The organism is Glutamicibacter sp. NPDC087661 (assembly GCF_044743275.1).
In the GTDB taxonomy this organism is placed as follows: Bacteria; Actinomycetota; Actinomycetes; order Actinomycetales; family Micrococcaceae; genus Glutamicibacter.
In genome coordinates this window covers 848,800-960,739 of record NZ_JBIUWE010000001.1, presented here as the reverse complement: position 1 = coordinate 960,739, position 111,940 = coordinate 848,800, and the positions used below count along the sequence as shown (strand labels likewise).

The window sequence follows — 111,940 nt, the reverse complement described above, 5'->3', positions numbered from 1 at the left end:
GTCCGGCAGAACCACGCAGATCCCTGCGCTTGGCCTTGGCCCCGCGCGCAGATGTGTTGCGATCGACACACCCGCGAAGTGGCGTGGGCCCGGGATTCCTCGTGCATGATCGGCCCGCACGCCCGGGCAAGGCATTCGCGCAGCAGATCTGCAGGCCCGCTATGCCGCGCGTACTGCTCGTGCAGGATTTGCGCCGCTCCGTCGAACTCGGATCCCGGCGGACCCGAGTTCCAGCCCGCCGGATCAGCCCGGGAGATCCAGGTACGCCAGACCCGCTCCCTTCACCCGGATGGTGCGGCAGGACAAGCAGTCCGAGCGTGGATGGCAGGACCGAGCGCCTGGACAGCAGCAAAGCATCCAGCCCCCGGCATTCGAGCCCGTGGCCAGCAGGTCGCCGTGCAGGTAGCCCGCTCCGCCTGCTTCGCCGTGATCCTGCCCGGGGCCGAGCCGCGACAGGCAACGGCTTAACGCAAAAAAGCCCGGGCCGGAACCCCATGAAAGGGGTTCCGGCCCGGGCTCGGAATGATGAGGATCGAATTAGTCGACCAGGGTGTCCTTGACGCTCTGGATGCGACCCAAAACGCCATTGACGAACTCCGGCGATTCATCGGTGGACAATTCCCGGACGTTCACCACGGCTTCAGCCACGGCTACTGCATCGGGAACGTCATCGTTGTAAAGCAGCTCCCACACGCCGATGCGCAGTGCGCTGCGGTCAACCGCTGGCATGCGCTCGATGGTCCAGTCCTTGACGTAGCTCTCGAGAACTTCGTCAATGCGGTCCAGGTGTGCGGTAACGCCTTCGATGATCGTCAGCGAGTACTCGTTGAGTACGATATCCGAGTTTTCCCGTCGTGCGATGGCTACGGCCAGCGGATTGACATCGCGGGCTTCGGCTTCGAACAGGAACTCAAGAGCTCGGCGACGGGCTTTGGCGCGGGCTCTCACTAGTTGACACGACCCAGGTAGTCGCCGGTGCGGGTGTCGACCTTGACCTTGGTGTTCTGCTCAACGAACAGCGGAACCTGGATTTCCTTGCCGGTTTCCAGGGTTGCCGGCTTGGTGCCAGCCGACGAGCGGTCGCCCTGCAGGCCTGGCTCGGTGTAGGTGATTTCCAGGATGACCGAAGCTGGCAGTTCCAGGTACAGCGGGCTGCCATCGTACATGGCGATGGTCAGTTCCTGGTTCTCCAGCAGGAAGCCTGCTGCATCGCCAACGGTGGTGCCGGACACGGTGATCTGGTCGTAATCTTCCAGGTTCATGAAGACGTAGTCTTCACCATCCTGGTAGAGGTACTGGTAGTCGCGGCGGTCAACGGTGGCCAGCTCGATCTTGGTGCCAGCGTTGTAGGTCTTGTCCAAGACCTTCCCGGACATGACGTTGCGCATCTTGGTGCGAACGAATGCGCCGCCCTTGCCTGGCTTGACGTGCTGGAAGTCAATGATGGTCCAAAGCTGGCCATCGATCTTGATGACCTGTCCATTCTTGATGTCAGTTGTATCCGCCACGGTTCCTCAATCCTCTATTTTCGCCAGCTAGCGCCGGCATTATCAAAAATCCATCTCCAAGTTTACCCTACGCACCATGCGGTACAAAGGGTTTCACACGGTGGCGCGCATTACTGCGCGGCGCGCTCCTCGGCAATTTGCATGCAGGTGCTTGCGGCGTTGACCAGGTACGCGTCGTCGTCCAGCGCGATGCGCAGATCCAGGGCCTTGCGGAAACGGGTTGCCGCCGCCTTGAAATCGCCCTTCGCGAAGAAGGACAGGCCAGCGTGGTGGTGGATCAGCGGCTCGTATGCGGTGCCGGCGAATTCCTCGGCCAGCTTGCGCAGTCGGTTGATCGCGCGATCGAAGTCGCCCTGCATGCGGGTCAGCTCGGTGTCCAGCACGCGCAGGTGGGCGTTGGTTGGATCCACGAAACGCGATTCAGCGATCAGCTCGCCGGCTTTCACCAGCTCGCCACGCGCCAGCAGCACCATGACCTGGTCGGTAGGGGAACCGACCAGCAGCTGCTGCTCGGCCGCGGCCTCGTCGGCGATGTAGGGCTTCAGCGTTTGGGGGTCGATCAGCACGCCCTCTACGGCGGTGCCGACACCTTCGCGGTTTACCGATGCGACGTCAATGGCGTATGCGGTGTAGTCGACCATGTAGTTACTCCCCGATTTCCTGGTAGGCGGCGAAGAGCAGCGAGTTATCGGGGACTTCGTAGATGCGCGGCTTGCCGATTTCTTCCAGCACGACGAAGCGCAGCTGGCTGCCGCGGGCCTTCTTGTCGCGCTTCATGCCATCGAGCAGTGCAGCCCAGCGGTCATTGCGGTAGGTGGTCGGCAGGCCAAGGGACTTGAGGATCGCGACGTGGCGATCGGCCACCGCGTCGGAGGTGTACCCTACCGAGCGGCCCAATTCGGCGGCGAAGGCCAGCCCGATGGACACGGCGGCACCATGGCGCATCTGGTAGCGTTCGGACAGCTCGATGGCGTGGGCCAGGGTGTGGCCGTAGTTCAGGAATTCGCGGTCGCCGGCTTCCTTCAGGTCGCGGGAAACCACGTCGACCTTCACCGCGATGGTGCGCTCGACCAGTTCGCGCAAGCGGTCGCTGGCCGGGTCGATGGCATCGGCCGGATCTTCTTCGATCAGTTCCAGGATGCGCTCGTCGGCGATGAATCCGCACTTGACGATCTCGGCCATGCCGGTCACCAGCTCGTTCTTCGGCAAGGTGGCCAGCGCGTCCAGATCGGCGAGCACGCCTGCTGGCGGGTGGAAGGCGCCAACCAGGTTCTTGCCTTCGGCGGTGTTGATCCCGGTCTTGCCGCCTACGGCAGCGTCGACCATGGCCAGCAGGGAGGTAGGGATATGGATGACCTTCACGCCGCGCAGCCAGGTGGCTGCGACAAAACCAGCGACGTCGGTGACGGCGCCGCCGCCCACGGAGATCACGGCATCGGAACGGGTGAAATCGTTCTTGCCCAGCACTTCCCAGCAGAAGGAGGCGACTTGGATGTGCTTGCCCTCTTCGGCGTCCGGAATCTCTGCGGTCAATGCTTCCAGGCCGGACTTCGCCAGCTCGTCGCGCACGACGTCGCCGGTGGCGCGCAGGGCCCGCGGGTGGATGACCAGGACCTTCTTGACCGCGGGGCCAAGCAGTTCGGGCAAGTGGCCCAGCAGGCCGTTGCCGACCATGACAGGGTATGACTCCCCTGGGGTGCTTCCGGTGACCTTCAGAGTGGTCGGTGCGATAGGCATCAGTCTAGTTCCTCCTGATGGTGGTGATTTTTCCAGCGTACGCGTGCGTTCGGCCAGAAGTTGCATCTCGTGAGGCTAATCACAGCGCTTCCAGCTGCGGCAAAAGCTCGTCGATAATTTGCGGAACGGACTTTCCATCCACCAGAACGTGCACGTCAGCGAGCATTTCGTAGATGGGGCGGCGTTTTTCGTAAACGGAGATCCAGCTGTTGAGGGCTTGGTCACCAGCCAGCAGCGGGCGGTGCCCGTCGCCCTTGATGCGCTCGGCGGCGGCCTGTTCACCCAGCTCCAGGTAGATCACCGTCCCGCGCGAAAGCAGCTGCTGGTTCTCTTCGCGCAGCACTGCGCCTCCCCCGGTGGCGACCACGCCGGTACGCAGCCGGCACAGCGCCTGGACTTCCAGGTCGCGGAAATGCGCTTCGCCGTGCTCGGCGAAGATCTGCGCGATGGTTCCATGGTGGGCGACGATGGCCGCGTCCGAATCCGCAAAGCTCGTAGAAAGGGCCGTGGCCAGTGACTTGCCCACGGTGGACTTGCCACTGGCCATCGGACCAATGAGGTAGATCATTGAAGCGCGCTTCCTAGACGCCGGTCGAACCCAGGTTGCCCGGGATGTTCGCCAAGTAGGACTCGATATTGCGCTTGGTTTCGGCCACCGAGTCGCCGCCGAACTTCTCCAGCAGGGACTGGGCGAGCACCAGGGCGACCATTGCTTCTGCCACGACGCCGGCTGCCGGCACCGCACAGACATCCGAACGCTGGTGGTGCGCGGTGGTGTCCTCGCCGGTGGCGGTGTCCACGGTGCGCAGGGCGCGGGGCACGGTGGCGATCGGCTTCATGCCGGCGCGCACGCGCAGCACCTCGCCGATGCTCATGCCGCCCTCGATGCCGCCGGCGCGGTTCGAGTCGCGCTTGATGCTGCCGTCTTCGGCGTGCACGATCTCGTCGTGGGCGGCCGAGCCGCGGCGGGCGGCCGTGGCGAAGCCGTCGCCGACCTCCACGCCCTTGATTGCCTGGATGCCCATCAGGGCCGCGGCCAGGCGCGCGTCCAGGCGACGGTCCCAGTGCACGTAGGAGCCGATGCCCGGAGGCAGGTTGTAGGCCAGGACCTCGACGACGCCGCCCAGGGTCTCCCCTGCCTTGTGCGCGTCATCGACTTCGGCGACCATCGCCTCGCTGGTTTCCTGGTGGAAGCAGCGCAGCGGGTCGTTATCCAGCGCCGCAACGTCGGTGGCCGTGGGAAGCGGCGCATCGGCTGGGGCAGCCACGGAGCCGACGGCGGTGGTGTGCGAAACGAGCTGGATGCCCAAGTCGTTCAGGAAACGGGAAGCCACGGTGCCCAAGGCGACACGGGCCGCGGTCTCGCGGGCGCTGGCGCGCTCCAGGATCGGGCGGGCGTCCTCGAAGCCGTACTTCTGCATGCCGGTGAAATCGGCGTGCCCCGGACGCGGCCGGGTCAGTGGCGCATTGCGCGCCATCGAGGCCAGTTCATCCAGGTCCACCGGATCCGCGTTCATCACGCGTTCCCACTTGGGCCATTCGGTGTTGCCGATTTCAATGGCTACCGGGCCGCCCTGGGTCTTGCCATGGCGGACACCGCCAAGGAAGGTGACCTGGTCCTTTTCAAACTTCATGCGCGCGCCGCGGCCATAGCCGAGGCGTCGGCGCGCCAGTGCCTCTCGCACTGCTTCGCTATCCACCGATACTCCGGCGGGTAGTCCTTCGAGAATTCCAACAAGTGCCGGGCCATGCGATTCGCCCGCGGTCAACCAACGCAACATGTCATCTATTTTGCCATGGCACGAACTGATTACTGGTGTCGGGCCAGACCCAAAGAGTCATACATCGCATTTGTGACGTCCATGCGACGCGATTCCTCCCATGCACCGGCGCTGAAGAGCCGCACTTGTTCCACCGCCTGGTGCACCAGCATATGCAGCCCGCTGATCACGGTTCCCTGCCAGGCCTGGGCCAAGGCCGAAGGCCACGGATCGTAGGCGACATCCAGCAGGATTCCGGTGCCTGCGCCGATCGCCGGCACCCAGTCATCGGCCGCGTGCGGCGGCAGGGTGGAGAAGACCAGCGGAATCTCGTTGAGCGTGGCGGCCAGCTCCTGGCCGATGCCCGAAATCTCGTGGACGGACGTTTCCATCCCGAGCTCGCGGGCCAATTCGACAGCGCGGGTGGCACGGGAGGCTGCGCGCACCACCAGCGTCAGCTGCCGGGCGCCGACTTCTGCGGCGGCCTCGATGGCGGCCAGCGCGGTGTTGCCCGAACCCAGGACCATCGCTTGCGCGCTGCGGGCGAGCCCGAAATCCGCCAGGGCCTGGACCAGGCCGTCGATGTCGGTGTTTTCCCCGTAGAGGGTGCCGTCTTCGCGGACCACCACGGTGTTCAGCGCACCAAGGCGTTGCACGCGGGCGGACAGATCATCCATCTGCGGCACGAACGCATCCTTCAGCGGCATGGTGACCGAGCAGCCCGCCCAGTTTCCTGCGCGCAGCTCGGCCGCGTGCCCGGCAGCATCCCCCGGTTCCAGATCGATCGCGCTGTAGCTGATCGGCACGCCGAGCAGCTGGTAGGCGGCGCGGTGCAGCACCGGCGACTTGGAGTGGCTGATGGGGTGGCCGAGAACGGCTGCCTGCTTCATGGCTTCATGGACTTTCTGCTTGTGGCTGCCCGCACAGCGGCAACAGCGCGACTGGCAAGCACGGGAATCCGCGCTAGCAGACTCCTGGATTCTGGTTGCACCAGGCGCGGAATTCCGCCTGGTTCTGCCGGTGCTCAGCGTAGGTCGAGGCGAACTTGGTTTCACCGGTTTCGATGTTGACCGTCACCCAGTAGTAGTAGCCGTTGCTTTCCGGATGGGCAGCAGCCTCAATCGCAGAATTCGCCGGCGAGCCCAAGGGGGTTGGCGGCAGGCCAGTGTGCACATAAGTGTTGTACTTGTTCGACGCGTCCTGCTTCTCCTGGGCGCTGAACTGCAGCGAGTAGCGGTCCAGCCCGTAGATCACCGAGGAGTCGACCTGCAGCAGCCCGTGGGTTTCGCGGTTGCCCGGGTCCAGGCGGTTCTCGATCGCGCCGGCGACCGTGGCGTAGTCCGGGGTGCGTGCCTCGGCCTGCAGGATCGAGGCGACCTTCAGGGTGCGGTAGCCCTCTTCGAGGTCGGTGATGCCGGCCTGCTCCAGGGAAGCCTTGGTGGCCTTGACCAGTTCGCCCAGGACTTCTTCGGCGTCGGCGTTCAGCGGGAAGCGGTACTCCCCCGGGTGCAGCCAGCCTTCGAGGCTCGGCACCGAGGCAGGCAGGCCGAATTGCTGCGGCTTCTTGGCCAGCTCCTGCAGATCCTTTTCCGCCAGGCCCGAGCCCTTGGCAATCTCCTTGATCGCCGCGTCCAGGCGCATATTGGCCTTCAGCCCGATGTAGAAGACCTTGTCCGGACGCTGGTTCACGAGGATATCTGCCGCGTCGGCCGCTGGCATCTGCTTCTTGAGCAGGTAGGTGCCGGGGTGGATCAGCTTGCTCTGCGCTTCGGAGTCCGCGACGGCGTCGGTGAACAGGCCGTCGCTGGAGACGACATCGAGCTCCTCGAGCTTGCGCGAAATGATCTTCAAGCCCCAGCCATCTTCCACGGTGAATTCCACCGCGGCGCCGCCTGGGCCTGGATAGTCGTCCGGGTTGAACTGCTTGAGCACGGACTTGACGAAGTAGACCGAGCCGGTGACCACCAGTGCGAAGATCAGCACGGTGGCCAGCATGACCAGGTTGCGCTTGCGCTTGGTGCGCTTGCGCCGCTGGGCCTTGCCGGCGGCGGCCTGGGCAACTTGGTCATCGTGGGGATCGCCGCTGAGCACCGCGGCCTGCTGCGCGGCTTCGGGCTCGTGCGAGTAGTGCTGGGCGGCATCTTCGTGCCCGGCAAATGCTGGCGCATCGGAGGCGGCGGCTGCCTGGGCGGGGAGGAACCTGGTGTCGGTTCCTTCCCCGTCCGGGGCTTCGTGGTCTGCGGGCTCCTGCCAGCTGTCCTCGGCCGCCGCCAGCGATGGGCGGTAATGCCCGGTGCCGGTCAGTTCCGGTTCTGAGGGTTGTTCGATCGGCAAGCCAGTGCCGGCGGCAAAGCGTTCGTATAGCGCGCGATGCGTTTCGCGTTGCCGTTCATGGCGGGCTTCTTCTCGCATCAACTCTCATCTCTCGGGTCTTTGTGGTGCCCTAGCGGTTGTGGGCTAGCGCAGCACAATCCGGCTGGCTTGTACGCGCACATTGTTGCGTCGCATTTCCAGCACTTGCTGCAAGATCTCAGTGGCCGCGACCTGGTCGACCACCTTGCGGTGATCTTCCATCTTCTTGCCCGAGGCGTGCAACGAGCGATGCGCGTTCACGGTGCTCAGGCGTTCGTCGACCATGAAAACCTCAAGCTCGATATTAGCGCTTGCAGCTTCCTGGGCCAAGGCAATCGCGTAGTCACGTGCCATTTTAGTGGATTCGGTCGCGTTGCCAGCCAGTGATTTCGGCTCCCCGATGAATACCTCGGTGACGCCGCGATCGGCAATGATGCGCAGAAGCATCCGCAGATCCGAGTTCTTCTTCGCATCCCGGCGCAGGGTCATCACCGGAGTGGCGAGGATTCCGGAGGGATCAGATGCGGCGACGCCGACGCGGGCCAGGCCCACGTCGACCCCGAGAGCGGCATTAGCCATTGGCCAGTGCCGCCTGGATTGCAGCCAGTGCGTCATCGATCTTCGATGCGTCCTGGCCACCGCCCTGTGCCATATCGTCCTTGCCGCCGCCTCCGCCGCCGAGCACACCGGTAGCGGTGCGCACCAGCGCGCCGGCCTTGAAGCCGTTGGCGCGGGCCTCGTCGTTGGTCACAGCCAGCACCAGCGGGCGGCCGTTGGCCACGCCGATCAGCACGATGACTGCGGCTTCGGAACCCAGCTTGGCGCGCAGGTCCAGTGCCATGGTGCGCAGGGCGTCAGCCGAGTCGATCTGCCCGGCGTTGTGGGCCAGCAGTCGGGTGTTGCCGATGGTGGCGACCTTCTGCAGCAGCGCTGCGGACTGGGCCAGCATTGCCTGGCTCTTGAGCTCGGCGATCTGCTTCTCGGCGGCCTTCAGCTTGGCAACGGTGTCGTTGACGCGCTCGGACACCTGGCTGGATGGAACGCGGAACAGGCCCGAGAGCTCGGATACCAGGGCGCGCTCGGCAGCTCCGTGGCGGAAGGCTTCCATGCCGACCAGGGCCTCGACGCGGCGATTGCCCGAACCGACCGAAGCCTCCGAGAGCAAGGTCAGCTGGCCGATGCGCGCGGTGGTGTCCACGTGGGTACCGCCGCACAGCTCGCGCGACCAGTCGCCGTTCATCTCGACCACGCGCACGTCGTTGGAGTACTTCTCCCCGAACAGGCTCATGGCGCCCAGCTTCTTCGCCTCGGACAGCGCCATCTCATTGGTGACGACCTGGTAGTTCGAGGCGATGGCCAGGTTCACTACCTCCTCGACTTCGCTGCGTGCCGCGGCGGAGAGCGCCTCGGCCCAGGAGAAGTCGAAGCGCAGGTAGCCGGCCTTGTTGAAGGAACCGGCCTGGGTGGCCGTTGGGCCAAGCAGCTCGCGCAGCGCGGCGTGCACCAGGTGGGTGGCGGAGTGCGCCTGCTCGCCGGAGCGGCGGCGCACCGCGTCGACCTGGGTGCGAACCAGTGCTTCGGCTGGCAATTCGCCTTCGCGCACGATGACCTTGTGCACGTTCAGGCCCTTGACCGGGGCCTGCACGTCGGTGACTTCCAGCACGAAGCCGTCGCCGGTGATCAGGCCGCTGTCGCCTGCCTGGCCGCCGGACTCGGCATAGAACGGGGTTTCGTTGAGCACCAGGTCGATTTCCTGGCCCTGCTCGGCGAATGGCACAACCTGGCCATCGCGGATGATGCCGCGGATGGAGGATTCGCCTTCGAGGGTGTCATAGCCGGTGAAGTGCACGTTGCCGGCCTCGGCCAGCTGGGTGTACACCGACAGGTCGGCGTGGCCGGCCTTCTTGGCCTTGGCGTCCTTCTGGGCGCGGGTGCGCTGCTCGTTCATCAGTTCGCGGAAACGCGACTCGTCTACGGACAGGCCTGCTTCGGCGGCGATCTCCAAGGTGAGGTCGATCGGGAAGCCGAAGGTGTCGTGCAGGGTGAAGGCGTCATCGCCGGAGAGGTTCTTGCCTTCCTCCTTGGCGTGACCCAGTGCCTCGTCCAGGCGGGTGGTGCCCGAAGCGATGGTGCGGCGGAAAGCGCGCTCTTCGGCGTAGGCGATGCGGGCAATGCGCTCGAAATCGGCCTCCACCTCGGGGTAGACGCCCTTCATGGCGTCGCGCGATACCGGGAGCAGCTCAGGGAGCACCTCGGTGTCCACGCCCATCAGGCGCATTGCGCGCACGGCGCGGCGGATCAGCCGGCGCAGCACATAGCCGCGACCTTCATTGCCCGGGGTGACCTGGTCGGAGATCAGCATCAGCGAGGAGCGGATGTGGTCCGCGATCATGCGCAGGCGCACGTCGGTGGCGTGGTTCGGGTCGGCTGGATCCTCTGTGGAGGTGTAGGTGACGCCGGCAAGCTCGGCGGCCTTGTCGAGCACCGGACGGACCTGGTCGGTCTCGTACATGTTCTCGACGCCCTGCAGGATCATGGCTAGTCGTTCCAGGCCCAGGCCGGTATCGATGTTGCGCTTGGGCAGTTCGCCGGCCACATCGAAGTCGGTCTTGGAACGTACCGCGGAGAGTCGGTACTGCATGAACACGAGGTTCCAGATTTCCACGTAGCGGGTCTCGTCGACCGCTGGGCCGCCCTCGACACCGTAGGCGGGGCCGCGGTCGTAGTAGATCTCGGAGCATGGACCGCCGGGGCCGGGCTGGCCGGTATTCCAGTAGTTGTCTTCCTTGCCGGTGCCTACAACGCGCTCGGTAGGCATGCCGATCTCTTCTTCCCAGATGCGGCGGGCTTCAAGGTCCTTCTCGTCTCCGTCTTCGTAGACGGTGACCCACAGGCGTTCCTTGTCCAGGCCGTAGCCGCCGTCTTCGACGGAGCTGGTCAGCAGCTCCCAGGCGAAGTGGATGGCTTCGTTCTTGAAGTAGTCGCCGAAGGAGAAGTTGCCGCACATCTGGAAGAAGGTGCCGTGACGCGCGGTCTTGCCCACTTCTTCGATATCGCCGGTGCGGATGCACTTCTGCACGGAGGTCGCACGGGAGTACGGGGGCTCTTCGCGCGCGGTGAGGTAAGGGATGAACGGGACCATGCCGGCCACCGTGAACAACAGCGAAGGGTCGGCCGAGACCAGCGAGGCACTAGGTACCGCCGTATGGCCCTTCGAGACGAAAAAGTCGACCCAACGACGGGCAATTTCCTGCGTTTTCATCGTGTTACGGATGATCCCTTCACTTAGCGGCGTCCACGCCCAAGGCGGAACGTAATTCTTCTTCGCGGGAGCTCATTCCTTGGCGGAAGGCTTCCCAATATTCCGAGACGCGGTCGGTGTACTTGCCGACCTGGCGGTTTAGCGCCGCCCCGGATGAAACTTCAGCGTATTTCTTGGACGCGAGCACGCCAACGCCCACTCCAATCGAAACCCACAAGAGCTTTTTCATTCTAGTCTCCTTGGCGGCCACCAGTTGGCCGTATCCTATTCAGCGCGCCGATACGTGTTCGATCAAACAGCGTTGCTTGCTTAGCGGCTGCGGCGAGCCTTGCCGCTTGGCTTGGTGTTCATCGCGACCTTCACGCCTTCGGTGAACGCGGCAACCTTGATCAGCGGTTTGCCAACGGTGGCTGCTACCAGCGAGGACAGCGCGGACACATTGGCGGTGGTGTCAGAAACGTTGCTGGTGATGGCATCGACCTTCTTGAGCTGGTCGTTGGTGGTCGCCACGGTGTTGGCGACTTCGCCGATCAGCGGAGTGGTGCCGTCGGCCAGGTCCTTGATCGATTTGCGCAGCTCGTCGAACACCTTGCCCAACTTCATGATCGGCACTGCCAGCAGCACAACTAGTACAACAAACGCGCCGGCGGCGATGAGCCCTGCAATATCCGAACCCGACATGTGCTTCCTCTTCTGCTTTGGGTTTTTGGTGCCAGTCCACCTTATCTAAGTCAGAGCCCAGATAGGTAGTTAAGCGACAAGCCCGCAACCGTTTCCGGTTGCGGGCTTGGAACTAGCGCACGGATTTAGCGTGCGTAGTACTCGACCACGAGGTTCTCTTCGCAGGTCACTGGGATTTCGGTGCGCTCTGGGGTGCGCACGAAGGTAGCCTGGAGGGCTTCCAGCTTTACGTCCAGGTAAGCAGGAGCGGCTGGCAGCACCTTCGAGTGCTCACCTGCTGCAGCCATCTGGAATGGAACCATCTTCTCGCTCTTCTCGTGTACGTGGATCAGCTGACCCGGCTGTACCTTGAAGGACGGACGGTCTACACGCTGGCCGTTGACCAGGATGTGGCGGTGAACAACCATCTGGCGGGCCTGCTGGATGGTGCGGGCGAAGCCTGCACGCAGAACCAGGGCATCCAGACGGGACTCGAGCAGAGCCAGCAGGTTACCGCCGGTTTCGCCGCCGAGGCGCTTAGCTTCCTTGAAGGCGCTCAGCATCTGAGCTTCGCGGATGCCGTACTGGGCACGCAAACGCTGCTTTTCGCGCAGACGTACTGCGTAGTCGCTGTCCTGCTTCTTACGGGCGCGGCCGTGCTGGCCTGGACCGTATGGACGGCGCTCCATGTACTTTTCAGCTTTTGGAGTCAATGCAAGGCCGAGCGCACGCGAAAGGCGTACGGTGCGGCGGGCACGGGCGTTAGCCATAATGTGTCCCTTTCGATTAGCGACGGTATCTACTGGCCTCCAGGTGGGAGAGTGTGTGGGCGTCGCGTCCCTGCTTCACTTCAACCCTGCCTCCACGCTCGATGACTCGAATGCGGGACAAGGCTTGCCAGCCAAAGATCAAGTTTACACGAAACGGCAGCAGCTTTCTCTGAGGCCTAGCGCACAATCAGCGCTTGCCCTTGGAGCGCTGCGGATCCTTGCCCCGGATGATTTCACGCAAACGGGACAGGCGGGACCCTATGGTTTTTTCCGCACCGTTATTGGTCGGTGTGTAGTAGTCGGTGCCCACCAGATCATCGGGCAGGTACTGCTGGGTTGCGATGGAGTGCGGAGCATCATGGGCGTAGATGTAGCCCACGCCATGGCCCAGCTGCTTGGCGCCGGGATAGTGCGCGTCACGCAGGTGGTCGGGAACCAGCGATCCCTTGCCTTCGGATACGTCGGCCAGGGCGGCGTTGATCGCATTGTACGAGGCGTTGGACTTCGGGGCCGTAGCCAGATGAACCGTTGCCTGCCCGAGCATGATCCGTGCTTCCGGCATGCCGGTGAGCTGCACCGATTGAGCGGCAGCTACGGCAACGGGAAGTGCGGTGGGATCGGCCATGCCGATATCCTCCGAGGCCGAGATCATCAGGCGGCGGGCGATGAACCGGGGGTCCTCCCCCGCAGAGAGCATGCGCGCCAGGTAATGCAGGGCCGCGTCCACGTCAGAGCCACGAACGGACTTGATGAACGCGGAGATGATGTCGTAGTGCTGGTCGCCATCCTTGTCGTAGCGCTGGACCGCCTGGTCCATGGCCAGCTGCACATGGTCGTCCGTAATCAGCACCGGTGGATCGATGCCGGCGCCCGCGGCGTTCCAAGCCACCGCGCCGGCTGCTTCCAGCACGGTCAGGGAGCGGCGGGCATCGCCCTGGGCCAGGCGGACAATGGCGTCGCGCTGCTCCTCCTTGAGGACCACCTGGCCGTCGAAACCCCGCTCGTCGGCCACAGCGCGCTCAAGCAAAGTGGACAGGTCGCCGTCGGTCAGCGGACGCAAGGTCAGCAGCAACGAGCGCGAAAGCAGCGGCGAGATCACCGAGAAGGAGGGATTTTCCGTCGTCGCAGCTACCAGGACGACGACACGGTTTTCCACGCCGGGCAGCAGTGCGTCCTGCTGGGCTTTGTTGAAGCGGTGGATCTCGTCGAGGAAGAGCACGGTGGTAATCCCGCGCAGATCGCGGTCATCCTTGGCCTGTTCGATGACTCGCCGGACATCTTTGACACCGGCGGTGATGGCCGAAAGTTCCACGAATTTGCGGTCGGTGGCGCGGGCGATCACGTGGGCGATGGTGGTTTTGCCAATTCCCGGAGGGCCATAGAGGATCACACTGGCAGGTCCAGCCAACCCGGTTTCAGGGTTTTCGGCCAGCTGCCGCAAGGGTGAACCCGGGCCTAGCAGGTGTTGTTGGCCGACGAGCTCATCCAAGGTCTTCGGGCGCATGCGCACCGCCAGTGGCGGACGGGGCCGGTTGACTTGGGGCTCACGCGCATCGCGTGGCTCATCGGACAGGGAATCGAACAAATCGCTCACCCCCTAAGCCTACCGATATTCTGGAAGCCCCACCGTCTTTTGAAAGGTCCGCCATATGCGCGCTGTCGTCCAGGTCGCTTCCACCGCCCATGTTGAGGTTGAAGGGCAGATTACCGGCCAGCTCGACTCCCCCGGTTTGGTGATCCTACTTGGGGTGACCCATGAGGATGATCAGGCGATCGCACGCAAGGTGGCCGAAAAGATCTGGCAGCTGCGGATCATGGAGGATGAAACCTCCGCAGCCGGGGTGAATGCACCACTGCTAGTGATCAGCCAGTTCACCCTGTACGGTTCGGTGCGCAAGGGCCGTCGCCCATCCTGGTCCAATGCGGCGCCCGGTCCTATCAGCGAACCGCTGTACGACTACTTCGTGGAGCACCTGCGCGAATTGGGTGCGAGCGTTCAGACCGGTGTATTTGGCGCGATGATGAATGTCTCGCTGACCAATACCGGACCGTTCACGATGATCGTAGACTCGGCAGACCTCCCCTAGCGGCCGGTGCTTTGTACCAGTTGGGTCAGTTGTTCGAAGCTGGCTCGTTGCTCGGCTAGTGCTACCCGTCCGGTGGCGGAGAGTTCGTAGACCTTCCGGCCCGGGCCACCTTGGCCTTCTTCCCAGCGGGTTTCAACAAAACCCGAGGCCTCGAGTTTGGCCAATGCGGGGTAGAGCGTGGCTCCCTTGATCGGCCCGAAACCGCGTTCCTGCAGGGATTTCGCCAGTGCATAACCGTGGGCCTGGCCAGCCGAGAGTTCGGCGAGTAAGAGCATCGGCAACATGGCGCGTTGCCAGCTACCCGGAAAGCCTTCGGGCTTAGTCATCGTCGCGCTCCTGCAGTGCCCGGGCATTGGCTGCTCGTTCCTTGAGCTTCTCTTGGACGTAGGCCTTGCGGTCAGCCGGACGCAGCTCGTAAACGCTCACCGCGGCAAACACCAGCACTGCGACCCCAAAGAAAATATCCCCGCCATTTCGCGCTGGATCCATCAGGCCAGCGACCGCGCCGACCGCGAATAAAGCGACTACGGTCAAGGTGGCCATGCGGCGTAGAAGCCAACGACGCTTGAGCGCCTTTTCGGTGTTCACTGCCAGCCCAATCACGAATTCATTGGGCGTTCCGAATTCAAGGTTTGGGTCAGCTTTTTCGCCTCGGGTCGCCGCATCATCGAGATGTTCTCGCGCAGTACTCAGCGACTCGTTGGCTTCCTTGTGACTCATGCCGTAGCGTCCGCGCAGCAGTCTGGTGGTTTCCGCGAACCACTCGTCGGTGCCGAGAAGGATTTGTTGCCCGCCAGCGGCTTTCTGCGCTTTATAGGCAGGCATCAGATAGAAGCAAGCAACCACCAGCCCTGCGCCAAGAATTGGAGCTAACCAATTTGGCAGGGGCAGCAGATTATTGCTTCCTCCTATCTGCACGATTAGAGCGGCAGCTCCAACCGACACGAGGATACCTACCGGTCCCAGTATCCAGGACAGGCCGAATTTCCCCTTCAATCGGTTAAACCACCACAGGTATCCCGATAGTGCGATCCCTGCCCCGGCAGTTAGAGCAGAAAGCTGCCAGTAGTGCCACGAACTCGAGGTCCACCCATCGCGGAACCCGATCCAGATTCCAAATCCAGTGCACAGCAGGCCAATAAGCATCCCAACAACCGCCAATAGCGCAGTACTTGATTCGACGGGAAGTTCCGCGTCCGCGCGCTGCTCTGGCGTCAATAGACATTGAGCCCGCGTCTCACCATATTCGCCCGAATGGCCAAAGAGTTCCTCGGCCCGCTGCCCGCTATCGCGAACCATGCTCAGGGTGCGATCCAGTTCGAGCGCCACCTGCGCATTGGTGAGGTCGTTCCACACCATTGAAGCGAAAAAGGTTTTAGCCCATTCCTGGTCCGCTTCTGGGTAACGTTCGATGATATCGTGTGGTTCTTCTGCTGGCACGTATCGCTCCAAAGTGGTCGTGAGAACTGGTTCTGCAAACTAAGTCAAAAACAAACCTAGTATTAAAAATACTCATAGTCCACCAAAAGAGCTAATTCCAGGTTAAAAAGAAGCCGGATGGAACGCATTCAAGCGTTCCATCCGGCGTTACGAAGCTGCGTGAACCTACTTGGCTTCGGTCTCTTCGGCCTTCTTCTTCTCAGGCTTGAAGTCGATGCCGGCTTCCTTGCGCTGCTGCGGGGTGATTGGCGCAGGAGCCGCGGTCAGCGGATCGAAACCGCCACCGGTCTTCGGGAAGGCGATGACGTCGCGGATGGACTCCGAGTTGGTCAGCAGCTGCAGCACGCGGTCCCAACCCAGGGCGATGCCGCCATGCGGTGGCGCGCCGTACTTGAAGCCCTCGAGCAGGAAGCCGAACTGGGTGTCAGCCTGCTCCTGGGTTACGCCCATGAGCTTGAAGACGCGTTCCTGGACGTCGCGCTGGTGGATACGGATCGAACCGCCTCCGATTTCGTTGCCGTTGCAGACAATGTCGTAGGCGTAGGACAGGGCCGATGCAGGATCGGTGTCGAAGGTGTCCATGAACTCCGGCTTGGGGCTGGTGAACGCGTGGTGCACAGCAGTCCAAGCGCCAGCGCCCACGGCTACGTCGCCCGAGGCGACAGCGTCGGAGGCAGCTTCGAACATCGGTGCGTCGACGATCCAGACGAAGGCCCAGTCGCCTTCCTTGATCAGTCCGGTGCGGTGGCCGATCTCGACACGGACCGAACCGAGCAGTGCGCGGGATTCGTTCTTCTTGCCGGCGGAGAAGAAGATGCAGTCTCCGGCGGCTGCGCCGGTAGCTGCGGCCAGTCCGGCCTTCTCTTCGTCGGACAGGTTCTTGGCCACTGGGCCAGCCAGCTCGCCATCTTCCTTGATCAGCACGTAGGCAAGGCCCTTGGCACCGCGCTGCTTGGCGAATTCCTGCCAGGCATCCAGGGTGCGGCGCGGCTGCGATGCGCCGCCAGGCATGACCACGGCGCCGACGTACTCGGACTGGAAGACCTTGAAGGAGGTGTTCGCGAAGTACTCGGTCATTTCGGTCAGTTCCAGGCCGAAGCGCAGGTCCGGCTTGTCCGAACCGTACTTGGCCATGGCCTCCGAGTACGCCATGCGGCGGATCGGGGTCGGGACCTGCACGTCGATCAGGTTCCACAGTTCGGTGACCAGCTTTTCGCCGAGCTCGATGATGTCATCTTCCTCGACGAACGATGCTTCGATGTCCAGCTGGGTGAACTCCGGCTGGCGGTCCGCGCGGAAGTCCTCATCGCGGTAGCAGCGGGCGATCTGGTAGTACTTCTCGAAGCCGCCGACCTGCAGCAGCTGCTTGAACAGCTGCGGGGACTGGGGCAAGGCGTACCAGCTGCCCGGGGTCAGTCGGGCCGGCACGACGAAGTCGCGGGCGCCTTCCGGGGTGGAGCGGGTCAGCGTCGGGGTTTCGATCTCGATGTAGCCCTGGTCGTGCAGCAGGTTGCGTGCCACGCGGTTGGCCTCGGAGCGCAGGCGGATGTTGCGGGCCGGGGTCGGGCGGCGCAGGTCCAGGTAGCGGTGGCGCAGGCGCGCTTCCTCGCCGACCTCGACGTGCTCGTCGACCTGGAATGGCAGCGGGGCCGCGGTGTTCAGCACGGTCACGGTCTCAGCGATGACCTCGATCTGCCCGGTAGGCAGATTCGGGTTCTCGTTGCCCTCCGGGCGGCGCTCGACGGTGCCGAGAATCTGCAGCACGAACTCATTGCGCAGCGGATGGAAGTCCTCTTCATCGCGCACGACGACCTGGGCCACGCCCGAAGCATCACGCAAATCCAGGAAGGCGACACCACCGTGGTCGCGGCGACGCGCGACCCAACCGGTGAGTGTGACCTGCTGTCCAATGTGCTCGGCGTTCAAGACGCCCAGCTGATGAGTGCGTAGCACTACGATCCTTTCGGTCGGTTGGGAAAGTTTCTTCCCATGAAGTTTAGTGCACCGTGATTGGTGCGCGGGCGGGCGATGGAGCCCGAGAACTAGCTGATGGCGATCTTCAGGTCCGCTTCGGCCGGCATCCAGGTGGACGGATCCGCGGCGACCTGCTCGCCGGAACGGATGTCCTTGACCTCGTGGGCGCCATCGGCATGGGTGAACCAGACGAACGGAATCCCGCGTCGATCAGCGAATTTGATCTGCTTGCCGAACTTCTCCGCGCTGGCTGCTACCTCGCAGGCGATGCCGCGCTCGCGCAGCTGCGAGGCTACATCCTGCGCTTCGTGCCAGGACTCGTCGTTGGCCAAGGTGACATATACCACCGAAGGCACCGAACGGCTTGCGGTCACGGACTCTTCTGCAAGGATGCGCGAGACCAGGCGGGTGACGCCGATGGACAAGCCCACACCCGGGTAGTTCTTCTTGCCCTTGGAAGCCAGCGATTCGTAGCGCCCGCCCGAGCAGATCGAACCCAGGGATTCGTGGCCCACCAGCACGGTTTCGTACACGGTGCCGGTGTAGTAGTCCAGCCCGCGGGCGATGGACAAATCGGCCATGACCTTGCCCGGTGCGCGCTTGGATGCGGCATCGATGACCTGCGAGAGCTCATCCAAGCCGGTATCCAGCAGTTCGTGGCTGACGCCCAGTGCGCGGACCTGCTCCACGAAGGACGTGTCCATGGTGCGGATCTTGGCCAGGGCCAGGGCGGCGGCGGCCTGCTGCGCGGTGGCGCCGACTTCTTCGACCAGGATCTTGGCGACGGCATCATCGCCGATCTTTTCCAGCTTGTCGATGGCGCGCAGGACTGCATCCGGATCTTCCAGGCCCAGGCCGCGGTAGAAGCCCTCGGCCAGCTTGCGGTTATTCACCCGCAGGCGGAAATCACCGATCGGCAGGGCGGAGAGCGCGTCGGCAATGGTCAGCGCCAGCTCCACGTCGTAGCTGAAGGGCAAGGTGCCATCGCCCACGACATCGATGTCGGCCTGGGTGAATTCGCGGAAGCGGCCATCCTGCGGGCGTTCGCCACGCCAGACCTTCTGCATCTGGTAGCGGCGGAAGGGGAAGGCCAGGTGGCCTGCATTCTCCACCACGTAGCGTGCGAAAGGCACGGTGAGGTCGAAGTGCAGGGCCAACGCGTTGGGATCGTTCTTCTCATCCTCCGCGGCCAGCCGTGACAGTCCGTAGACTTCCTTGTCGATTTCGCCCTTGCGCAGAAGTTGCGCTCGGGTTTCCACCGCACGGGTCTCGATGTTGGCGAATCCATGCAGTTCGAAGACGTGGCGCAAGGTATCGAGCACATGCTGTTCAACTGCCCGTTCGGCGGGAAGCCATTCCGGGAAACCTGATAGTGAGGCCTTGCGTGCCATGAAACTCCTTAGTGCAAATTGGGCTACCTACCCATCTTATAGCCCGAAACCCGAGAAACCTGTGCACGTCGGCTTACTAAGAAGCGGAGGTCACAGGTAGAGTTGGCTAAAGCAAGTGCTCGTAAAGTGAAAGAGTTTCAGCGGTGACCACCAGTCAGCAATCCGACGACAGCCAGAAGACCCCATTGCCACAGGCCCAGAAGCCTGCCGCAAAGCCGGTTGTAGCGCCAAGCGTCGCACATACCACTCCCCTCGACGAAGCGGCAAAGTTCGCCCGTGTGACCGAGGACGGCCACGTCTTCGTGATCATTGACGGCGCCGAATTCCCAGTGGGCCAATACCCCGACGCAACCCAGGACGAAGCCCTGGGCTACTTCGTGCGCAAATACGACGACGCGCTCTCGCAGCTGATGCTCCTGGAGCAGCGCGTCGTTGCCAAGGCCCCGGCCGGCGAGCTCAGCAAGGCTGTGCAGGCGCTCTCGGACACCGTTGCCGAACGCCATATGGTCGGCGACATCCCGGCGCTGGAAACGCGCCTCGAGAATGCCCGCGTAGCCGTCGAGGCATTGACCAGCGAACAGCGCAAGGCCAACGACGAAGCTCGCGCGGAACAGCTCGCTGCCCGCGAAGCCATCGTCGAACAGGCTGAAGAGCTGGCCGGCAAGCGCCCGGAGCAGATCCAGTGGAAGACCGCTTCGGCGGCGATGAACGAGCTGTTCGACGCCTGGAAGGGTTCGCAGCGTTCCTCGGTGCGCCTGCCACGGTCCACCGAAGATGCGCTGTGGAAGCGATTCCGCTCCGCCCGCACCACCTTCGACCGCCATCGCCGGGCCTACTTCTCGCAGCTGGATTCGACCAACGCGGCCGCCAAGGAAGTGAAGGAAGAGCTGATCGCTCGCGCCGAGGTGCTGCAGGGGTCCACCGACTGGACCGCTACCGCCGCCGAGTACCGCAAGCTCATGGACGAGTGGAAGAAGTCGCGCCGTGCCTCGCGCAAGGACGACGACCAGCTCTGGAGCCGCTTCCGCGCCGCCCAGGATGTCTTCTTCCAGGCCCGCGCCGCGGCCAACGCCAAGATCGATGAAGAGTACTCCCAGAACCTCGTGGTGAAGGAAGCCCTGCTGGAAGAAGCGCGCGCGCTGCTTCCCATCAAGGATCTGGCTGTTGCCAAGAACAAGCTGGATTCGATCCGCACCCGTTGGGAAGCTGCCGGCAAGGTGCCGCGCAACGACCTGCAGCGCATTGAATCGGCCCTGCGCCAGGTCGAGGACGCGGTCAAGGGTGCCGAGGACGAGCAGTGGCGCCGTTCCAACCCGGAGACCAAGGCCCGCTCCAACTCGATGCTCTCGCAGCTGCAGGACACCATCTCCGCCTTGGAAGATGATCTGGCAGCAGCACAGGCCAAGGGCAACGCCAAGCAGATCGCGACAGCCCAGGAAGCCCTGGATGCACGCCGCATGTGGCTGAGCACCTTGGAGAAGTCGGCTGCCGACTTCCAGTAAGTAATCCACAGATCGCTTGCACACCGCCAACGCGGCGGCGCGAACTGGTTCAGTAGCTCTATGGAAACGAGAAATTCCCCAGCTACCGGACCTCGCGCCGCCGCGTTGCGCATTCCCGGGGACCTGTGGATCGCTGGTGAGATGTTCACCCGCAACGAGCTGCACGCCATGGCCCACAACGGCCTGCTGATCGAGGTCCTCGGTGATTATTTTTTGCCCAGCAGCATCCGAGTCAACGCGTCGGTGCGGGCACGGATTGCAGGTTTCGCCTGTGGCCGCGAGCTGGCCCGCGATGCGGTGCTAGCTCGCCAAACTGCAGCCTGGATCCATGGGCTCTTGCCGTCAGTGTCCACATTGTGCATCTACACCAAGAGCTACCATCGGCCGTTCTACCCCGGGCACGGGCTGAGGGCGGAATTCGCCCAAATGCAGGTGCCGGATACGGACATGGTGTTCCGCAGCCGCATCAGGGTGGCCACCGCATTGCGCAGCGCCTGCGACTGCGCGAAATACGATCCATTGCCCATTGCCAGCCGCGTTCTGGGCACAGTCGCGGCGCTGGCAGATCCCTACCTGACTTTGGACGCCATCAAACAAGCCCTGGCATCTGAGGTTCCCTCACCCGAGCGCTCCCGAGCCCTGCGCCTGGTCCAGTCCTTCTCCGATACGGCGCAAGCGGCCTAGGTTGCCGCCGCGGGGTGCACCGCGCTATTAGCGGCGGGACCCTGCGGTGGTGCGGTAGACATCGTAGACGCCATCGATGCGGCGTACTTGGTTCAGCACGTGGCTCAGGAACTTGGGATCGCCCATTTCGAAGGAGAAACGGGAGATTGCCACACGGTCCTTGCTTGTCTGCACACTGGCCGAAAGGATGTTCAAGTGGCTTTCGGAGAGTATCCGGGTGACGTCGGAGAGCAGCGACTTGCGGTCCAATGCTTCGACCTGGATCTCCACCAGGAACACGCCATGGTGCTTGGTGGCCCACGTGACATTGACCAGTCGATCCGGCTGCTCGGCGAGCTGCGTCAGATTCAGGCAGTCGGTGCGGTGCACCGAGACTCCGGCGCCACGGGTTACGAAACCCTGGATTTCATCTGGCGGCACCGGGGTGCAGCAACGCGCCAGCTTCACCAGCACATCCCCCAGGCCCTCGACGATCACGCCGGCGTCGTTGCCCGTAGCCGGGCTGGGAGCCATTGGGCGGACTACCGCTTCCTCATCGACCTGTTCGGCTTCTGGAGGGCCAATCAGGGCCGTTAAATGCTCAATGACGTTCTGTGCACTGGTATGGCCGTCGCCCACGGACTGGTACAGGGCCGAAATGTCCGTGTGGTGCAGTTCGTTGGCTACCGCCGTGAGCAGGTCGTGAGTCATCAATTTCTGCAATGGCAGCTGGTTGCGACGCAGTTCCTTGGTCAGCAGCTCCTTGCCCTTTTCGATGGCCTCCTCGCGGCGTTCCTTGGAGAAGTAACCGCGGATCTTTGCCTTGGCACGAGGCGAGCGGACAAAGTTCTGCCAATCCTGGGATGGGCCAGCGCCTTCGGCCTTCGAGGTGAAGACCTCCACCACATCGCCCTGCTTGAGCTCGGTATGCAGTGGGACGAGCTTGCCATTGACGCGGGAGCCGATGGTGCGGTGGCCGACGTCGGTGTGGATCGAGTAGGCGAAATCCACCGGTGTGGCACCAACCGGCAAGGACATGATGTCGCCCTTGGGGGTGAACACATAGACTTCAGCGGAGCTGATCGTGTAGCGAAGGCCGTCCAGGAACTCCTCGGAGTCGGCGGTATCCGCCTGCCACTCCATCAAGGAACGCAGCCAATCCATATTCTGTTCCGGCGAAAGCATGGAGTTATCGGTCTGCCCATGCTTGTACTGGAAGTGCGCTGCTACACCGTATTCGGCGCGTACGTGCATATCGTGGGTGCGGATCTGGATCTCTACCGGCTTGCCTTCAGGACCCATCACCGTGGTGTGCAGCGACTGGTAGAGGTTCAGCTTCGGGATCGCAATATAGTCCTTGAAGCGGTTAGGCAGTGGATTCCACTCCGCATGCACGACGCCCAGGGCGCCGTAGCAGTCCTTGACGGTATCCACCAGGATGCGCACGCCCATGAGGTCATGGATATCGTCGAAGTCCTTGCCGCGCACGATCATCTTCTGGTAGATCGAGTAGTAGTGCTTGGGCCGGCCGGACACCGAGGCATGGATGGCGACATCGCCGAGATCGCCCGAAAGGGTCTGGCGGATCGAGGAGAGGTACTTTTCACGTTCCGGAGTGCGATCGCCCACCATGCGGACGATCTCCTGGTAGACCTTCGGGTGCAAGGCAGCGAAGGACAGGTCCTCCAGCTCCCACTTGACGGTGTTCATGCCCAGACGGTGTGCCAGCGGTGCGAAGATCTCCAGGGTTTCCTTCGCCTTGCGCGAGGAAGATTCCGGGGATACGTAGCGCCAGGTACGGGCATTGTGCAGGCGGTCGGCCAGCTTGATCAGCAGCACGCGGATGTCGCGGGACATGGCCACGACCATTTTGCGCACGGTCTCTGCCGGGGCCGCATCGCCATAGGTGACCTTGTCCAGCTTGGTCACGCCATCGACCAGCATGGCGATTTCCTCGGAGAATTCCTTCTTAACCGACTCCAGGGAGTAATCGGTGTCTTCAACGGTGTCGTGCAGCAAGGCGGCGGCAAGAATCGAGCCGGTCATCCCCATCTCCGCCAGGATCGTGGCGACGGCGACCGGGTGCGTTATGTACGGGTCGCCGCTCTTGCGCTTCTGGCCTTCATGGTACTTTTCGGCGACCTCGTAGGCGTGGACCAGCAGGTCCAGATCCGCCTTCGGATGCTTGGACTTGACCGTGCGCAATAGCGGTTCAAGGGTCGGCGATGTGCTCGGGGTGCTCCCCCGGCCAGCAAAGCGCACCAAACGAGAGATAGAGCGTCGTTTCGAATTGTTCAGGTTAGGCGTATTCGCCATGCCCCGCTCCTTCCCGTTGCCGTTGGATTCTTTCCCGAGCCTGCGTGAAGCCCGACGGAATCCAACGGTAGTTCCGGGCCACCAGATCACTGGTAGCCGTGCACTGAAAAAACACCTTCTTTAGTTCAAACGTTATAGCACGTTCGGGCGGTGACAACTAATTACGCATCTTCCCGCTTAAGCGAATTGGTGCCCCCAGCAAATGCTGGGAGCACCAAATTCAGATCTTCGGATCGGTTTAGGCAGCAGCCATCTTCTTATCGTGCGCTACCACGTCGTCGTCCTTGTGGCGGAGCCAATGGAACATTGGCGCCTGCACGAACAAGGTCGACAGGGCCGAGACGATGATACCGACGAACAGCGCCAAGGACAGGTCCTTGAGCGTACCGGCACCCAGCAGGTAGGAACCGATGAATAGGATCGCGGCCACTGGAAGCACGGCAACGACCGAGGTGTTGATCGAGCGAACCAGGGTCTGGTTCACAGCGAGGTTCACCAGCTGCTCGAAGGTGCGCTTGGACTGCTGGGTGTAGTCCTTGGTGTTTTCGCGGACCTTGTCGAAAACCACCACGGTGTCATACAGCGAGTAGCTCAGAATGGTCAGGAAGCCGATGATCGCGCTGGGCGTGATTTCGAAACCGGACAGCGAGTAGATGCCCGCAGTCACGATCACCACGGTAATCAGTCCGACGATCGCTGCCAGCGACATCTTCCAGGTTCGGAAGTAGGCAGCCATCAGCAAGCCCACCAGGACCACGAAGACTACCAAGCCAACCAGTGCCTGGCGCGAAACGTCTTCACCCCAGGTTGGGCCGATGAAGTTACTGGTAACTTCATCGCTGGAGACGCCGTAGTTCTCCGCGAGCTGGCCGGCGATGGCCAAGGTCTGGTCATCGCTCAAACGCTCAGTCTGCACGCGCATGGTGCCCGGAGCAATGTTGGTGACCGTTGCCTCGGAACCCGAAGCCACCGAGCTAACAGTTTTTTCACCAATCGAGATATCAGTGTTCTGCACATCCGAAACGGTGAATTCAGAACCACCGCGGAAGTCGATGCCCAGGTTGAAGCCGCCCTTGACCACTGGAAGCAGGATCGACAGCATCACCAGAATACCGGCGATCAGGAACCACAACCGGTACTTGGAGGTGAACGGGTAGGAACGCTTGCCGGTGTAGAGCTCGTTGCCCCAAGTGACTAGCTTATTCATTGTTCTCCTCCTGGGCCTTGGCCTGCGTGCTGGCTGGCTGTTCGGCCTGTGCACGGCGACGCTCGGCAATCGTCATGCGCTTGGCGGCCTCAGCCGAGGCCTTCGCATTCTTCTTGCCGCGGTTTGCCACAACGTTTTCATCGAAGCGGCGAACCTTGCCTGCACCTTGGTACAGCGGCTTGACGCCAAGCAACGATGGATCCATGCCCGAGAGCGGGTGGCCGTTGGCGAAGAACTTGGTGCGTGCCAGCAGGACCAAGGTTGGATGGGTCAGTCCGTACACGACCACGAGGTCAACGATTGCGGTCAGGCCCAAGGTGAAGGCAAAGCCTCGCACGTTGCCCACGGCAACGATGTAGAGCACTACTGCAGCCAACACGTTCACGGCCTTGGAGGCCAGAATGGTGCGCTTGGCACGCTTCCAGCCGATGTCCACGGCGCTTGCCAATGGCCGGCCTTCGCGCAGCTCATCTCGAACACGCTCGAAGTACACGATGAACGAGTCCGCGATCAGGCCGATCGCTACGATCAAGCCAGCCACGCCCGCCAGCGACAGGCGGTAGTTCATGCCCCAGCCAAGCAGGACCAGGCAGAGGTAGGTCAGCACACCGGCGACGAGCAGCGAAGCGATGGTCACCAAGCCCAGGGCGCGGTACTGGAACAGCGAGTAGATGAATACCAGGACCAGGCCGATAACACCGGCAATGAGGCCCGCGGTCAGCTGGTCAGCACCCAGCGTTGCAGAAACCTGGCGCTCTGACTGGATGTCGAAGCTGATTGGCAGTGCGCCGTACTTCAGCTGCTCGGCCAGCGCCTGCGAGGTGTCCTGGGTGAAGCCACCGGAAATCTGCGGACGGCCATCGGAGATCACCGCATTGGTGGTTGGCGCCGAGATGGTTTCGCCATCAAGCACGATCGCGAACTGGTTCTGCGAACCCTGCAGGGCAATCAGACGCTGCGTGGTGTCGGCGAAGATCTTGGTGCCTTCGGCATTGAACTCGATCACGACAACCCATTCGCCGGTGACCGAACCGTTGACGCCGCGAGCGAGCTGCGCGTATGCGTCCTTGATCTTGTCGCCGGAGATTTCCTGTGGGCCAAGGATGTACTTGACGCCCATGTCCGTATCGCAGGAGATCATTGGCTTGGCCGGGTCCGCAGCGTCGCCTCCGCGGTCCTTGAGCTCGGTTTCGCAGTCGTAGCTTTCAAACTCCTGGAAGAGCTCTGCGGTGATCCAGTTGGTGTCCGATGGGTTCTCTGGCTTGCCCTCAGGCTTTGGCAGGTCTTCCTTGGGAGTGCGATCTTCCTCAGGGGTGGCTGCGTAGCTGCCGGTGATCAGCACCGGGCGGAACTCCATGTTGGCCGAGGCCTGGATCAAATCGCGAGTGGTCTGGTCCGGGGTGCCGGGCATCGAGACCACAACGTTGCGACCGGACTGGGTGGTGATTTCCGATTCGGTAACACCGGAACCGTCCACACGCTGGCGGATGATCTCAACCGCTTGGTCCAGTTGTTCTTGGTTGATTGCTTCGTCGCCCTGGACCCGAGGGGCCAGGATCATCTCGGTACCGCCTTCGAGGTCGAGGGCGAGCTTCGGTCCCCATCCGGTTTTACCGTTCGCTGCACCGGCTACCAACACGCCGGTTGCGATGATGAAGACGATCAGCAACCATAGCAACGCCTTGCGCGCCTGCTTAACAGGTCTGATTGATGACATCTATTGTGCTTTCTGGTTTGGGTGGCTTAGCCTTCAGGCCACCGCTATGCTGCCCGGGACTTAGGCGTTGCGCTCGTCCTTGCCCTCATCGTTCAGGCGACGCAGGGACTCTTCCGGGGTTTCGGTGGTGCTGGCGGATTCTGCAGCGCCGTCGGCCACGGCCGGGGTTGCTGCATCCTTGTCCAGGAAGGTGGCAATGGCCTGGCGGTGCAGGTTCAGCACTACGCCCGGTGCGACCTCGACCTGGACGCGATCCTCTGCGTCAACGCCGACGACGGTGCCGAAGATACCCGAGTTGGTCATCACCTTGGCGCCTGGCACGGTGTTGTTCTTCAGCTTCTCCTGCTGGGCGGACTGCTTCTTGCGGCCACGGAACATCATGAAGATCAGCACTGCGAACAGCGCGACCATCAGGATCAGCGAAGGGTTGAAGCCGCCACCAGCGGCCTGAGCGATTACGAGGGGATTCACGTATTTACCTGCTAACGAATTGTTGCGATTTGATCTGAAGTTCTGGGATGCTGTTGCGGCTATTTCTGGCGTAATACAGCAAAGACGCCCTACCTCGCCCCGAAACGGGCATAGGTCGGGCGTCTTTAGTCTAATGCGTCACGGTGAACCGGCAGACCATTTACGCGGGCAGTGAAGTAATGCTTGCCTAATCCTCATCGTTTTCATAGCTTTGCGCACTGGCGAAGATCGCATCCTTTGGCATCGCCAAGCCCAGATGCGCCCAGGCCCCGGGCATGGCAATACGACCGCGCGGGGTCCGGCCCATCAGCCCTTCACGCACCAGGTATGGCTCTGCGACGGTCTCGACGGTTTCGGTTTCTTCACCCACGGCGATGGCCAGGGTCGATAGCCCCACCGGTCCCCCGCCGAATTTGGTGCACAAGGCTTCGAGCACACCCCGGTCCAGGCGATCAAGGCCACGTGCATCGACCTCGTACATGTCCAAGGCGGCCTCGGCCGCCTTGGCATCGATCTCTTCGAGCTTATGCACCAGCGCCCAGTCACGCACGCGGCGCAGCAGGCGGTTGGCGATACGGGGCGTACCGCGGGAGCGTCCGGCGATCTCGGTGAACGCGGCCGAAGTGACGCTCAGATCAAGCATCATGGCCGAACGGCGCAAAACCAGTTCAAGCTCCTTGACCGCGTAGAACTCCAGATGGCCAGTGAAGCCGAAGCGGTCACGCAACGGGCCGGGCAATAGTCCGGCGCGCGTGGTTGCGCCAACGAGGGTGAAGGGCGGAAGCTCCAGCGGAATGGCCGTGGCGCCGGCGCCCTTTCCGACGATGATATCTACGCGGAAGTCTTCCATGGCCATGTAGAGCATTTCCTCGGCCGGCCGGGACATGCGGTGGATTTCATCGAGGAACAGCACCTCGCCTTCGGTCAACGACGAGAGGATCGCGGCCAAGTCACCGGCATGCTGGATCGCTGGGCCGGAGGAAATGCGCAATGGCGCGTTCATCTCGGCGGCGATAATCATCGACAAGGTGGTCTTGCCCAGGCCCGGCGGGCCAGAGAGCAGAACGTGGTCCGCGGTGCGTTCGCGGATTTTCGCTGCTTCAAGCACCAGCGAGAGCTGCTGGCGCACTCGGGACTGGCCCACGAAGTCGTCGAGGTTCCGCGGGCGCAGGGCCGCTTCGATTACCCGTTCCTCGGGTTCGCTGCCGGCATTCGTGAGCCCGGTGGAGTCATTCATGATCAGTTGATCCTCTCGCAGACCGCTTAGGCGCGGGTTCCGCTGGACATGCTGCGCAGTGCAGCACGCAAGATTTCTGCGACGTTGCCGGTGGCAACGACATCTGGATCAGCCTTGGACAGCGATTTCAGGGTGCTGGTTGCATCCTTTTCGCTCCAGCCCAGGCCGGTCAGCGCCTCGATCACCTGCGGTTCCCAGACGCTCGCGTTGCCGCCGCCGGAAACCGGGGCCACTGGCGCGCCAGTCGGGATCAGCTTGCCGTTCAGTTCCAGCACGATGCGGCTCGCGCCCTTGGGGCCAATGCCCGATACCTTGGTGAAAGCGGCGGTGTCCTTGGTGTTCGCCGCGATGCGGACTTCCTCCGGAGAGTGCACCGCCAAGATGGCCAAGCCTGTGCGCGGCCCGATGCCCGATACGGAAACCAGGACCTCGAAGACATCGCGTTCCTCAGCGGTGGCGAAGCCGAAGAGGGTCATCGAATCCTCGCGGACCACCATGGAGGTGAATACCGTAGCCTCGCGTCCTGCCTGCAGGGTGGACAGCGTCCCGGGGGTGGCATTGACCAGCATCCCGAAGCCGTTAACGTCAATTACCGCGGTGTTCAGGGCTACCGCCTGCACGGTGCCGGTCAATGAGCTGATCATGCCACTCCTTGGGATATATGTTCGATCGAACCCAGTTTATCGAAGATACCTACGAATATCGATCCGCCGCGTTCCCCGGTGGGTCGAGGCCGCTGCCGTGCTGACCGGCTAGCGGCGCACTGCGCGGCGCTTGGCCGACGCCTCAGCGGCAATCCACGCCTGCTGCGCACCGGTCAGCTGCGACGAACCACTGGCATTAGCCGCGGAGGCCGAGGCATTCGAGCCGGTGGCCGCACCGCGCCAACCGTGGGTAATCGCCAAGGCCACCGCATCAGCGGCGTCGGCAGGCTTAGGCGGTTCATCGAGCCGGCAGATCTTGGCAACCATATTGCCGATCGCCGCCTTGGTGGCCTGTCCCGAACCGGTAACCGCCGCCTTGACCTCGGTCGGCGTGTGCAGGGCCACGGGTATTCCGCGTCGCGCTGCCGCGGTGATGACAACACCGGTGACCTGCGCGGTGCCGATGACCGTGGAGACGTTCGCCGAAGCGAACACGCGTTCCAAGGCGAGCACATCGGGCTGATGCAGATCCAGCCATTCGTCGATGGCGTTGGCGATCTTCAAGAGCCGGGCATCGAGCGGAGTGCCCGGAGGGGTGCCGGCGACGGTGACGTCCACCAGCGAAACTTGCCTGTTTGCAGCGACGTCGACCACGGCAAGACCGCAACGGGTCAGGCCGGGATCGACGCCAACAACACGTAAGGCCAAGCCTTACTGCTCTTCGTCCAGCGCGGCGCGAACCTCGTCGGACAGATCAGCGTTGGTGTAGATGCCCTGGACATCATCCAGTTCTTCCAGCGCGTCGTAGAGCTTGAGGAACTTGCGAGCTCCTTCAACGTCCAGGTCGACCTTCATCGATGGAATGAATTCCATTTCGTCGGACTCGTAGGCGATGTCCGCTTCATCCAGCGCAGCGGCCACAGCGCGCAGGTCCGAAGGGTCGCAGACGATGGCGAAGTTCTCGTCCTCGTCCATGATCTCGTCGGCACCGGCGTCCAGCACGACCATCAGCAGGTCGTCTTCGGTCAGCTCGCCCTTGGGCAGGCGGACAACGCCCTGGCGGTTGAACAGGTAGGCGACCGAACCCGGGTCGGCGATGGTGCCGCCGTTGCGGGTGATGCCCACGCGCACCTCGGAGGCTGCACGGTTCTTGTTGTCGGTCAGGCACTCGATCAGCAGGGCCGAGCCCTGCGGGCCGCGTGCTTCATAGATGATCTCGGTGTAGTCGACGACCTCGCCGGTCAGGCCAGCGCCGCGCTTGACGGCGCGGTCGATGTTGTTGATCGGCACGGAGTTCTTCTTGGCCTTGCTGACAGCAAGTTCCAGCGCCGGGTTGCCGGCCATGTCGGCGCCGCCGGCACGGGCGGCAACTTCAATGCCCTTGATGAATTTTGCGAAGGCCTTGGCGCGCTTGGCGTCGATCGCGGCCTTCTTGTGCTTGGTAGTTGCCCATTTGGAGTGGCCTGACATGCTTTAAGCGTCTCCTCGCGTGAGATTGATGAAAAATTGGTGGATAGCGGTGCTGCCGGTGACTTCCGGGTGAAAGCTGGTTGCCAACAATTTTCCCTGGCGTACTGCAACAATTCTACCCTGTTCGTGATCCGTCCCCGCTTGAACGGTGCTGATCACTTGCACGTCCGGGCCAATTTGCACGGCTTCCGGTGCGCGGATGAACACCGCTTCGAGATTTTGCCCGTTGAAGTCCAGCTGGTGCTCGAATGAGTCGATCTGGCGCCCGAACGCGTTGCGCTTGACCGTCATGTCGATGCCGCCGAAGCTTTGCTGTACCGCGCCATCTCGCGAGATTGCAGGGTTCTCGATGCGATCGGCCAGCATGATCATTCCGGCGCAGGAGCCGTAGGCTGGCATGCCTGCTGCGATGCGCTCCTTGATGGGACCAGCTAGCCCGTAGTTGCGGGACAGCCGGTCAATCACCGAGGACTCGCCGCCGGGAATCACCAGCGCGTCAACCTGCTCCAAATCGACGACGGTGCGCACCATGTGCGTGCGCTGCCCGAGCCGTTCCAAAGAGGCCAGATGTTCGCGGAAATCCCCTTGCAGAGCGAGGACGCCTATTTTCGGCATGGTTCTAACCTTCATGGTGTTCATTGGTTGGCAGCACGAAAAATGCGCCGAAATAACGTTAAACCCAGAGACGCCGTGGTCCTGTTTTGTTTCCCGGTGTGTCGCGGATTCTTCGACGCCGCCTCCCGGCAAGTGGTGGAACTTGGTAGGTTCAAGGACATGATTGCTGATATTTCTTCCCTCGAACTTGCCGGTGGCGTGAGCATGCCCTCGATCGGTTTGGGCACGTGGCCCATGCGTGGACAAGAGGCGGCCGCAGCGGTGCTGTCCGCCCTCGACGTGGGCTACCGCCGCATTGATACAGCGGAGAACTACGAGAATGAGGACGCCGTGGGCAAGGCCCTGGCACAGAGCCGGCTTCATCGCGATGAAATTTTCGTAACCACCAAATTCAACAAGCAATGGCATTCGACCCAAGGCGTGCGCCAGGCGTTGGAGAACTCCCTGGACCGCTTGGGTCTTGAGTATGTGGATCTGTTCTTGATCCACTGGCCCAACCCCCAGCAGAACACCTATGTCGAAGCCTTCACTGAGCTGGGCAAACTAGTAGACGAGGGCAAGATCCGGGCTGCGGGAGTCTCGAACTTCAAGCCCTACCAGCTGCAGAACGTCCTGGATTCGGGGCTCGTGCCGGCGCTGAACCAGATCCAGGTTGATCCTGAACGGCAAAGCGTCGATTGGCAAGGTTTCAACACCGAGCATGGCGTTCGGACCGAAGCCTATTCCCCGCTCGGACGCAAGAAATCTGGACTCCTTTCACATCCTGCCCTGGTCCGGATCGCCCAAGCGCATGGGAAGAGCAGCGCGCAGGTGACCTTGCGCTGGCATGTCCAGTCCGGGCGGGCAGCGGCACCGAAATCGGCAGACCAGCGGCGGCAGAGCGAGAACCTGGACATTTTCGACTTCCAGCTCACCCAGGCGGAAATGGCCGCCATCAATGCCATGGATACTGGTGCTGGCCCCTTCACCGATTCGGATGAGTTCGGGCACTGAATTCCCGCAATACCTGCATGCGGCAGAAACGGAGAACCCGAACATGCTTCACGGCTACCAGCGCCCAGATATCTAAGTGGCGGATTACTTCGACGAGCACGGTGCGCTGATCCCCTATGGCCAGCGCTGGGATGAGCAGCCTCCAGCGGAGAGCTATTCGCTGACCTCCCATGTGCAACGCTTTGCCCCGGTGCCGCAGGTAGCCCAGGCGTTGCTGGATTGCCTGCGCGAGCAGTTCGAGGTGCGTTGCTTCGAAGATCCCGGGCTGGCCAGGCAAATGCGGATTCAACCGGGCCATGTGGTGCGCTCTGTTCGCGTATTTCCGATGGATTCGCGCTGCGCGCCACTGGGCATGGTCTTCACCACGTTTCCCGCGGTGCACCTGGAGCTCGGCGCGTTGTACCGCGCGACATTTCCGCCGTGCGGCTGCGATGGATGCGACGAAGTTGTCCCAGAAATCCTTGAGGAACTCGAGATCCAGGTGAGTGCCGCCGCGTCCGGAGGATTCGGCGAGTTCCTGGATCGAGGCATGGACCGCCTCGTGCACTGTTTCGACGTTGACCGGACAGGATTCGGCGAGCAGTCCCGCGGCCTTGAAGACATATCGCCGGCACGGCTAGCCAGAGCACGCGCAATTCTTCCCTCAAGCCGCGTGTGGGCACCTTGGCCATTGCGCTAGGTCAGTCCAGCGTCCACTCTCGAAGTCCGTCGTCGAATGCGCCGTAGGCATTCACTGTGGCCTCGCTGCGCTTCAAGGAGGCTTTTGCTTCATCTTCCCGTATGCATCCAGCAGCATCGAAGACTTGGCACCAGGCCACAGGTTCATTTGAGAGCTGGTGCGGTACCCACCGCAATTCGCTGACACCCCATTCGCCGGGCGCTCCCTGGGTAAACGTTGCCTTTACGCTGATGCCTTCGCGGTTGAGAATGGTTGGTGTGGCGTGTTTTGCCACGGAATTGCCCAAACCGTAGACGATCCAGGTTCCGTCGTGCTTCTCAATGGGCAATACCGAGTGGGTGTGGTGCATGTAGATGAAATCGAAGACACCGGACTCTGCCAAGGCTCGACCGAGCCTTTTCTGGGACGCTGTCGGTTCGGTGCTGTATTCAGCCCCATCGTGCACGGCAGCCACGACGATGTCCGCTCCCGCCTTGCGCGTTGCCTTGCCCCTGGCGATCAGTTGCTGCGCATCCACCCCGGTATCGACTTGCCAGTCAGCTTCTTCCGGCAAGCCATTGAGCGAATAGGTGCTGGTTACTACACCGAGCTTCACGCCTTCCATGTCCAGGATCGATGGCTTCTCGGATTCTTTTTCACTGCGGTAGGAGCCGGTCGCGAAAAGCCCATTCGCTTCCAGAGCGTCCAGCGTTCGCTCTACTCCGGCCGTCCCGGCATCTACCGTGTGATTGGTGGCAGTGGTGCATCCGTCGTAGCCAATAGCGCCGAGGTCGGCCAGGATTCGATCTGGGACCGTGAACCGCGGATACCCCGAATACGGAGGGACACCAATCGGTGTTTCCAGATTGCATAGCGCCACATCTGCGTCCTGGACATAGGGTGCCAGGCCCGCAAGCAAGGGGCTGAAATCGTAGTCGCCGCCGTTGCCCGTTTCCGCTCCAGCCGCTTGCTTCGCTTCATCCAATAGCTGCGGATGCAGCAGTACATCGCCGGTAACCATCAGCGATAGCTCTTCGGGTGCCGAAGGTGCGGCCGAGGCATCCGCTATGGCTGAACTCGGAGCCGGTTCCGGCGAGGCAGGAACGCTGGCCTGGACGGAAGGCTGCGGGGTTGCTGGTTCTGCGTGATCGCTTGGGACTGCAGAGCAACCGCCAATCAGCAATGCGGCCAGCAGCGTTGAGCTCAGCGGAAGAAATGCAGGCAGTGCACGTTGGGGCATGCATCGAGCCTAGCTCAGCTGGGCATCTGGGGTGTAAATGCAAGCTAAATCACGTTTTCCATGAAAACCTAGGCCTATGCAAAACCCGCTTCTGACTCCCAGTACCAGGCCCTACCAATGGCCAGCCTTCGACCAGCTCACCGCTGAGCATTACCTGGAGGCAGTCCGGCTCGGCGCAGCCGAACAGCGTGAGGAGCTGCAGCGCATCATCGACGATGCCCAGGCTCCCACTTTTGAGAACACTTTCTTGGCGCTGGAAGCCAGCGGGCAGACCCTGCGCCGTGCGCTCATGACGTATTTCTCGGTGATTTCCGCCCACGGCACCGAAGATCTGCGGGCGATTCAGTCGGAGATTTCTTCGATCTGGACTAGGCAAGAAGATGAGATTTACCTAAACCAAACCTTGTACTTGCGTCTACAAGCTTTGAATTATGAGGGTCTCCAGGGTGAAGATGCCCGTCTAGCCGAGCAAACGCTGAAGAATTTCCAGTTGGCCGGCGCAGGCTTGGGCGACGCCGAAAAGGACCAGTTGAAGGCACTGAACGCCAAACTCGCTGAGCTTTCCACGCAGTTCGCTGACCTCGTCCTGGAAAATCAGAATGCCCACGCTGTGCACTTCGACGATGCTGAGGAACTCGCAGGTCTTTCCAGCCAAGCGATCGAGTCCGCTGCGCAAGCCGCCAAGCAAGCAGGCCACGCATCGGGATACTTGCTGACGCTGGTTTCGCCTACCCAGCAACCGGTCCTGGAGTCGCTCGCGTCAAGCCAGTCCCGCCGCAAGGTGTTCAATGCCTCGATCAGCCGTGGCACCGAGGAAAACGCGACCATCCATGTGGCCGCCGAAATGGCACAGCTTCGCGCTGAACGCGCCGCTCTGCTCGGATTCGCCAACCATGCAGAAACCGTGCTCGACCAGGCCACTGCACCTTCCACCGCTGCGGTGGAAGAACGGCTGGCCGAGCTAACCAAGGCCGCCACCGCAAATGCCCGCCAGGAAGCCCAGGTGCTGGGCAAGATCGCCGGTGCCGAAATCAACGCGTGGGATTGGAAATACTTCTCCAACCAGGTCTTGCGTGAGGAGTACTCGGTGGATTCCGAGGCACTGCGCAACTACTTCGAATTAGACCGGGTCCTGGTCGATGGGGTCTTCGCGACCGCTACCAAGCTGTTTGGCATTACCTTCAGCGAGCGGTTCGACCTTCCCACCTACCACCAGGATGTTCGCGTCTTCGAAGTTTTCGACGCCGATGGCAAGCCGCTGGCGCTCTACACCGGCGACTACCTGACCAGGAATACCAAGAAGGGCGGTGCATGGATGACCAGCCTGCGCGATGCCGCTTCGTTCCTGGACGAGCGGCCAATCGTCACCAACACCTTGAACATCACCCCGCCTGCGCCGGGTGATCCGGTTCTGCTGTCCATGGATGAGGCAAATACGCTGTTTCACGAGTTCGGCCATGCGCTGCACGGGATGTTCTCCAGCGGAAAGTACGCTTCGCTTTCTGGCACCTCGGTCCCCCGCGATTTCGTGGAGTTCCCATCGCAGGTCAACGAGATGTGGATGCTCCACGAGGATGTCGTATCCGGTTATGCTATCCACCACCAGAGCGGCGAAGTATTGGACGATGCGCTGATCGAGAAGATCCGCGCGGCTTCGCTATGGGGCCAGGGTTTTGCAACCACTGAGTACCTTGCCGCCAGTGTCCTTGATTGGGCCTGGCACACCATCAGCGCCGGGACTGTTATCGAGGATCCGCTGCAGTTCGAACAGGACGTGCTTCAGGGCGCCGGCTTCGACTCCGCAATGATTCCGCCTCGCTACCGCACCGGTTATTTCCAGCACATTTTCGCCAATGGATACTCCGCTGGCTACTACTCCTACATCTGGAGTGAGGTGCTCGATGCCGACACTGTGCAGTGGTTCGAGGAAAATGGGGGCTTAATGCGCGAAAATGGTAATCGGTTCCGTGAGGAACTGCTTTCGCGCGGAAATACGCGCGATCCCCTTGAGTCCTACGAATTATTCCGCGGCCGCACCGCATTGGTTGAACCGTTGTTGCGCCGTCGAGGATTGGTGAACGCAGAATAATGACCACTATTGCCTCCGCACAGGAAGCACTAAGCCACTGGCATCAGGCACTTGCAGTCGCCACCGGCGGCAAGATCTTTACCACCCACGGATGCTCATGGGCATGGCAGCCAGTACGCAAGCGGCTGATCCTGCTGTTCCCCGAACAGCCAGAACAGGCGGGCCTGCGTCCGGCGCTAGCCGAAGGCCATCGGCTCGGCGCCCGGCGCGTGGAAGCTTGGGTTAACTCAGGCGCCCACGCAGATGAGCTGAGGGCGACCGGTTTCTCCGATAATGCCCAGGTTTCCTGGCATGCTGGCCCATTGGCCATTCCAATGGATCGTTGGACCGGCAAGATCCGTTTGGGCAATAACGTGCCTGAGGCCACGGGAGCTGATGCGGCCGAGCTGAACGTGACGAACCTTTGGCGCGAGACCAGCACCCAGCTCTCCAGCGGGCATCCGGCATTGCGCCGCGTCGAGCATGCCTTGGCTCGTACCGACGAGGGAGAGATCGTGGGCCGGGGCTTTGCCCAGCAGGGCCTGAACGGCCAGCTCATGGTGCATTCCTTGGCCGTAGGCAAGGAACATCGCCGCCATGGCGTTGGCACTGCCTTGCTTCATGGCCTGTCGCGATCAATGATCAATCCGCTGTCGCCGCCAGACGATGAGGTACCTCAGGAGCTATTGGCAGCGGCGACTCCGTCTAGTGCCGATTTCTTCAGTGCGAACGGCCTGAAGCTGCTGGGACGAGGACGCCATATGGTTCTGCGCTCCTGGAACCAGTAGCCAGCCACTGATAACGAGAAAGCTCAGCCGGTCACGGGGCGTTCCGTGACCGGCTGGGCTTTCTCGAATGGCCTTACCGCGATTTGTTGACTCGATAGACAAGCCGGGCGAAAGGTCCGGCTTGCCGCGCTTCAACCAGTTCGAGGCTCTCGCTGGAAATAGTTCGTGGCAATACGGGCGCACCCGACGATAGCGCGGCCGGGGCGATAGTCAATGCCAAGACATCGAGGGCATCGGCATCCAGGAATTGCCCCAGCAGTTCACCGCCGCCAAGTACCCAAACATTCTTCTCCCCTGCGCTGTCACGAATTGCCGGCAAGAACTGCGCAACTGGCCCGTTCAGCAGCTGCACATCAGCCCCTTCTGGAATGGGCAACTCCCTCGAAGTGAAGACATAGGTCTTGACCCCCGGATAGTATTCATGCCACTTTTGCGGATTTTCCATGAGCTGTTCATTCTCGATCATCCACATATAGGTGTTCGCGCCTTCGACATGCACACCAACGTTTTCAGGCAATAGTTCCGGATCAGGCTCTTGGGACCCCGGAACATCAAAGAGCCATTGCAGGCTATGGTTCTCGTCGGCCAAGTATCCATTGAGACTGACCGCGGCATCGAAGATAATCTCGCTCATGGCACATAGTCTGCCACAGGAAAATTGCTCACGGCTCCGGGTGCACTTCGCTACCGGCATGCCTGCTCCAGGGCTGCACCACCAGCAGGTCGCCATCGATGTCCCACCGGCTCTGGTCGAGCAGTAAGTGATCGGGGTGCGCCGAGATACTCGCGATTCCAGGCAGCGGACCTGGTTGGGCGGGGCCGGAGACGGATTGCTGCTCGTAAACGCACCACCTGGAATCAGTTGATTCATGCTGGCTGGAAAGAACACTTGGAGGCAAAGGCTAGATCGCAGTCTCGTTCCGTATCGGGCCCCTGCATCACTACCGGCAGCACAGAAGCAGCGAGGCCGAAGAAATGGACTGATCTGTCCACTTCTTCGGCCTCGTCATCAGCTACTCAGCGCAGTTCCTACCAGCCGCGCTCCGAAAGGCGGTGAGGCACTGGCACGTCGGCGACGTTGATGCCGACCATTGCTTCGCCCAGACCGCGGGAGATCTTAGCCAGCTCGTCCGGGTTGTCGAAGAAGGTGGTTGCCTTCACGATGGCCTCGGCGCGCTGCACTGGGTTGCCGGACTTGAAGATACCCGAGCCGACGAACACGCCGTCGGCGCCCAGCTGCATCATCATCGCAGCGTCGGCCGGGGTGGCGATGCCGCCAGCGGTGAACAGCACTACCGGCAGCTTGCCGGTCTGCGCGATTTCCTTGACCAGCTCATACGGTGCCTGCAGCTCCTTAGCGGCCACGTACAGCTCATCTTCCGGCAATGCGGCCAGCTTGGCGATCTCTGCACGGATCTTGCGCATGTGCCCGGTGGCGTTCGAAACATCGCCGGTGCCGGCTTCGCCCTTCGAGCGGATCATTGCGGCACCTTCGTTGATTCGGCGCAATGCCTCACCGAGGTTGGTGGCACCGCAAACGAATGGAACGGTAAAAGGCCACTTATCGATGTGGTTCTCGTAGTCTGCTGGCGAAAGGACCTCGGACTCGTCGATGTAGTCGACGCCGAGGGACTGCAGGATCTGCGCCTCGACAAAGTGGCCGATGCGCGCCTTGGCCATTACCGGGATGGAGACCTCGGCGATGATGCCGTCGATCATGTCCGGGTCGCTCATGCGCGAGACGCCGCCCTGGGCACGGATGTCCGCAGGAACGCGCTCCAGAGCCATGACGGCCACGGCACCTGCATCTTCAGCGATGCGTGCCTGCTCTGGGGTGACTACGTCCATGATGACGCCGCCCTTGAGCATTTCGGCCATGCCGCGCTTGACGCGGTCCGAACCGACGACGGAGTTCTGGTTGTTCGTAGACATGGTGAGGAGGGGTTCCTTTCGACACTGCGGTGACTCGTTTTTGCCCCAGAATTTCGGGGATATAAGCGAGGTGGTACGCCAGTAATCGTAGGATCGCTTTGCTTTATTACCTCGCGTGTTGCGTCATAATTGGCAGATAGTAGATTTATCCACCAGTTACGAGTTAGTGCGTAACATTGGCAATCTCTACTAAACAACTAGTCGGAGTGCTTTTTGCCGGTGAATATTTGGCGTGACGCTATTGCATCCGACACTTGATATTTTGCTGGCTGACCGTAGCCTTCAGGATTAGCTGCTTCAATGCGCGCCACTTCCTCAGACATAAATTGCACCAGCGGAACGTCGTCGTTGATATCTTCGGCTACGGAGCGCAATTGCTGCGCATATGCCAGCAATCGCGGAGTGAAGTGTTTGGTGTAGGAGGGGTCCGGGTCGCTGGCACGCTGATGGACGGATTCAAAATTTTTGGCAAGGTCCTCGATTGCCGGTTTAACTGACTCCATCACCTGCACCAATGCCCGGTCCGCCGCTTGCGAGATCGCAACTAGGCTCAATTGGTAGTGGTGCTCGGTGGCCACAGCCGCCGCGAGCCGTTCCAGCGGATCCAGGGTATCGAGCCAACCGCGCAGGAACCTGTCGCAGTTTGCATCATGCTCGTAGCTCAGGTCTTCAAGCAGCTGATCAATCATGCCGATTGAGTAGCGGGCTGCACCTTGGATGGCGAAACGCATTTCATGCTCGGATCCACTAATAATCCAGTCGCGGATTTCTTCGATGGTGCCGATTGGTTCAGGGGACCTGGGAATATTCAACGATGCTCATTTCAGGAAGAAGTTGCTCCAACATGCCGCAACAGTCTATTTGGTCTTGCATTGCAGCAGGCCAACATCGTGGCTTTTGCATTAAATGACGTTGGGCCCGACAGAACATTTCCATGTTCTGCCGGGCCCAAGTACCAGCTATTGCCTAGTTCGGGGTTTCGCTGTCCCACGCTTCGGCAATGGCACTGCGAACCTCGGACAAGGTCTGCGGGATCGCCTTGGTCTGCGCGATGATAGGGAAGAAGTTCCCATCCCCGTTCCAGCGCGGCACGATGTGCTGATGCAGGTGCGCGGCGATGCCTGCTCCCCCGGCTTCGCCCTGGTTCATGCCCAGGTTGAAACCGGCGGGGTTGGAGACCTTGCGCAGCACGCGCATTGACTGCTGCGCCAACGCTGCCATTTCGGCCGTTTCCTCCACCGTGATATCGGTGTAGTTGGGCACATGGCGGTACGGGCACACGAGCAGGTGGCCCGGGTTGTACGGGAACAGATTCAGGATCACGTAGCAGGTTTTGCCACGGTGCACGATCAGCGCTTCTTCGTCGGTACGCCCAGGACCGGCGCAGAATGGGCAACTGGCCTCATCCTTGACCTGGTCCTGTCCGCCCTTGATATAAGCCATCCGGTAGGGAGTCCACAGGCGCTGGAACGAATCCGGCACTCCGGCGAGTTCAAAGTCGTCGGTGACGGACCGGTCTGCTTGTTCCTGCATGCTTGGTGGACTCCCTATCCGAACTAGTTGTTGTTGTCGCGGCTCTTGATGGCTTCAACGATGCGGGCTACCGCATCGTCGACTGGAACCTGGTTCTCCTGGCTGCCATCGCGGAAGCGGAAGGACACGGCGTTTGCATCGGCATCTTCGCCACCGGCGATGAGCACGAATGGAACCTTGTCCTTGGACGCGTTGCGGATCTTCTTCGGGAAGCGATCCGTCGAGTCATCCAGTTCCACGCGGACACCCTGCGCCTTGAGCTTGGCAACAACTTCACCGAGGTACTCGTTGAAAGCCTCGGCCACTGGGATCGCGCGAACCTGTACCGGCGAGAGCCATGCAGGGAAGGCACCTGCGTAGTGCTCGGTGAGCACGCCCAGGAAGCGCTCGATGGAACCGAACTTCGCAGCGTGGATCATCACTGGTTCCTGGCGGGAACCGTCGGCAGCCTGGTACTCCAAACCGAAGCGCGCTGGCTGGTTGAAGTCGTACTGCACGGTGCCCATCTGCCAGGTACGGCCGATGGCATCCTTGGCCTGGACCGAGATCTTCGGACCGTAGAATGCGGCTCCGCCTGGGTCGGCAACCAGTTCGACGCCGGATTCGGTGGCGACGCGCTCCAGCACGGCGGTAGCTTCATCCCACTGCTCATCCGAGCCGATGAACTTGTCCGACTCCGGATCACGGGTAGACAGCTCCAGGTAGAAGTCGTCCATGCCGAAGTCGCGCAACAGCGAGAGCATGAAGTTCAGCAGGTGCTCAACCTCGGCCGGTGCCTGCTCCTTGGTGACGTAGGAGTGGCTGTCGTCCTGGGAGAAACCGCGCACGCGGGTCAGGCCGTGGACCACGCCGGACTTCTCGTAGCGGTAGACGTGGCCGAATTCGAATAGGCGCAGCGGCAATTCACGGTATGAACGTCCGCGGCCGCGGAAGATCAGGTTGTGCATCGGGCAGTTCATGGCCTTCAGGCGGTATTCCTGGCCCTGCTTGGTGATGTTGCCATCTTCATCGCGCTCTTCATCGATGTGCAGCGCCGGGAACATGGTGTCCGCGTAGTACGGCAGGTGGCCCGAGGTGTGGAACAGCCCATCCTTGGAGATGTGCGGGGTGCCCACGTACTGGAAGCCTTCTTCGACGTGGCGGTCGCGCACGTAGTCTTCCATCTCGCGCTTGATGATGCCGCCCTTGGGGTGGAATACCGGCAGGCCCGAGCCCAGCTCATCGGGGAACGAGAACAGGTCCAGTTCGGCACCGAGCTTGCGGTGGTCGCGGCGCTCGGCTTCGGCCAGGCGCTCCTGGTAGGCCTTCAGGTCGTCCTTTGTTGGCCATGCGGTGCCGTAGATGCGCTGCAGCTGCTTGTTCTTCTCGCTGCCCAGCCAGTAGGCGGCAGCCGAGCGGGTCAGCGCGTAGGCGTTCTTGATCAGCTTGGTGTTCGGCAGGTGCGGTCCGCGGCACAGGTCCTTCCAGACAGTGTCGCCGGACTTGCGGTCCACGTTGTCGTAGATGGTGGTTTCGCCAGCGGCCACCTCAACGGTGACGCCTTCGCCGGAAGTGTCGGCGGAGTCGGCCTTGGCCAACAGCTCGCACTTGTATGGCTCGTTGGCCATTTCAGCCTTGGCTTCCTCCGGGGAAACTTCGCGGCGGACAAAGAGCTGGTTCTGGTTGATGATCTTCTGCATCATCTTTTCCAGCTGCTTCAAGTCTTCTGGGGTGAATGGGTCCTCGACATCGAAGTCGAAGTAAAAACCGTCGGTGATGTAGGGGCCGATTCCCAGCTTGGAGTCCGGGCGCAGCTGCTGCACAGCCTGGGCCATCACGTGGGCGGTCGAGTGGCGCAGCACCTCCAATCCTTCTGGATCATTGATGGTTACGCGGGTGACAGTGGTTCCGGCTTCCAGTTCGCGGGCCAGGTCGCGCAATACGCCATCGACGTGCATGACAACCACGTCTTTATCGTTGGCAAAATGCTGCAGACCGGTCGTTCCCGCGTCCACCTGTACCTGCTCGCCGTCAATGGTGAGAGTCAGCTGCTCGCTCATGAGATCGGGTTCTACCTTTCAATCTGTGATGGCTTCATAGCTTGTGGCATACCTTGGCCACAGCCAGCCAGAATCCAGTTTAGTTCAGGACCCCACCTCAGCGTGCGTTTACCTCCGGTTTTACGAAGATTGATCGCCCTCTTGTGACTCGTTCAACAGCGAATCTGCGTTGAACAGGCTCATGACATGCCAGATTTCACGATCGCCCGCGGGCTGCGAACTGGTGACTTTACCGTTTTTCAGATCCTCGCGGAAAGCCGGAATCACTTCTTCCATGCGACGCATGAGTTCGTCGCATTCATCTTGGGTAAGCATCAGGTTGCTCGTTTGCATCTGCGCTTTAATCTCCCCGGACTCTTCGCCGCGATAGTGCCTTTCTGCATGCCGAAGCGTCGCTTGCAGGCGGCGTTGCTCGTCATGGACCACTTGGCTGAGGTAGGCATCCATAGTCGTCCCGGTCTGGTCCTCCGGGCGCTCTCCCACTTTGCCGGTCGTATAGCCGCGAGCCGCAGGTTTCCATACGCGGTCACGCCTATCGCGCGCCAGTTCCGGAACTTCAACGATCATGTCGGCTTTGGCCAGCTCACGCAGATGGAAACTGACCTTGTTCGCGGGTACGCCAAGAGCCTGCGCGAGGTCTGCCGCGCGTGCGGTTTCCATTGCCGAAAGCGCGTCAAGGATTTGCCGACGCAAGGGGTTTGCGATGGCCTTGAGCATGGGGGTGGTGAATGTGACCGGTGGCTCATGGTTGCTCATAAGCACAGCATAGCAATCCCACAAATAAAGTTGCGCAAATTCTATTGCGCAACTTTATTTGCGAATCTATAGTTGGTGCCATGACCAGCATCCAGGCCAACGATCCATCAGGCACCACAGCGATTATCACGGAGCCTTTGCCGCCTTTGCGCGTGCAGCGCAACTACCGGATGTGGCTGCTGGCGGACTCAACGGCCTTGCTGTCGGGCAGTATTTACGGGTTCATCTTTCCTTTGATCTTGCTGTCCGCTACGGGGTCCCCGGTTTTGGCCGGAACCCTGGCCGCAGTGGGAATGGCAGCACGGGCGAGCGTAATTTTGGCCGGCGGAGCCATGGCGGATCGTACCGACAAGGCTCGGATGATTCTCATAGGAAGTTTCGCCGGTGCTGCAATCACGGCAGTCATGGCCCTGGGCAGCAGCGTCGGTTCACTGCCGGTTGCATTCTTATGCCTTGCCCACATCCTTATGGAACTGCGCGGCGGGTACTTTGGGTCGACAACCAATGCCGCCCTAAAGGATCTCGTACACCCCAAACAGCTCGGCCGCGCGATGGCGGCGAATCAAGGCCGCGACTCGGTGCTGATGCTCGGCTCCGCTCCCCTGGGCGGCGCGCTTCTGGGATTAGGCGGTGGCATTGCCCTGCTCATCGTCAGTGTCCTGTATCTGATCGCTGCGGCCAGTGGATTTGCACTGCGTCGTCCATTGCGGGCAGCCAAGCGATCTGGGCAAGATTCCAATGGCACCAGCAATGATTCCGAAGAGGAAGTGGCCCACGGAATTCTGGCAGGCATGCACTGGTGCTTTTCCCGGCCACAGCTGCGCGCTCTGCTGATTTTGATTACGGTCGTCAACATCGGCGTCAACGGGCTGATGACAACGCTGATCTACGGACTTCAACAGCGTTCCGAAGAACCCTGGGTTATCGGGTTAACTTCTACCTTCATGGGCGTTGGAATGCTGTTCGGATCGTTGGTCGCAACGAAGCTCATCGATAAATTCCGCAGTGGTTTACTGACCTGCACCTGTCTCACCATTTTGGGTGTAGCCATGCTGCTCATCGGGTTTAATACGAACCTGCTCTGGATGGGGACCATGCTGATGATCAGCTTCCTCAGCGTTCCAGCTCTCAACGCTGCGGTGGGTGGATACTTCATGGCCTCCATTCCGAAGCAAATGTCTGGGCGCGCTAATTCCCTAATCACCTTTATGGCACTGGCCGCTTTGCCCTTATCTCCGCTGCTTACCGGATTTGGTCTGGAATCGGTCGGCATGGGACCAACGCTGATATTTTTCGGGGCATTCGTTTCCTTAGCAGCAGTCTTGGCCTGGCTCTCACCGCAGGTACGGCGCATACCCCTTCCTGAGCATTGGATGGCGGCATCGCCCGAACTCACCAGCGCATCCGCCCCTCAACAATCCCCCGCCCCAGCGGCCTCTACCGAATAGGAGTATCCAAAGTGAATTCCGATCCCACGTCGCCCAGCGATTCCCGGTTCAAGCGATCAGCCCGGAAGCGAATCTTCAGCAGCGAAAAAAGATACCGCCATGCTTCTGCGTTGACGCACCAAGCCGACGATGCAGTTGCCCAGGCGAGGTATCAAGCGCTGCGCAACGAGCAATGGATCTATTTATAAGGAGGCAGGAAAAGTCTTGGAAGATCCGCAAACCCATGGCTTTCATTTTCAACCCCTCCTACCCTAGGAATATGAACAAACCGGCCCCACCTGTCATCAGTGCCATTACCCTCGGAGTGCGCGATGTCGGTGCTTCCACGAAGTTCTACACCGAGGGCCTGGGGTTTGAGCTGGTTCAGCCAGCCCACCCGGAAATCGCTTTTGTCCGTGCCGGCTATGGCTTGATGCTCGCCCTCTGGGATGTGAAGCAGATGCCCAGCGAGTACGGCGACGTCGGGCATAGCCAGCTGGCGCCACCGATCTCACTGGGACACAACGTGCACTCTGACGCAGAAGTGGACCGACACTACCGGCGAGCGCTGGATGCGGGAGCGACTTCTGTCACCGAACCGACGGTGCAGCCGTGGGGTGGCAAGAGTGCTTGTGTGGCTGATCCGGATGGCTTCCGCTGGGATTTTGTGCACAACCCATCATTTGTCGTCGACGCCGATGGGCATGTTTCCTCGGTTTGAGAATTATCAGTTTTCAGTGATCTTCCTTGATGCCTCCCGTTCAGGCCAGGGTTCATAGGTGCTAATTTGCCCAGGCTCATCACTAGTGCCTGCAAAGCAGCAGGCCTTCGCTGCGAAATGGTCGATGGCGTCCGTGACGCTGAGGAATGGAATAGCCGGCGCCCCAAAGGGCTCTTCGTACCAAAGTTGGACGCATGCTCCGTTGCGTACTTCGATTTCTGCGTCCATGCCCTTGAAGAGTACTTTGGCTCCACGAATGAGCGCATCTTCGGCCTCCCAGGACGTATCTTCATCGAAGTAGATGAAGTCGTAGTCACGAATTCCTCTTTGCGGATCTTTGCCTTCGAGCACGTTCCAAACTGTTTGGGATAGTGCACCTGCAGTGAGCCACCAATCATCTGCGCTTACGCCCGTTCTCCCCTCACATCAGGTATCTCTCCTATTGGACCCGATGTATCTGTTAGGTAAACCCTGTCAGCGAACTAGCTCATCAGGCCCCTCTCTGGTCTAGGCCTTCAGCTTCCATCCGTTTGGCGAGTTCCCCGACACTTTCGATCTTGCGTGCTCCCTCGCCGAGGTTTGGCCGATAGTTTGGTTGCGGCCGGGTGAGCTCCGCGAGGTAGCTTGCAGCAGGCAGGGTCTCCGGCTGATGCAGGTCCCAGGCGTTCAGCGCTTGGAGGGAGATGCCGCGCGGTCCGGTACGGCGTGTGACCCCGTGGATGAGCAGCATGCGTGTGGAGAAGAGCAAGGGCGCTGTGCGCTGCTGCGTGTCATCGAAGAAGGTGGCGTCGATGCAGCCAGTCCCATCATCCACGGAAATGAAGACCACACGCTTGCCTCCGCGCATGGGAGGAGTCTGAGTGGCCACCCGTACTCCGGCGACCAGAACTTCGGTTCCGTTGCGCAGGTGCAGCAGCTCGGCTGCCTGCGTAATGGGCAGGTGCGCCAGCCGTTGGCGGTACGAGGTGATCAGATGCTCGCTGGCGTCCAGATGCATGAGGTCCAATTCGGTACGTACTACTTCCGCGGGATCCAGTGCTTTGCCGGTCTGGTCGATATATTCGATCTGCCCCAGATCCAGGGCAAGTTGCCCGGGTCCCGGCCGGTATTTGGCCGGAAGGGAGCTGTGCGCCATGGATTGCGTGTGGGCGATCGTGTCGGCACGGGAGGTCCCGGCCAATAGGGAATCGAACACTCCGAGTGCTGCAAGGTTCTGGTAGGTGCGTCGCGAGAGTCCTGCGCGGGCGCGGACATCGGCGAGGTGCTCATAGGGCTGGCCTGCGACCAGGCGTTGTACTTCGCGTTCGCTCATCTGGTGGATATCGCGGAAGGCCAGACGGATTCCATAGCGTCCAGGGCGCAGCGAGCTGGGTGCGCGGGGCACCACAGGAACCTTCACTGGAGCGGATTCGAATATTCGTTCGACTCGGTAGTGCCCGGTGGATCGGTTGATATCCAGCGGAAGGATGGGAACGCCCATTCTGCGTGCTTCGGAAACCAGCAGCCGCTTGGGGTACATGCCCGGGTCGTGCTCCCAGATCCCCGCAAGGAAAGCTTCGGGGTGGTGCGCCTTGAGCCAGGCTGAGTGGTAGGTGGGTACGGCAAAGGCAGCCCCGTGGGCCTTGCAGAATCCGAAGGAGCCGAAGCCGGAGAGCACCTCCCAGACTTGGTCAATGGTTTCCTGGCTATAACCGCGCTTGGCCGCTTCGGCGCGCACATAACGTTCTACGGCTGGTTCCTTCTCCGGGTTGCCCAGCAGGCGCCGGTAGACATCGGCCATGCCCAATCCGCATCCGGTGAGCACATCAAGCATGCGCAGCACCTGTTCATGGAAGACGGTCACCCCGTGGGTTTCGGCGAGCGCCGGAATCAGATCCTCGTGCAGGTATTGGGCAGGGGCGAATCCGTGGCGGTGCTCCAGGTAGGGCTTGACCATATTCGACTGCATGGGACCCGGGCGGAACAGGGAAATATCGATGATCAGGTCGTTGAATTCGCGGGGCGCGAGCTTGCCGATCAGTTCGCGCTGCCCCGGGGATTCGATCTGGAAGCAGCCCAGCGTATGGGTGGAGCGGATCAATTCGAAAGTTGGTTCGTCATCCAGTGGCACCCTGGACAGGTCTATCGCTCCGGTAGCGGAGATATAGCTGTCGTCGGCGTGCCCTCCGGCGCGGGCGGCCGCTTGCTTATCCGGGTGCATGCGGGCGATCTCCTCGAGCGTGTAGGCGATGGCCGATTGCATGCGCACACCGAGCACGTCGAGCTTGATCAAGCCCATCAGGTCCATGTCATGCTTGTCGAACTGGCTCATCTGCAGTCCGATGCCCGAGGGCTGGACCGGGGTGCGGTCCAGCAGGCTCGCGTCGGAGAGGATCACCCCGCAGGGGTGCATGGAGATATGCCGGGGCAGCCGGTCCAGGCGCTCGGTAGCGTCGATGAGGATATCGAGCTGGGTGTCATCGGTAATGCGTTCTGCCAATGCGGCCAGCTCCGGCTTCTCGGTGAGCGCTTCGCGGAAAGAGGATGCGGAGAAGCGCCAGAGCTGCTTCGCGATCTCATCCACCTGCTCCTGCTCTACCCCGAGGGCGGCCCCTGCATCACGGACCGCGCCGCGCGCACGGTAGGCGTTCTGCATGCTCATCAGGCTGACGCGCTCTTCCCCGAAGCTGGAGAAGATCTCGCGGTAGATCTCGTGGCGGCGTGCGGATTCCACGTCGATGTCGATATCCGGCAGGGTGGTGCGGGTATCGGAGAGGAAGCGTTCGAACACCAGGTCGTGGGCCAGCGGGTTCACCTGGCTGATGCCCAGCAGGTAGTTCACCAGCGAGGAAGCACCGGAGCCGCGGGCGGCCACGCGGATTCCCATGCCGGTGATCAGCTTGACGGTTTCGGCGACGGTCAGGAAATACCCGGCGAAGTCCAGCCGGTCGATCACCCCAAGTTCCAGAGCCAGCTGTCTTTCAATGAGGCTGGGATTGGCGTGCGGCAAGAGCCCAGGCACCGCTGCATGGACTCGCTCGGTGAGTTCTTGCATGGCCGGACGGTGCAGGCCGATGATCTTCGCTTCGGGGATCACCGGCTGCTTCCATCCAAGATCGGCTACCGGGTCTGCCGCTGCCCATTCGGCGAGCGCTTCAGTTTCCCGCAAAAGCTGCTGCGTCCAGCTCCTTTCTGTGGCTTGGCCGATCTCCTTGGCCAGCTGGCGCATCTGGGGCGGGGTTTTCAGCCACCCTTGGCCATTGGGTTGGCAGGAGTCCAGGTTCTTCAGGCTATGCAGGGCGCGCGCCGAGTCCAGGATGTCTGCGGTAACCGCTCCATCGGGGTCCACGTAGCGCACGGCGTTGGTGAGCACGGCCCTGATCCCCCGCTCCTGGGCGTAGCGCAGCAAGCGGGCTGCTTCACCGAGGCTGTAGCGCGATCCAGGGCTGGAGAGGTGCGTGGTGATTTCCACTCGCAGCATCTTTCCCAACCGCTTCTTCCAGCTGGCAAGCAGTGCCCGGGCTTGGGCGTAGCTTCCCTTGAGGATTGCGCGGGCCACGTCTGATTCGCCGCCGAGCAGGATCATCAGGTTCCCGGCAGCACCCAGGTGTGCCAGCTGCTCGGTTTTCAGCCCCGGAACCCCGTGCGCAGTGCTGTGCGCGAGGGTGATGGTTCGGCACAGCGCCGCATACCCTGCGCCATTGCAGCGCCCACGGGCCAGCAGGACAATCCGCCCTTGAGTTTCTCCGTGGTTATCGAGCACGGCAAGGTTCACCCCGAGAATCGGGTGCAGCCCTTCTGCCATGCAGGCCGCCACATGCTTGACCGTTCCATAGAGCCCATCCCGGTCAGTCAGCGCGAGCATCTGGGCACCCTGCGCTTTGGCCGCTTGGGCCAGCCGCTTTGGGTGCGAGACTCCGTAGTGGGCGCTATAGGAAGAACTGACGTTCAGGTGGGTGAAGCTCATGGAGGTCCTTCGAATATATGTTCCCCAGCAGGGGAATTAGGCGCTGCGGGCCAGCGACTCATGCACACGCACCAGACGCCACCGTTCGGTTTGCGCATCAAAACTCACATCAACGCTGTGCACTTGCCGGGATCCGCGCACCGCGACCAGTTGCAGGCGCCACATCTCATAGTCGGCAATCCCCGCACCGGCGCCGCGAGGAATCCGCAGGTTTTCATCCCACCATTTGCGGCGTTCGAACCAGCGCTGAGGCTCGGCCACCAAGCGATAGCCCTGCCCTTGCCAGCTCACGCGCAACGGCATTCCATCAGCTGCACGAGTAACCTCGATCGACTCGGTGAACATCCCCACGTGTGCACTCCTTACTTAGTAGAACCATTCTATTCGAACACGTGTTCGAATGACAGTTACACTAGTCAGCGCGACCGACAGTTTGGGTTAGCCAAGTGCAGCGGATCTCAGCGCCGACGGACTGGTTGAATAAGCCCTGCGAAAGGCAGCGCTGAGCGCAAAGGGTGAAGAATATCCGACATCCCGGGCAATCTGCGACAGCGGTGCATCGCTGGCGAGCAGCGCATCATGAGCCAATGCCAGACGCAATTTGGTGAGGTACCCCATGGGTGCGGCGCCCATGGCCTGGCGGAAGGCTGGCGAAAAAGCCGAACGGGACATCGCAGCTGTTCTGGCCAGCCCCTCCACGCTCCACGCTTGCGCTGGTTGCGCCCACATCGCCCCCACCGCCACCCCAATGCCTGGCGCCGCCGAGCGAAGCACCCTGGTTCCCGGCAAGTGCTGCAAGGCGCAGATCGCCAGAATATCCAGCAGCCGGTCCAATACCACCTGCTGGGCGAGACCCGCACTTTCGGCTTCGGTCGCCAGCAGTTCAGCCCATCGCCACGCCGCGTCGTCATCGATAACTGCCAGATCGGTACCCTCGCAGACAAGATCAGCGACAGCGCTGGTCGTAGTGAAGGTGCCAACCAGTAGCTGGTCGGGGCCATTAGGCGAATTGCCCCATGCACGCACCCCATGGCGCAACTCTTGGACCATGGCTCGGCCCGATGGCCCCAGGCATTGCTGGCCCGGGGCAATGGCATAATTACAAGGCGCCGCGCCCGGAAGGGTCTGGGCGCTGGCCGAGCGAACCTCATAGGAGGCTGATCCGCAAATGACGACCAGTTCCCCTTGCCGCGCCACCACGGACTTTTGTCCTCGTTGCACCCTGCAGGATCCCGAGCGCACCGCCAAAATCGTCAGCGGGCAATGATCGCGAACAGCAACACTCCACTGGCCCTCCATGCACATGCGGAGAATGAAGGCTTCACGAGCCCGTGGGCCAGAAGGGAAAAATGCATCGGGTCTCACGCCACCACTCTGGACGATTGCGTATGCATTGTCGAGCCTTGAGCATTCAAAATCCAGCCCAACATCTGTTGAATGAAATCATGAACCTGCCGTTGCTTACTATTTTCCTGCCGCTGCTGACAATTGCCACCGGCTTGATCATTGCCGGATTCTACGTTTCCTTCACCCTCGTGGTCTTCCCTGCGTTAGCGCGAATGGATAATCGCTCCGCAAGCACGTTCATGGTCCACGTGAACAGATACGCCCAACGGCCCCCATTCCTGAGCTTGTTCTTCCTCGGCTTGCTCGCCAGCACTGGATGCCTTGCCCTCTCCATCGTCCACGAGAATATCCGCATATCGATCGGAGCGGCACTGGTGCTTAGCGGTGCCCTGCTCACCATCGGAGTCAATGTTCCGCTCAATCGGCGACTGGAACAGAATTCGTTGGCTTGGGCGAAATATGAGCCACGGTGGATCAGGGCCAATGCCGCGCGAGCACTGGGTTCCGGCCTAGGCGCTGTCCTCCTGCTCAGCGGTGTTTGAGCTGGATGCAGCACTCCTGCCCCGTCACATCCATTCCGGGGGCAACCCGTGATCGACCTGCACAAATTGGCTCTGCGCGAAACTGCCTGCGTCATTGTGTCTCGAATGCTCGATTAGCACCTGAGACACCGATAGCATCGAGAGAGCACTAGCCAATCGTTCCAGGAGCTAAATCCCATGTCCCATAAGGTCAAAGCCGTTATTTCCCGCGTCAAGGACGCACCCGTAGAGGTCGTAGACATCATCGTTCCGGATCCGGGTCCCGGAGAAGTAGTTGTCGATGTGCTCACCACCGGTGTCTGCCACACCGACCTGCACTACAAGCTCGGCGGAATTGGCGACGAGTACCCGTACCTGCTGGGCCACGAGTCCACCGCAGTAGTCAGCCAGATCGGCGAGAACGTCACCAACGTCAAGGTCGGCGACCGCGTGATCCTGAACTGGCGTGCAGTCTGCGGCCAGTGCCGCGCTTGCGCCAAGGGCGAGCCGAAGTACTGCTTCAACACCTTCAATGCCACCCAGAAGATGACCCTGGAAGATGGCACCGAGCTTTCCCCGGCGCTGGGCATCGGGTCCTTCGCCGAAAAGACCCTGGTCCACTCCGGCCAGTGCACCATCGTGGATGAAGAAGCCGACCCGGCCGCAGTAGGCCTGCTCGGTTGCGGTGTCATGGCCGGCATCGGGGCAGCGATCAATACCGGCGAGATCAAGCGCGGCGAGTCCGTCGCAGTGATCGGTTGCGGTGGCGTCGGCGCTGCTGCCATCGCCGGCGCGCAGCTGGCCGGCGCAACCACCATCATCGCGGTGGACGTGAACCCGGACAAGCTGGAAGGCGCCAAGAAGTTCGGCGCCACCCACACCGTGGATTCCTCCAAGGTCGACGCCGTGGAAGCCATCCAGGCGCTGACCGGCGGCTTCGGCGCCGACGTCGTCATCGACGCGGTGGGCCGCCCGGAAACCTACAAGCAGGCCTTCTACGCCCGCGATCTTGCTGGCCGCGTCGTATTGGTAGGCGTGCCAACTCCGGAGATGAAGCTCGAGCTGCCGCTGCTCGATGTCTTCGGCCGCGGCGGCTCGCTGAAGAGCTCGTGGTACGGCGACTGCCTGCCGAGCCACGACTTCCCGATGCTCGTCGAGCAGTACAAGCTCGGCCGCCTGGATCTGGATGCCTTTGTCACCGAACGCATCACGATCGATGAAATCGAAGACGCGTTCACCAAGATGCATGAAGGCACCGTGCTTCGTTCGGTGGTGGAGCTCTAGTGGCCGCCCGCATCGAGAACGTCGTCACTTCCGGCACCTTCTCCCTGGATGGCGGGACGTGGGATGTCGATAACAACGTCTGGATCGTCGGCGATGATTCCGAGGTGATGGTCATCGACCCGGCACATGATGTAGCCAAGATCCGCGAAGCTGTGGGCGATCGAGAAGTCATGGCCGTGCTGCTTACCCACGGGCACGATGACCACATCCGCGCGGCTGGCGAATTCGCCGACGCCGTGGATGCACCGCTGTTCTTGAACCCGGAAGACCGCATGCTCTGGGAAGCTGTCTACCCCGAGCGCGATGTGGACGCAGAAATCAGCGAAGGCGATTCATTCACCATCGCCGGCACCACGCTGACCGCCCTGCACACCCCGGGGCACTCTCCGGGCTCAACCTGCTTCTACGCTGAAGACCTCGGTGTACTGTTCAGCGGCGACACCCTGTTCAACGGCGGCCCGGGGGCTACCGGCCGCAGCTACTCCAGCTTCGAGACGATCGTCGAGTCGATCCGCACCAAGCTGCTGGTCCTGCCAGCTGAAACCGTGGTCAATACCGGCCACGGCGATGCCACCTCCATCGGTGCCGAAGCGCCGAACCTGGATGAATGGATCAAGCGCGGTCACTAAGCACCACGCATCGAGCGGCAGCAGGCCATTAGAGCAGGCTGCCGCTCGTGTTTAAAGTTGATGCGCAAAACATCTGGTGATGGCAAGATTAAATACATGCCTTCAGATAAACGCTACAAGTCCGCCACTGCCTTATTCCTGGGCGCAGCAGTATTCATCATCGTCGGCATCGTCGTGCTGTGGTGGGACAGTCAACAAGAAGTAGTTTTCTACTCTGGATCCTATGTACCGCTGGTCGAAGACTCTGAAATCTACTTTGGCCCGGGTCCCGCCGAAGTTCTCGGTTGGGTGCTGGCTTTGCTCGGCGTTGGCGCGCTGGGGGTTGCCGGCGGCTTATCGCTTCGCCAGCTCGCTCGGTTCAAGGCCTGGTTCCTGATCGCCGGGCTGCTGTTGGCAGCAGGTGGCATCGGAGCACTGCTATGGGACTACAACCAGGTTCGAACCTTCGGCTGGTTCGCCTATGCCCCGCTGAGCGAAGCAGCATTCGTTCCTGACAGCGCAGCCCACGTCATGGGCGAGCTGGGACTTGTGGCAGGAACCCTGCTGGCCAGCAGCTACCTGGGGTTCCGGCTCGGGTCCAAGCCCAGCGGCTCAGCCATCCGCGGCTAAAACAGCGAGTTGCTGTGCGCCGCAATCAGCTCCGGCGAATTATTGCGCACATTGCCAACAGCGGTATCGACCTCATGCATGGTCCATTGGGAAGCCACATCGAAAGCTTCGGCGCGAATCTGCTCGATCAGCCCTTCACCGTCTTCCTCGGCAGGGTTCATCCACCGGCCCATCATCTCCTTGCCCAACGGAATGGGCAGGCGATCATGCAGGCCCGCAAGTTCGCCGAGCACCCCGGGCTCTTCCGCCGAAGGTGAATCCATGGTCATGATCGAGGTGGAAAGAATCCAGGACCCGTCCTGGTCCTTCCACCATTCGTAGAGGCCGGCGAAGAAGATCAGCTTTCCATCCTCGCGATGCACGTAGAAGGGGCGCTTTTTGCTGCCTTCCTTTTTCCATTCGTAATACCCTTCCACTGGGACGACGGCACGGCGCTTCTTCACCGCCGAACGGAAGGTCGGCTTGGTGCTGGCCGTCTCGCTGCGCGCATTGAAGGCGCGCACCCCGACCGCGAGCTCCTTGGCCCATCCTGGCACCAGCCCCCACCGTGCTACATGGATCTGGCGGTGCAGCTCATCGTCGATCAGCCGCTCGAGCACAACCGGCACGTCGGTAGTCGGAGCAATGTTCCAGGACTGGCGCAGTTCCAGATTGGCGTCCGCTTCCGCCTCGGCCTCTGCCACCAGATCGCCGATGGCTTTGGCCATCACATATCGTCCGCACATCGCCTACCCCTTAGAACCGGCATCAAGGAAAATCTGCTCCCCAGTCTAGCGAGCGGAGCAAAAGAATCCAGCGAACTTTTTCTACCCCTCCGGGAACAAAGTAAACATCATTGCCGTTACACCATGTATGAGCAACGAATTGAAGCTTGACCAGTACGTTCCCGCTGCCGGCGGAGTCACCATGTTCACCACCAGCTGGTGCGGCTACTGCCGCAACCTCAAGCGCCTGATGGACCAGAAGGGTGTCGCATACACCGAGGTGAATATCGAAGAAGTCGAAGGCACCGCAGAGATCGTCGAGGCGTTCAACAACGGCAACCAAACCGTGCCAACCCTGATCTTCCCGGACGGCACCGCAGCCACCAACCCGCGCATTGACGAGGTTGTTGAGCGAGTCGGCGCCTAGATCTGGCCGCGAACCAAAATCGGCACCCGCATCGGGTGCCGATTCTTTTTTAAGCTGTGCTAGATGCCTTGCAGCGTGGCGTGCTCGCTATATTCGTCGAGCAGCGCTGAAATAAATGCTTCGGTGGTGACAGCGGCGAGCAGATCATTAGCCGCGCCTACCGTCGTGGGATCCATTGGAATGCCCATTGCTTGGTAGACCCCATCGAGGACTTGCCGCAACGGCGCGGAATCCTCGACAACAAAGACCGAAGAGAACAGCCATGCCCCGGAAACCACACGCTGAGCTGTGCCTACCAGCTTCACTGGATAGTTGCGCGGCGATTTCCCATCAGGGAGGCCATGCACCGAATGATCTCCCGGGCAATACTCCCCCGGGATTGGCCCGACTTGCGCATTCACGCCAAGGCGCTGGAAAGCGTTGGCATACACCCTCGCGAAGACCTCGAAGCGATTCTGCTGGCGCATCACCGCCTCGGCTTCGGGCTCAATATGATCAACGATCAATGTACCCCGGTGATACGCGGCGGCCCGGCCTCCGGCTTTGCGCACCAAAGGAGCAAAGCCTTGCTGCTGCGCTACGTCACGAGCCGCCTCATAGCCCTCTAGCCGCACATCGCGCTGGCCGAAGGCCAGGGTCGGGTCCGGACGATAGAGCCGTAGCAGCGCGCCGCTTTCGCCAGATTGGACGCTGCGCAGCAGTTGCACTCCACGTTCTAGGTCAGCAGCCGGGTCTCCGCTAGGATTTTCGATTTCCACAGATAACGGCGCATCTGACTGGGGGTTCCACAAACTCATAAATCTGAGTCTAATTCAGCAATTCGCTCCAGGCGGAGTAGATGTCACAGCATCCGATTGCCGATGGCCGAGGTTTCTGGGCCATAATAAAAGGCGTGCCAAATTCTTCTACCCCTGTCATCCTGATCGGCGGACCGTCCGGCTCCGGCAAGTCCTATCTCGCGTCGAAATTCGGCCGACCCCACCTGCCGCTGGACGAGTTCTACCGCCAGATCAGCGAAGACGGGAATCCCGTTGATTTCCCCCGTACCGGTTACGGCGAAATCGATTGGGACAATTTGGCTACCTGGAATCAGGAAGCCGCACTGCAGGCTATCGATGATTTGCTCCACCGCGGTACCACTCTGGTCCCTAACTACTCGATCACGACCTCGAGCTACAACGGGCATCGTGAAATCGCTTGCGCAGACGGGCCGATTGTCGCCGAAGGCATCTTCCTCTACGAAATTCTTGAGCCGCTGCGAGCCAAGGGCATTAACGTCCAAGCGTATTACGTGGACGAACCGGCATTGGTAACTGCTCTTCGACGGTTCGTGCGCGATGTAGCACAGCGCCGGAAACCGGTCCTGTTCTTGGTCAAGCGCGGCTATGCACTTTTCCGGGCCCACGGTGCAGACCGGGAAAAGTACCGCCAGCGCCAGTTCACGCTGAAGTCCAAGCCTGAGCTCAAGAAGCTGCTGGCCAAGCTTTCAACCGGCGCATCGAGCTAGCGCGAACGGACCGTCAGGATCTGTTCAGCACGGCCGAAAGGGCCTGCTTCATCGTGCAATACCGTTGAGGTCAGGCCGATGCCGTCAGTGCCGAAGCTCTGCTGGACATCCAGGCCCAGCCACTTGCCCTCGGGCTTGCGGTACATGTGGATCTGCAGATCCACGTTCGGGTAGATCCAGGTTCCTTCCCCCGGATCCACGCGCGGCACCACACCGTTTGCCGTGTCGATCATTCCCACCAAGCTGGACAACGCTGTGGCGTCTCCTGTGTCGACGAGGTCATGAGGAGTACGCAGCCACGCAAAACCTCGACCCGGCCGCAGCTCATCATTGGCGCGCATCTCGATGGATTTGATGTAGCCGCCGGGCCACTGCTCACTGATTTCGCGCACCGCGCAGGCCTCTGGGCCTGGGATTTCCTTGTCTTCAACCCCTGCAACAGCACTGGTGTCACCCGTAATCACCCGCCATGCGCGCGCAACGATGCTGGTGCGGCCCTTGGCCGTCATTTCGGCCTCGATCAATTCGATCGTCCGGCCGGGACGGACCATTCGCGTTGAGATCTCGAATTCTCCGGCGTGAATAAGGCCATGGATCTCATAGCTGATCCGTGCGATGCGCATGTCTTCACGAGGCTGGAAATTTTCCAAGGCGTAGGCCAAGATTCCAGAGGCAGGACCCATGTGCTGCTCCTGGGGATTCCACGCACCTTGGGAATGCCACGACGATCGATAGCGACCTTCACCGAGTGCTTCGAAATAGAAATTGCCATCAGCTAGGACCTGTTCAAGCTCCTCGTTGAGCTGGTGCGTCATCGTTGCCCTCCTGGCATCGCAGTGTTCAATACTCTGCCCTCAGGTTATCCAAGAGTAATTGAAATCACTAAACTAGCTGGCTGTGTCGTGCTCATGGGCTCGTTGGCCTGCATGATCCATGATTCCGAGCACCTCGGCAATGCCATTGACCGCCCACAGGGCGTGAGGAGTCATTGTGTCGAACTGCGCAGATTGCCCCGCCTTCACGTGATAGGTGCGATCTCCTAGCTTTAGCTGGATTTCTCCGAGGAGCACTGTGAACCATTCCTTGCCCGGATGAATACGCAGCTCGGTGGGAGCAGGCGCCTGCGAAGGGTCGAAACGCATTTTCGACACATTCACCCCGTTAACTGCGTCATCGGTGGACAGCTTCCACATGGTTATCCCGGGCATCGAAATCGGCTCCGGGCGGATAATAATCTCGGCTTCAGAGGTCGATACGAGCTCATCCAAGCTGGTACTCAGTGCCTTGGCTATTGGAACCAGCTGGTCAAGGGCAATACGCCGGCCTCCCGTTTCAATCCTGCTGAGCGTGGAAACGCTCAGGGAAGCCTTGCTCGCCAACGATTCCAACGACCAGCCTAGGTTCTGCCGCAACGTTCTTATGCGCTGGCGGATGACTTGGTCAACTTCAAATTCTTGCGTCATGCGCAAAACGGTACACCCCACAGCGCAAAACGTCGATACCGTGGACACAACATCACAAATAGCAGGGAGAGGAATCATGGAACATTTCGAAGCGATCATTATCGGCGGCGGCAGTGCCGGGCTCGCGGCCGCAGTCACATTGGGCCGCTCACGGCGTACCGTCCTGGTCATCGACGAGGGAAATCCGCGAAACGCGGCAGCGCAGCATGCCCACAACGTTCTGGGAAACGAGGGCATCAACCCGCTGGACCTCCTGGCCCGCGGACGGCAGGAAGCGATTGGCTATGGTGCGCGAATCATCGAAGGCGGGGTGGAGAACCTCACCGGTTCGCTGGACACCGGATTCAGCGTCTCTGCTGCAGGGAATACCTTTAGTGCCGAAAGAATCGTGCTGGCAACGGGCCTCATTGATGATTTGCCGTCGATTCCGGGGCTGGCCCAAGCATGGGGTGATACCGCGATCCATTGCGCATACTGCCACGGCTGGGAAGTGCGTGACCAGGAGATCCTGGTACTCGGAATCGGCCCCATGAGCACGCACCAAGCAATGATGTTCAGCCAGCTCAGCTCGAAGATCACCTTCGTCAACCACACCCCGGATGCATTGAATAATGAAAATCGCGCGACACTTGCCGCATTGGGAATACCGGTGGTTGAGCAGCCAGTGAAAGCAATCGATTTCGATACCCAAGGGACTCTGGATTCAGTCACACTGGCAGACGGCCAGAAGATCAGCGCTCAAGCTCTGGTCGTTGCAAGCCGAATGAACGCACAAGCCTCGCTCTATCTCAAGCTCGGCGGACAGCTTGCCGAGCACCCGCTTGGCACCTTCATCCAGGTCAATGAAATGGGTGCCACAGCCCTGCCAGGGGTTTATGCGGCAGGGAATGCCAGCAACCTAGGTGCGATGGTCATGGCAGCAGCCGCAGCCGGAACGATCGCCGGAGCAGCCATAAATGCGGATCTGCTCGGAAATCAGCTAGCTAAGGTCCAGGCGCAAGCGAATCCGTAACTGCTGGCTCTACCCCTTCGGGCACCGGCCCAAACGGGGTAGAGCCAGGGCCGCAGGGTGAGCATGAAAATAGCCCGCATCAATTTTCCAGAAAAATAATATTTACTAAAACACTAGTCAACAGGCAAATAACGAATGTCGATGCAACGATTTGCATTGCCAAAACGCCCAAGTATCACGCATCACGCCCCACGGACCAGCGATCAATGGTACGCTTGATTTGTTACCTCAACGGTTGCAGGTGTGAGTCCCCGCCAGTAATTGTTAGCAGTAGGATTTGTAGCACAGCCAACAAATCGTCTGTGCTTTACAAATCGGTTCATCGATCTTCAGATCGAATGAGCTCCTATCGAAACGAATTCTTCATCTTCTCTTCTTCACTGCAGATAAAACATCTCGACGACTCCGTACGTCACTTTTCTGTGGATTCCTTGTTCTACTCCGCTAGCGTGGGGTCATTACCCGTTAGCAGCCTGGATTCCGACGATGTTTAAGCAAGTGCAGCGACCCCCGTTTTGGCCGATACCGGCAAAATCAGTATTCGATTCTCCGTATCGACGGCAGGCGAATCGTTCTCGGCAGCTCTGCGCGAGGTAACCCCTAAATTTTCCGATTCGGAACTTCGGATCGGCAACCAGGCCACATCGTGGCCAATCAATAAATAAGGATATAACACTATGGCCACTGGCACCGTGAAATGGTTCAACGCTGAAAAGGGCTTCGGCTTCATCGCTCCTTCGGATGGATCGGCTGACGTCTTCGCACACTACAGCGCAATCCAGAGCTTCGGTTTCCGTAGCCTCGAAGAGGGCCAGACTGTTGAGTACACCCTGGAAGCTGGTCCAAAGGGCCCACAGGCAACCAACATCCAGGCTCGCTAAGAGACTTTCTTCAAAGGTGTAGTTCCCCGCAAGGTTGGAACTGCACCTTTGTTGCTTTTAACCGGTTCTTAGCTGCAGGCTTCGACCGGAGGACGTTCCCGAAGAACCCCAACGCCAAGCAATCTACCTGGCAGTTCCGTCTGCTTCGGGGGCAAGCGGAAAGCAGCAGCTATCGGCATCGGCAGCCGGAATTCAGCTCGGAATTCGACTATCAACTGCACGGGCTAGTAGATTGCGGAAACTCCACTGTGGCGCCACGGCAATGAATCGAAAAGGGAGCTGCATTCGCGACAGGTTGGGAACGGTTACCGGCGATCCGTTGGAGACCGGACTACTTGCCTGGGTAACTTTGCTGAACCCGATTCTTCGAATTCGCCCACCAGTCCCAGTTCATCGAGCACGTACAAAGTTGACGGACAGATGGTGCCACCGCGAAAGTCCCTGAGGAACTCACCGTGCTTGCCATAAACCGCTACTGGCACACCGCTGCGAGCAAGCATTAAACCGGCGGCCATTCCAGCCGGCCCTCCCCCAACTTTGATTCACTGCCTTCTGCCTTCTGCCTGCCATGAATATGCTCTCCTTCATTTGAAATGCCTATTACCGAATTGGATTTGCAGCCTACTCGTGAACAGTTCCAGCGCTATTAGACTTCATATTCACAGCGATCATGAACATCGCGAAAATCAACAGCACCACGGCCAGTCCGCGGAACCCTACAGCTGCCAAAATTGGGCCAGCGGTGAGACCGCCAAGCACACCAGCCAGATTCATGCAGAGGTCCGACGTGCCCTGCAACTTCGGACGTTCGGCAAGGCCAACTGATCCAGTAATCATCGTTGCGCCTGCAACCGTCGACGCCGACCAACCGAGGCCTAGGCTAAGCAACGCCAAAGTTGTCACGGTATGGTTCTCTGCATTGCTCCATACCAAGATGCTTGCGGTAACTAGCAACGCCTGCCCGGTAAAGATGACCGTTCGTGGACCTAGCATATCTGTGAGCCAGCCAAAGACTGGTGAGAGCGCATACATCCCCGCAACATGGACCGAAATGGTGATCCCGATGAGCGTGAGGCTTGCCCCTTGATGCTGCATGTGAATTGGAGTCATCGACATCATGGACACCATATAAAGATGAGTCAAGGCGACGGTAAGCACGGCATGCCTGGCAGCAGAAGTGTTTCTTAGGATGCTCCAGCCGCGGCGGCGAAGCTGAACCTCACTCGCTTGGGCAGCCGCCTGACGCTGTGCGATCTGCAACGGATCGGGACGCAAGCCCAGCCAATAAACAAGAACCCCTACCAGTTGGGCGCACATCGCAATAAGAAAGCCACCGGTAAACGGTGGAAGGCTAATGAACTGCGCTAGCTCTTCTCCAGGTTCAAATAAATTCGGGCCGATGACTGCACCCGCAGTTGTTGACCACACAACCAGGGAAAGGTCACGGCCTCGTGTAGCCGTGGTGGACAAGTCGGTGGCGGCGAATCGAGATTGGAGGTTCATTGCCGAACCTGTTCCCAGAACCAGCATTCCAAGCAGCAGCAACGGCCAGTATCTCAGAAAAGCTGCGGCAATGATGACGACAACACCGCTGGCTGCCAGCAATGCGCCGGTCGACAGCGAAATACGCCGGCCGAACTTCTGGGCAAGCAATGCCAAAGGCAACGCCATGATGGCAGCACCTAAAGTATTCATGGTCGCGGCCATGCCAGCCAATGCATCGAGTCCGGAAATGCTTACGATCAGCAGCGACCCCAAAGTCAGGGTTGCGCCACCGCCTAGACCTCCAAGAATTTGTCCCGCAGCGAGGACGGAAATCGACTTGCGTCGAATCCGCTGAATCTGCTGGTCGTCCAATGAACGCTGTTCATCCGAAGTGGATTCGATCTGCACATTGACTCCCCCGCATTTATAGCTACCTGTACTGTCTAAGTATCTACTATTTATCTCCGAGCGTTGATTGCGCCGCTGTGCATAACTATGGACCCACCGAAGCTGGGCTATAGCCGGAGTGGTCGCATCCCCATGAATTTCCAATTCAATGGGCTAGGTAACTCACCTTGATTGCGGATCCGCATCTTTCGACGCTCGAATAATACTGGCGTATCGCTCTGCCGGGTCAGCAGACAGTCCCACTTTAAGTTCACGGTTCACATCAACAGCGAACACCTCTGCGGCTCCGGATTGGAGTCCATCTCGCGGTCTTCAGACCCCAGTTTGGCTGAGCCGTCGGCGAAGGCGCAAAATTTCGGACCCGTATGTGAGATCGGTCCTTCCGAATAGGGCAACGGCGACGCATGCTTCTGTGGAAGCATACCGAGATTGCTATTACGCCTACTCAAGTTACTCGTTTTCACGAATCGCTGCCGCAGGCAGCTTACCTTTCGCTGCCTCAAGACCACTGCCTCCAAAGCTCAAAATACGTGCCTTGTCCGGCGCAGTCTCGATCGTTTCCATGACGTGCACCGCGAAGAGCGCCACTTGAGCTTCAAATGGTTCCAGTTGAGGCCAGAACTCTTCGCCACCAGATTGAACCGCGTGATTGAGCACTTCTTCGAAAGTGCAGTCGAATGCATATAGCTCTTGGGAGTCCGCATACCGCAAGAATACGTATCCATCTTCAGCAGGAGGCACAATAAAGACCTCGCCAAGCCCCGATAATTGGTGTTTCAATCGCTCCAGTTTGCCTGACAAGCTAGGCATTTGGACCCCCATTCTTGCTTTGGCAGAGAACCATAATGATGCAGCGATCTGATTATTCGGCCGCCGTGCTGAGGTCGCTCTCTTCTGCTTTTGTGGCCGAAGGAGTTTTTGCCGTAAGAGGCTGGACTCGCGTGGATGCTAGTCAAACCCCATTGCTCACGATACCTGCGAAATCTCGCCAGTTCGCGTTCATCTGCGGTTGCGGGCCAGGTTGCTTCCGCCCAAGCCATAATTCCCCGCGATCTGGCGGTTGTCCTTGACTCAATGGGGATACTGCGAGAACGAACTCCAGATTTCATAACCGCTGCTCACCGCGCAAACGGGACATTTGTCCACGCACCGGGTTCGCACGTGATAACTATTGGCGGTTCCAACACCACAGGAGCCCCAAGTTCTTGCTCGGTACACCGCTGACGTACCGTTAGCCCAGCCGGATACGTCAAGTTCGGAACTGTTTAAATGCCAGCAGGCCCGGACTCTGCATGAGTCCAGGCCTGCTGGCCATCACCAATTAGGCTGAAGATTTTCTAGATTAGAAATCCCAGTCTTCGTCTTCGGTGTTCACTGCCTTGCCGATCACGTACGACGAACCGGAGCCGGAGAAGAAGTCGTGGTTCTCATCAGCGTTCGGGCTCAACGCAGCCAAAATCGCTGGCGACACGTCGGTCACGGTCGACGGGAACATTGCCTCATAGCCCAGGTTCATCAGCGCCTTGTTGGCGTTGTAGTGCAAGAACTTCTTGACGTCCTCGGACAGGCCTACCGGATCATAGAGATCGTGGGTGTACTGGACTTCATTTTCGTACAGTTCATACATCAGCTCGAAGGTGTAGTCCTTCAGCTCCTGCTTGCGCTCCTCGGTCTCGTTTTCCAGACCCTTCTGGAACTTGTATCCGATGTAGTAACCGTGAACAGCTTCGTCGCGGATGATCAGGCGGATCAGGTCTGCAGTGTTGGTCAGCTTCGCATGCGAGGACCAGTGCATTGGCAGGTAGAAGCCCGAGTAGAACAAGAACGATTCGAGCAGGGTCGAAGCAATCTTGCGCTTCAGTGGATCTTCGCCGTGGTAGTAGCTCTCAATGATCTGAGCCTTCTTCTGCAGGTTCACATTTTCAGTGGACCAGCGGAAGGCTTCGTCGATTTCCTTGGTCGATGCCAAGGTCGAGAAGATCGAGGAGTAGCTCTTTGCGTGTACCGATTCCATGAAGGCAATGTTGGTGTACACGGCTTCTTCGTGTGGGGTGATCGCATCTGGAATCAGCGAAACAGCGCCAACGGTGCCCTGCAAGGTATCAAGCAGGGTCAGACCGGTGAAGACGCGCATGGTCAGCAGCTTCTCGTCTTCGGTCAGGGTTCCCCACGACTGGATGTCGTTGGACAGCGGCACCTTCTCCGGCAGCCAGAAGTTATTGACGAGACGGTTCCAGACCTCTACGTCCTTGTCGTCCTGGATACGGTTCCAGTTGATTGCCTCAACCTTGTTGGTGAGCTGAATCTTCTCGGTCATTGCCCCTCATCGAAAAGCTAAATCGTATTAAGAACTTTGCTTACAACTCTACCGTTCTTTCGAACGCCACCTGTACAGCAAGGCCCCAAGTTATTGTCAGATCGCTGACACGATCTGAGGTCGTTTTGATATGCAACAGCTGCCGTTGGACGAAACCATGCGGCAGCTGTTGCGTGATGCCATTGCCCGGCTAACCGGTCAATGGATCAAGGTCTTACAGTGCGCAGGAAACGCAGCCTTCAACCTCGGTGCCTTCCAGCGCAAGCTGGCGAAGGCGGATGTAGTACAGGCTCTTGATGCCCTTGCGCCATGCGTAGATCTGAGCCTTGTTGATGTCACGGGTGGTGACAGTGTCCTTGAAGAACAAGGTCAGCGACAGGCCCTGGTCTACGTGCTGGGTTGCGGCAGCGTAGGTGTCAATGATCTTCTCGTAGCCGATTTCGTAAGCGTCTTCGTAGAAGTCGATGTTCTCGTTGTTCATGTAAGGAGCCGGGTAGTAAACGCGGCCGATCTTACCTTCCTTGCGGATCTCGATCTTCGCTGCGACCGGGTGGATCGAGGAAGTCGAGTTGTTGATGTACGAGATCGAACCGGTGGGAGGAACTGCCTGCAAGTTCTGGTTGTAGATGCCGTGCTCCATGACAGAAGCCTTCAGCGCCTTCCAGTCTTCCTGGGTAGGAATCTGCATGCCGTCGAACAGCTCGCGGACGCGCTCGGTAGCTGGAGCCCATTCCTGCTCGGTGTACTTGTCGAAGAATTCACCGGAGGCGTACTTCGAGTTCTCGAAGTTATCGAAGGTCTCGCCGCGCTCCATGGCGATCTTGTTCGATGCAGTCAGTGCATGGAACAGGATCGTGTAGAAGTAGATATTGGTGAAGTCGATGCCTTCTTCGGAGCCGTAGTAGATGTGCTCGCGGGCCAGGAAGCCGTGCAGGTTCATCTGGCCCAGGCCGATGGCGTGCGACTTGCTGTTGCCGTCAGCAATCGAAGGAACCGAGGCGATGTAGGACATGTCCGAGACTGCGCTCAGGGCACGGATGGCGATGTCTACCGAGGTAGCCAGATCCTTGCCGTCCATGGCCTTGGCGATGTTCATCGAACCGAGGTTGCAGGAGATGTCCTTGCCGACGGTCTTGTAGCTCAGGTCGTCAGAGAACTCCGAAGCGGAGGAAACCTGGAGGATTTCCGAGCACAGGTTCGACATGGTGATGCGGCCGGCAATCGGGTTGGCCTTGTTCACGGTGTCTTCGAACATGATGTACGGGTAACCGGACTCGAACTGGATCTCGGCCAGGGTCTGGAAGAACTCGCGGGCGCTGATCTTCGTCTTCTTGATCCGAGCGTCGTCTACCATCTCGTAGTACTTCTCGGTGACGGAGATTTCGCTGAACGGTACGCCATAGACGCGCTCGACGTCGTACGGGCTGAACAGGTACATGTCTTCGTTCTTGCGAGCCAGCTCGAAGGTGACATCCGGAATAACAACACCCAAGGACAGGGTCTTGATACGGATCTTCTCATCAGCGTTTTCGCGCTTGGTGTCCAAGAAGCGGTAGATATCCGGGTGGTGTGCGTTCAGGTAAACGGCACCTGCGCCCTGGCGTGCACCGAGCTGGTTTGCATAGGAGAAGGAATCTTCAAGAAGCTTCATCACCGGGATGACGCCGGAAGACTGGTTCTCGATCTGCTTGATCGGCGCACCGTGCTCACGCAGGTTGGTCAGCGACAGGGCAACGCCACCTCCGCGCTTGGACAGCTGAAGCGACGAGTTGACTGCGCGGGCAATCGATTCCATGTTGTCTTCGATGCGCAGCAGGAAGCAGGAGACGAGTTCGCCACGCTGTGCTTTGCCGGCGTTCAGGAAGGTTGGGGTGGCAGGCTGGAAGCGGCCTTCAATGATTTCATCGACCAGGTGCATGGCCAGCTTTTCATCGCCACGTGCCAGGTGCAGGGCAACCATGCATACGCGGTCTTCGTAGCGTTCCAGGTAGCGCTTGCCATCGAAGGTCTTCAGCGTGTACGAGGTGTAGAACTTGAAGGCGCCCAAGAAGGTTTCGAAACGGAACTTCTTGCCGAAGGCGTGCTTGAACAAATCCCGGATGAAGTTCATCGAGTACTGATCGAGGGTTTCACGCTCGTAGTACTCGTGCTTGACCAGATATTCAAGCTTCTCATCGAGGTCATGGAAGAACACGGTGTTGTTGTTCACGTGGTCCAAGAAGTACTGGCGAGCCGCGTAGCGGTCCACCTCAAACTGGATCTTTCCATCTGGTCCGTAAAGGTTCAGCATGGCGTTGAGGTCGTTGTAGCTCAAGCCCTGGAACTGGGCTGGGAGCTCCTTTGAGCTATTCATCGTTGCTGCCGGTTCTGCGACGCTGGTGTCCAAAAGGTTTCAAGCCCTTCTTTGACGTTGAGAACGTCTTCTGAGGTTCCCATAATTTCGAATGTGTAAAGCACGGGTACGTTGCATTTCTCGGCAATGCGTTTTGCCGCAATGCAGTAGTACTCGCCAAAGTTTGTGTTCCCTGCACCGATCACGCCGCGAAGATTCACGCGGTTCGCTTCATGCCGCAGGAACTTCATGATCTGCGGCATGATCGAGCGCTTGCCACGCTCTCCGCCATAAGTGGGTATGAGCAGCACGTATGGTGCAGTTGAGATCAGCTGCGGTTCGGTCGCATAGACCGGAATCCGTGCGGCATCCATCTCAAGTTTGTCCACGAAACGCTTGGTGTTCTCCGAAACAGATGAAAAATAGATCAGTTTCGAATCGGTGAGTTCCAGCGGTTCCTGGGCCTCAGCATTTTGCCTATCGGCAAGCGCTGCAGGTGACATTGCTTTTCGCCTCCACTACAAGCTAGCGGATGGAATTCTTGATTAGTTGGCTGGAGCCAGCAGCTCGATCTTGTCTGGGCGGAAGCCCGACCAGTGATCGTCATCGGTGATTACGACTGGTGCCTGCATGTAGCCCAAGCCACGAACGTGCTCCAAGGCTGCCGCATCCTGAGAGATGTCTACCTTGTTGTACTCGACACCCTTCTTATCCAGCGCGCGGTACGTAGCGTTGCACTGAACGCAGGAAGGCTTCGTGTAAACCGTGATGGCCATGTCCCTGATCCCCTTTAAAAAGTCTTTGTTTCGGCTAAGATCCCGGATTTTCGGAAAAGTCCTAGCCATCCTCTCGGATGCCTCAAAACCACTGTTTCGAGGTGCTTCTGGTGCGAGCCGCACCGACGGGTTCAATACTACATCTTGTGTTTGGCGGGTCAAGCGGCCACAACATGATGTATTACAAGTATGTCATTCATCCACGGCAACGTCCACAGGAACTGTGGATATTAACCCCCGTTTAAACCGCGATTTCTCGCGGACTCGAGACCTTTGTCCACAGGTTGGCAGAAGTCCGCTGTGGGTTAAAAATTCTTCTTGTGAGATGTTCGTCGGCGTGTTCTGCACCCTCCATGTAGTTCGGGGTACACGGTGTGCACCACTACATGTAGTCTCGCCCCTGGCACCCACAGTTTGGCCGACGCACGACCGGCTGTGGAGAACGCGCAGCAAGGGCAGCTGGCGATTTGCCAGCTGCCCTTGCAACGAAGCTCAGTGGCGACGCAGAAGCGTCTTAGGCCGGGTAGGTGCGGGCACCGAAGATTCCCTGGCCTACACGCACGACGGTGGCCCCCTCGGCGATGGCCAGCTCGTAGTCTCCGCTCATGCCCATGGACAGGTGCTGGAAGCTTTCAGGAGCATCCTGCTGCAATTGGTCACGGGTTTCGCGCAGCAACGCAAAGCTGCCACGGATAGATGCTTCGTCCTTGGTATTTGCGGCCATGGTCATCAAGCCCACTGGCGTCAACCGATCCAGCGGCGCCAACCCGCCAAGCAAGTCCGCTGCCCCAGCAGCTTCGATGCCTGATTTGCTTTCCTCGCCGGAGGTATTGACCTGGATGAAGACTTCAAGCGTCCGATCCTCTGCCTCCAAACGGCGTTGCAGGGTCTGTGCCAGCTTCAGCGAGTCCAAGGCATGGAACTCATCAGCGAACTTCGCCACGAACTTCGCCTTGTTGGTCTGCAAGGGACCGATAATCGCATAACGCAGGTGCGGGAAATCCTCGCAGAAGTGCTCGTACTTGCCTTGGGCCTCTTGGACCTTATTTTCCCCCAGCGTGTCCACACCGGCAGCAATGGCCAATGCCAAGCGCTCGAAATCGATGGTTTTGGTGACCGGCAGCAGCCGAACCGAGCCAGCGTCGCGGCCGGCAGCCAGCGCCGCCGCGGCGATCTTCTGGTTGACAGCAGCCAGGTTGCGGGTGAAATCCTCGATGGTGGCCGCGTGGGTAGCGGCAGGTTGCGAAGCCAAAGCGCCAACTTTCTTGATGTCACAAACGTGTTGCTGGTGCCAAGGGCACCAGCAACAAGCATAGGCATAAAAGGACTAGAACAATTGCCGCCAATTGGTTTTAGCCAGATTCAGCAGCTCGTCGCCACGCCCGGAGAGCACGGTGCGTATGGCATACAAGGCAAATCCCTTGGCTTGTTCCAACTTGATTTCCGGTGGCATCGACATCTCCTGGCGGTCGGTCACCACATCCAGCAGCGCAGGACCGTCATGGGCCAGGAATTCTTGCACCGTGGCTTCAAGCTGCGCCGAATCATCTACCCGGTAGCCCTTGAGCCCCGAGGCGGTAGCCACGGCCCCGAAGTCGGGGTTGTGCAGATCGGTGGCGTAGGTGACGAACCCGGCGGCCTTCATTTCCAGTTCCACGAAATTCAGCGAGGAGTTGTTGAACACCACGATCTTGATCGGCAGCTTGTTCTGCGTGGCGGTCAGCAGCTCACCGAGCATCATGGCCAATCCGCCGTCCCCGGCGAACGCGATAACCTGGCGCTGCCGGTCAATTGCCTGGGCGCCCAGGGCATGGCACAGTGCGTTGGCCATGGAACCGTGGTTGAAGGAGCCGAGCACCCGTCGCTTGCCGGTCATGGTCAGGTAGCGGGCTGCCCAAATCACCGGAGATCCCACATCGGCGGTGAAAATCGCATCCTCATCTGCGTGCTGGTCGATCAGCCGGGCCAGATACTGCGGATGGATTGCAGCACCCGGCTTGGAGGGCGTGGCGAGCTCGTCGAGCTTCGTACGGGTCTTGCGGTAATGCTCCACCGCTGTCTCCAGGTGCTTGCGGTGGGTCTGCACCGGCAGCAGCGCATCCAGAGCCGCCGCGGTGTCCTTCACGGTGCCCACCAGCGGGATGTCCACCCGGGTGCGCTTGCCGATCTGCTCGCCGCGGATATCCACCTGGATGATGGTCGCGTCCTGCGGGTAGAACTGCTGGTAGGGGAAGTCGGTGCCCAGCATCAGGAGCACGTCGCATTCGGCAATCGCCTTGGCGCCCGAAGCGAAACCCAGCAGGCCCGTCATGCCCACATCGAAGGGGTTCTCGTACTCGATATGCTCCTTGCCTCGCATCGCATGCACGATCGGCGCCCCGAGCTTGCCAGCCAGCGCGATCACCTCGTCATGAGCTCCTGCCACGCCCGCACCGGCCAGAATGGTGACCTTGCGCGAGCCTTCGAGGATCTCTGCGGTACGCTCCAGCTCGTCTTCATTGGGCAGCACCCGCGGGTTGGTCTTGGTGATTTCCTGGGTGGGCGTGCGTTCCATCTCCGCCAACGCGACATCGCCGGAAATCACCAGTACTGCCACGCCGCGCTTCTCGATGGCCTCGCGCATCGCAATGCGCAGCATGCGCGGCATCTGCTTGGGGTCGGAAACCTGTTCGGCATAGACCGAGCAGCCACGGAAGACTTCCACCGGGTGGGTCTCCTGGAAGTAGTTGGAACCGATCTCCTCGGTAGGGATGTGCGCTGCAATCGCCAGCACCGGCACGCGCGAGCGGTTCGCGTCGTACAGCCCGTTGATCAGGTGCAGGTTCCCCGGACCGCAAGAGCCGACGCATACCGTCAGCTCTCCGGTGATTCCGGCTTCGGCCGCCGCGGCAAAGGCAGCGGCTTCCTCATGGCGGTGGTGGACCCATTCGATCCGCCCGTTCTCCCGCAATGAATCGGTCAAGCCGTTCAGGGAATCCCCCGGAAGGCCGTAAATCCGGCGCACTCCCTGGGTATCGAGCTGTTCAATCAGGTGGTCGGCTACGGTAGGCAAAACATTCCTCCTGCACAGAATTTTCCAGTGGGTCTATTCTTCACCCTACTGCGCCAGCCAACTTGTGTCATGGGTTTTTGACGCTGCCGAAGGTTCCTCCCAACACACCGGCAGGTGGCGCACGCAACGAGCGCTGCCTACCGGGCAACGCCGGCTACCCCGCACCGGTGCACCCAGGTCCACCGCGCCTTCTTTCCCGGCGTCCCGGGGCCTGTGGGCGAAGCGCGCCGCGGCGGATCATCGATGGGAGCCAGCCGTGGTATCCAACAGCATGCGCCGGCTCAGCAGCATGGCCAAGGGAGCGGCCGCCGCCAATGCCCAGGCCGCGTAGAGCACCCGCGCAATCACGGTGCTGCCGACGCCGAAAATCAGGAAACCCTGGATGAAGACAAGGCAGAGCAGCGCCATGGGATGCGACGCGGTCCAAGCCAACACGACCCAACCGGCCAGCAGCAGCGGTCCTCCGGAGAAGAGCACCAGGCCCGGTCGCCGATCCGATAGCCGCCCTGCGCTGGTTACGCCGAGGAAGGATCCGAGCCCGAACAGGACCAGCGCGGCCCAAACCCATCCCTCGGCCACGCCGGCGGTGATAGCCGCAACCGGCGCAATGAAGGTGAACGCCGCGAAGGTGCCCCCGTTGACCAGCGCTCCCAGTGCCATGGCCAGGATGAGCGGCCGCGTGGCCAACTGGCTCAGTTCGGCACGCACCGCGTCACCGCCCGGTGGACCGGGGCGTTGCCCGCCATTGGATAGGCTGGAAGCTGCAGCAGAGAACTTCAAGGAGAGACGATGCCCGAACCGCGCCGCATGGCCAATACCACCGAGCTGGCCGCCGGAAAAACCAACGGAGCGATCTGGAAGCTGGAACCCGGGCAGCGCGACCTCGACGCCAACGTGATCTCGCTGGCCCCGTCCGGAGAGATCGGGGAGCACCAGGGCCCGGAGCTGGACGTGGTGCTGCACGTCTTCGCCGGCTCCGGGGTGCTGCATACCGCCAGCGGATCCATCGAGCTGGCCATCGGCGACATCATCTATCTGCCCGCCCGCTCCCAACGGCGCTTCGTGGCCGGCGAAGCGGGCCTGGGCTACTTCTCGGTGCACCAGCGCAAGAAGCGGGCCGGGCTCATGCCCGCCCTGCGTGGCAGCTAGCTCCAGGCCCCGGTCTGGATGAAGCGCTCCAGCTGCGCGGCGTAGGGCTCCAGGTCCAAGCCCTGCTCGGCCACCCACTGCTCGTTGTAGTAGGTGTTCGCGTAGCGCTCGCCGGAGTCGCAGATCAGCGTCACCACCGAGCCCTGCTCGCCGCGTTCGAGCATCTGGGCGATGATTCCGAACGCCGCGTAGAGGTTGGTCCCGGTGGAGCCGCCGGCAAAGTAGCGGGTCTTGGCGCGCAGGAAATGCATGGCTGCCAGCGAGGCGGCATCGGGCACCTGCACCATCTGGTCGATTACCCCTGGCACGAAGCTCGGTTCCACGCTGGGCCGGCCGATCCCCTCGATGCGCGATCCCTGCCCCGTCGCGTAGCCCATGTCCCCGGTGCGCCATCCCCCGTAGAAGGAGGAGCCTTCCGGATCGCCCACGCAGATCCTGGTTTCGTGCCGCTTGTAGCGCGCATAGCGCCCGAAGGTGGCGCTGGTGCCGCCGGTCCCGGCGCCGACCACGATCCAGCTGGGGATCGGGTGGGCTTCGGCGGCCATCTGCGCGTACACCGACTCGGCAATGTTATTGTTCCCGCGCCAATCCGTCGCCCGCTCGGCATAGGTGAACTGGTCCAGGTAGTAGCCGCCGGTTTCGGCCGCCAGCGCGCGGGCCGCCTCATCGACCTGGCCGGCCGCGTCCACCAGGTGGCAGCGCCCGCCGTAGAACTCGATCAGCTCGATCTTCTCGCCGCTGGTGGATTTGGGCACCACCGCGATGAAGTCCAGCCCCAGCATCCGCGCGAAGTAGGCTTCGGAAACGGCCGTGGATCCGCTGGAGGCCTCCACCAGCGTGGTGCCTTCGTCGATCTTCCCGTTGACCAGCCCGTAGAGGATCAGCGAGCGTGCCAGCCGGTGCTTGAGCGAACCGGTGGGGTGCACCGACTCGTCCTTCAAATAGAGCTCGATCCCCCAGTGGGCGGGAAGTTCGAAGCGATGCAGGTGGGTGTCGGCGCTGCGGTTCGCGTCAGCGTCGAGCAGGGAAATGGCACGGCGTACCCAAAGATCTGTCATGGCTCCACTCTAACCGTGGCGAACGGTTTTAACCCTGGCGGCGTGGTACCTTCGGAATCGTGAAAAGAAGGCTGGTTACCGGCGGTTATGCCGCCATCATCCTGCTCGGCTTGGGCTGGGCGGCGTGGGCGGTGCTTTCCGCCGCCGGGCTGGAAACACTCGCCGGCGGGTGGATGGGGCAGGACGCCACCGTCACCTCGGTGCCGCGCATCGGGCAGCTGCCCTGGTTCGGGCTGATGGCCGCAGTGGCGTTCTACGCGATCTGGCAATGCCTGCCGCAAGAACGCACCGGGTTCCATCGCCGGCTGCGCCCCTGGGTGCTCGGCGCGGTGCTGTGCAATGCGCTGTGGGTGGCGTTCTTGGAGCGCGACCGCATCGGCACCTCGCTGGTGTTCGGCCTGCTCCTGCTGGCATTGCTGATCCGCATCGTGGTGATGATCGGCAAGACCCCTGCCCTGCAGCAAGTGGACCGGTGGATTACCCGCGCCAGTTTCGGGCTGTTCACCGGGTGGCTTTCGGTGATCGTGCTGGCCGAAACTGTCGCCTTCGCCGCCCTGTCCGGGGCCGACGCCAGCTCCCTGATGTTCAAGGGCGCCTGCGCCCTGTCGGTGCTGCTCCTGGCGCTGTTCCTCAGCGCGGTGAGCTTCAAGAATCCCATGGGGATCTACCTGAACGCCGGCGCGCTATGGGTGATCGGCTGGATCATCGTGGACCGCTACACCGGCCACGCCACCTCTCCCGGGTTTGCCACGGTGCTTTCGATCGCGGCGATACTGATGCTGCTGTGCCTGCTCAGCGCGCTGCGGACCCGCATTCGCAAGCTGCGCCCGCCCGCAGCCTCCCAGTAAATTCCCAGTTCGCAGTCAGCGCAACGGCGCGGCCTTGAGTGCCCACCCCCGGCTGGCTAGGCTGGGAGCTGAGACCTCAAGGTCCACCAGACTCAAGGTCCATCAGAGAGGAACAACATGTCGAAGACTGCCAAGAGCTTGAAGCAAGTTGAAAAGTCGCTGGCGAAACTCGCCAAGGCTGCCAAGGAAGAGCTGCCGAAGGAAATCCGTGGCGGCTGGAACGAGGCCGTCTCCGGTGTCAACACCGAAGCCATCAGCAAGGCCGGCGCCAACCTGATCGAGAATGTCGGCGGGAATTCCAAGGCCGCCAAGCGTGCCCGCGCCTCGGTGGAGAGCGCTGTGCAGGCCGCGCAGAAGAACCTCGCCGCCCAGGACAAGAAGTCCGGCAATGGCGGCAAGTTCCTGGTCATCTCGCTGATCATCGCCGTCGTGGCCGCGGTCGTGATTTCGCAGAAGAAGAACTAGCTGTCAATACCGAAGGCGTGGCACCTGCATAGGTGCCACGCCTTCGCTGTTTTCCTGGTTCCTTCCGCTCGGCCTACTTCGCCCGGGCCCGTGCGGTCTTGAGGGCCGCCGCGGCGCCGAGCAGCGCGATCACTGCACCCACCGGAATCAGCCAGAAGCTGTTCGCACCGGTATCGGCGAGGTGTTCGCTGGCTTCCGGCTGGGCTGGATCCGCGGCCTGCGGCGCCTGGGACTGGCCAGCTTCCCGGGTCGGATCCGGGACCTGCGAAGGATCGTGCGATTCCCCGCTCGGCTGCGGCGAGGGGTTCCGGGTTGGTTCCGCGGCTAGCTCTTCGCCCTGGTCTTCACCCTGTTCTTCGCCTGGCGCGTCGCTTGGTGCCTGGCCGGCCAGCTCGAAGACCTCTTCCACCGCACCGAGGTTCGCGAAGACGGTCTCGCCGGTGGCCTCATCCACCGCATCGTTATCGGTCACCATGTAGAGGTGGCCATCGGCTACGGCCAGCCCCTCCAGCTTTTCCTGGGTCCATCCGTTGGTTTCCTGCAGGGCAGGCAACGCATCGGCCGCCAGCTTCTTCTCGACCAGCGGCACCTCTCCGGCTACGGCTTGCGGAAGCCGGAACTGGTAGATCGCCTTGTGCTTGGCGTTCGGACCCACCTGGTTATCGCGTTCGATCACCGCATAGGAGCCATCGGGCAGGGCGGTGATTTCCGACAGGCCATTCCATGCACCTTCGGCAGCCGCGTCCAGCCGGTAGCCGTACCAGCTGAATTCCCCGGTGGACGGCAGGTACTTGCCCAGGCGGACGAAGTCCTCGCCGGGCAGTTCGCGCTGCACGGCGAACACTACTTCTTCCTGTTTCCCGGAGCCGGTCGCGGCAATGCCTTCCAGCCCGTGCTTGCCCAGCCCCGCCAGTGCAGGCAGCGCGACTTCTTCTTGCACCGCACCGGCCGCGTCGATGCGCACCAGCAGGTTTTCCGCCCCGGTGGCCCCTTCATGGGCGGCCCAGAAACCGCCCTCCGCGCGGGCGGCAATGCCTTCCAGGTCCAGTTCGGTACTGGCCGAGGTCACCGCCATCGACGATTCCACGGTGGCCGGGGTGCCGGCGCCCAGGGTGTAGATGCGCGGCTGGTACGCGTTGTCGCTGACCGCGAAGAGCTGCGAAGCATCGGCCGGGTTGGCCGACAGGCCGCTGAGCGCACCGAATGGCACCGGATCGGCGGCATCCGAGGACAGCTGCGGGAACTGCGGCGCGGCGGCGCCGAAGGAGTACAGGGACACCGCCGAGCGCACCTGGCCCTCATCGGTTTCCGAGGCGATGGCCAGCAGGTTGCGCCCGGGGATCGGCAAGATCCCTTCCGGGCCGTTGGTGGTCGGCAAGCTTTGCAGATAGCGCGGGCTGGATGGCTCGGACAGGTCGTACACGGCCACGAAGTTCCCGCGTTCGGCCGCGATGAATCCGTAGTCCACGCCGCCGAATTCGGCGATGGCCAGCCCTTCGGGCTCAACGCCCTTCTTCCCTGCGCGCTGCTCCGGGAACAAGCCCTGGGATAGCGCGAGGTGCTCGAAGCTATTGCCCGCATCCCACACCACGTCGCCGGTGGCGGAATCGAAAATCGTGAATCCGCGGCTGCCGCCCTTCCAGTCGCCCTCATTGGCCGTGGCCAGATAGCGGTCCTGGATCCAGCCGATGGCATCGGGCTCGCGCGGCACGCGCTTCAGCTCCCCGCTGGGATCGAGCACGCCGTCCTTTTCGGTGTCGATCCCCGCCAGATCCACGGTCCCGGTGCTGAAGGCGCCGGTAACCCCGCCCGAGGCCAGGTCCACCAGCACCACGCCGTTGTTTTCCTGGAGGGTTGCCGCCAGCTGGTTCTTCTCGTTGATCGTGACGTACTCGGGCTCGGGGTCTTGCGGGGTGTCGAGACCGGCCGCGGCCAGCAGCGGCAGCGCAATCGGTTCGGTGCGGGAACCGGAGGTGAGCGGGACTTCACGCAGCTTCCAGCCGGCCGGGTCCGCGCCTTGCAGGTCCATGATGGCGATCGATCCGGCCGGGGCTTGCGGCAGCGCGCCTTCGCCAGCGTCCTCGTCGCGTTCATTCTCGATGGCGATGCCCGCGTAGGCACCGTCGGCAGACAGCGCGATGGAATCGGGCTGGCCTGGCAGCGCAAAACTGTGCACCAGCGTGCGGTCGGCAATCCGCACCACATCCACCCGCCCCGAGGGGTCGCTGTAGCTGGCCGAGGTGTTCACCACCACGAACACGTAGTCGCCGTAGGCGGCCACGCTGGTGGGCTCGTCCTCGGCGCTGCCCAGCTGGTGCAGGCCCAGCAGGCCCAGGCCCTTCGGTGCGGCAGGGTTGGAAATGTCCAGGAAGCCGACGCTGCGCGAGAGCGCATCGGAGTAGATCAGCGTGTTGCCGTCCGCCGATACGGTGGGGATTTCTGCGGCGGTCTGGGCCGCGGCGCCCTCGGGATGGTTCTGGTAGACCGGGTAGGTGGCCTCGCGTTCGAAGTACTCCCCCGGGTCCGCGGCGGCGGCTAGCGGCGACAGGCTCGCGGCGATGACGGCGGCGGCCAGGACTCCCGGGGCCTTCTTGGATATGCGGTGCACGTAATTCTCCCCCATGCTGGTTGCGGATGACTCCCCAAGAGTTCCAGCACCACCTAGCCAGAAAGTGAATCTTCGGCAACTGGCAGCCAACCAGCAGGTGTCGGGCGTTCTCCCGCTCACATTTAGTTGAAATTGCGCAACTAAAAGCGGAGAGTGAAGCTGTACCCCAAGGAGAATCATGGAACTGCAACGCATCACCGTTCTGGGCACTGGCGTGCTCGGCGCACAAATCATCTTCCAAACCGCCTACCACGGCTTGCCCGTCATCGGCTACGACATCAGCGAGCAAGCGCTGGCCGCCGCAAACCAGCGGCTGGATGCCCTGGTTGCGCAGTACGCCCAGTACTTCGGGAACCCGCAGAAGGCCCAATCCGCCCGCGAGTCCATCGAACTGACCAGCGATCTGGCCGACGCGGTGCGGGAGGCCGACCTGGTCATCGAGGCGGTGCCCGAGAATCTGGAGATCAAGGCGCAGACCTACCGGAAGCTGGCCGTGCTGGCCCCCGAACAGGCCATATTCGCCACCAATTCATCGACCCTGCTGCCCTCGGATATCGCCGAATTCACTGGCCGCCCCGGACAATTCCTCGCCCTGCACTATGCCAACCACATCTGGTCCAACAACACCGGCGAAGTCATGGGCACACCAGCAACCTCCCCCGAAGCCTACGAAGCAGTGGTCGATTTCGCCGAGCGTACCGGGCTGGTCGCGATCCGGGTGCTCAAGGAGCAGCCGGGCTACGTGCTGAACTCGCTGCTGGTCCCCTTCCTGCAGTCCGCCAGCCACCTGCTGGTCAACGGGGTCGCCGATGCGCAGACCATCGACAAGACCTGGAAGCTGGGCACCGGGGCACCGCATGGGCCGTTCGAGATCTACGACATCGTGGGGCTGAACACCGCCTACAACATTTCCCGTGCAGGCGATGCAACCAGCCAGAAGTTCGCCGAGCTGCTCAAGACCCAGTACATCGACCAGGGCAAGCTCGGCGCGGCGGCCGGCGAAGGGTTCTACAAGTACAACTAGCCGCCGCGGGGCGCGCCACCAGGCAGGGGCGCGCCCTCATCCCAGTCGGCCAGCGGCGGAAGGCTCTTCGGATCCGCTACTTCCAGTCCCACCACGATCCAGTCGTGGTCGAAATCCGTGCCTTCGGGAACATGCAGGGTATCGACCACCGGGACAGGGCCACCTGCCAGTCCCCCGGCCTTCGCCGCACGTTCAGGATCCCGGTACTGGATGCGCACCACCCGGGCGGCGACTGCTGCCACGGGCACCCCCGTGCCATCGAAGGTGCCGTGGTCATCGAGCTCGAAGGAAATTTCCCCGCGCCCATTGCGCACCTGGGCCAGCTGCCAGCGCACGTGATCGCCTACCGAAAACGCTGAATGGCAGCAGGCATGGAGCGCTCCGTAGATTTCTACTGTGATCTGCATGTTCGGCAATCTACCCGATAGGATTGCCAGGTGGCCCATATAGACGTGACAGATATCCAGTATTTCCTTTCCGACGGCACCCAGCTTCTGGGCGGTGCGGCCTTCAAGGTCACCGCCGGCTCCAAGACCGCGCTGATCGGACCCAACGGCACCGGCAAGACAACCCTGTTCAAGATCATCGCAGGAGACCTGAAGGCCGACGAAGGCTCCATCAACCGCACCGGCACCCTGGGCATCATGCGCCAATTCGTCGGGCAGGTGCGCGACGACTCCACGGTGAAGGACCTGCTGCTGTCCACCGCCGCACCGGCTTTGGCCCAGGCCGCCGCCAAGGTCGCCGAGTACGAAGCCAAGATGCTCACCAGCGAGGACGAGAAAGTCCACATGCGCTACGCCGAAGCGATCATCGAGTGGGGCGACGCCGGCGGCTACGAGCTGGAAACCACCTGGGACAAGGTCTGCATGGCCGCCTTGGGCATCGGGTTCGACAAGGCCCGGGACCGGCTGGCGCGCACCCTGTCCGGCGGCGAGCAGAAGCGCCTGGTCCTCGAAGCGCTCTTCGAAGGCAACGACGAACTGCTGCTGCTCGACGAGCCGGATAACTACCTTGACGTGCCCGGCAAGCGCTGGCTGGAAGAGATCATGTCGCGCTCCAACAAGACCGTGCTGTTCATCAGCCACGACCGCGAGCTGCTGGACAACGCCGCCACCCGCATCGTGACCCTGGAACCGGGCCACGGCGGGGCCACCGCCTGGGTGCACGGCGGCGCGTTCGGCTCCTATGTGGAAGCCCGCAAGGAGCGCAACGAGCGCTTCGAGGAGCTGCGCAAGCGCTGGGACGAGGAGCACGCCAAGCTCAAGGAACTGGTCAACATGTACAAGACCAAGGCCGCGTTCCGTTCCGACATGGCCAACCGCTACCAGGCGGCCACCACCCGGCTGGAGAAGTTCCTGGAGGCCGGCCCGCCGCAGGCGATCCCGCTGGAGCAGAACGTGCAGATGCGGCTGAAGGGCGGGCGCACCGCCAAGCGCGCGGTCGTGGCCGAAAAGCTCGAGCTGACCGGGCTGATGAAGCCCTTCAATACCGAAATCTGGTTCGGCGACCGGGTGGGCGTGCTGGGTTCGAACGGCTCGGGCAAGTCGCACTTCCTGCGCCTGCTGGCCTCCGGCGGATCCGACCCGGAGCGCGAGCACCTGCCGGTCTCCGATGTGGTGATCGCCCCGGTGGCGCATGCCGGCACGGTGAAGCTGGGAGCGCGCATCCGCCCGGGCTACTTCGCCCAGACCCACAGCCGCCCGGACCTGTTTGGCCGCACCCTGCTCGAAATCCTGCACCGCGGCGACGAGCACCGCTCCGGAATGCCGCGCGAGGCAGCGGCCGGAGCGCTGGATGGCTACGGGCTGGCAGCGCAGTCCGAGCAGAAGTTCGAATCGCTCTCCGGAGGCCAGCAGGCGCGCTTCCAGATCCTGCTGCTGCAGCTCTCGGGGGCAACCCTGCTGCTGCTCGATGAGCCCACCGACAACCTGGACCTGCACTCGGGCGAAGCCCTGGAACGGGCCATCGACGCGTTCGAGGGCACGGTGCTGGCGGTGACCCACGACCGCTGGTTCGCCCGCGGCTTCGACCGCTTCCTGGTCTTCGGCTCCGACGGCACCGTCTACGAGTCCGACGAGCCGGTCTGGGACGAGGCCCGGGTGCAGCGCAAGCGCTAATCCCAGGGAACTGCCCGCGGGTATGGGTCCGGCACAATATGATGCCAAGCCCGTGCCTTCAGTTGCGCCTTCTGCGTTCTGCGGCGCGTTTGCACGCGGGACTAATGCTCGGGGTGCAGGTGAGAATGCGGGGCGTCCATCTGGTGCAGCAGCTGATGCACGCCGGGGTGCACCAGCTCCCAGCGGCGGTACTTTCCATCCCGCTGCACCTGAACTACCCCGGCCTTGCGCAACGTGGCCAACGACTGGGTCACGGTGTTTGCGCCCAGCTGCGCGGCATCGGCCAGCTGGGTGACCGAGGACAGCGGCGCGGCGTGCATGGCAATCAGTATTTTCATGCGGGTGGCATCCGCGCACAGGGCGAACACGTCGATCCAGTCCTGCAGCGATTCCTGAACTTCCTCCAGGGCGTTGGCGCCCACCTGGCCGCGCTCGGACTCAGGCATGCCGCCCCCGCGAAATAGTGGTTGGCAAAATCACCACGCAACCCCTCATCTGTGTGATCAAACACCTGTAGTCTGTGAACATCTACCCCACGCACCGCTCGGAAGGACCTCGTTCGTGCACAGCTACGTCCGGCGCGCCGCACTGATGCTCCCCATCCTACTGGCCACCGCAGGCTGCCAGGCCGCCGTCCCCAGCGACGACGTGCTGCTGCTGACCCCTGCGCTGCCCGAAACCCTGAATCCGCTGGCAGGTTTCGACAACAACGGTACGGGCAAGATCAACGAATCGCTGTATACCCTGGACGGGGAAACTGGCAGCCTGCCGAATTTGGTGCCGCTGCTGGCCGAGGGCGAACCGCAGATCAGCGCCGACGGGCTGCGCTGGAGCATTGCGCTGCAGCCCGGCATCAGCTTCAGCGACGGCAGCGGCTTCGACGCCGGGGATGTGGCCGCCAGCTACCGGGCCATCCTGGACCCCGCCAGTGCCTCGCCCATCGCCGGCGTGCTGGAAAACCTCGATACGGTGCGTGCCGTGGACGAGCACACCGTCGAATTCACGCTCAAGGAGCCCCAGGTCTCCTTCAAGACCGCACTGCTGATCGGCATCGCCCCCGAAGAACTGATCGCCGACGGGCCGGTGAGCAATTCCAGCCTGAACCGCACCCCGGTGGGTACCGGCCCCTACACGGTGCAGAAATTCGATTCCGCCCAGCTGGTGCTGGGTGCCAATCCCGACTACCGTTCCGGCGCCCCCGACGTGGCCCGGGTGGTCTACGAGCAGTCAGCCGACGACAACGCCCGCTCGCAGGCACTGGCAGGCGGCGGCTACACCGGCACCGTGCTGCCTCCGCGGCTAGCGGCCAGCTTCGCGGATCGCGACGGGTTCGAGGTGGTCACCGCAACCAGCGCGGACTGGCGCGGCATCTCGCTGCCCGCCGACCACCCGTTCACCGCCGATCCTTCCGTGCGCCTGGCGCTGAACCTGCTGGTGGACCGCCAAGCGCTGATCGACGGGGTGCTGGCGGGCTCCGGGCGCCCTGCCTACACCTTCGTCCCGGCCCAGTACGGCAAGGCCTACAACTTTGACGCCGTGTTCGCCCACGACCCCCAGCGGGCCGAGCAGCTGCTGGAGCAGTCGGGGTGGACGCTGGACGGCTCGATGCGCTCCAAGGACGGCCAGGACGCCGCATTCACGATCATGTACAACCCGGGCGACACGCTGCGACGGGACCTGTCCCTGGCCTTGGCCGCCCAGCTCAAGGAGCACGGCATCACCGCCGAGGTCGTGCCCGCCACCTTCGACGAAGCCGAGCCGCGCATCGGCACGGACGCGCTGATGCTGGGCGGCGGCGACACCCCTTACGATGTGGACACCCAGCTCTACAAGATGCTGCATTCAAGCTACCCGGAGGACGGCGCCTACTACGACAACCCCAGCCGCTACGCGAACGCGGCGATGGACCGGCTGCTGCACATCGGCCGGACCAGCACCGACCCAACGGCCCGCGACCAGGCCTACCGCAAGGTCCAGGAACTTTACGTCAAGCAGCCATCGATGCTGCTGCTGGCCTTCACCGACCACAACTACGTGCAGCGCAGCGACGTCCATGAGACGTGGAACACCGCCGGCACCCTGCTCGAACCCCATGACCACGGCACCGCATGGGGCCCGTGGGTGAAAATCGGCCAGTGGACCGGCAAATGAGCCTGACCGTCCTGCGCCCTCGAGGCGTGCCGCGGCTGCCAAGAGCCGGGCTGCTGGTGCTCCGCCGGATGCTGCTGGCCATCCCGCTGACCGCGGGGCTGACCGCAGTGGTGTTCTTCTTGGCTTCCGTCGCCCCGTTCAATCCGCTGGCTGCCTATCTGGGCAGCCGCTACGAGCACACCGGCGCCGCCGAACGCGCGGCCCTGCGCGCCGAGCTGGGCCTGGACGACTCCTGGTTCGGTGCCTGGCTCGGCTGGCTGGGCTCGGCGGTGCACGGCGAGCTGGGCACCTCGCGCATGCTGGCCCGGCCGGTCACCGAGGTGCTCGCCGAGCGCGTGCCCTATACCCTGCTGCTGATGCTTGCCGGGCTGCTGCTTGCCGTGGTGCTCGCGGTACTGCTGGCCTGTGCCGCTGGTCTGTGCCGCGGCGGGTTGGCCGACCGCGCCACCACCTGGATCGCCCAGCTGGCCCAGGCCATCCCGCCCTTCGTGCTGGCGCTGGTGTTCATCGCTGTGTTCTCGCTGCGGCTCGGGCTTCCCACCGGCGGCGTGGCGCCTCCAGGGCAGGAGCCGACCGCCGGGTCGCTGGCCGTGCATCTGCTGCTGCCGGCCACGGTGATGGCCATCAGCCTGCTGCCCTGGCTGGTGCTGAACCTGCGGGCCTCCATGTTCGATCTGCTGGACTCGGATGCGGTTCTCGCGGCTCGGGGACGCGGCGAGGGAGCCGGACGGATCTTGGTGCTCGAGGTGCTGCCCGGCGCCCTGCTGCCCTTCATCACGGTGATCGGCTCCCGCCTGGGCGAACTGATCACCGGAGCGCTGCTGGTTGAAACGGTGTTCGGCTGGCCCGGGATTGCCTCGGCGGTGATCGATTCCGCGGTGTCCGCGGACTTCGCGCTGCTGGCCGCGGTGACCGCCTGCTCGGCGCTGGCCGTGTTCCTGGGCAATGCCCTGGCCGACGCCGGCTACCTGCTGCTTGATCCGCGGGTGGGCGATGTCTAGCATCATCCGTGATTCCCGCTTGCTGCCGCTGGGCATCATCCTGCTGGCCGTGGTTTATGCGGTGCTCGTTCCGTTCTTCTCCCCCGAGGCGGTGGAGAACATCGACCTGGCCGCGGTGTACCTGCCGCCGGGGGCCGAGCATTTCTTCGGCACCGATCAGCTCGGGCGCGACGTGTGGGTGCGGGCCGCGGCCGCGCTGCGGCTGTCGATGCTGCTCGCCGTCGCATCGGCGCTGTCCTCCACGCTGCTGGGGGTGCTGGCCGGAACCCTGTCCGCCACCGCCGGCGGGCTGGTGGACCGGATCATCACCCGGCTGGTAGACAGCGTCAGCGCGATCCCGCACCTGCTGCTGGGTGTGGTGATCCTGGCGCTGTGGCCCGGGCAGGGGTGGGCGATCATCCTGTCCATCGCGCTGACCCACTGGACCCAGGTGGCGCGTATCGTTAGGGCCAGGCTGTTGGCCGAACGGGAGGCCGGATACGTCAAGCTCAGCCGGGCCTCCGGCGCCCGGCCGCTGGCGCTGTGGTGCACGCACCTGATTCCCGCGGTGCTCCCGCAGGCGGGCATCGCCGTGGTCCTGCAGCTGCCCCATGCCATCTGGCACGAATCCGCGCTGTCCTTCCTAGGCGTGGGGCTGCCGCCACAATCCGCGTCGCTGGGTTTGCTGCTGGAGGACGCCCGCACAGGCATCCTGGTCGGCGCTTGGTGGATGCTGGTGTTCCCGGCCGCGCTGCTGGTGCTGCTCAGCTGGTCCTTTGCCGCCCTGGCGCACCCACAGCCGCAACGCCGCCGCTCCGCGCGGCGCCTCGATTCTCTCGCTCCGCGACGAAAGGGCGGTGCCGCAGAAAAAGCCGATGGGCATCCGCTTCCACGGGGCGCAGGCTTGGTCTTGCGGGGATTGTCGGTATGGAGCAAGGATGATTCCCCAGAACGCTCCGTGCTGCTGGATAACGTCAGCTTCACTGCCGCCGCCGGAGCGGTCAACGTGGTCATGGGTGCCTCGGGCGCAGGAAAGACCATGCTGCTGCGCGCCGCCGCCGGGCTACTGCCTCAATCGCTGGAATCCACCGGCAGCGTCCTCGTGCCGGGAACCGCTGGCGGGCCCTGCCATGCCCCCAAGCTGGGTGAAGATCTGGTTTTCATTCCCGGGTCGGCGGCCACGGCGCTGAACCCGGTGCTCAGCGTGGGCACCGCCTTGCGCCGCGTACGCCGGAGCCACGGCCTGGACAGGTCGCCGGCCGCGCTGGCGGCGGTGTTCAAGGACTTCGAACTGGTTCCCGACCTGCTCCATCGCTACCCGCACGAGCTGTCCGGAGGCCAGGCCCAGCGTGTAGTGCTGGCCCTGGGCTTGGCATCCCCCGCCAGCTGCGTTGTGCTGGACGAGCCCACCAGCGCCCTGGATGCGGATACCGCGGCGGCCATCGCTCGGATCCTGCGCCGCTTGGCGGACACCGGGTGCACCATCGTTATGGTCACCCACGACGCTGAACTGGCCGCAGAACTCGCCGACACGCTGACCGTGGTCAGTGATGGGCAAGTGCTCGCATCCGCTTCCGGCGACGGGCAGGTCATCCCGGAATTGGAGGATAGCACCCCATGAGCCTTGAATTGTCTGCGGTGAGCCACCGCTATGCCAAGAACGTCCCCAGAATCCTGGATCAACTGGACCTGGAGGTCACGTCCGGCTCGGTGATCGGTCTGGTCGGGCCCTCGGGTGCCGGGAAGTCCACCCTGCTGGCCATCGCCTCGCTGATGCTGGCCCCGACAGAGGGCAAGCTGCGCATCGACGGCCAAGCGGTACCTGCCCGAGGGCACGTCCCGGCCGAACTGCGCCAGCGCATCGGCATCCTGCCGCAAAACCCGCGCAGCTTCGCGAACCCCCGGCTCACCCTGGGCGCGATCATGGCCGAGCCGTTAGCCCTGCGCGACGGGCTGGCGTTCCCCCGTCCGGGCCGCTATCGCCGCGAGCTGGAGGAACTGGCCCGGGAGGCGAGCCTTGAACCGGCGCTGCTGGAGCGGAAGCCCGGGCAGGTTTCCGACGGGCAGCTGCAACGAGCCCTGCTGGGCAGGGCGTTGGCCCTGGACCCGGCGCTGCTGGTGTGCGACGAGCCGACGTCAGCCCTGGATCCCGGCACCACTGCGCAGATCTTCACGGTGCTGCGCGAGCGGGCTCGAGCCGGGGCGGCGGTGCTCATCGCCTCCCACGACAATGTCTCGCTGGCCGAGCACTGCGATTCGATCCACCAGCTGTCGGCGCTGCGGCGCCCAGACCAAGGGGCACTACTTGGACTCCCCGCCCAAATGCCAAGCGATGATGTCGAGCGCAGGTAGCGGTGTAATCGGCACGTCGGGCTCCACCAACTGGGGAATTTCCAGCCAGAATTCGTGGTGGCCCTGCAGATCAGCCTGCACCTCTGGCAGCCAAGCCAGAATGAAAACGCGGTCGGAGCGCTTGTTGTCCCCTAGTATCCGTTCCTGATGCAGCCTGCGCACCTGGCGGCCAAAGAGTGGAATCAGCTCGGGATTTTGCGATGCACCACCATGGCCAGTTTATCGGATTGACTTGTGGGGTCCGCGGCTAGTCAAGGACACCAAAATGATCAGCAATAGCGTCAAGCTGCGGTTGGCCTGCGTCGCTCAGCGCTCCGGACAGGCACAGGTACGGCATTTATTGGCGAATTGTGCCGGCGCACCGCCGCCCTGTGACCTCGCCGGGATGCGAAACGGCCGCCGGGATCCCCTGCGGGAGGAACGTCGGCGGCCGTTGGATCAATTCCGGAACAGACTAGTACTTGCGCAGGTTCACCGGCTGCTGTCCGCGCAGCTCGATGCGCAGCTGGTTCACGAGGGCGTGCAGCACCGCATTCGCCGATTCCGTGGAGCCTCCCAAGGTGCGTACCGCAAGACCGGGCACCGGGGCCTGGGAAATGCCCACAGAAATTCCGTCGCGCTGCTGCCCGGCGATCTCGTAGGCCAGTTCGCGCAGGCGAGCGACCATTGCCGCGTCGATGCGCGGGTCGATGGCCAGCAGCATGCCCACGTGGGTGGATTCCTGCAAGTACAGCAGCGAGTCGATGGAATCCTTGCCCGGCTTCACCCACAGGTTATCCAGCGCCCCGAGCCGCCCGTCCAGGTGGACCTCGGTGCGCAGGCGCAGCTGCTCGTAGCTGAACCGGCTGCCGTCCGGGCTCCAGCCCGGGGTGAGGACCTCGCACAGCACCAGCGAGGCATCGGCGGCCATGTGCACCTCGGTGCGCTGGAAGTAGCTGGCGTCCTTATAGGCGATCAGCTGGTCCGGCAGGTATTCGAGCACCGCGCCGGGTTCCAGCCTGATGCGCATGTCCTGCTGCGCCGGGCCCTGCGGGGTGCGGTAGACCTTGGTGGCGGACTGGGTGGTCAGCAGCAGGCTGCTGCCCTCGGCAACACGGATCTCGATGCCGTACTTGTCGGCGCCCAGGTAGCCGCCGCCGGGGTTCACGATGGTGTAGCAGACCTGGGCGGTGTCATCGAGGTAATGCGGGCGCAGCACGCGCAGCGCCCCCTGGTGGTATTGCCGCAGCGCGATGTCCTTCCCGGCCCGCGAGCCGACGTGCAGCCGCAGCTCGCCGACCAGGCCATCCGGGAACGGACTGGGCTCCAGCCCGGAGCCCAAGCCCGGGCTCGAAGCGGCCACTACGCCAGGTCCGTCATCAGCACGTCGTGCTTCAGCCACGCGATGACCTTCTCCAGCCCCTCGTCGGTCTTCAGGTTGGTGAAGCAGAAGGGCTTGTCCCCGCGGAACTGCTTGGAATCCGACTCCATCACCGACAAATCCGCGCCCACGTACGGGGCCAGGTCGGTCTTGTTGATGATGAACAGGTCGGACTTGATCATGCCCTGCCCGGCCTTGCGCGGGATCTTCTCGCCCTGGGCCACGTCGATGATGTAGATGGAGAAGTCCACCAGCTCCGGGGAGAACGTGGCCGAGAGGTTGTCCCCGCCGGATTCGACGAAGATCACCTGCAGGTCAGGGTGCTTGGCTTTCAGCTCCTCGATGGCCGCGGCGTTCATCGAGGTGTCCTCGCGGATCGCGGTATGCGGGCAGCCGCCGGTTTCGATGCCGACGATCCGATCCAGCGGCAGCACGCCGTTGGCGGCCAGGATCTTGGCGTCCTCGATGGTGTAGATGTCGTTGGTGATCGCCGCCATGGAGATCTCGTGCTCCAGGGCCCGGGTGATGCGTTCAATCAGCTGGGTCTTGCCGGCACCGACTGGTCCGCCGATGCCAATCTTGATGGGTTCCATGGTATTTCCTCGAATCTGTTGGGGCCGCAGGTGCGCGGCGGGGTCAGGACATGAACATGCGGGCGCGCTGGTGCTCGTGGCGCATCTGGGCGATTTCCAGCCCGGGCGCCGCGGCGCCCAGATCCATCTCCTCCAGGGTGAAGATCGCCGCGACGGCGTCCGCCACCGGTTCGTGCATCGCCCGGATCACCCGCTGGCCGGCGTCCTGGCCCAGCGGGATGGCGCGGATCGCATTCTGCGTCAGGCTGGTCACCGTGGAGAACAAGTAGCTGCCCAGCGCGTCGGCCACCGGGGCGCCGGCCCCGCGGGCACCCAGGGCGAAGGCGATGGCCGGGTGCCCGGCGCACTGCCCGCTGCGCACGCTGCGCGCATAGGCCGCCACGTCCGCGGTGGGGAACGCCGAGTTGGCCACGGCGAGCATCCGCGCGCCCATCTTGGTGGCTGCCTCGCGCAGCTGGCGGGGCAGGGCCGAGGCATGGATCAGCGCGTCGAGCTGCGCGATCCGCTCCTGGTCCGGCGCCTCATAGGCCAGGCGCAGCAGCAGCCCGTCGGTATAGGCCAGGGCCTGGGACAGGAACTGGTGCAGCCACGTCGCGAAGCTGGCCTCGTCGTGCACCTGCCCGGACTCCAGGTAGCTCTCCATGCCGAAGGAGTGGCTGAACGCGCCGGTGGGCAGTGCCGAGTCCGATAGCTGGAGCAGCGTGAGCAGGTGCGGGGCGCTAGTGGGTGTGCTCGGCATGGCGGAAGGGCACGGGCATAACCCGTTCCTGGCGCTGGTAGGGCGCGTCGTGGTGCTTGAGGAAGTCCTCGACGGTGTGGTCGTACTGCACCACCATCACCTCGGCGCAATACTCCGAGTCGGCGCCGAAGAACTGCGCCTGCAGGTGCCGGTTGCCCAGCGAGTGGGCGATCACGCCCATCTCCAGCACCGTGCGCGGGGCGATGACCAGCACGTCGGTGGGCAGCACCGACACGCTGATCACTTCGGTCTCCGAGAGGAACAGGATGTCCCCGTCACGCAGATCCGGGCCCGGGGCCAGGCGCAGGCCCAGCTCCCGCCCGTGGTCGGTCTTCACGCGCTGGATGCGCTTGACCAGCTCGGCGCTGGGCAGCACGACCTTTTCGTGGTGCCGCCCGGCCAGCTGCTCGGGCTGCTCGTGGAGGTTGCCCACGAGTTCGTCGATAATCATCTATCTCCTTGGTGGTTGGCGGGCCGGCTAGAACAGGAAGTAGCGCTGGGCCATGGGCAGCTCGTCCGAGGGCTCGCAGGTGGCCAGTTCCCCGTCGACGAATACCTCGTAGGTCTGCGCATCCACCTGGATATCCGGGGTGGCTCCGTTGTGCTTCAAATCGGACTTCACCAAATCGCGGATGCCGTGGCAGGGGCGGATCACCTTGCGCAGGCGCAGGCGTTCCGGGATGCCCTCTTCGATCGCTGCCTTGGACAGGAAGGTGATCGAGGAGGCGTGGACCGCGCTGCCCAGGGCACCGAAGTTCAGCCGCAGCGTGCGCGGCTGCGGGGTCGGGATCGAGCCGTTGGAATCGCCCATCAGCGACTGGACGATCAGCCCGCCCTTGATCACCATTTCCGGCTTGACGCCGAAGAAGGCCGGATCCCAAAGTACCAGGTCGGCAAATTTGCCTTCCTCGACGCTGCCGATGGAGTCGGCGATGCCGTGGGCGATGGCCGGGTTGATGGTGTACTTGGCGACATAGCGCTTCAGCCGCTGGTTATCGCCGATCTCCGGGTCGCCTTCCAGCTTGCCGCGCTGGCGCTTCATCGCGTCGGCCACCTGCCAGGTGCGCAGCACCACTTCGCCCACGCGGCCCATGGCCTGCGAGTCAGAGGAGGTGATGGAGAAGACCCCCATGTCGTGCAGCACGTCCTCGGCGGCGATGGTCTCCGCGCGGATGCGCGAGTCGGCGAAGGCCACGTCCTCGGGGATGTCCGGGTTCAGGTGGTGGGCCACCATGAGCATGTCCAGGTGCTCGTCCACGGTGTTCGTGGTGAACGGCAGGGTCGGGTTGGTCGACGCCGGCATCACGTTGGGCAGCGCGGCCATGCGGATGATGTCCGGCGCGTGCCCGCCGCCGGCGCCTTCGGTGTGGAAGGTGTGGATCACCCGGCCGGCGATCGCTTCGATGGTGTCCTCCACGAAGCCGCATTCGTTCAGCGTGTCGGCGTGGATGGCCACCTGGATGTCGAATTCGTCGGCGACCTTCAGCGAGTTGTCGATGGACGAGGTGGTCGCACCCCAGTCCTCGTGGATCTTCAGCCCGATCGCGCCGGCGCGGATCTGCTCGGCCAGCGGTGCGCGGTCGCTGGCGTGCCCCTTGCCCAGCAGCCCGATGTTGATCGGCAGGTTCTCCACCGCCTGCAGCATCCTGGCGATGTGCCAGGGGCCCGGGGTGAGGCTGGTTGCCTTGGACGCGTCCGAGGGCCCGGCGCCGCCGCCGATCAGCGTGGTAGTGCCGTTGGCCAAGGCGACTGGCACCTGGTCCGGGGAAACGAAGTGGATGTGCGTGTCGATCGCTCCGGCGGTGAGGATCTTGTGCTCCCCGGCGATCACGTCGGTGGACGCGCCGATGACGATATCCACCCCGTCGGAGATGTCCGGGTTGCCGGCCTTGCCGATCTTGAAGATATGCCCGTCGCGCAGGGCGACATCGGCCTTGTAGATGCCGGTGTAGTCCAGCACCACCACATTGGTGATCACCGTGTCGGGCACATCCTGGTCGCGGGTGACGCGGCCGTTCTGCCCCATGCCGTCGCGGATGACCTTGCCGCCGCCGAAGACCACTTCTTCGCCGTAGGTGGTGTAGTCGTGCTCGATCTCGGCCAGCAGCTCGGTATCCGCCAAGCGGATGGCATCCCCCGTGGTCGGCCCGTACATTTCCGAGTACTGCTTGCGGGTCAGCTCGAAGCCCATGCCTAGTTCTCCTCCTCTTCGTCGGCGGCCGAGGACTTGCCGGCGTTTTCCGCCTCTGCTGCAAGCCGTGCCTCATGCGGCTGCGGCGGGAGATTCTCGTCGACCGGGTCCACGCCGAAGGTGGTGCCCAGCCCGGAGGCCGCATCGCCCTGGTTGGGAAGGTCGATGCTGTAGTCTTCGACGACCTCGGCCTCGCGCTCGGCATCGATGCCTGCGGTGCCGCCGATCGCTTCCGTTTCAACGGCCGGGACCGGCAGGCCCAGCGGCCCGTTGATCCGGTCCTGGAAGCCGTGCACCTCGCGGGCTCCGGAGAATTCGACCAGGTGGACGGTGCGTGCATCGCCCGGCTCGAAGCGCACTGCGGTGCCGGCGGGAATATCGAGCCGGAATCCGCGCGCGGCCACTCGATCGAACTCCAGCTGCGAATTGACTTCGGCGAAATGGTAATGCGAGCCGACCTGCACCGGCCGGTCCCCGCGGTTCACCAGGTTCAGGATGCGGGTTTGCTGCTGTGCATTGCAGGCGATGGGTTCATCGCGCAGGATGTATTCTCCCGGGATCATGATCTGTGCCTTTCTGCGCAGAGGGAACTAGCGAATGGGGTTGTGGACGGTGACCAGCTTGGTCCCGTCGAGGAAGGTCGCTTCGACCTGGACTTGGTCCACCATTTCCGCAATGCCATCCATGACGTCTTCGCGGCGGAGGATCGTGGTCCCGTAGCTCATCAATTCAGCCACGGTCCGTCCGTCGCGGGCCCCTTCGATCAATTCGTAGGTGATGACCGCGACGGCCTCCGGGAAGTTCAGCTTCAGTCCACGCGCCTGTCGTCGGCGTGCCAGATCGGCGGCGACGACGATCATCAGCTTCTCTTGCTCCCTCGGCGTTAAATGCATCGACAATTCCCCGTTCAAGAGTGTTTAAGAGTGTCCACCAAGATCGCTGAATTCCGGCCAGAAAACGCCGTAACAGCTGTGGATATGGCTAGAATAGCAGACCTTCGGAAAAGGTTTTTTCGACCCGGAATCCATCCATAAAACAACCATTGACAAAATTTATCCACCCAAGTCAAAGAAGTTTTCACGGAAAACAACCCGAACCTCTCCAGCGCGTCGAAAAGCCACGACTTTCCATTCCAGCACAATGCAACGTTCCCCGGGGATTTAATTCCGGATTCCCTGCCTGTTTCCAGCCATGGCTCCGGCAGGAAACTGCTCCCGCTCGGTCCTCCAGGGCGACCGGGAGCAGTTTCCATGCACCGGGCCCGATGCGTCATTCCACGAGCTTGCCTGCCTGCGATACCTCGGTGATCAGCGCGGCCACTTCCGCAGGCACTTCGGGGATCGGCTCACGGGTGATGCCCTCAGGCGACCAGATGAGGTTCACCTGCAGCTGCGGATCGGTGTGCGGATAGTCACTGCGGTTATGGCAGCCGCGGGTTTCCCGGCGCTCCAGCGCCGACTCCAAGGTGGCGCGCGCGGCCAGAGCCGAGGACTTCAGGTCGAAGGCGTGGCACAGGTCCTGGTAGCCGGCGATGTCCGGGTGGATGCCCACCCGCGCCATCCGCGCTTCGACCTCTGCCAGTTTCTCCAGCCCCAGCTTCAGCCCCGCCTCCTCGCGCACGACTCCGGCGTGCTGGGTCATGATGTCGCGGATCGCCCGCTGCAGGGACCGGACATTTTCCTGCCCATCGGCGGCCAGCAGCCGGTCCACTTCCCCGCGCGCCTTCTCGATGGCCGCCTGCGAACGCGGCTGGGAAGTGAGCGCACGCGAATACCGGGCAGCTCCCTGCCCGACGATCCGGCCGAAGACCAGCAGCTCGATCAGCGAGTTGCCGCCCAGCCGGTTGGCCCCGTGCAGGCCCGAGGAGGCTTCACCGATCGCGTACAGGCCGGGGACCGCCGTCTCATGGGTGAGCGGGTCCACCTGCACCCCGCCCATGGAATAGTGCGCCGTCGGGGCGATCTCGATCTTCTGCTCGGTAATGTCCAGCATCTGCTCCTCGAGCAGCGTCTGGTAGACCCGGGGCAGCCGTTCCATGATGGTGGCGCGGGGCAGGTGCGAGACATCCAGCCAGACCCCGCCCTTGGCGGTGCCGCGCCCGGCGGCGATCTCGGTGTAGGCGGCCAGGGCGACCCGGTCGCGGGTGGACAATTCCATGCGCTGGGGATCGTAGCGCTCCATGAAGCGTTCGCCCAGGGCGTTGGTCAGGATCCCGCCTTCGCCGCGGGCCGCCTCGGAGACCAGAGTCCCGGCCACCGATTCGGGTTCGATGATGCCCGAGGGGTGGAATTGTACGAGCTCGGCATCGCGCAGCCGGGCACCGGCCTCCACGGCCAGGCGGAAGGCGTCGCCGGTGTTCTCGTCGCGCCGCGAGCTGCTGCGCCGCCAGATGCGGGTGTGGCCGCCGGCGGCCAGGATGACCGCGTCGGCATGGATCAGGTACCCGGTGCCGTCGTTGACGTCGAAGCCGTAGGCGCCGAAGATCCGCCCCTCGGCGACCAGCAGCTCGGTGATATAGACCGAGTCCAGGATCGGGACCTGCAGCTGCTGCGCACGGCGGACCAGGGTGCGCTGGATTTCCAGCCCGGTGTAGTCCCCGGCGAAGGCGGTGCGCCGGAATTTGTGGGCACCGAAGAAGCGCTGGGAGATCCGGCCGTCGGTTTCGCGGGCGAAGTTCATGCCGTAGCGTTCCAGGTCCTCGATGCCGCGGGCCGCGCCTTGGGCGACCACCTGCACGGTGCGCGGATCGGCCAGGTAGTAGCTTTCCTTGATGGTGTCCGCCGCGTGCTGCTGCCAGCTGTCCTCGGCGTCCATCGTGCCCAGTGCGGCGTTGATGCCGCCGGCGGCCAGCGCGGTGTGCGCGTCGTGGCGCGGGCGCTTGCCCACGGCCAGCACGTCGGTGCCCGATTCTGCCAGCTCGATGGCCGCGCGCAAGCCTGAACCACCGGTGCCGATGACCAGTACGGAGGTGGATATCTGCTGTTCGTTTCTCATGGTTTCCAGCATCGCCCCGCGCCCAGAATACGTCCAATGAATTATTGGCATGATGTTGATAGCAGTAGGCTATGCACCATGAACCTAGAGCAATTGCGCGGCTTCACCGCCATCGCCGAAGTGGGGCACTTCACCCGGGCCGCCGAGCAGCTGCACCTGGCCCAGCCATCGCTCAGCCGGCAGATCGCCACGCTGGAACAGGAACTGGGCTCCGAGCTGTTCCACCGGGCCCGCGGCAACATCACGCTTACCGCCGCCGGGCAGGCATTGCTGCCCCGTGCGCGCCGGATGCTGGCCGACGAGGAGTCCATCCGCACCGAAATGGCCGACCTGGCCGGGCTGCATCGCGGGCGGGTGCGCCTGGGCGCCCCGCCTACCCTGTGCGTGTCGCTGGTCGCCGAGGCGCTGTCCATCTTCCGCACCTACTACCCCGGGGTGCAACTGCAGATTTTCGAAGCGGGCTCGCACAAGCTGCTGGAGCAGCTGGACGGCGGCGCACTGGATCTGGCGCTCATCGTGACCTCGGAGCATGCGGTGAACGACAACCATCTGGAGAACCTGCCGCTGCTCGAAGAGGAATTGGTGGTCATCGACGCACTGGAGCACCCGCACCTAGCTGGCCAGGAGCTTGATTTGCGCGCGTTGGCTCCGGTGCCCCAGCTGGCCTTCTCGCACAGCTACGATCTGCGCGCCAGCACCGCCCTGGCCTACAAGAACGCCGGCCTGGTGCCCAATATCGTCGTGGAAGGCGGGGAGATGGACGCGGTGCTGCGCTTCGTGCAGCGCGGGCTCGGAGTCGCCGTGGTTCCGGCGACGGTGGCGCTGGACGCTCCGGGAGTGCGCTCCATTGCCTTGCGCGAACCGCTGGCCCGCACCATCGGGCTGGCGCACCGGCGCGATGTCTCATTGACCCGAGCCGCCGCGGCCATGGCGCAGCTGCTGGCCGAAACCGCGCAGCAGCTGGCCGCCGGCCACGGGCAAATCAACTCCCTAGCTTGATCCCCAGGTGGCTGGCCATCGCCTCGGCGAGCAGGCTCAGCTGCAGCGCACTGATCCGTGCCCCGCGCAACCCGTCGACCCCCTCAACCTGGGCGAAGTCCAGCCCCTGCAGGTCGACCTCGCGCAATTGCGCCCCGGCAGCGGTAATTTGCCCGGCCCGCGAATCGACGAAGCCCAGGCGCTGGATCTGCCCGCCCAGGTCGATCTCCTCGAATTGGCAATTGACGAAGAGCACATCGCGCACCGTTGCACCGCGCAAATTCAGCCAGCCGAATTTGCAGTTCTCGAATACCACGCCATCGAGCTGGGCCTCGGCGAAATCCGCAGACCCGAAGCGGCTGTGGGTCACCCGCACATCGTTGAGGAACGCACCAGCGGCTTGCAGGGCGGGAGCCCCGGATTGGTCCAGTTCGCACTGGATTAGCCGGGCATTGCGCAAGGCCTCGATCTGCACGGAGCTGAAACGGCATTCCTCCAGCCGCGCGCCATCGGCCGCCAGCGGCTCATCGAAATCCCTGAAGTGCAGCAGTTCAACGTAGTCGTCGCCCAGATCCCCACGGTAGCCAGGGGCCAGTTCGGGCAGGGTGAAGCGTCGGATTCTCGGTGCCAATGCGCGTCCTTAAAGTGCTTGCTTCGCAGCCAGGTTCCCGGCCACGTCATCCAGTGCCGCATCCAGGTGCGGCCAGCGGAACTCGTACCCGGTCCCCTGCAGCACCCCGGGCAGCGCCCAGCGGGACTTGAGCAGCATTTCCGGTTCCACGCGCAGCACGAACATGGCCGGCTCCAGCATCCAACGATACGCGGGCAGCCCGAATTTCGCGCCGGTGGCGCGGCGCAGCGAGGCCATCAGCGCCCGGTTGGCAACCGGGTTCGGCGAGCTGAGGTTGACCGGGCCGGTGATTTCGCGGTGGTCGATGATATGCCCGATCGCGCCGATCGCATCATCGACATGGATCCAGCTGAAGCGCTGGTTCCCGCGCGTGCGGTGCCAGCCGCTGCGTTCGGCTCCGCTCGGATCCGGGCCGATGCCGCGGTAGCGCCGATGCGCCGGCCACCAGCTATCATGCTGCGCCCCGCCCAGCCCGAGCCGTGCAACGGCAAGCAGCTTGCGCGTGGCCGGGCCGTCGCCGAGCACGATGGCCATGCGCAGGGCGACCCGGCGCGTGGGCAGCTCGCCGCGGAAGAACTCGCGTTCCCAGTTGCGCGCCACATCCACCGAGAACCCTTCGCCGATCCGGCCGTCCTCGGTGTTCGGCGCGTCCATGCTGTGCCGGTAGATGGTCGCGGTGGACGCGTTCAGCCAAAGCGCCGGCGGATCAGCTGCCTGGGACACTGCCTCGTGCAGCGCGCGGGTCGTGTCCACGCGCGAGGCGAGGATCTCGTTGCGCGCCGCTTCGTGATAGCGGCAGCCGACATTCTTCCCGGCCAGATTGACCAGCAGTTCTGCACCATCGATGAGTGCCGCCAGCGCCGGGCCATCGCCCCACTGCGCATCCGCTGTACGGCCGCGGCCGATGACCGCCACCTGGTATCCAGCCCCGCGCAGCTGCGCGATCAGCCGTTCGCCAATGAACCCGCTGGCTCCTGCCACTACCGCCCGCCGTGCAGCGCTCTGCATCGTTCCCCGCTCAGAAGTCGTTGATCACCAGTTTCTTCATCTTCAGCATATGCTCGAATGCGCCGGGTCGCTCCATCAGCTCGCCCATGTTCGAGGGCACGATCTGCCAGCTCACCCCGAATTTGTCGGTCAGCCAGCCGCAGGCCTCGGCTTCAGGCACCGCGGACAGCGCCTCCCAGACGCGGTCGATCTCCGCCTGGCCATCGCATGGCCATTCCAGCGAGACGCCGGGAGTGAAGGTGAAGTCCTGCGGCACGGCCGAATCCATGGCCGCAACGCAATCCTCGCCGAGCGTGAATTGGGCGTACATCAGCGCTTCAGCGGTAGCGGCTTCGGTCGGCTCCCCGTACGGGAAGGCGCTGTCCAGTTTCGCGCCGAGCACCTGGCTGTAGTACTCGATGGCCTCGACCGCGCGGTTCTGGGCCGCACCGCCGAACATCAGCGCAGGAAAGACCGAGGCGCGCGGCTCAACGGGCTCATCGGACTCCATCAGCTGCCAGGAGACACCGTACTTGTCGTTCACCCAGCCGTAGCGCGCGCTGAACGGGTAGGTGTCCAGCGGCATCAGCGCCGTGCCGCCCTCCAGCAGCGCGGCCCAGGTGGCATCGAGGGACTCGCGCTGGCCGGCGTTGAAGACCACGATGATCGAGATCGCCGGATTGGGCATGAATTCCTGGCCCGCGTTGATCAGCGTGATCTTGGTTCCCCGCACCCACAGCGAAACGGTCAGCGCCTTGCCGGCGAAGGGTTCCTGGAATTCCAGCAGGCCCTCGGTGGGATAGCGCGATTCGACTTCGGTTTTTGCCTCCGGCAGGGCGCGGGCATAGAATTCCCCCGCTTCCTCTGCAGTGCCTTGCATCCATAAATTGACGGTGAGCTTTTGCATGACGGTCCTCCTACCTGGGCGATGCTCCAAAGCTACCCCGCAGGGCCCTCCAGCAACAGATGGGCCAGCGAACTTTCAGCCCCGATTCATCTGCTCGTCCCGCGTTGTTCGCCCGGTGAACTCGTCCATCGAGCGGTATACGCCGATAACCTTGCCGGCCACGAAATCCCAGGCCGGCCGCGGCAGCACGCCGCGCAGCAGCTGGCCCAGCTTGCTGGTCCACGGCATCAGCACCAGCGGCGTGCCGGCAAGCATCGCCCGCCACGCCCGGTCCACCACGACTTCCGGCTCCAGGATCGGGGTCAGCAGCATCGGCTTGGCGCCCGCGAACATGCCGGTGCTGATATAGGTCGGGCAAATGGTGCTCACGGCGATCTGGTCGTTGCCTTCCAGCTCCAGCCGCAGCGAATCGCTGAAGGACAGGGCCGCAGCCTTGGAGGCCGCGTAGACGCTCATATTCGGGTTGGACACCAGCGCGGCCGCCGAGGCGATGGTCAGCACCCGGCCCTTGCCCCGTCGGCCCAGCTGCGGAAGCAGGGCGTGGGTCAAGTACATCGGGGCGAGCGCGTTCACCTGCATGGCCGCGGTGATCTGCGCGGTGCTGTGCTTCGCGAAGGAGGTGCCGGTGACCACCCCGGCGTTGTTGACCAGCACGTCGATTCCCCCGCCCTCCACCGCCGTGGCGGCGTAGCGCTGGATTTGGCTCTGGTCGGCAAGGTCCACCACATGGGTCTCGACAGTGCCGCCGAGCTGGCGCAGCTCCTCGGCAGCCGCGTCGAGCTTGGCCGCGTCGATGTCCCAGATGACCACCCGTGCCGCGCCCTCGAGGCAAGCCTGCCTGGCGAAAAGCAAACCCATGCCCTGCGCGGCCCCGGTGACAAGGACGTGCAAACCGGCTACCGACTGGAGAGGTGTCTTGCCCATCAGTGAACTCCTTGAGGATCAGTATGGCAACAGCCTAGCCTGTGGCGCGGATTACACTTGGCTCATTTTCATCGAGCGCGCCCAGCAAACACCGCTAGCCTTGGATCATTGGACCGACTCGTCGAAAGGACGACCGTGCGCATTGACCGCCTGGACGCGGATTTGATCGAACTGCTCACCGAATCGCCGATGCTTCCGGTGATGGAGTGCGCCCGGCGCTTGGGTGTTGCCCGCGGCACGATCAGCAGCCGGCTGGCCCGGCTCCACGAGGCCGGCGTCATCCAGGGCATCGTCCCGCGGGTCAAGCCTGCGGGGTTCGGGTACACGCTGGTCGCGTTCTGCCAGGTGGAGATCATCCAGCGCTACGGGCACGATCCGGTCGCGAGCGCATTGGAGGAATCCATCCCGGAAATCCTCGACATGTACACCGTGACCGGCAGTTCGGACTTGCAGCTGCGCGTTGTGGCCCGGACCCCCGAGGACCTGCAGGCGATTTTCAACCGCATCAACAAGGTGCCGGGTGTGGCAAGGACCTCATCCTCCTTCGCCCTGCACGAGCATTTCCAGGGAAGGACACTGCCACTGGTCGCAGCGTGCGCTAGGGCCGAGGCAGAAGTGGAAAACACTGGGCAGATTGACTAGTAAAATGGGTTGATTGGCGGCGATTGCTATGCAGCCTGCATAGAAACAGGGTTTGCGATTGCGCCGGCAGATTCATTCAACCTACAGTCGATGCTTGTGAATCGCGACACGCGAGGATATGAGCAGGGCCACCGCTGACCACGCACCACGGCTTTGTCATACGAACGATTGCCAACCTCGTGCAGCTCTGGCAGTCAGAGAGGAAACTCATGACCCTTCACCAGCGCCCCTCCTTGCAGGAAGTGCCCGCTTACAAGCAGGGCAAGCCCGCAGCCGCTGGAGCCTCCAAGCTCTCATCCAACGAATCCCCGCATAGCCCGCTGCCCTCGGTGCTGTCCAGCATCCAGGAGGGCCTGGCCACGATCCACCGCTACCCGAGCATCGCGGCGCCCGAATTGACCGGCGCCCTCAGCTCGCAGTTCGGCGTCCCGGCGGAGCACATCACCCTGGGCGCGGGCTCGGTCGAGGTCGCGGCCCAGATCATCCATGCGGTTGCCGCCGAGGGCGACGAAGTCATCTACGCGTGGCGCTCCTTCGAGGCGTATCCTTCGCTGGTGCGGATCGCCGGCGCCACCCCGGTCGAGGTGCCCCTGGATGCCGATAGCCGCCACGATCTGCCCGCCATGCTGGCCGCGATCACCGATAAGACCCGATTGGTCTTCATCTGCAACCCGAACAACCCGACCGGCACGGTGGTGGAGGCCCGCGCGCTGGATGAGTTCATCAATGCCGTGCCGCGCAACGTGCTGGTCGTCGTCGACGAAGCCTACGTGCACTTCGACCGCTCGGCCGTGCGGGCCGATGGCATCGAGCTGTTCCGCAAGTACCCGCATGTGGCCGTGCTGCACACCTTCTCCAAGGCCTACGGCCTGGCTGGCCTGCGCGTCGGATACGCCATCAGCCCGCTGGAAGTTGCCGGGAACCTGCGCAAGGTGGCCGTGCCATTTGGCGTCTCCGACTTGGCACAGCGCGCGGCGGTGGCCTCGCTGGCCGCCATCGGCGAGCTGTCGCTGCGCATCGAGGAAGTCGTCACCCAGCGCGAGCGGATGTACGAGGGCCTGGCCGCTGCCGGGTACCCGGTCGTGAAGTCGCAGGCGAACTTCGTCTGGGTGGATGCCGGAGAGGCGACCGAAGAGCTTGAAGCCAAGCTCGCCGCCGGCGGTGTGGTGGTTCGCGCCTTCCCCGGAGACGGGTTGAGGATTTCCTCCGGTACCGCACACGACGTCGATCGCGTGCTCGCGGCCCTGCCCGTCCAGGAGGCCACCGCGTGAGCGCAGTCAAAGCCCCCGAGCAGCTGCATACCGGGCTGACCCGGCGCCAGATTTCCATGATGGGCCTGGGCGGCGCGATCGGCGCTGGCCTGTTCGTCGGCTCCGGCCAGGCCATTTCCATCGCTGGTCCGGCAGTGCTGGTCTCCTACCTGATCGCTGGAACCGTGATCATCGTGATCATGGCCATGCTCGCGGAGATGGTAGCCGCCAATCCGTCCTCCGGCGCGTTCTCCACCTTCGCTGGCCAAGCCATGGGGCGCAGCGCAGGGTCCACCCTGGGCTGGCTCTACTGGATCCAGCTGGTCGTGGTGATCGCGGCCGAGGCAACCGGGGCCGCGGCTATTACTGCCGGCTGGGTTCCGGCCTTCCCGCAGTGGGCATGGGTGCTCGGCTTCGTGGTGGTCCTGACCGGAGCGAATCTGCTCGGCGTAAGGAATTACGGCCGTTTCGAATACTGGTTTGCCGTGATCAAGGTGGCTGCGATCATCGCGTTCCTGGTCTTCGGCGCCTTGGTGCTGACCCGGGTGATCCCGACGCCGGAACCAGTTGGCTTCGCCAATCTGGCCGCCCATGGCGGCTTCGCCCCCGGTGGCATGGCCGGCATCGCCGCCGCAGTCCTGATCGTCATCTTCTCCTTCGGCGGTACCGAGGTGGTGTCCATCGCGGCCGCCGAGTCCAAGGACCCGGCCGGCAACATCAAGCGCGTGGTCAAGTCCGTGATGATGCGTATCCTGTTCTTCTACCTCGGCTCGATCCTGGTCATTGTCGCCCTGGTGCCCTGGAATGATCCGGCGATCGTGGACGGCCCATTTGCGGCTGCACTGGATGTCATGCACATTCCAGGCGTGGGCTTCTTGATGAACGCCGTGGTCGTGGTCGCCTTGCTTTCGGCGATGAACGCGAATATCTACGGTTCCTCGCGCATGCTGTACTCGCTGGGCCAGCGCAAGCTCGCCCCGAGCGCCGTCACCCACGTGACCGGCAAGGGCGTGCCGTCGAAGGCCGTGATCGCCTCCGTGGCCTTCTCCTTCCTGGCCGTGGGCCTGAACTGGATCTGGCCCGAGGCTGTGATGCCGATCTTGCTGAACGTGGTGGGTTCGACCATCATCTTCATCTGGGCGTTCATTGCCGTGACGCAGCTGATCCTGCGTCGCCGCGCGGACCGCGATGGCGGGCATCTGCCGTTGCGGCTGTGGGGTTTCCCGGGCCTGTCGATCGCTACGATCATCGTCCTTGCGGCGATTGTCGCCATCGCGATGACTGATCCCGCGGCGCGCACCCAGCTGCTGCTCACCGGCGGGCTGACCGCCGTGATCTGGGTGATCTCCAAGATCGCGCTGCGCGATAAGCGCGAGGAACCGGCGGACGCCTAGCTCCCGGAAGCCTAGGTCCAGCGATTGCTGGACCTAGGCTTTTCTTTTGGCCATTTCGGTGATCCAGATGGGAGCGAATGGTGAAATGCACCCGGCGGAGGTCGGGTAGTCCGCCAGCACCTGCAAGGTCTCGCCGATGGCCAGGGCACGTCGGCGCAAATGCTCATGCTCGATGCCGATGTGCGCCAGGGTCGTATTCATCGCCCACTGCAGGCGATCCGGTGCGGCGCTCATTCGGGCTTCGATCGTGTCAAGCAGCTGTTCCAGGTCCAGCAGTTCCGGGGCCTTGACTACCTGGTGGGCAGTCAGCTCCCAGCCGGCAGCCAGCTGTACCGGGTCGCTCTGGCTCATGAGCAGCAGGCGGAGCTCCTCGAGCAGCTTGGATTTCTTGACGATGTAGCTCAGGAACCATGCTTGGACCTTGGGAGTGCTGGCGTCTTGGCTCCACACCTGCAGCTGTTCCAAGGTAAAGCTCCGTGGTTTGGCGATCAGCAGCGCGACCAGCCGGGTTGCGGTTTCGCCGGTGGCCCAGAGTTCCTCGGCAAGCTCCTGGTTGCTCTTCAACGACTTGGCCAAGGCGCGGAGCTTGCCTAGATTCACGCCGAAATCATCGCCGTGCTTCTCATTGACCGCGCGGTACTTGGGGTCTTCGAGCTCGGCCAGTGCCTGTTGCACTTGGGCAACTGTGCTCTGGGGTGCCAGTTCCATCTATTTTCCTCTCGCTAGTTAGGCTCAACGGGTTGGCGCAGGATCGTGCGAAGCTTTTCCGGTGCCACCCTACGAGGGTCGCCGAGGTAGATCTCGTGGTGCCTGCCAGTCATGCGCAATCCCTGGCCGGGTATGAATTCGTGGTGCATCGGGGCCAGGATTTCGGCTTCTGCATCGTAGGGGCCAATGTGCAGCGTCTGCACGCATTGGCCTTCAGCAAGCGACTGGAACCGGATGCGCCCAGGGCAAGGCAACGGCTTCTTCGCCTGGGCGGTTTCCAGAGCCGTCGCGTAGTCGTCCTCGTTGATCCACGCCGGGACCATCAGCATCATGGTCCAGCTCCACTGTTCCTTGTCTCTCCGTTCGGTAAAGACCGCCATGTCCTCGGCCCACCACAAGCCTTCCAGCGGCGGGACGACATAGTCCTTGCCCTGCGCCTTGCTCGCGAATTTGAGTTTGTAGGCCACCGGATACAAGGTTTGCAGGGCTTGCTGGTACAAGTTGCTGGTATTCGGGTCACCTGATCCATCGAACATCAGGTAGTGCATCGCTGGCAGCTGCAGGACACGGAACTGCCCGGCCACGGACCGATAGCTGTCCAGCGACTTCTTGAAGTCGATTTTCGCCGTCAATGTCTCCCCTGGAATCTTTCCGCTCAGAACCACTTGCGCCATTTGAATACACCATATAGTGCGACAGCAAATCCCAGCATGAGGCCGGCCGCAATCGGGTAGCCGAAGGTCCAATGCAGTTCTGGCATGTTCTCGAAGTTCATCCCGTAAATCGCTGCAATCAAGGTCGGGGCGAAGAGGATCGCTGCCCAACCGGAAATCTTCTTCATGTCCTCGTTTTGGCGCTGGGCTACGAGGGTGGAATTGACGCTCAAGATCTGCGATAGCGCATCCCGGTATTCCACGGCTTGGGTATGCGCGCGGGTGAGGTGGTCAGTGACATCCTGCAGGTAGGTTTCCAGCTCAGCGGGCACCGGGTACTTCTTGAACCCGTCGTCGAGCGATTGCACGACCTCCAGCAATGACGCGGTCGCATGCTGCATGTCGATCACTTCTTGGCTGAGGCGATAAATGCGTTCGGTGACTGCGGCATCGCCACTGAAGACTTGCCGTTCGATCTGCTCCTTGTCGATCCCCAGGCCGTGGAGCACGGGGGCGTATCCATCAACAATCGCATCAAGTATCCGGTACAGCACTGCTTCGGCGCCCAACCGGAGCAGCTCCGGGTCTTTGAGCAGCACCTGGTCCTTGCGAAGCTTGCCGTTCCTGATTGACTCGACGAATTCCTCGCCGTCTGTACCGTCGATCCACCGGTGGTCCTGGCAGAGCACCGCCACAGCGCCTTTGCGCATCAGGATGTGGAACTCGGACAGCTCGACTTCTTCGGATTCATCGAGGTACAACGCTGAGCGAACTACCAGCAGGAGCACCTCGCCGTAGCGTTCGAGTTTAGGCCGCTGGCGGGCGTGCACGAGGTCTTCGGCCAGCACTGGATGCAGTTCCCACGCCTCGGTGAGATCGTGGATGTCAGCTTCATCTGGTGTGGGATACAAGGACAAAGCAATGCGCTGATCACCAGTCTGGCCGAACGCCAGCGCATCGGCCGCGCTCGTGCCTTCCGGAGCGGATTCCACGTTGCCATCATCAATATAGCGAACAGCCATCGAGGTATGCGACGAATTCTGGGTACCGAAAAATGGTCGGGAATTCGCAGCCCGGCGTTGAACACGTGACATATTGCTCCTGAATGATCTTCGTTCATTCAAGTATCGCAACTCCGGCGAGAATATCGGCGCTGAAACGGTCCTCCGCTTGTCGGCGGCTGAATCTTGCTAGGGGGATCTCAAGGTTCGACGATTTCTACGTCCAGCTCCCCCGCGCGCCACTTCGCTGTCGTTTCATCCGCCAACGCTTCAGCTTCCAATGCCTCTGCGGGAGTCATGAAATACGTATTGATCCGCAATTTCTGTTCCGGATCCAATTCTGGTGAAAGCAATACCATCGGCCTGCTCTCCGGAATCTTCACCGCGTGGAACAACCCGCAATGCCGGGCAGTGTGGTGTATCAGGCAATTCAACCCGGCAGACTTGATATCCGTTCGTCCACCCTTTTCCCACGCGTCCAGATGATCAATTTCGCACCGTTCTACGGGCATGCTGCATCCAGGATAGGAACAGCCCCGGTAGGCGGCTCGGATCGCACGGCGCTGGGACTTCGAATACAGTCGTTGCGTCCGGCCTAAATCGAGGGGCAGGCTCTGGCCATTGAGCACTACCGGATACACTCCGGCATTGCACAGCGCAGTTCTGACTTCACCAGCAGACAAGGACATCCCACTGCTGGTGACCGCGAAGTCTTGTGCTTGCTCTTGCATCTTGTCCCAATTCAGAATGATGCTCACCTGCGGTGCGACCAACCCAGCACGTTGACCCGGCGGGTCACTGGTGCTCGTCCTGTCACTCATCAGCATTGCCATGAATCCAACTAAACGGCGTCGCTCGGGCTTCAAATCCTCCCATGGAGTGACTGCACCATTGGTAGCTGATTCAGTATTACGTTCTTCAGGATCCCCCGGCCGGCAACATTCTTCCTCGTCATCCGAGGTCTCCGAAACTTGTTCGTTGTTGTCTGCCGGCGGACTATCGTCTTCGGTTTCTTCGTCCGCCACCGGATCGTCTTTTGCCCAGTCCGGTTTGGACTCCGCATCGTCCCAACCGGAGTCCTGCTGACCCGTGAATTGAGCCTCGGCGTCTTTCAAGCCGTCCCTGTTCCCGGCCACGGTGGCAGGATTGTCCAGTTGCGCGAAGTAGGCCTCGATATACGCCGCCTGGGAGGGCAACACACGAAGCGTATACTCGATCAGGCCCTGGCGCATGCCCTTCTTGAAGATGCCAATGCGCTCCAGCAGAGCTTTCAGCGGGCGTTTGCCGGCTTTCACCTGAGCCACCAAGTCATTGATGTGCTTACGAGCCGATTTGGGTTCTGAGCGCAGGAAAGCGACTGATTCTGCTTCCAATCGCGCTTTCTCCGCCTGGCCGGTTTCATCGTCGCCGAAATCATTACGTGCCGAATGCAGCTTCAAGGCCGTAGAAGCTACCAATCGCGGGTCCACATTCGGGGCTTCGAATTGCGCGGCTAGCTCCGGGAGCCACGGCTCTACCGGTTGCCCTGCTTGATCGACACCACCTAGCAGGCAGTCGGCTTGGACTAGCCGAGTTCCTGCAGTGCCGCGCGGAATATTCAGCCAGTCGGTCATCATGCCTTTGGCGTCTTTGAAATGGGTGCGCCCGGTAGTGGCATGTCCTTCGGCGGCTTCAAGTTGTTCCAGCGTGGGATCGACACCAGCATCGCTGACCGCTTGGAAGGAGGCCTGATCAAGTTTGTGTGCACCGGTGCGGCGTAGGGCATGAGCTGCGTGGATCTGTGCCCGACTGAGCTTTTGGTTGATTTCCTCGACATACAGCGCGAATATCGCAGCGTGGCCGGCCGGTACGTCGCCGGACAGGATCGAAGTAGCCAAGGCGATTAGCTTGCCCGCCTCGACCAGATTCGATAGTGCTTGTGCCGTCACTGTGCTCATGGGATACAGCATGCCGTGGGCATCGCGGGCACCGGCGGTGGGCAACACGGTTTGTGGAAAACAAAAAATCCTGAAATCTCGGACAAACCGAAATTTCAGGATTTTAATTTGTGGAGGTAAGGGGATTCGAACCCCTGACCTTCTGCATGCCATGCAGACGCGCTACCAACTGCGCCATACCCCCAAAAGGATTGCTGCCCTGATCAGGCAACTCCATAATCATAGATGACTACCTGATCAGGATGCAAATTGAGGGTTACTTCTGGTTTTCAGAAAGTTCCTCAGGCAGCTCGATGACTGGGCAGTCGGCCCACAGGCGTTCGAGCGCGTAGAAGATGCGGTCTTCCTGGTGCTGAACGTGGACGACTACGTCGCCGTAGTCCAGCAGGACCCAGCGTCCCTGGCCGAAGCCTTCACGGCGAATCGGACGCATGCTGTACTCGTCGAGCACCTCAGCGACGATTTCATCGACGATTGCGTTCACCTGAGGTTCTGATCCACCAGAGACAATCAAGAAAGCGTCGGTGACGCCCAAGCGGTCGGCAACGTCCAGCGCGACCATGTTTTCTGCCATCTTCTCGGAAGCCGCGTGCGCGGCAACTTTCACGAGGGCAATTGATTCGGCGTGTGCTCCCATAGAGTGGAGTGTCTCCTTATAGAGGTGTAGATCGAGAACCTAATTGTCCTACGAAAACTAGTTGCCAAGCAACATGATCAAGCCAGCAATCAATGCTGCACCGCCCACGCTGAGGGCGACGATCATCGCGATCAGCATGTTATTGGCGCGGCGGAGGCCGTGCGCCTGCACGTCAAGTGGCTGCAATCCCTGTGCATTGACCGCATCGATGCGTGGCATGTCAACGTCCGGGGCCGGTTGGGCCGTATGGGTTTCAGCCTTCTGATCCGCCGGCGCCTTTGGCGCAGGCTTAGCGGCTGGTTTTGCAACTGGCTTGGCTGCAGGCTTGGCCGGTGCCTTGGCCGCAGGCTTGGCGGGGGCCTTCGCTGCGGGTTTGGGCGCCGGCTTGGCCATAGGCTTCTTGGCTGCTGGTGCCGCTTCGTCCTTCTTGGAGCTGAGCTTGCCGCCGGCGTTGAAGTCCAGCGAAACACTCTGGGTCTTGGGCCCTTGCACGCCGGTTTTGGCGATGCGGTCCTCGACCTCGCGAATGTTGCCCATGGCGCCGGTGAAAGGATCGGAGGCCTTGTCGTCCTTGCCCTGGTTGGCATTCTGGATGCGCAGGCGTTCACGTTCCGCGGCACGGCGGGAAATGATGGCCGCGCGGGCTGCCATTTCACGCTGGTGGGCGAGCACTTCGAGATCGATCTCGGAATCGTCCTCCCCCAGCAGGTTTGGATCGACCGGGGTCTTCGGCGCGTGGGCACGGCGGGCGGCTAGCGCCTGCTCGACGCTCATGACCGTAGTCTCCGGGTCGTCTTCCTTGGGCGCAGGCTTCTTGGCGGCCGGGGCCTTCGGCTCGGCCTTGCCCTGGTCTGCCAGCGCCTGGAGGCGCAGTTGACGGCGGGTCAGCGGCTTAGGTTCCTCCGCGGGGGCGACCGTTGGAATATTAGTGGTCAGCGCGCCGACCTCTTCTTCCAGTCGACGACGCTCGCGCAAGGCCTCGCGGTCACGGGCACGGCGCAACGACGCCCGTTCACCCAGGGACTCTTCGGACTGTGGTGCGCTAGCTGGCTCAGCTGCAGGCTTTGCGCTGGGAGCCTTGGCTGGGGCTCCAGCCGGCTTGGCCGCTTCTGGCTTGGCACCTGCGGTCTTGGCGGCTGGCTTGGCCGGCTGCGGCTTGGCTGGAGCTGGTTTTGCCGGCTCTGGCTTGGGTGCAGGCTTGGCCGGCTGCGGCTTGGCTGGAGCTGGTTTTGCTGGCTCTGCCTTGGGTGCCGGCTTGGCCTTTGGGGTCGCGTCAGATTTCGCTGGCTTCGCCGAATCCTCGGCCTTTTCCGCGCTTTTCGACGCGTGCTCCTTGGCTGCCTGCTCGGCCTTGCTGTTGGCCAGCAAAGCTTCCATCTCAGCACGTCGTTTTTCGCGCAGAGCTCGCCTGCTTGAAACCGGCTGCGAGTTATCGCTCATCCTGATACTTCTCCCGACCGCATAGACAAATACCGTCACCCTTACCTAGAGATTATGCCGTGCTACCCCACCTTATGTGAGGTTACGACTCGGTATACAGCCCATATTTTGCAATGTACTGCACCACACCGTCCGGCACAAGATACCAAACCGGCTTGTCGGCGGCGACACGCTCCCGGCAATCGGTAGAGGAAATTGCCAGTGCCGGAATTTCCAATTGCGAGACATTGTCGCGACCCACATCCGCGATGACATAGCCAGGGCGGCTCACGCCAACGAAGTGGGCGAGGTCGAAGACCTGGTCGATGTCGCGCCAGCTCATGATCTGGCTCATCGCGTCGGCACCGGTAATGAAGAAGAGCTCCGCATCCGGGCGCAAGGCGCGCAGATCGAGCAAGGTGTCACGCGTGTAGGTGGCGCCTTCGCGGTCGACGTCGACCCGGCTTACGGTGAAGCGCGGGTTCGACGCGGTGGCGATCACGGTCATCAGGTAGCGGTGCTCAGCGCTGGTGACCTGGCGATCGGCCTTCTGCCAAGGCTGGCCGGTGGGCACGAAAACGACCTCATCCAGGCCGTACTCGGCGGCTACCTCGCTGGCAGCGACCAAGTGGCCATTGTGGATGGGGTCAAAAGTACCGCCCATCACGCCGAGGCGCAATGGGCGGTCTTGAGGCTTTTGCTCTGCCAAGACTAGTGGCTATGTGGTACGTGAGTCTTGAACTGGCGGTGGGTGTCCTCTGGTTCAGGCTTTGCCTCGTGGCGGTTGCCTACGTTGGTGTAGGAAACGGTAATCAGCAGCAGGACCATCAGTGCTGCGAAGATGCCCCCACCGACGATCACAGCGAAAGTGTGAGGATCCATGCCGGTGGAAGCGGCTTCCGAAGCCAAAATCAGCGCGTTCAAGATAATTCTCCAGTCGTTTTCACGAGTTCGCTAAGCCAGCAACCTGGGCGGCTGGATCAGTAGCTCGAAAAGTAACGGTACGTTTCTTCTACATCGTACCGAAAAGGGCGGTCAGAAACTATTTGCGAATGTGCCCGTCGCCCTGGACGATCCACTTGGTCGTGGTCAGTTCGGCCAGGCCCATCGGGCCGCGAGCGTGCATCTTCTGGGTCGAGATGCCTACTTCTGCGCCCAGGCCCAGCTGCCCGCCGTCGGTGAACCGGGTCGAGGCGTTGACAATCACCGCAGCCGAGTCGATCTCCGCCACGAACTGCTCGGAAGCAGCCAGCGTGGAGGTGATGATCGCCTCGGTATGGCCGGTGGAGTAGGCGCGGATGTGCTCCAGGGCCTGGTCCATGCCATCGACGACCTTCACCGCGATATCCAGGTCCAGGTACTCGTTGCGCCAGTCATCCTCCCCCGCCGGGATGGTCGGCAGCTGCGGAACCAGCGCGGCGGCTCGGTCGTCCGTGTGCAATCTCACGCCGGCTGCGGCTAGGGCCTGCAGCACTGCCGGGGCCACAGCGGCATCCTTGTGGACCAGCAGGGTCTCCACGGTGTTGCAGACGCTGGGGCGGTGGGTTTTCGCGTTGAGCAGGATATCGACGGCCATTTCCTCGTCGGCGCTCGCGTCGAGGAAGATGTGCACATTGCCTTCGCCGGTTTCGATTACCGGGACCTTGGCGGTGGTGACCACGCGCTGGATCAGCTCGCGGCCGCCACGCGGGATGAGCACGTCGATCTTTCCGCGCGCGCCCATCATGGCGTCGGCACCGGCGCGGCCGAATTCGTCGACCGAGATCACGATGTCGCGGGGCAGGGAGACGGACTCCAGCGCGTCGCGGATCACCGCGACCAGCGCCTGGTTGGAGTTCAGCGCCGCCGAACCGCCACGCAGCAGCACCGAGTTGCCGCTCTTGAGCGCCAGGCCGGCGATGTCCACGGTGACGTTCGGACGCGCTTCGTAGATGGTGCCGATGACGCCCAGCGGGACGTTGACCTGGCGCATGCGCAGGCCGTTGGGCAGGGTTTCCCCGCGCACCACGTGACCGACCGGGTCGGGCAGGCCAGCGAGTTCATGCAGCGCAGAAATCAAGCCGTCGATGCGCTTGCCATCGAGCTTCAACCGGTCCAGCAGGGCCTCGGAGGTGCCATTGGCGCGGCCGGCAGCCAGATCCTTTTCGTTGGCGCGCAGGATCATCGCACGGTTCTGGTCGATGCGCGAAGCCATGGCCGCGAGGGCGCGGTCCTTCCAGTCGCGGTTGGCGCGCTTGAGGATCCGTGCGGCGCGGCGTGCACGGTCGGCCAGCTGGTGGACGGAGGTGGTGACGTCGGTGGTCGTTTCTTCGGTGTTTACGGCATCCATACTCATGCTCCTCATTCTAGAAAATGGGTTCGATCAAAGCTAGGTCGTCAACATGCACTACTGATCTGTCGTAACCTTCGCCCAGCTCTTCAACCAGATCCGTGGTGTTGTGTCCGAGCATCTCGGGCAGTTCATGGGAGCTGAAGTTCACCAGCCCGCGAGCAAATGGGGTTCCTTCCGCGTCGCAGATCTCTACGGCGTCGCCAGCCTCGAATTCCCCGCGGACGGCGGTAATGCCGGCTGCCAGCAGCGAGTTGGTTCCCTTTTCGATGGCCTTGACTGCGCCGGCATCCAGGATCAGCTTGCCTTCGATGGAAGCCAGATAGGCCAGCCAGACGTCGCGGGCCGAACGGCGGGAGTTGCGGGCGGCGAACCAGGTGCCTACATCCTGTCCGCGCAGCGCCTTGGCGGCATTGTCGGTGCTGGTCACCAGGGTAGGAATGCCCGCCGAGGAGCTCAGGGTCGCGGCATCGACCTTGGTGATCATGCCGCCGGTGCCGACTCCGGCTGCCCCCGGGGTGCCCAGGTCCACCGCTTCGAGTTCGTCGGGGTGCTCGATGGTAGTGATGCGGCTGCCGCCGTCATCAGGGTGCGCGTCGTAGACCGAGTCCACGTCGGAGAAGAGCAGCAGCGCGTCGGCCTTGACCAGGTGGGCCACCAGCGAGGCGAGGCGGTCGTTGTCGCCGAAGCGGATTTCGCGGGTGGCGACCGCGTCATTTTCGTTCACGATGGGCAGCACGCCCAGGTTCAGCAAGCGAACCAGGGAGCGCAGCGCGTTGGTGTAGGAAGAGCGGCGCATCAGGTCGTCGGCGGTGAGCAGCACCTGGCCTACGCGCTGGTCGTACTCATCGAAAAGCTGGGTGTACTGCGCCAGCAGCAGACCCTGGCCAACGGCCGCCGCGGCCTGCTGGGTGGCAAGGTCCTTGGGACGCTTGGCCAACCCGAGCGGGGCCAGACCGGCGGCAATGGCACCTGAGGATACAAGAATGACCTCGGTACCGTTGTTGACAGTTTCAGCGAGAGTGTCCACCAGGAACTTCAACCGCTCGTGGGATATCCCGCCGCTGACCGTGGTCAGCGAGCTGGATCCAACTTTGACCACTAAGCGCTTGGCTTGAGGCAGTTGGTGGGGCGAGGTAATGGCTGAAATTGTTTTGGTGGCACTTTCACTCATACTTTAATTTTCCTCCTGGATTGCCTTTGGTTCCGCAGTCTTTCGTCCGTACTTGGAGTCAACCGATTCGGTCCAGACGCCGGCCTTGCGTTCGGCTTCCAGCTCGGCGCGAGCCGATGCCTTGGCCGCCCGGCGCTCTTCGTGCTCGGCACGCTTTTCCTCGCGGGTCTTGCGATCGCCGCGATCCTCGAGGCGGATGTCCTCGCCGCGTCGGCTGCCGCCGAGCAGTTCGGCGCCGGCTGCCATAGTTGGCTCCCAATCGAAGACCACTGCGTTGTCCTCGGCGCCGATGATTACCGCGTCCCCTGGCTTGGCGCCGGCCTTGAACAGCTGGTTTTCGACACCCAGCTTGGCCAGGCGGTCAGCCAGGTAGCCGACAGCTTCATCGTTGCGGAAATCGGTCTGCATAATCCAGCGTTCCGGCTTTTCACCGATAACTCGCCACATTGGCTCAAAGTTCTGCTCCTCGCGGCGGATGGTGAACTCGGCACGCTTGGTGGTACGTGGACGAATCACAGGCACCTCGACTACTGGGGCTTCAACAACCTGTTCAGCGCGTGCCTGCTCTACCAATTCAGCCATAGCGAAGGACAGATCACGCAATCCGTTACGCGAGAGCGCGGAGATCTCGAAGACGCGGTAACCGCGTTTTTCCAACTCAGGGCGCACGAATTCAGCCATGTCGGCACCGTCTGGCATGTCAACCTTATTAAGTGCGATCAGCTTCGGGCGCTCGATCAGCGGCACGATGGTGCCGTCGGTACCGGCGAAGGTGGAGTCGGCTTCGTAGTTGGCCAGCTCTGCTTCGATGATGTCCAGGTCGCTGATTGGGTCGCGGTCCGCTTCCAGCGAGGCGCAGTCCAGCACGTGCACGATGGCGGCACAGCGCTCAACGTGGCGCAGGAACTCGTGGCCCAGCCCCTTGCCTTCGGAGGCTCCAGGGATCAGGCCAGGCACGTCGGCGACAGTGAAGCGGGTTTCGCCTGCTTCGACGACACCCAGGTTAGGCACCAGGGTGGTGAACGGGTAGTCGGCGATCTTCGGGCGTGCCGCGGACACGGCGGCGATCAGCGAGGATTTGCCGGCCGATGGGTAGCCCACCAGCGCGATATCCGCCATGGACTTCAGTTCCAGGACAATATCCTGGCCGGTTCCGGGAATGCCCAGCAACGCGAAGCCCGGGGCCTTGCGCTTGTCCGAGGCGATGGACGCATTGCCCAGGCCGCCCATGCCGCCTATTGCGGCGATGTATTCATCGCCCGGCTTGACCAGGTCGCCGAGGATGTCGCCGTCCTTGGTCTTGATGACGGTGCCGGCAGGTACGCCCAGGACCAGGTCCTCGCCGCTCTTGCCCGGGTGCAGACCGCCCTTGCCCGGCTCGCCGTTGCCGGCCTTGCGGTGCGGCAGGTGGTGGAAGTCCAGCAGCGTGGTGACCTGGGGGTCGACGCGCAGGATGATGTCTCCGCCCTTGCCGCCGTTGCCGCCGTCGGGACCGCCAAGCGGCTTGAATTTCTCACGCTTGATGGACACACAACCGTGGCCACCATTACCTGCGGTGACATGAAGGGTTACGCGATCAACGAATGCAGCCACGGGGCCATCTTCTCCTAGTACGGGGTTGCGAGGGTTACTCGCTTAAAAGTCTAACTATGCACGCAAGGGGCGGACCGAAATCGGCCCACCCCTTGTGTACTAAAAAATTTGCCTGTTGCCTGAATTAGGCAGCAGCCACAATGTTCACCACGCGGCGACCACGACGGGTGCCGAACTCGACTGCGCCAGCAGCCAATGCGAACAGGGTGTCATCCTTGCCACGGCCTACGCCGGCGCCTGGGTGGAAGTGGGTGCCACGCTGGCGAACGATGATTTCGCCTGCCTTGACTTCCTGTCCACCATAGCGCTTTACGCCTAGGTACTGTGCGTTGGAATCGCGACCGTTGCGAGTGGAACTCGCACCTTTCTTATGTGCCATGCCTTTTAGCCTCTTTCGCTACAAAAATGGATTCTACGATTGCCTGAATTAGGCGATCGAGGTGACCTTGACCTTGGTCAGAGCGGCACGGAAGCCCTGGCGCTTCTTGTAACCGGTCTTGTTCTTG

112 protein-coding genes, 1 tRNA gene and 2 pseudogenes (1 of these 115 cut by a window edge) are annotated in these 111,940 nt (G+C 62.2%); 32 read left to right on the top strand and 83 right to left on the bottom strand.

All coding sequences use genetic code 11. The annotated features are described in order from the left end of the window. Positions 1-321: 321 nt before the first annotated feature. Positions 322-468, top strand: a complete 147-nt coding sequence (locus ACIOTN_RS04580) for a hypothetical protein (protein WP_181148996.1) — start codon at positions 322-324, stop codon at positions 466-468. Positions 469-537: 69 nt separating this feature from the next. Here ACIOTN_RS04580 and nusB read toward each other — a convergent pair whose 3' ends face one another. The 14 genes from nusB to ACIOTN_RS04510 all read right to left on the bottom strand — a co-directional run bounded on the left by nusB (position 538) and on the right by ACIOTN_RS04510 (position 13,643). Then, positions 538-948 (bottom strand): transcription antitermination factor NusB, encoded by a 411-nt coding sequence (gene nusB / locus ACIOTN_RS04575; RefSeq protein WP_105658302.1) that lies wholly within the window; start codon positions 946-948, stop codon positions 538-540. Then, positions 948-1,508, bottom strand: a complete 561-nt coding sequence (gene efp, locus ACIOTN_RS04570; protein WP_013349066.1) for an elongation factor P — start codon at positions 1,506-1,508, stop codon at positions 948-950. The genes nusB and efp overlap by 1 nt, the downstream gene beginning before the upstream one ends. A 110-nt stretch (positions 1,509-1,618) precedes the next feature. Continuing rightward, positions 1,619-2,149, bottom strand: a complete 531-nt coding sequence (locus tag ACIOTN_RS04565; protein WP_105658301.1) for a tol-pal system YbgF family protein — start codon at positions 2,147-2,149, stop codon at positions 1,619-1,621. 4 nt (positions 2,150-2,153) lie between these two features. Continuing rightward, positions 2,154-3,245, bottom strand: coding sequence for a 3-dehydroquinate synthase (gene aroB, locus ACIOTN_RS04560; protein ID WP_105661293.1), 1,092 nt, complete (start codon positions 3,243-3,245; stop codon positions 2,154-2,156). 79 nt (positions 3,246-3,324) lie between these two features. Next, positions 3,325-3,813 carry a shikimate kinase gene (locus ACIOTN_RS04555; protein ID WP_105661294.1) on the bottom strand — a complete coding sequence of 163 codons (489 nt, stop codon included), beginning with the start codon at positions 3,811-3,813 and terminating at the stop codon, positions 3,325-3,327. Between the two features lie 13 nt (positions 3,814-3,826). Beyond that, entirely contained in the window at positions 3,827-5,026 is a 1,200-nt protein-coding gene (aroC, locus tag ACIOTN_RS04550) for a chorismate synthase (protein ID WP_105661295.1), read from the bottom strand. Positions 5,027-5,055: 29 nt separating this feature from the next. Further along, the gene (locus ACIOTN_RS04545; RefSeq protein ID WP_105661296.1) at positions 5,056-5,895 is read right to left on the bottom strand and encodes a shikimate dehydrogenase; all 840 of its coding nucleotides are present in this window, start codon (positions 5,893-5,895) and stop codon (positions 5,056-5,058) included. A 73-nt stretch (positions 5,896-5,968) separates the two neighbouring features. Continuing rightward, positions 5,969-7,417 (bottom strand): endolytic transglycosylase MltG, encoded by a 1,449-nt coding sequence (gene mltG, locus ACIOTN_RS04540; protein WP_105661297.1) that lies wholly within the window; start codon positions 7,415-7,417, stop codon positions 5,969-5,971. Between the two features lie 45 nt (positions 7,418-7,462). Next, entirely contained in the window at positions 7,463-7,936 is a 474-nt protein-coding gene (gene ruvX, locus ACIOTN_RS04535) for a Holliday junction resolvase RuvX (protein WP_219844133.1), read from the bottom strand. Then, positions 7,929-10,619 carry an alanine--tRNA ligase gene (alaS, locus tag ACIOTN_RS04530; protein ID WP_105661298.1) on the bottom strand — a complete coding sequence of 897 codons (2,691 nt, stop codon included), beginning with the start codon at positions 10,617-10,619 and terminating at the stop codon, positions 7,929-7,931. Before alaS ends, ruvX begins: the two co-directional genes overlap by 8 nt. A gap of 19 nt (positions 10,620-10,638) precedes the next feature. Beyond that, positions 10,639-10,848, bottom strand: a complete 210-nt coding sequence (locus ACIOTN_RS04525) for a hypothetical protein (RefSeq protein WP_105661299.1) — start codon at positions 10,846-10,848, stop codon at positions 10,639-10,641. 80 nt (positions 10,849-10,928) lie between these two features. Then, positions 10,929-11,300, bottom strand: coding sequence for a DUF948 domain-containing protein (locus ACIOTN_RS04520; protein ID WP_105658292.1), 372 nt, complete (start codon positions 11,298-11,300; stop codon positions 10,929-10,931). A 125-nt stretch (positions 11,301-11,425) separates the two neighbouring features. Further along, positions 11,426-12,052, bottom strand: a complete 627-nt coding sequence (rpsD, locus tag ACIOTN_RS04515; protein ID WP_105658291.1) for a 30S ribosomal protein S4 — start codon at positions 12,050-12,052, stop codon at positions 11,426-11,428. Between the two features lie 184 nt (positions 12,053-12,236). After that, positions 12,237-13,643: a replication-associated recombination protein A gene (locus tag ACIOTN_RS04510; protein WP_402734815.1), complete on the bottom strand. Its 1,407-nt coding sequence runs from the start codon at positions 13,641-13,643 to the stop codon at positions 12,237-12,239. Between the two features lie 55 nt (positions 13,644-13,698). On the opposite strand from ACIOTN_RS04510, the gene dtd reads away from it, so the two are divergent. Then, on the top strand, positions 13,699-14,136 hold the full coding sequence (gene dtd / locus ACIOTN_RS04505) for a D-aminoacyl-tRNA deacylase (RefSeq protein ID WP_105658289.1): 438 nt from the start codon (positions 13,699-13,701) through the stop codon (positions 14,134-14,136). Here the strand turns inward: dtd and ACIOTN_RS04500 are convergent. The 4 genes from ACIOTN_RS04500 to hisS form a co-directional block, all read right to left on the bottom strand. Continuing rightward, complete coding sequence (locus ACIOTN_RS04500; protein WP_105658288.1) at positions 14,133-14,462, bottom strand: PadR family transcriptional regulator; 330 nt, start codon at positions 14,460-14,462, stop codon at positions 14,133-14,135. The genes dtd and ACIOTN_RS04500 overlap by 4 nt on opposite strands. Further along, positions 14,455-15,576 carry a hypothetical protein gene (locus ACIOTN_RS04495; RefSeq protein ID WP_146112312.1) on the bottom strand — a complete coding sequence of 374 codons (1,122 nt, stop codon included), beginning with the start codon at positions 15,574-15,576 and terminating at the stop codon, positions 14,455-14,457. The genes ACIOTN_RS04500 and ACIOTN_RS04495 overlap by 8 nt, the downstream gene beginning before the upstream one ends. A 165-nt stretch (positions 15,577-15,741) precedes the next feature. Continuing rightward, positions 15,742-17,529, bottom strand: a complete 1,788-nt coding sequence (gene aspS / locus ACIOTN_RS04490; RefSeq protein ID WP_105658286.1) for an aspartate--tRNA ligase — start codon at positions 17,527-17,529, stop codon at positions 15,742-15,744. Positions 17,530-17,618: 89 nt separating this feature from the next. Further along, entirely contained in the window at positions 17,619-18,941 is a 1,323-nt protein-coding gene (gene hisS, locus ACIOTN_RS04485) for a histidine--tRNA ligase (protein WP_133833328.1), read from the bottom strand. A gap of 143 nt (positions 18,942-19,084) precedes the next feature. Here hisS and ACIOTN_RS04480 point away from each other — a divergent pair, with 143 nt between their 5' ends. Both ACIOTN_RS04480 and ACIOTN_RS04475 read left to right on the top strand, forming a co-directional pair. Beyond that, positions 19,085-20,443 (top strand): DUF349 domain-containing protein, encoded by a 1,359-nt coding sequence (locus ACIOTN_RS04480; protein WP_105658284.1) that lies wholly within the window; start codon positions 19,085-19,087, stop codon positions 20,441-20,443. A 60-nt stretch (positions 20,444-20,503) separates the two neighbouring features. Continuing rightward, positions 20,504-21,127 carry a hypothetical protein gene (locus ACIOTN_RS04475; protein ID WP_133833326.1) on the top strand — a complete coding sequence of 208 codons (624 nt, stop codon included), beginning with the start codon at positions 20,504-20,506 and terminating at the stop codon, positions 21,125-21,127. A gap of 27 nt (positions 21,128-21,154) precedes the next feature. Here ACIOTN_RS04475 and ACIOTN_RS04470 read toward each other — a convergent pair whose 3' ends face one another. From ACIOTN_RS04470 to pdxT, 9 genes are all read right to left on the bottom strand, one after another. Next, positions 21,155-23,422, bottom strand: a complete 2,268-nt coding sequence (locus ACIOTN_RS04470; protein WP_105658282.1) for a bifunctional (p)ppGpp synthetase/guanosine-3',5'-bis(diphosphate) 3'-pyrophosphohydrolase — start codon at positions 23,420-23,422, stop codon at positions 21,155-21,157. A gap of 238 nt (positions 23,423-23,660) precedes the next feature. Beyond that, positions 23,661-24,629, bottom strand: a complete 969-nt coding sequence (gene secF / locus ACIOTN_RS04465) for a protein translocase subunit SecF (RefSeq protein WP_105658281.1) — start codon at positions 24,627-24,629, stop codon at positions 23,661-23,663. After that, complete coding sequence (secD, locus tag ACIOTN_RS04460; protein ID WP_402734814.1) at positions 24,622-26,346, bottom strand: protein translocase subunit SecD; 1,725 nt, start codon at positions 26,344-26,346, stop codon at positions 24,622-24,624. The genes secF and secD overlap by 8 nt, the downstream gene beginning before the upstream one ends. A 60-nt stretch (positions 26,347-26,406) precedes the next feature. Continuing rightward, entirely contained in the window at positions 26,407-26,817 is a 411-nt protein-coding gene (gene yajC / locus ACIOTN_RS04455; protein ID WP_105658279.1) for a preprotein translocase subunit YajC, read from the bottom strand. A gap of 187 nt (positions 26,818-27,004) precedes the next feature. Beyond that, a complete protein-coding gene (ruvB, locus tag ACIOTN_RS04450; RefSeq protein WP_402473234.1) occupies positions 27,005-28,054 on the bottom strand; it encodes a Holliday junction branch migration DNA helicase RuvB in 1,050 nt (349 codons plus the stop codon). A gap of 26 nt (positions 28,055-28,080) precedes the next feature. Next, positions 28,081-28,698, bottom strand: a complete 618-nt coding sequence (gene ruvA, locus ACIOTN_RS04445; RefSeq protein ID WP_105661371.1) for a Holliday junction branch migration protein RuvA — start codon at positions 28,696-28,698, stop codon at positions 28,081-28,083. A 108-nt stretch (positions 28,699-28,806) separates the two neighbouring features. Further along, positions 28,807-29,406: a crossover junction endodeoxyribonuclease RuvC gene (gene ruvC / locus ACIOTN_RS04440; RefSeq protein WP_402734813.1), complete on the bottom strand. Its 600-nt coding sequence runs from the start codon at positions 29,404-29,406 to the stop codon at positions 28,807-28,809. 3 nt (positions 29,407-29,409) lie between these two features. After that, entirely contained in the window at positions 29,410-30,168 is a 759-nt protein-coding gene (locus ACIOTN_RS04435; protein ID WP_105658275.1) for a YebC/PmpR family DNA-binding transcriptional regulator, read from the bottom strand. Positions 30,169-30,171: 3 nt separating this feature from the next. Next, positions 30,172-30,783, bottom strand: a complete 612-nt coding sequence (gene pdxT / locus ACIOTN_RS04430) for a pyridoxal 5'-phosphate synthase glutaminase subunit PdxT (RefSeq protein ID WP_105661372.1) — start codon at positions 30,781-30,783, stop codon at positions 30,172-30,174. A gap of 159 nt (positions 30,784-30,942) precedes the next feature. Here pdxT and ACIOTN_RS04425 point away from each other — a divergent pair, with 159 nt between their 5' ends. Continuing rightward, positions 30,943-31,776 (top strand): aldo/keto reductase, encoded by an 834-nt coding sequence (locus ACIOTN_RS04425; protein ID WP_332730706.1) that lies wholly within the window; start codon positions 30,943-30,945, stop codon positions 31,774-31,776. 76 nt (positions 31,777-31,852) lie between these two features. Then, complete coding sequence (locus tag ACIOTN_RS04420) at positions 31,853-32,455, top strand: DUF6226 family protein (protein WP_402734812.1); 603 nt, start codon at positions 31,853-31,855, stop codon at positions 32,453-32,455. 1 nt (position 32,456) lies between these two features. Here the strand turns inward: ACIOTN_RS04420 and ACIOTN_RS04415 are convergent, their stop codons facing one another. Continuing rightward, positions 32,457-33,674: a CapA family protein gene (locus tag ACIOTN_RS04415; protein ID WP_402734811.1), complete on the bottom strand. Its 1,218-nt coding sequence runs from the start codon at positions 33,672-33,674 to the stop codon at positions 32,457-32,459. Between the two features lie 76 nt (positions 33,675-33,750). Between ACIOTN_RS04415 and ACIOTN_RS04410 the strand changes: the two genes are divergently transcribed. Beyond that, complete coding sequence (locus ACIOTN_RS04410; protein WP_402734810.1) at positions 33,751-35,763, top strand: M3 family metallopeptidase; 2,013 nt, start codon at positions 33,751-33,753, stop codon at positions 35,761-35,763. Beyond that, positions 35,763-36,530: a GNAT family N-acetyltransferase gene (locus tag ACIOTN_RS04405; RefSeq protein ID WP_105661377.1), complete on the top strand. Its 768-nt coding sequence runs from the start codon at positions 35,763-35,765 to the stop codon at positions 36,528-36,530. The genes ACIOTN_RS04410 and ACIOTN_RS04405 overlap by 1 nt, the downstream gene beginning before the upstream one ends. A 73-nt stretch (positions 36,531-36,603) precedes the next feature. Here ACIOTN_RS04405 and ACIOTN_RS04400 read toward each other — a convergent pair whose 3' ends face one another. Then, positions 36,604-37,164: a dihydrofolate reductase family protein gene (locus ACIOTN_RS04400; protein ID WP_105661378.1), complete on the bottom strand. Its 561-nt coding sequence runs from the start codon at positions 37,162-37,164 to the stop codon at positions 36,604-36,606. On the opposite strand from ACIOTN_RS04400, the gene ACIOTN_RS04395 reads away from it, so the two are divergent. Continuing rightward, positions 37,163-37,291 (top strand): hypothetical protein, encoded by a 129-nt coding sequence (locus ACIOTN_RS04395; RefSeq protein WP_286134298.1) that lies wholly within the window; start codon positions 37,163-37,165, stop codon positions 37,289-37,291. The genes ACIOTN_RS04400 and ACIOTN_RS04395 overlap by 2 nt on opposite strands. 268 nt (positions 37,292-37,559) lie before the next feature. Here the strand turns inward: ACIOTN_RS04395 and pdxS are convergent, their stop codons facing one another. From pdxS to ACIOTN_RS04370, 5 genes are all read right to left on the bottom strand, one after another. Then, the gene (pdxS, locus tag ACIOTN_RS04390; protein ID WP_105658267.1) at positions 37,560-38,462 is read right to left on the bottom strand and encodes a pyridoxal 5'-phosphate synthase lyase subunit PdxS; all 903 of its coding nucleotides are present in this window, start codon (positions 38,460-38,462) and stop codon (positions 37,560-37,562) included. Positions 38,463-38,659: 197 nt separating this feature from the next. Further along, positions 38,660-39,274 (bottom strand): hypothetical protein, encoded by a 615-nt coding sequence (locus tag ACIOTN_RS04385; protein WP_402734809.1) that lies wholly within the window; start codon positions 39,272-39,274, stop codon positions 38,660-38,662. A 154-nt stretch (positions 39,275-39,428) separates the two neighbouring features. Continuing rightward, positions 39,429-39,995 carry an HIT domain-containing protein gene (locus ACIOTN_RS04380; protein ID WP_105661379.1) on the bottom strand — a complete coding sequence of 189 codons (567 nt, stop codon included), beginning with the start codon at positions 39,993-39,995 and terminating at the stop codon, positions 39,429-39,431. A 23-nt stretch (positions 39,996-40,018) separates the two neighbouring features. Continuing rightward, complete coding sequence (thrS, locus tag ACIOTN_RS04375; protein WP_402734808.1) at positions 40,019-42,034, bottom strand: threonine--tRNA ligase; 2,016 nt, start codon at positions 42,032-42,034, stop codon at positions 40,019-40,021. Between the two features lie 120 nt (positions 42,035-42,154). After that, entirely contained in the window at positions 42,155-42,790 is a 636-nt protein-coding gene (locus tag ACIOTN_RS04370) for a winged helix-turn-helix domain-containing protein (RefSeq protein WP_402734807.1), read from the bottom strand. Between the two features lie 80 nt (positions 42,791-42,870). Between ACIOTN_RS04370 and ACIOTN_RS04365 the strand changes: the two genes are divergently transcribed. Then, positions 42,871-44,238: an MFS transporter gene (locus tag ACIOTN_RS04365; protein WP_402734806.1), complete on the top strand. Its 1,368-nt coding sequence runs from the start codon at positions 42,871-42,873 to the stop codon at positions 44,236-44,238. A gap of 259 nt (positions 44,239-44,497) precedes the next feature. Continuing rightward, the gene (locus tag ACIOTN_RS04360) at positions 44,498-44,938 is read left to right on the top strand and encodes a VOC family protein (RefSeq protein WP_105658261.1); all 441 of its coding nucleotides are present in this window, start codon (positions 44,498-44,500) and stop codon (positions 44,936-44,938) included. A gap of 6 nt (positions 44,939-44,944) precedes the next feature. On the opposite strand, the pseudogene ACIOTN_RS04355 reads toward ACIOTN_RS04360, so the two are convergent. From ACIOTN_RS04355 to ACIOTN_RS04340, 4 genes and pseudogenes are all read right to left on the bottom strand, one after another. Beyond that, positions 44,945-45,325 (bottom strand): annotated as a pseudogene (locus ACIOTN_RS04355) (nucleotidyltransferase family protein); the annotation flags it as partial. 103 nt (positions 45,326-45,428) lie between these two features. Continuing rightward, positions 45,429-48,884, bottom strand: a complete 3,456-nt coding sequence (locus tag ACIOTN_RS04350; protein WP_105658260.1) for a DNA polymerase III subunit alpha — start codon at positions 48,882-48,884, stop codon at positions 45,429-45,431. A gap of 36 nt (positions 48,885-48,920) precedes the next feature. Continuing rightward, on the bottom strand, positions 48,921-49,229 hold the full coding sequence (locus ACIOTN_RS04345) for a hypothetical protein (protein WP_286134296.1): 309 nt from the start codon (positions 49,227-49,229) through the stop codon (positions 48,921-48,923). A gap of 93 nt (positions 49,230-49,322) precedes the next feature. Continuing rightward, complete coding sequence (locus ACIOTN_RS04340; protein WP_402734805.1) at positions 49,323-50,249, bottom strand: AraC family transcriptional regulator; 927 nt, start codon at positions 50,247-50,249, stop codon at positions 49,323-49,325. Positions 50,250-50,329: 80 nt separating this feature from the next. Between ACIOTN_RS04340 and ACIOTN_RS04335 the strand changes: the two genes are divergently transcribed. From ACIOTN_RS04335 to ACIOTN_RS04320, 4 genes are all read left to right on the top strand, one after another. After that, entirely contained in the window at positions 50,330-50,773 is a 444-nt protein-coding gene (locus ACIOTN_RS04335; protein WP_181148903.1) for a DUF1772 domain-containing protein, read from the top strand. Positions 50,774-50,950: 177 nt separating this feature from the next. Further along, positions 50,951-52,036, top strand: coding sequence for an S-(hydroxymethyl)mycothiol dehydrogenase (locus ACIOTN_RS04330; protein ID WP_105658256.1), 1,086 nt, complete (start codon positions 50,951-50,953; stop codon positions 52,034-52,036). Beyond that, positions 52,036-52,665 carry an MBL fold metallo-hydrolase gene (locus ACIOTN_RS04325; protein ID WP_105658255.1) on the top strand — a complete coding sequence of 210 codons (630 nt, stop codon included), beginning with the start codon at positions 52,036-52,038 and terminating at the stop codon, positions 52,663-52,665. Before ACIOTN_RS04330 ends, ACIOTN_RS04325 begins: the two co-directional genes overlap by 1 nt. Positions 52,666-52,761: 96 nt before the next feature. After that, on the top strand, positions 52,762-53,274 hold the full coding sequence (locus tag ACIOTN_RS04320) for a hypothetical protein (protein ID WP_105658254.1): 513 nt from the start codon (positions 52,762-52,764) through the stop codon (positions 53,272-53,274). On the opposite strand, the gene ACIOTN_RS04315 is transcribed toward ACIOTN_RS04320, so the two are convergent. Beyond that, entirely contained in the window at positions 53,271-53,999 is a 729-nt protein-coding gene (locus ACIOTN_RS04315; protein ID WP_105658253.1) for an SOS response-associated peptidase, read from the bottom strand. The two genes, ACIOTN_RS04320 and ACIOTN_RS04315, sit on opposite strands and share 4 nt — an antisense overlap. Before the next feature lie 127 nt (positions 54,000-54,126). On the opposite strand from ACIOTN_RS04315, the gene ACIOTN_RS04310 reads away from it, so the two are divergent. After that, entirely contained in the window at positions 54,127-54,405 is a 279-nt protein-coding gene (locus ACIOTN_RS04310; protein WP_105658252.1) for a glutaredoxin domain-containing protein, read from the top strand. Between the two features lie 59 nt (positions 54,406-54,464). On the opposite strand, the gene ACIOTN_RS04305 is transcribed toward ACIOTN_RS04310, so the two are convergent. Continuing rightward, on the bottom strand, positions 54,465-55,202 hold the full coding sequence (locus ACIOTN_RS04305; protein WP_105658251.1) for a lipoyl protein ligase domain-containing protein: 738 nt from the start codon (positions 55,200-55,202) through the stop codon (positions 54,465-54,467). 41 nt (positions 55,203-55,243) lie between these two features. Here ACIOTN_RS04305 and ACIOTN_RS04300 point away from each other — a divergent pair, with 41 nt between their 5' ends. Continuing rightward, positions 55,244-55,912 (top strand): uridine kinase, encoded by a 669-nt coding sequence (locus tag ACIOTN_RS04300; RefSeq protein ID WP_402734804.1) that lies wholly within the window; start codon positions 55,244-55,246, stop codon positions 55,910-55,912. Here ACIOTN_RS04300 and ACIOTN_RS04295 read toward each other — a convergent pair. Next, positions 55,909-56,727, bottom strand: coding sequence for a thioesterase family protein (locus ACIOTN_RS04295; protein ID WP_105658249.1), 819 nt, complete (start codon positions 56,725-56,727; stop codon positions 55,909-55,911). The two genes, ACIOTN_RS04300 and ACIOTN_RS04295, sit on opposite strands and share 4 nt — an antisense overlap. A 72-nt stretch (positions 56,728-56,799) precedes the next feature. Beyond that, positions 56,800-57,453, bottom strand: coding sequence for a helix-turn-helix domain-containing protein (locus tag ACIOTN_RS04290; RefSeq protein ID WP_402734803.1), 654 nt, complete (start codon positions 57,451-57,453; stop codon positions 56,800-56,802). Here ACIOTN_RS04290 and ACIOTN_RS04285 point away from each other — a divergent pair. Both ACIOTN_RS04285 and ACIOTN_RS04280 read left to right on the top strand, forming a co-directional pair. Continuing rightward, positions 57,452-58,387, top strand: coding sequence for an NAD(P)/FAD-dependent oxidoreductase (locus ACIOTN_RS04285; protein WP_105658248.1), 936 nt, complete (start codon positions 57,452-57,454; stop codon positions 58,385-58,387). The genes ACIOTN_RS04290 and ACIOTN_RS04285 overlap by 2 nt on opposite strands. Positions 58,388-59,064: 677 nt before the next feature. Then, positions 59,065-59,268: a cold-shock protein gene (locus ACIOTN_RS04280; RefSeq protein ID WP_013349123.1), complete on the top strand. Its 204-nt coding sequence runs from the start codon at positions 59,065-59,067 to the stop codon at positions 59,266-59,268. Between the two features lie 305 nt (positions 59,269-59,573). Here the strand turns inward: ACIOTN_RS04280 and ACIOTN_RS04275 are convergent, their stop codons facing one another. The 10 genes and pseudogenes from ACIOTN_RS04275 to ACIOTN_RS04230 form a co-directional block, all read right to left on the bottom strand. Beyond that, complete coding sequence (locus ACIOTN_RS04275; protein ID WP_286172115.1) at positions 59,574-59,810, bottom strand: FAD-dependent monooxygenase; 237 nt, start codon at positions 59,808-59,810, stop codon at positions 59,574-59,576. 79 nt (positions 59,811-59,889) lie between these two features. Next, on the bottom strand, positions 59,890-61,161 hold the full coding sequence (locus ACIOTN_RS04270; protein WP_105661395.1) for an MFS transporter: 1,272 nt from the start codon (positions 61,159-61,161) through the stop codon (positions 59,890-59,892). A 450-nt stretch (positions 61,162-61,611) separates the two neighbouring features. After that, a complete protein-coding gene (locus tag ACIOTN_RS04265) occupies positions 61,612-61,971 on the bottom strand; it encodes a hypothetical protein (protein WP_133833298.1) in 360 nt (119 codons plus the stop codon). A gap of 532 nt (positions 61,972-62,503) precedes the next feature. Next, positions 62,504-63,478 carry a class 1b ribonucleoside-diphosphate reductase subunit beta gene (gene nrdF / locus ACIOTN_RS04260; protein WP_105658533.1) on the bottom strand — a complete coding sequence of 325 codons (975 nt, stop codon included), beginning with the start codon at positions 63,476-63,478 and terminating at the stop codon, positions 62,504-62,506. 214 nt (positions 63,479-63,692) lie between these two features. Then, positions 63,693-65,831, bottom strand: coding sequence for a class 1b ribonucleoside-diphosphate reductase subunit alpha (nrdE, locus tag ACIOTN_RS04255; RefSeq protein WP_105658532.1), 2,139 nt, complete (start codon positions 65,829-65,831; stop codon positions 63,693-63,695). Next, positions 65,828-66,313 (bottom strand): class Ib ribonucleoside-diphosphate reductase assembly flavoprotein NrdI, encoded by a 486-nt coding sequence (gene nrdI, locus ACIOTN_RS04250; RefSeq protein WP_105658531.1) that lies wholly within the window; start codon positions 66,311-66,313, stop codon positions 65,828-65,830. Before nrdI ends, nrdE begins: the two co-directional genes overlap by 4 nt. 42 nt (positions 66,314-66,355) lie before the next feature. Beyond that, positions 66,356-66,586 (bottom strand): glutaredoxin-like protein NrdH, encoded by a 231-nt coding sequence (gene nrdH, locus ACIOTN_RS04245; RefSeq protein WP_013349130.1) that lies wholly within the window; start codon positions 66,584-66,586, stop codon positions 66,356-66,358. Between the two features lie 514 nt (positions 66,587-67,100). Next, entirely contained in the window at positions 67,101-67,838 is a 738-nt protein-coding gene (locus tag ACIOTN_RS04240) for a YggS family pyridoxal phosphate-dependent enzyme (protein WP_105658530.1), read from the bottom strand. A 75-nt stretch (positions 67,839-67,913) separates the two neighbouring features. Then, a complete protein-coding gene (poxB, locus tag ACIOTN_RS04235; protein ID WP_105658529.1) occupies positions 67,914-69,638 on the bottom strand; it encodes a ubiquinone-dependent pyruvate dehydrogenase in 1,725 nt (574 codons plus the stop codon). Between the two features lie 321 nt (positions 69,639-69,959). Next, positions 69,960-70,343: pseudogene (locus tag ACIOTN_RS04230) on the bottom strand (Cmx/CmrA family chloramphenicol efflux MFS transporter); the annotation flags it as partial. An 84-nt stretch (positions 70,344-70,427) separates the two neighbouring features. Here ACIOTN_RS04230 and ACIOTN_RS04225 point away from each other — a divergent pair. Continuing rightward, positions 70,428-70,787: a cupin domain-containing protein gene (locus ACIOTN_RS04225; protein WP_105658528.1), complete on the top strand. Its 360-nt coding sequence runs from the start codon at positions 70,428-70,430 to the stop codon at positions 70,785-70,787. Here ACIOTN_RS04225 and ACIOTN_RS04220 read toward each other — a convergent pair. Continuing rightward, on the bottom strand, positions 70,784-71,845 hold the full coding sequence (locus ACIOTN_RS04220) for a PLP-dependent cysteine synthase family protein (protein ID WP_105661400.1): 1,062 nt from the start codon (positions 71,843-71,845) through the stop codon (positions 70,784-70,786). The genes ACIOTN_RS04225 and ACIOTN_RS04220 overlap by 4 nt on opposite strands. Positions 71,846-71,904: 59 nt before the next feature. Here ACIOTN_RS04220 and ACIOTN_RS04215 point away from each other — a divergent pair, with 59 nt between their 5' ends. Next, positions 71,905-72,693 (top strand): hypothetical protein, encoded by a 789-nt coding sequence (locus ACIOTN_RS04215; RefSeq protein ID WP_105661401.1) that lies wholly within the window; start codon positions 71,905-71,907, stop codon positions 72,691-72,693. 117 nt (positions 72,694-72,810) lie between these two features. Further along, on the top strand, positions 72,811-73,158 hold the full coding sequence (locus ACIOTN_RS04210) for a hypothetical protein (RefSeq protein ID WP_105658525.1): 348 nt from the start codon (positions 72,811-72,813) through the stop codon (positions 73,156-73,158). Positions 73,159-73,231: 73 nt separating this feature from the next. On the opposite strand, the gene ACIOTN_RS04205 is transcribed toward ACIOTN_RS04210, so the two are convergent. Next, positions 73,232-75,766, bottom strand: a complete 2,535-nt coding sequence (locus ACIOTN_RS04205; protein ID WP_402734802.1) for an esterase-like activity of phytase family protein — start codon at positions 75,764-75,766, stop codon at positions 73,232-73,234. Positions 75,767-75,944: 178 nt separating this feature from the next. On the opposite strand from ACIOTN_RS04205, the gene ACIOTN_RS04200 reads away from it, so the two are divergent. Further along, the gene (locus tag ACIOTN_RS04200; RefSeq protein WP_181148916.1) at positions 75,945-76,790 is read left to right on the top strand and encodes a 3-hydroxyacyl-CoA dehydrogenase; all 846 of its coding nucleotides are present in this window, start codon (positions 75,945-75,947) and stop codon (positions 76,788-76,790) included. Here ACIOTN_RS04200 and ACIOTN_RS04195 read toward each other — a convergent pair. After that, the gene (locus ACIOTN_RS04195) at positions 76,787-77,197 is read right to left on the bottom strand and encodes a hypothetical protein (RefSeq protein ID WP_105658522.1); all 411 of its coding nucleotides are present in this window, start codon (positions 77,195-77,197) and stop codon (positions 76,787-76,789) included. The genes ACIOTN_RS04200 and ACIOTN_RS04195 overlap by 4 nt on opposite strands. A 30-nt stretch (positions 77,198-77,227) precedes the next feature. Here ACIOTN_RS04195 and ACIOTN_RS04190 point away from each other — a divergent pair, with 30 nt between their 5' ends. Continuing rightward, on the top strand, positions 77,228-78,910 hold the full coding sequence (locus ACIOTN_RS04190) for an ABC-F family ATP-binding cassette domain-containing protein (RefSeq protein ID WP_402473296.1): 1,683 nt from the start codon (positions 77,228-77,230) through the stop codon (positions 78,908-78,910). A gap of 101 nt (positions 78,911-79,011) precedes the next feature. On the opposite strand, the gene ACIOTN_RS04185 is transcribed toward ACIOTN_RS04190, so the two are convergent. Beyond that, positions 79,012-79,356, bottom strand: coding sequence for a helix-turn-helix transcriptional regulator (locus ACIOTN_RS04185; protein ID WP_105658520.1), 345 nt, complete (start codon positions 79,354-79,356; stop codon positions 79,012-79,014). 115 nt (positions 79,357-79,471) lie between these two features. On the opposite strand from ACIOTN_RS04185, the gene ACIOTN_RS04180 reads away from it, so the two are divergent. Genes ACIOTN_RS04180 through ACIOTN_RS04165 form a run of 4 tightly spaced genes read left to right on the top strand, consistent with a single transcriptional unit; the run spans position 79,472 to position 84,393 of the window. After that, positions 79,472-81,061 carry an ABC transporter substrate-binding protein gene (locus ACIOTN_RS04180; protein WP_402734801.1) on the top strand — a complete coding sequence of 530 codons (1,590 nt, stop codon included), beginning with the start codon at positions 79,472-79,474 and terminating at the stop codon, positions 81,059-81,061. Further along, complete coding sequence (locus ACIOTN_RS04175) at positions 81,058-82,062, top strand: ABC transporter permease (protein ID WP_105661406.1); 1,005 nt, start codon at positions 81,058-81,060, stop codon at positions 82,060-82,062. Before ACIOTN_RS04180 ends, ACIOTN_RS04175 begins: the two co-directional genes overlap by 4 nt. Next, positions 82,055-83,662, top strand: a complete 1,608-nt coding sequence (locus tag ACIOTN_RS04170) for an ABC transporter permease subunit (RefSeq protein ID WP_181149004.1) — start codon at positions 82,055-82,057, stop codon at positions 83,660-83,662. Before ACIOTN_RS04175 ends, ACIOTN_RS04170 begins: the two co-directional genes overlap by 8 nt. Beyond that, positions 83,659-84,393 (top strand): ABC transporter ATP-binding protein, encoded by a 735-nt coding sequence (locus ACIOTN_RS04165; RefSeq protein ID WP_105661408.1) that lies wholly within the window; start codon positions 83,659-83,661, stop codon positions 84,391-84,393. Before ACIOTN_RS04170 ends, ACIOTN_RS04165 begins: the two co-directional genes overlap by 4 nt. On the opposite strand, the gene ACIOTN_RS04160 is transcribed toward ACIOTN_RS04165, so the two are convergent. The 9 genes from ACIOTN_RS04160 to ACIOTN_RS04120 all read right to left on the bottom strand — a co-directional run bounded on the left by ACIOTN_RS04160 (position 84,343) and on the right by ACIOTN_RS04120 (position 92,270). Continuing rightward, the gene (locus tag ACIOTN_RS04160) at positions 84,343-84,555 is read right to left on the bottom strand and encodes a hypothetical protein (protein ID WP_402734800.1); all 213 of its coding nucleotides are present in this window, start codon (positions 84,553-84,555) and stop codon (positions 84,343-84,345) included. The two genes, ACIOTN_RS04165 and ACIOTN_RS04160, sit on opposite strands and share 51 nt — an antisense overlap. A 292-nt stretch (positions 84,556-84,847) precedes the next feature. Then, a complete protein-coding gene (locus ACIOTN_RS04155) occupies positions 84,848-85,774 on the bottom strand; it encodes an urease accessory protein UreD (protein WP_286134328.1) in 927 nt (308 codons plus the stop codon). Then, a complete protein-coding gene (gene ureG, locus ACIOTN_RS04150) occupies positions 85,735-86,346 on the bottom strand; it encodes an urease accessory protein UreG (RefSeq protein WP_105658515.1) in 612 nt (203 codons plus the stop codon). The genes ACIOTN_RS04155 and ureG overlap by 40 nt, the downstream gene beginning before the upstream one ends. Before the next feature lie 43 nt (positions 86,347-86,389). Further along, the gene (locus tag ACIOTN_RS04145; RefSeq protein WP_105658514.1) at positions 86,390-87,085 is read right to left on the bottom strand and encodes an urease accessory protein UreF; all 696 of its coding nucleotides are present in this window, start codon (positions 87,083-87,085) and stop codon (positions 86,390-86,392) included. Beyond that, complete coding sequence (gene ureE / locus ACIOTN_RS04140; RefSeq protein WP_105661409.1) at positions 87,066-87,536, bottom strand: urease accessory protein UreE; 471 nt, start codon at positions 87,534-87,536, stop codon at positions 87,066-87,068. Before ureE ends, ACIOTN_RS04145 begins: the two co-directional genes overlap by 20 nt. Before the next feature lie 27 nt (positions 87,537-87,563). Continuing rightward, positions 87,564-89,276, bottom strand: coding sequence for an urease subunit alpha (ureC, locus tag ACIOTN_RS04135; protein ID WP_105661410.1), 1,713 nt, complete (start codon positions 89,274-89,276; stop codon positions 87,564-87,566). A 2-nt stretch (positions 89,277-89,278) separates the two neighbouring features. Continuing rightward, on the bottom strand, positions 89,279-89,839 hold the full coding sequence (locus ACIOTN_RS04130) for an urease subunit beta (RefSeq protein WP_105661411.1): 561 nt from the start codon (positions 89,837-89,839) through the stop codon (positions 89,279-89,281). Between the two features lie 27 nt (positions 89,840-89,866). Next, a complete protein-coding gene (locus ACIOTN_RS04125; RefSeq protein WP_105658537.1) occupies positions 89,867-90,169 on the bottom strand; it encodes an urease subunit gamma in 303 nt (100 codons plus the stop codon). A 376-nt stretch (positions 90,170-90,545) separates the two neighbouring features. After that, the gene (locus ACIOTN_RS04120; protein WP_105658536.1) at positions 90,546-92,270 is read right to left on the bottom strand and encodes an FAD-dependent oxidoreductase; all 1,725 of its coding nucleotides are present in this window, start codon (positions 92,268-92,270) and stop codon (positions 90,546-90,548) included. 78 nt (positions 92,271-92,348) lie between these two features. On the opposite strand from ACIOTN_RS04120, the gene ACIOTN_RS04115 reads away from it, so the two are divergent. Beyond that, positions 92,349-93,269: a LysR family transcriptional regulator gene (locus ACIOTN_RS04115; protein ID WP_105661412.1), complete on the top strand. Its 921-nt coding sequence runs from the start codon at positions 92,349-92,351 to the stop codon at positions 93,267-93,269. On the opposite strand, the gene ACIOTN_RS04110 is transcribed toward ACIOTN_RS04115, so the two are convergent. The 4 genes from ACIOTN_RS04110 to ACIOTN_RS04095 all read right to left on the bottom strand — a co-directional run bounded on the left by ACIOTN_RS04110 (position 93,253) and on the right by ACIOTN_RS04095 (position 96,697). Beyond that, positions 93,253-93,879 (bottom strand): pentapeptide repeat-containing protein, encoded by a 627-nt coding sequence (locus ACIOTN_RS04110; RefSeq protein WP_105661413.1) that lies wholly within the window; start codon positions 93,877-93,879, stop codon positions 93,253-93,255. The two genes, ACIOTN_RS04115 and ACIOTN_RS04110, sit on opposite strands and share 17 nt — an antisense overlap. A gap of 9 nt (positions 93,880-93,888) precedes the next feature. Beyond that, the gene (locus tag ACIOTN_RS04105; RefSeq protein WP_105661414.1) at positions 93,889-94,887 is read right to left on the bottom strand and encodes an epimerase; all 999 of its coding nucleotides are present in this window, start codon (positions 94,885-94,887) and stop codon (positions 93,889-93,891) included. A gap of 10 nt (positions 94,888-94,897) precedes the next feature. Then, on the bottom strand, positions 94,898-95,773 hold the full coding sequence (locus ACIOTN_RS04100) for a VOC family protein (protein ID WP_105661415.1): 876 nt from the start codon (positions 95,771-95,773) through the stop codon (positions 94,898-94,900). A gap of 75 nt (positions 95,774-95,848) precedes the next feature. Continuing rightward, positions 95,849-96,697, bottom strand: coding sequence for an SDR family oxidoreductase (locus tag ACIOTN_RS04095; RefSeq protein ID WP_105661416.1), 849 nt, complete (start codon positions 96,695-96,697; stop codon positions 95,849-95,851). 135 nt (positions 96,698-96,832) lie between these two features. Here ACIOTN_RS04095 and ACIOTN_RS04090 point away from each other — a divergent pair, with 135 nt between their 5' ends. The 3 genes from ACIOTN_RS04090 to ACIOTN_RS04080 all read left to right on the top strand — a co-directional run bounded on the left by ACIOTN_RS04090 (position 96,833) and on the right by ACIOTN_RS04080 (position 99,983). Continuing rightward, positions 96,833-97,339, top strand: coding sequence for an Lrp/AsnC family transcriptional regulator (locus ACIOTN_RS04090; protein ID WP_133833499.1), 507 nt, complete (start codon positions 96,833-96,835; stop codon positions 97,337-97,339). A gap of 209 nt (positions 97,340-97,548) precedes the next feature. Beyond that, complete coding sequence (gene hisC / locus ACIOTN_RS04085; RefSeq protein ID WP_105661417.1) at positions 97,549-98,610, top strand: histidinol-phosphate transaminase; 1,062 nt, start codon at positions 97,549-97,551, stop codon at positions 98,608-98,610. Next, on the top strand, positions 98,607-99,983 hold the full coding sequence (locus tag ACIOTN_RS04080; protein WP_105658504.1) for an amino acid permease: 1,377 nt from the start codon (positions 98,607-98,609) through the stop codon (positions 99,981-99,983). Before hisC ends, ACIOTN_RS04080 begins: the two co-directional genes overlap by 4 nt. A 33-nt stretch (positions 99,984-100,016) precedes the next feature. Here ACIOTN_RS04080 and ACIOTN_RS04075 read toward each other — a convergent pair whose 3' ends face one another. The 14 genes from ACIOTN_RS04075 to rplU form a co-directional block, all read right to left on the bottom strand. Continuing rightward, positions 100,017-100,691: a DNA alkylation repair protein gene (locus ACIOTN_RS04075; RefSeq protein ID WP_105661418.1), complete on the bottom strand. Its 675-nt coding sequence runs from the start codon at positions 100,689-100,691 to the stop codon at positions 100,017-100,019. A gap of 14 nt (positions 100,692-100,705) precedes the next feature. Further along, complete coding sequence (locus ACIOTN_RS04070) at positions 100,706-101,365, bottom strand: GyrI-like domain-containing protein (protein WP_105661419.1); 660 nt, start codon at positions 101,363-101,365, stop codon at positions 100,706-100,708. Continuing rightward, on the bottom strand, positions 101,347-102,366 hold the full coding sequence (locus ACIOTN_RS04065) for a magnesium and cobalt transport protein CorA (protein ID WP_353616140.1): 1,020 nt from the start codon (positions 102,364-102,366) through the stop codon (positions 101,347-101,349). Before ACIOTN_RS04065 ends, ACIOTN_RS04070 begins: the two co-directional genes overlap by 19 nt. A gap of 179 nt (positions 102,367-102,545) precedes the next feature. Continuing rightward, a complete protein-coding gene (locus ACIOTN_RS04060; RefSeq protein ID WP_105661571.1) occupies positions 102,546-104,282 on the bottom strand; it encodes an HNH endonuclease signature motif containing protein in 1,737 nt (578 codons plus the stop codon). 111 nt (positions 104,283-104,393) lie between these two features. Then, positions 104,394-104,466, bottom strand: a tRNA-Ala gene (locus ACIOTN_RS04055). A gap of 72 nt (positions 104,467-104,538) precedes the next feature. Beyond that, positions 104,539-104,919, bottom strand: a complete 381-nt coding sequence (gene rsfS / locus ACIOTN_RS04050) for a ribosome silencing factor (RefSeq protein WP_105658500.1) — start codon at positions 104,917-104,919, stop codon at positions 104,539-104,541. 57 nt (positions 104,920-104,976) lie between these two features. Then, a complete protein-coding gene (locus ACIOTN_RS04045; RefSeq protein ID WP_146112903.1) occupies positions 104,977-106,359 on the bottom strand; it encodes a hypothetical protein in 1,383 nt (460 codons plus the stop codon). An 82-nt stretch (positions 106,360-106,441) separates the two neighbouring features. Next, positions 106,442-107,047, bottom strand: coding sequence for a nicotinate-nucleotide adenylyltransferase (gene nadD, locus ACIOTN_RS04040; protein ID WP_105658499.1), 606 nt, complete (start codon positions 107,045-107,047; stop codon positions 106,442-106,444). Positions 107,048-107,049: 2 nt separating this feature from the next. Beyond that, positions 107,050-107,262 (bottom strand): hypothetical protein, encoded by a 213-nt coding sequence (locus ACIOTN_RS04035; protein WP_105658498.1) that lies wholly within the window; start codon positions 107,260-107,262, stop codon positions 107,050-107,052. 118 nt (positions 107,263-107,380) lie between these two features. Beyond that, complete coding sequence (locus ACIOTN_RS04030) at positions 107,381-108,667, bottom strand: glutamate-5-semialdehyde dehydrogenase (RefSeq protein WP_402734982.1); 1,287 nt, start codon at positions 108,665-108,667, stop codon at positions 107,381-107,383. A gap of 16 nt (positions 108,668-108,683) precedes the next feature. Next, positions 108,684-109,841 (bottom strand): glutamate 5-kinase, encoded by a 1,158-nt coding sequence (gene proB, locus ACIOTN_RS04025; RefSeq protein ID WP_105658496.1) that lies wholly within the window; start codon positions 109,839-109,841, stop codon positions 108,684-108,686. Positions 109,842-109,844: 3 nt separating this feature from the next. After that, complete coding sequence (obgE, locus tag ACIOTN_RS04020) at positions 109,845-111,434, bottom strand: GTPase ObgE (protein ID WP_402734799.1); 1,590 nt, start codon at positions 111,432-111,434, stop codon at positions 109,845-109,847. Positions 111,435-111,558: 124 nt separating this feature from the next. After that, on the bottom strand, positions 111,559-111,813 hold the full coding sequence (gene rpmA / locus ACIOTN_RS04015) for a 50S ribosomal protein L27 (RefSeq protein ID WP_013349162.1): 255 nt from the start codon (positions 111,811-111,813) through the stop codon (positions 111,559-111,561). Between the two features lie 48 nt (positions 111,814-111,861). Beyond that, a protein-coding gene (gene rplU, locus ACIOTN_RS04010) for a 50S ribosomal protein L21 (RefSeq protein ID WP_013349163.1) crosses the window boundary here: on the bottom strand, positions 111,862-111,940 show its final stretch. It continues 230 nt past the right edge of the window; 79 of the gene's 309 nt are visible here — the last part of the coding sequence; its start codon lies beyond the right edge, outside the window — the gene reads right to left on this strand; its stop codon occupies positions 111,862-111,864.

Bases quoted from the DNA above. Each gene is read 5' to 3' on its own strand.
- nrdH (WP_013349130.1), bottom strand. From the start codon at position 66,586: ATGGCCATCACGGTTTACACGAAGCCTTCCTGCGTTCAGTGCAACGCT.
- hisC (WP_105661417.1), top strand. From the start codon at position 97,549: ATGACCCTTCACCAGCGCCCCTCCTTGCAGGAAGTGCCCGCTTACAAG.
- ureE (WP_105661409.1), bottom strand. From the start codon at position 87,536: ATGATTATCGACGAACTCGTGGGCAACCTCCACGAGCAGCCCGAGCAG.
- ACIOTN_RS04220 (WP_105661400.1), bottom strand. From the start codon at position 71,845: ATGACAGATCTTTGGGTACGCCGTGCCATTTCCCTGCTCGACGCTGAC.
- ACIOTN_RS04370 (WP_402734807.1), bottom strand. From the start codon at position 42,790: ATGAGCAACCATGAGCCACCGGTCACATTCACCACCCCCATGCTCAAG.
- ureC (WP_105661410.1), bottom strand. From the start codon at position 89,276: ATGGGCTTCGAGCTGACCCGCAAGCAGTACTCGGAAATGTACGGGCCG.
- ACIOTN_RS04310 (WP_105658252.1), top strand. From the start codon at position 54,127: ATGAGCAACGAATTGAAGCTTGACCAGTACGTTCCCGCTGCCGGCGGA.
- ACIOTN_RS04290 (WP_402734803.1), bottom strand. From the start codon at position 57,453: ATGATTCCTCTCCCTGCTATTTGTGATGTTGTGTCCACGGTATCGACG.
- ACIOTN_RS04350 (WP_105658260.1), bottom strand. From the start codon at position 48,884: ATGAGCTTCACCCACCTGAACGTCAGTTCTTCCTATAGCGCCCACTAC.
- ACIOTN_RS04525 (WP_105661299.1), bottom strand. From the start codon at position 10,848: ATGAAAAAGCTCTTGTGGGTTTCGATTGGAGTGGGCGTTGGCGTGCTC.
- ACIOTN_RS04225 (WP_105658528.1), top strand. From the start codon at position 70,428: ATGCCCGAACCGCGCCGCATGGCCAATACCACCGAGCTGGCCGCCGGA.
- ACIOTN_RS04210 (WP_105658525.1), top strand. From the start codon at position 72,811: ATGTCGAAGACTGCCAAGAGCTTGAAGCAAGTTGAAAAGTCGCTGGCG.
- ACIOTN_RS04565 (WP_105658301.1), bottom strand. From the start codon at position 2,149: ATGGTCGACTACACCGCATACGCCATTGACGTCGCATCGGTAAACCGC.
- ACIOTN_RS04315 (WP_105658253.1), bottom strand. From the start codon at position 53,999: ATGTGCGGACGATATGTGATGGCCAAAGCCATCGGCGATCTGGTGGCA.
- rpmA (WP_013349162.1), bottom strand. From the start codon at position 111,813: ATGGCACATAAGAAAGGTGCGAGTTCCACTCGCAACGGTCGCGATTCC.
- ACIOTN_RS04195 (WP_105658522.1), bottom strand. From the start codon at position 77,197: ATGCAGATCACAGTAGAAATCTACGGAGCGCTCCATGCCTGCTGCCAT.
- ACIOTN_RS04130 (WP_105661411.1), bottom strand. From the start codon at position 89,839: ATGATCCCGGGAGAATACATCCTGCGCGATGAACCCATCGCCTGCAAT.
- dtd (WP_105658289.1), top strand. From the start codon at position 13,699: ATGCGCGCTGTCGTCCAGGTCGCTTCCACCGCCCATGTTGAGGTTGAA.
- ACIOTN_RS04075 (WP_105661418.1), bottom strand. From the start codon at position 100,691: ATGGAACTGGCACCCCAGAGCACAGTTGCCCAAGTGCAACAGGCACTG.
- ACIOTN_RS04280 (WP_013349123.1), top strand. From the start codon at position 59,065: ATGGCCACTGGCACCGTGAAATGGTTCAACGCTGAAAAGGGCTTCGGC.
- pdxT (WP_105661372.1), bottom strand. From the start codon at position 30,783: ATGCCGAAAATAGGCGTCCTCGCTCTGCAAGGGGATTTCCGCGAACAT.
- ureG (WP_105658515.1), bottom strand. From the start codon at position 86,346: ATGGAACCCATCAAGATTGGCATCGGCGGACCAGTCGGTGCCGGCAAG.
- ACIOTN_RS04165 (WP_105661408.1), top strand. From the start codon at position 83,659: ATGAGCCTTGAATTGTCTGCGGTGAGCCACCGCTATGCCAAGAACGTC.
- ACIOTN_RS04120 (WP_105658536.1), bottom strand. From the start codon at position 92,270: ATGAGAAACGAACAGCAGATATCCACCTCCGTACTGGTCATCGGCACC.
- ACIOTN_RS04330 (WP_105658256.1), top strand. From the start codon at position 50,951: ATGTCCCATAAGGTCAAAGCCGTTATTTCCCGCGTCAAGGACGCACCC.
- ruvX (WP_219844133.1), bottom strand. From the start codon at position 7,936: ATGGCTAATGCCGCTCTCGGGGTCGACGTGGGCCTGGCCCGCGTCGGC.
- ACIOTN_RS04175 (WP_105661406.1), top strand. From the start codon at position 81,058: ATGAGCCTGACCGTCCTGCGCCCTCGAGGCGTGCCGCGGCTGCCAAGA.
- hisS (WP_133833328.1), bottom strand. From the start codon at position 18,941: ATGGCACGCAAGGCCTCACTATCAGGTTTCCCGGAATGGCTTCCCGCC.
- mltG (WP_105661297.1), bottom strand. From the start codon at position 7,417: ATGCGAGAAGAAGCCCGCCATGAACGGCAACGCGAAACGCATCGCGCG.
- ACIOTN_RS04200 (WP_181148916.1), top strand. From the start codon at position 75,945: ATGGAACTGCAACGCATCACCGTTCTGGGCACTGGCGTGCTCGGCGCA.
- ACIOTN_RS04415 (WP_402734811.1), bottom strand. From the start codon at position 33,674: ATGCCCCAACGTGCACTGCCTGCATTTCTTCCGCTGAGCTCAACGCTG.
- ruvA (WP_105661371.1), bottom strand. From the start codon at position 28,698: ATGATCAGCTCATTGACCGGCACCGTGCAGGCGGTAGCCCTGAACACC.
- ACIOTN_RS04395 (WP_286134298.1), top strand. From the start codon at position 37,163: ATGGCACATAGTCTGCCACAGGAAAATTGCTCACGGCTCCGGGTGCAC.
- ACIOTN_RS04030 (WP_402734982.1), bottom strand. From the start codon at position 108,667: ATGGATGCCGTAAACACCGAAGAAACGACCACCGACGTCACCACCTCC.
- ACIOTN_RS04095 (WP_105661416.1), bottom strand. From the start codon at position 96,697: ATGGGCAAGACACCTCTCCAGTCGGTAGCCGGTTTGCACGTCCTTGTC.
- ACIOTN_RS04070 (WP_105661419.1), bottom strand. From the start codon at position 101,365: ATGGCGCAAGTGGTTCTGAGCGGAAAGATTCCAGGGGAGACATTGACG.
- nrdI (WP_105658531.1), bottom strand. From the start codon at position 66,313: ATGTCACCTGCAGCGCTTGCCGATAGGCAAAATGCTGAGGCCCAGGAA.
- ACIOTN_RS04435 (WP_105658275.1), bottom strand. From the start codon at position 30,168: ATGTCAGGCCACTCCAAATGGGCAACTACCAAGCACAAGAAGGCCGCG.
- ACIOTN_RS04065 (WP_353616140.1), bottom strand. From the start codon at position 102,366: ATGGCTGTTCGCTATATTGATGATGGCAACGTGGAATCCGCTCCGGAA.
- ACIOTN_RS04520 (WP_105658292.1), bottom strand. From the start codon at position 11,300: ATGTCGGGTTCGGATATTGCAGGGCTCATCGCCGCCGGCGCGTTTGTT.
- rsfS (WP_105658500.1), bottom strand. From the start codon at position 104,919: ATGGGAGCACACGCCGAATCAATTGCCCTCGTGAAAGTTGCCGCGCAC.
- ACIOTN_RS04345 (WP_286134296.1), bottom strand. From the start codon at position 49,229: ATGTTCACCGAGTCGATCGAGGTTACTCGTGCAGCTGATGGAATGCCG.
- ACIOTN_RS04100 (WP_105661415.1), bottom strand. From the start codon at position 95,773: ATGCAAAAGCTCACCGTCAATTTATGGATGCAAGGCACTGCAGAGGAA.
- ACIOTN_RS04105 (WP_105661414.1), bottom strand. From the start codon at position 94,887: ATGCAGAGCGCTGCACGGCGGGCGGTAGTGGCAGGAGCCAGCGGGTTC.
- ACIOTN_RS04555 (WP_105661294.1), bottom strand. From the start codon at position 3,813: ATGATCTACCTCATTGGTCCGATGGCCAGTGGCAAGTCCACCGTGGGC.
- pdxS (WP_105658267.1), bottom strand. From the start codon at position 38,462: ATGTCTACGAACAACCAGAACTCCGTCGTCGGTTCGGACCGCGTCAAG.
- ACIOTN_RS04145 (WP_105658514.1), bottom strand. From the start codon at position 87,085: ATGCCGAGCACACCCACTAGCGCCCCGCACCTGCTCACGCTGCTCCAG.
- ACIOTN_RS04305 (WP_105658251.1), bottom strand. From the start codon at position 55,202: ATGAGTTTGTGGAACCCCCAGTCAGATGCGCCGTTATCTGTGGAAATC.
- ACIOTN_RS04335 (WP_181148903.1), top strand. From the start codon at position 50,330: ATGAACCTGCCGTTGCTTACTATTTTCCTGCCGCTGCTGACAATTGCC.
- ACIOTN_RS04170 (WP_181149004.1), top strand. From the start codon at position 82,055: ATGTCTAGCATCATCCGTGATTCCCGCTTGCTGCCGCTGGGCATCATC.
- ACIOTN_RS04185 (WP_105658520.1), bottom strand. From the start codon at position 79,356: ATGCCTGAGTCCGAGCGCGGCCAGGTGGGCGCCAACGCCCTGGAGGAA.
- ACIOTN_RS04295 (WP_105658249.1), bottom strand. From the start codon at position 56,727: ATGACGCACCAGCTCAACGAGGAGCTTGAACAGGTCCTAGCTGATGGC.
- ACIOTN_RS04360 (WP_105658261.1), top strand. From the start codon at position 44,498: ATGAACAAACCGGCCCCACCTGTCATCAGTGCCATTACCCTCGGAGTG.
- alaS (WP_105661298.1), bottom strand. From the start codon at position 10,619: ATGAAAACGCAGGAAATTGCCCGTCGTTGGGTCGACTTTTTCGTCTCG.
- secD (WP_402734814.1), bottom strand. From the start codon at position 26,346: ATGTCATCAATCAGACCTGTTAAGCAGGCGCGCAAGGCGTTGCTATGG.
- ACIOTN_RS04285 (WP_105658248.1), top strand. From the start codon at position 57,452: ATGGAACATTTCGAAGCGATCATTATCGGCGGCGGCAGTGCCGGGCTC.
- nrdE (WP_105658532.1), bottom strand. From the start codon at position 65,831: ATGAATAGCTCAAAGGAGCTCCCAGCCCAGTTCCAGGGCTTGAGCTAC.
- ruvB (WP_402473234.1), bottom strand. From the start codon at position 28,054: ATGAATGACTCCACCGGGCTCACGAATGCCGGCAGCGAACCCGAGGAA.
- ACIOTN_RS04405 (WP_105661377.1), top strand. From the start codon at position 35,763: ATGACCACTATTGCCTCCGCACAGGAAGCACTAAGCCACTGGCATCAG.
- nrdF (WP_105658533.1), bottom strand. From the start codon at position 63,478: ATGACCGAGAAGATTCAGCTCACCAACAAGGTTGAGGCAATCAACTGG.
- ACIOTN_RS04545 (WP_105661296.1), bottom strand. From the start codon at position 5,895: ATGAAGCAGGCAGCCGTTCTCGGCCACCCCATCAGCCACTCCAAGTCG.
- ACIOTN_RS04410 (WP_402734810.1), top strand. From the start codon at position 33,751: ATGCAAAACCCGCTTCTGACTCCCAGTACCAGGCCCTACCAATGGCCA.
- proB (WP_105658496.1), bottom strand. From the start codon at position 109,841: ATGAGTGAAAGTGCCACCAAAACAATTTCAGCCATTACCTCGCCCCAC.
- ACIOTN_RS04300 (WP_402734804.1), top strand. From the start codon at position 55,244: ATGTCACAGCATCCGATTGCCGATGGCCGAGGTTTCTGGGCCATAATA.
- ACIOTN_RS04400 (WP_105661378.1), bottom strand. From the start codon at position 37,164: ATGAGCGAGATTATCTTCGATGCCGCGGTCAGTCTCAATGGATACTTG.
- ACIOTN_RS04060 (WP_105661571.1), bottom strand. From the start codon at position 104,282: ATGAGCACAGTGACGGCACAAGCACTATCGAATCTGGTCGAGGCGGGC.
- ACIOTN_RS04045 (WP_146112903.1), bottom strand. From the start codon at position 106,359: ATGAGCGATAACTCGCAGCCGGTTTCAAGCAGGCGAGCTCTGCGCGAA.
- ACIOTN_RS04265 (WP_133833298.1), bottom strand. From the start codon at position 61,971: ATGCCTAGCTTGTCAGGCAAACTGGAGCGATTGAAACACCAATTATCG.
- ACIOTN_RS04500 (WP_105658288.1), bottom strand. From the start codon at position 14,462: ATGACTAAGCCCGAAGGCTTTCCGGGTAGCTGGCAACGCGCCATGTTG.
- ACIOTN_RS04365 (WP_402734806.1), top strand. From the start codon at position 42,871: ATGACCAGCATCCAGGCCAACGATCCATCAGGCACCACAGCGATTATC.
- ACIOTN_RS04115 (WP_105661412.1), top strand. From the start codon at position 92,349: ATGAACCTAGAGCAATTGCGCGGCTTCACCGCCATCGCCGAAGTGGGG.
- aroB (WP_105661293.1), bottom strand. From the start codon at position 3,245: ATGCCTATCGCACCGACCACTCTGAAGGTCACCGGAAGCACCCCAGGG.
- ACIOTN_RS04320 (WP_105658254.1), top strand. From the start codon at position 52,762: ATGCCTTCAGATAAACGCTACAAGTCCGCCACTGCCTTATTCCTGGGC.
- ACIOTN_RS04475 (WP_133833326.1), top strand. From the start codon at position 20,504: ATGGAAACGAGAAATTCCCCAGCTACCGGACCTCGCGCCGCCGCGTTG.
- ACIOTN_RS04125 (WP_105658537.1), bottom strand. From the start codon at position 90,169: ATGCATTTAACGCCGAGGGAGCAAGAGAAGCTGATGATCGTCGTCGCC.
- ACIOTN_RS04425 (WP_332730706.1), top strand. From the start codon at position 30,943: ATGATTGCTGATATTTCTTCCCTCGAACTTGCCGGTGGCGTGAGCATG.
- ACIOTN_RS04380 (WP_105661379.1), bottom strand. From the start codon at position 39,995: ATGCAGGAACAAGCAGACCGGTCCGTCACCGACGACTTTGAACTCGCC.
- thrS (WP_402734808.1), bottom strand. From the start codon at position 42,034: ATGAGCGAGCAGCTGACTCTCACCATTGACGGCGAGCAGGTACAGGTG.
- ACIOTN_RS04470 (WP_105658282.1), bottom strand. From the start codon at position 23,422: ATGGCGAATACGCCTAACCTGAACAATTCGAAACGACGCTCTATCTCT.
- ACIOTN_RS04580 (WP_181148996.1), top strand. From the start codon at position 322: ATGGCAGGACCGAGCGCCTGGACAGCAGCAAAGCATCCAGCCCCCGGC.
- secF (WP_105658281.1), bottom strand. From the start codon at position 24,629: ATGAATAAGCTAGTCACTTGGGGCAACGAGCTCTACACCGGCAAGCGT.
- aroC (WP_105661295.1), bottom strand. From the start codon at position 5,026: ATGTTGCGTTGGTTGACCGCGGGCGAATCGCATGGCCCGGCACTTGTT.